The following is a 103,485-nucleotide window of genomic DNA, read 5'->3' on the forward strand; positions in this document are numbered from 1 at the left end:
CGTGCGGGGGGTGTGGGGGGGGTCGGTTATGTGGCCCCGGCCGGGGCCCCCGATGCACATTCCATGGGAGCACCGGGGGTAAACCGGGGGGGGGCGGGGGCTTCCCACCCCCCGCGCCGCCCCGTCGTGTCACGCCGACGCCGGCGGATACAGCGATCTCGGCAACTGCGCGGCCGCCGCCGTGTCCAGGAGCCACAGGGTGCGGGCCCGGCCGCGGGCACCCGCCGCCGGGGCCTGGATCTCCCCCGTGCCGGACAGCGCCATCGCCACCGCGTTCGCCTTGTCCTCGCCCGCCGCCAGCAGCCACACCTCGCGGGCCGCGCGGATCGCGGGCAGGGTGAGGGAGACCCGGGTGGGCGGGGGCTTGGGGGAGCCGTGGACGCCCACGACCGTGCGTTCCGTCTCCCGCACCGCGGGGTGCTCCGGGAACAGCGACGCCACATGCGCGTCGGGGCCGACGCCCAGCATCAGCACGTCGAAGGTGGGCACATCGCCGTGGTTGCCGGGCCCCGCGGCGCGGGCCAGCTCCTCGGCGTACGCCTCAGCCGCCGCCTCGGCGTCCGCTCCGTACGGGCCGTCCGAGGCGGGCATGGCGTGCACGCGTTTCGGATCCAGCGGCACGGAGTCCAGCAGGGCCTCGCGGGCCTGCGTGACATTGCGCTCCGGATCGCCCTCCGGCAGGAACCGCTCGTCGCCCCACCACAGGTCCAGCCGGCCCCAGTCGACGGCGTCGCGGGCGGGCGCGGCCGCCAGGGCGGTCAGCACGCCGTTGCCGTTGCGGCCGCCGGTGAGGACCACGGACGCCGACCCCGTCGAGGTCTGCGCGTCGACGATCCTCGTGATCAGCCGGGCCGCGGCGGCCTGCGCCATCAGTTCCTTGTCCCGGTGGACGACCAGCTGGGGAGCGCTCACCTCGCGGCCGCCTTCCTCGCCGGGGCCTTCTTGGCGGCCGCGCGCGGAGCCGAGGCCTTCGCCGCGTCCTCCTCGGACGCCGCGGCCGGCTCGCCCGCGGAACCGTCGGCACCGGCGCCGTTCAGCCGGTCCACGCCGAAGCGCAGCGCCGAGGCGTAGGTGTCGTCCGGGTCCAGCCGCCGCAGTTCCTCCCCGATCAGCTCGGCGGTGTCCCGCCGCTTCAGGGCCACCGCACGGTCCGGCTGCCCCTGGACGGACAGGGAGGCCAGCCTGCCGTCCGCCCGGTCCAGGGTGACCGGGCCGCAACTGGTCTCCATCCGGACCGCGGTCAGCCCCGGGCCGGAGGACAGCGAGCGCTTCACCGGCACGTCCAGCCGGTCCGCGAGCCACATCGCCAGCAGCTCGCAGCTCGGGTTGAACTCCTCGCCCTCCACCTCGACGCCCCTGACCTCGCAGGTGACCTGGTCCAGGGCGGCGGCCAGCATCGAGCGCCACGGCGTGATCCGGGTCCACGCCAGGTCAGTGTCGCCGGGCGTGTACGCCTCGGCCCGCGCCGCCAGGTCCCGTACCGGCTGCTCGGCGGTGTACGTGTCGGTGACCCGGCGCTGGGCCAGGGCGCCGAGCGGGTCCTTCGCCGGGTCGAGCGGTGCGTTCACCGGCCACCAGACGACGACCGGGGCGTCCGGCAGGAGCAGCGGGAGGACCACCGACTGGGCGTGGTCCACCACCTCGCCGTACAGGCGCAGCACCACCGTCTCGCCGGTGCCCGCGTCCGCGCCGACCCGTACCTCGGCGTCCAGACGCGAGGAGGTGCGGTCCCGGGGCGTGCGCGAGACGCGCCTGATGACGACCAGGGTGCGCGAGGGGTGCTCGTGCGAGGCGTCGTTGGCCGACTTCAGCGCGTCGTAGGCGTTCTCCTCGTCGGTCACGATGACGAGGGTGAGTACCATGCCGACGGCCGGGGTGCCGATCGCCCGGCGGCCCTGCACAAGCGCCTTGTTGATCTTGCTGGCCGTGGTGTCGGTCAGGTCTATCTTCATGGCCGGCGCCAGCTCCGTCCGTCTCGTGCGAGCATCTCGTCCGCCTCCACGGGGCCCCACGTCCCGGACGGGTACTGGGCGGGCCTGCCGTTCTCGTCCCAGTAGTCCTCGATCGGGTCGAGGATCTTCCAGGACAGTTCGACCTCCTCCGTGCGCGGGAAGAGGTTGGAGTCGCCGAGCAGGACGTCCAGGATCAGGCGCTCGTACGCCTCCGGGCTGGACTCGGTGAACGACTCGCCGTAGGCGAAGTCCATCGACACGTCCCGGATCTCCATCGAGGTGCCCGGCACCTTGGAGCCGAAGCGGACGGTGACGCCCTCGTCCGGCTGGACGCGGACGACGATCGCGTTCTGGCCGAGCTCCTCGGTGGCGGTCGTGTCGAAGGGGGAGTGCGGGGCCCGCTGGAAGACGACCGCGATCTCCGTCACGCGGCGGCCGAGACGCTTACCGGTGCGCAGGTAGAAGGGGACACCCGCCCAGCGGCGGTTGTCGATCTCCAGCTTCACCGCGGCGTACGTGTCGGTCTTCGACTTCTTGTCGATGCCCTCTTCCTCGAGGTAGCCGATGACCTTCTCGCCGCCCTGCCAGCCGGCCGCGTACTGCCCGCGCACCGTGGACCTGCCCAGGTCCTTCGGCAGTCGCACCGCGCCGAGCACCTTCGTCTTCTCCGCGGCGAGCGCGTCCGCGTCGAAGGAGGCGGGCTCCTCCATCGCGGTCAGTGCGAGCAGCTGGAGGAGGTGGTTCTGGATGACGTCGCGGGCGGCGCCGATGCCGTCGTAGTAGCCGGCCCGGCCGCCGATGCCGATGTCCTCGGCCATGGTGATCTGCACATGGTCCACGAAGGACCGGTTCCAGATCGGCTCGAACATCGTGTTGGCGAACCGCAGCGCCAGGATGTTCTGGACGGTCTCCTTGCCCAGGTAGTGGTCGATGCGGAAGACCTGGTCCGGGGCGAAGACCTCGTGCACGATCGCGTTGAGCTCCTCGGCCGACGCGAGGTCGTGGCCGAAGGGCTTCTCGATGACCGCGCGCCGCCAGGAGCCGCTCGTCTGGTCGGCCAGCTGGTGCTTCTTGAGCTGCTGGATGACGACGGGGAAGGACTTCGGCGGAACGGAGAGGTAGAAGGCGAAGTTGCCGCCCGTGCCCTGCGCCTTGTCCAGTTCCTCGATCGTGCCGCGCAGCCGCTCGAAGGCGTCGTCGTCGTCGAAGGTGCCCTGGACGAAGCGCATCCCCTGGATGAGCTGCTGCCAGACCTCCTCGCGGAACGGCGTGCGCGCGTGCTCCTTGACCGCGTCGTGCACGACCTGCGCGAAGTCCTCGTGCTCCCAGTCGCGGCGGGCGAAGCCGACGAGTGAGAAGCCCGGCGGGAGCAGACCCCGGTTGGCGAGGTCGTACACCGCGGGCATGAGCTTCTTGCGGGACAGGTCGCCCGTCACGCCGAAGATGACCAGGCCCGACGGCCCCGCGATGCGCGGGAGCCGTCGGTCGGCGGGGTCACGGAGCGGGTTCGCTCCGGTGGCCGGAAGGGGCGCCAAGGTCTCAGCCCTCCGCGGGGGCGAGGCGCTCCAGCTCCGCCTCGGTCGACTTCAGCAGGTCGTTCCAGGACGCCTCGAACTTCTCGACACCCTCCTCCTCCAGGACCCGGACCACGTCGTCGTACGCGATGCCGAGCCGCTCGAGCGCGTCGATGTCGGCGCGGGCCTGCTCGTAGGTGCCGGTGACGGTGTCGCCACGGATCTCCCCGTGGTCCTCGGTCGCCTCCAGCGTCGCCTCCGGCATGGTGTTGACCGTGTTCGGCGCGACCAGTTCCTCGACGTACATGGTGTCCTTGTACGCCGGGTCCTTCACGCCGGTGGAGGCCCACAGCGGGCGCTGCCTGTTCGCGCCCGCGTTCTCCAGCGCGCTCCAGCGGTCCGAGGCGAAGACCTCCTCGTAGGCCTGGTAGGCGAGGCGCGCGTTGGCGACGCCCGCCCTGCCGCGCAGGGCCTTGGCCTCGGGGGTGCCCAGCTCGTCGATCCGCCGGTCGATCTCGGTGTCCACGCGGGACACGAAGAAGGACGCCACCGAGTGGATCTTCGACAGGTCCAGCCCCTTCTCGCGTGCCTTCTCCAGGCCCGTGAGGTAGGCGTCCATGACCTTGCGGTAGCGCTCCAGCGAGAAGATCAGCGTGACGTTGACGCTGATGCCGTTGCTGATCGTCTCGGTGATCGCCGGCAGGCCCGCCTGGGTCGCCGGGATCTTGATCAGGGTGTTCGGGCGGTCGACCAGCCAGGCGAGCTGGCGGGCCTCGGCCGCGGTCGCCTTGGCGTTGTGCGCCAGCCGCGGGTCGACCTCGATGGAGACCCGGCCGTCCGTGCCGCCGGTGGCGTCGAAGACGGGCCGCAGGATGTCGGCGGCGTCCCGGACGTCCGCCGTGGTGATCATGCGGATCGCCTCTTCGACGGTCACCCGGCGGGCGGCGAGGTCGGACAGCTGCTGCTCGTAGCCGTCGCCCTGCGAGATCGCCTTCTGGAAGATCGTCGGGTTGGTGGTGACGCCCACGACGTGCTGCTGGTCGATCAGTTCCGCGAGGTTGCCGGACGTGATCCGCTTGCGCGACAGGTCGTCCAGCCAGATCGCGACGCGCTCCTCGGAGAGGCGCTTCAGTGCGTCTGTCATGGAATGTGTCATCTCCTACGTGTCGTGTATGAACGTCAGCGCTGGGCGGCGGCGAGGGATTCCCGGGCCTTGGCGGCCACGTTCTCGGCGGTGAAGCCGAACTCGCGGAAGAGGACCTTGGCGTCGGCGGAGGCACCGAAGTGCTCCAGGGAGACAATGCGCCCGGCGTCCCCCACGTACTTGTGCCAGGTGAGCCCGACCCCCGCCTCGACCGCGACGCGGGCCCGGACGTTCGCCGGCAGGACGCTCTCCCGGTACCCCGGGTCCTGCTCCTCGAACCACTCCACGGACGGCATGGACACCACACGCGTGGGGACGCCGTCGGCCTGGAGCCGCTCACGCGCCTCGACGGCCACATGCACCTCGGAACCGGTGGCGATGAGAATGACCTGCGGCTCCCCGCCGTCCGCCTCGAACAGCACGTACCCGCCGCGCGCGGCCTCGTCGTTGGGCTCGTAGGTCGGCACGCCCTGGCGGGTCAGCGCGAGACCGTGCGGGGCGCCCTTGCCGAACTCCTTCGTCCAGCGCCGCATGATCTCGCGCCAGGCGATCGCGGTCTCGTTCGCGTCCGCCGGGCGGACGATGTTGAGGCCCGGGATCGCGCGCAGCGAGGCCAGGTGCTCGACCGGCTGGTGGGTGGGGCCGTCCTCGCCGAGGCCGATGGAGTCGTGCGTCCACACGTACGTCACCGGCAGGTGCATCAGGGACGACAGGCGCACCGCGTTGCGCATGTAGTCGGAGAAGACGAGGAACGTACCGCCGTAGACGCGGGTGTTGCCGTGCAGAGTGATGCCGTTCATCACCGCGGCCATCGCGTGCTCGCGGATGCCGAAGTGGATGGTGCGGCCGTAGGGGTCCGCCTCCGGCAGCGGGTTGCCCGCCGGGAGGAAGGACGACGTCTTGTCGATGGTGGTGTTGTTCGAGCCGGCCAGGTCGGCGGAGCCGCCCCACAGCTCGGGCACGACCTCGCCCAGCGCCTGGAGCACCTTGCCGGACGCGGCGCGCGTGGCGACGCTCTTGCCCGCCTCGAAGACCGGGATCTTCTCGTCCCAGCCGGCGGGCAGCTCGGCACCGGCGATCCGGTCGAACTCCGCGGCGCGCTCGGCGTTGCCGTCGCGCCACTCCTGCAGGGACTTCTCCCAGGCGTCCCGGGCCTGGCGGCCGCGGTCGAGGGCCTCGCGGGTGTGCGCGAGCACCTCGTCGGCGACCTCGAAGTGCTTCTCCGGGTCGAAGCCGAGGACCCGCTTGGTGGCCGCGACCTCGTCCTCGCCGAGCGCCGAGCCGTGCGCGGCCTCGGTGTTCTGCGCGTGCGGGGCGGGCCAGGCGATGATCGAGCGCATCGCGATGAAGGACGGCCGGTCGGTGACCGCCTTGGCCTCCTGGATCGCGGCGAAGAGCGCCTGCGGGTCGAGGTCGCCGTTCTCCTTCGGCGCCACGCGCTGCACGTGCCAGCCGTAGGCCTCGTACCGCAGGGCGGTGTCCTCCGACACGGCCGTCTCGGTGTCGCCCTCGATCGAGATGTGGTTGTCGTCCCAGAACAGGACCAGATTGCCGAGCTTCTGGTGGCCGGCCAGCGAGGACGCCTCGGCGGAGATGCCCTCCTGGAGGCAGCCGTCACCGGCGATGCAGTAGACGAAGTGGTCGAACGGGGACTCGCCTTGCGGAGCCTCCGGGTCGAACAGGCCGCGCTCGTAGCGGGCGGCCATCGCCATGCCCACCGCGTTGGCCACGCCCTGGCCCAGCGGGCCCGTGGTGGTCTCGACGCCCTTGGTGTGCCCGTACTCCGGGTGACCCGGGGTCTTGGAGCCCCAGGTGCGGAAGGACTTGAGGTCGTCCAGCTCGAGGCCGAAACCGGCCAGGTACAGCTGAGTGTAGAGGGTCAGCGATGAGTGGCCGGCGGACAGCACGAAGCGGTCGCGCCCCACCCACTGCGGGTCGGCCGGGTCGTGCCGCATCACCTTCTGGAAGAGGGTGTAGGCGGCGGGAGCCAGGCTCATCGCCGTACCGGGATGGCCGTTGCCGACCTTCTGTACGGCGTCGGCGGCCAGGACGCGCGCCGTGTCGACCGCGCGGTCGTCCAGCTCGGTCCACTGGAGGTCTGTGGTGGTCGGCTTGGTGCTCACCCTGGGTCAGGGCTCCTCTCCACATGTCGGTTGCCGGTGCACTGGACGTACACCGGCTGCCGGCGTTCTCGGCGTCGGCCGGCCATTGTCGAGCCTACCCCCGGAGGGACGTGCGTTTTTTCGAGTCATTACAGACTGCCGGGCCTGTCGGGCATCCGCCCGTCGACCGGCCCGGACCGCGTTCGGCAACTGAATACGCAGCCGCTCATCCGATCGCTCAATCGAGCTCGCGCACGCCCGTCGGACGACCGCCCGACCGGCAGGGACACCGGCCTCCGGGCAGCGTGGACAACACGACCCCACCCCCGCGAATGTCCGGGTCTGGGCAACGTCTACAGTGGCGTGGTACGCGCGAGCCTTCACCGTCGGTTCACAGGGTGGGGGCTCGCTGGGATGTCTCTGTCAGGGGTGTGCGTGACGGCCGTCGAATCCCGTCCAGCGGGGGTACTCGGTGCGAGCCAGAGCCCGAGTCACCGGCCGTTCGGGGCCCGTGTCAAGGCGTTCGTGGCGCTGACCAAGCCGCGGATCATCGAGCTGCTGCTGATCACCACCGTTCCGGTGATGTTCCTGGCCCAGCGGGGCGTGCCCGACCTGACGCTGGTGCTGCTCACCTGTGTCGGCGGCTATCTGTCCGCGGGCGGCGCCAACGCGCTGAACATGTACATCGACCGTGACATCGACGCCCTGATGGACCGTACCTCGCAGCGGCCGCTGGTGACCGGCATGGTCAGCCCCCGCGAGTGCCTCGCCTTCGGCATCGCGCTGGCCGTCGTCTCCACGCTGCTGTTCGGCCTCACCGTCAACTGGCTGTCGGCGTGGCTGTCACTCGGAGCGCTCCTCTTCTACGTCGTCGTCTACACGATGATCCTCAAACGGCGTACCTCGCAGAACATCGTCTGGGGCGGCATCGCCGGCTGCATGCCGGTGCTGATCGGCTGGTCCTCGGTCACGAACTCCATGTCCTGGGCGCCCGTCATCCTCTTCCTCGTCATGTTCTTCTGGACCCCGCCGCACTACTGGCCGCTGTCCATGAAGGTCAAGGACGACTACGCGCGCGTGGGCGTGCCGATGCTGCCGGTCATCGCCTCCAACAAGGTCGTCGCGCGGCAGATCGTGATCTACAGCTGGGTGATGGTCGGCGTCTCCCTGCTGCTGACGCCGCTCGGCTACACCGGCTGGTTCTACACCGCGGTCGCCCTGGCGGCGGGCGGCTGGTGGCTGTGGGAGGCGCACGCCCTGCAGAACCGGGCCAAGGCCGAGGCGACGGGCGGCAAGCTCAAGGAGATGCGCCTGTTCCACTGGTCCATCACCTATGTGTCGCTGCTGTTCGTGGCGGTGGCGGTGGATCCCTTCCTGCGCTGAGCGTCCCGCCCCTGCGCTGAGCGTCCCGCCCCTGCGCTGAGCGTCCCGCCGGGCGCGGCGCGGGCGGTCGCGGGCGACCCGCGACCGGCCGGTCGTGCGACGGCGCCTCCCGGGTGGTCAAGGCCACTCGCCCCGCCTGTCGCAGCGTCGTCTACCCGTCGGTAGCATCCTGACCATGGCAGACACCAAGCAGGTTGACGAGGGCACCGACCCCAAGCAGCTCGCCAGGGGCGAGCGCCGGGCGACCAGGCTCGCCCGGCAGATCAGCGCCTTCTCCACGGCGCACGGCGGCGCCGAGGGCCAGGTGGCCTACATCGGCGAGCGCGGCGCCCGGATCGTGCTCGTCGGCGCGGACGGCGGCTGGGGCGACCTGGTGGCGCCCAGCCGCGCGATCGCCGAGCAGGCGGTGGAGAAGGCCGGGATCACCGTCCACGAGGCGTTCGACGGCGAGTTCGCCGCCAAGGTGAGGACGGGCCCGTACGAGTGGACGCGCATGGCGGGCATCCAGGTCGGCGGTCCGAGCAACGGCTGACAGTCGTCGGATCTTCCTACGGATCGCGGCGGAGCAACACCTGACACCCGGTTCACCCGTTAGGACCTGAGAGAGGACCAGGCCCAGTCGCGGGAGAGCCCGGATGATCGAAACGCCGTCCCTGGTGGACCAGTACTGCCACGGCGTACTGAGGACGGAGCTGGGCCTCGGCACCTTCGAGGCCCGGCTCGCCCGGACCGAGGGCCCGCCCGCGCCGGGCACCACCCTCTTCGACACCCAGACCGGCTTCGCCGTGCGCCGCTGGTGCCCCCCGCTGCTCGGCCTCGAACCGCACTGCCCGCCCGCCCGCTACCTGGCCCGGCGCCGCGAGCTGGGCGTCCTGGAGACCGGCCGCAGACTCCTGCGCGGCAGCGGCATCACCACCTACCTGGTCGACACCGGCCTCCCCGGCGACCTCACCGGCCCCGCCGAGATGGCCTCCGCGGGTGCCGCCGAGGCCCGCGAGATCGTGCGCCTGGAACTCCTCGCCGAGCAGGTCGCCGACACCTCCGGCACCGTCGAGTCCTTTCTCGCCAACCTCGCCGAGTCCGTGCACGGCGCCGCCGCGCACGCCGTCGCCTTCACCTCCGTCGCGGGCGCGCGGCACGGCCTGGCCCTCGCCCCCGAGCCGCCGGGGCCGGGGGAGGTGCGGGGGGCTGCGAGCCGCTGGCTGGCCGGGCGCCGGGTCGGCGAAGAGCTCGGCGACCCGGTGCTGCTGAGGCACCTGCTGTGGATCGCCGTCGCCGCGGGCATCCCGCTGCAACTGCACGCGGGGCTCGGCGAACCCGGCCCGCGCACCGGCCCCACGGGGCCGGCGCTGCTCACCGACTTCGTACGGGCGACCGCGGGCCTGGGCACGGACATCGTGCTGCTGCACGGCTGTCCGCACCACCGGCACGCCGCCCACCTCGCGGGCGTCTTCCCCCACGTGTATGCCGACTCGGGCGCCGCCCTGGTGCGCACCGGGGCCCGGGCGGCGGCGGTCCTCGCCGAGATCCTGGAGCTGGCCCCCTTCGGCAAGATCCTCTTCTCCAGCGGGGCGCACGGCCTGCCCGAGCTGCACGTCGTGGGGGCGCAGGTGTTCCGCGAGGCGCTCGGCGGGGTGCTCGGCGCCTGGGTCGCCGAGGGCGCCTGGTCGCGGGCCGACGCCCAGCGGGTGGCGGGCCTGATCGCCGCGGGGAACGCGCGGCGGCTGTACGGCCTGGAATGACCTGCCCGCCGGTGCTACCTGCCCGCGGTGCTACGACGCCTTCGTCAGCGTGGCCCCGGCCGACGGGCCCGGCAGGTCCGCCGTCGCCCCGGGCCGCTCGCGCAGCGCCAGCAGCACGCGGAGCACCCCGATCCACACCAGGCAGGAACCCAGCATGTGCAGGCCGACCAGCACCTCGGGCAGATGCGTGAAGTACTGCACGTAGCCGATGACGCCCTGCCCGAGCAGGACCAGGAACAGGTCACGGGTGCGGTGCAGCGGGCCGGTGGGCGCCTCGACCGCCTTCAGCACGAACCACAGGGCGAACGTCAGTGTCACCACGATCCAGGCCAGCACGGCGTGCAGCTTGGTGACCGTCTCCCAGTCCAGCGGGATGCGCGCGACCTCCTTGGAGTCGCCCGCGTGCGGCCCCGCGCCGGTCACCACCGTGCCGACCGCGATCAGCAGCGCGCTCGCGGCCACCAGGAACCACACCAGCTGCCGCACCGCCGTGCCGGCCAGCGGGCGCGGCGCCGTGTCACCCTCGCGGGTGCGCTGCCACATCACCGTGGCGACCGTGATGAGCGCCGTGGAGAGCAGGAAGTGCGCCGCGACCGTGTACGGGTTCAGGCCGACGAGCACCACGATGCCGCCGAGCACCGCGTTGCCCATGACGACCCAGAACTGCGCCCACCCCAGCCGGGTGAGGCCCCGCCGCCAGGGCTTCTGCGCGCGCGCCGCGACGATCGCCCAGCCGACGGCCGCGCACAGCACGTACGTCAGCATGCGGTTGCCGAACTCGATCACGCCGTGCAGGCCCATCGCCCGGGTCGTGGTCAGCGAGTCCTCGGTACAGGTGGGCCAGGTCGGGCAGCCCAGACCGGAGCCGGTCAGGCGCACCGCACCGCCGGTGACGACGATGACGACCGCCATGACGAGCGCGGCGAGGGCCGCGCGCTGGACGGTCCTGGGACGCGGGGTCCAGCGGGCGGCGACGAAGGCGAGCGGGTTGCGCACGGCCGCTACGGCGTCGGCGCGGGTCAGCTTTGGCACGCGTCCCATCGTAGGCGGCCGCTTGTGCACGCTTTCACGAGGGTCCGGCGGAGGACGTGCGTCCCTACTCCCAGCGGAAGAACTTCCCGGCCGCCGCCAGCCCCACGACCGCCCACCCCGCGAGGACACCGAGATCGCCCCAGGGTGTCGCGGCGCCGTGCTGCAGCACCGCCCGCAGCCCGTCCGACAGCGCGGAGATGGGCAGCAGCCCCAGTACCTCCTGGACACCGGAAGGGAACTTGTCCAGCGGGACGATCACCCCGCCGCCGACGAGCAGCAGCAGGAAGACCAGGTTGGCGGCGGCCAGTGTGGCCTCGGCCTTGAGGGTGCCGGCCATCAGCAGGCCGAGGCCCGAGAAGGCCGCCGTGCCGAGGACCAGCAGCAGGAGAACGGCGAGCGGGTCGCCGTGCGGGGACCAGCCCAGTGCGAGGGCGACGACCGTCAGCAGGACGATCTGCAGGATCTCGGTGACCAGCACCGACGCCGTCTTGGCCGTCATCAGGCCCCAGCGGGGCAGCGGCGAGGAGGCCAGCCGCTTCAGCACCCCGTACCGGCGCTCGAAGCCGGTGGCGATGGCCTGGCCCGTGAAAGCCGTCGACATCACCGCCAGCGCGAGGACGCCCGGGGTGAGGAAGTCGACGGCCCTGCCCGCCCCGGTGTCCACGATGTCCACCGAGCTGAAGAGCGCCAGGAGGAGCGTCGGGATCACCACGGTCAGCAGCAGCTGCTCGCCGTTGCGCAGCATCATGCGGGTCTCCAGCACCGCCTGCGCCGCGATCATGCGGGGGAGCGGGGCCGGCCCGGGCTTGGGGGTGTAGGTGCCGGTGGCGGTGGTCACGAGCGCAGCTCCTTGCCCGTCAGTTCGAGGAAGACGTCTTCGAGTGTGTGCCGCTCGACCGAGATGCGGTCCGGCATCACCCCGTGCTGCGCGCACCACGACGTGACCGTGGCGAGCAGCTGCGGGTCCACCTTGCCCGCGACGATCCGGTAGCCCCCCGGCGTCAGCTCGGCCGCGCTGCAGTCGGCGGGCAGCGCCTTGAGCAGCGAGCCCACGTCGAGGCCCGGCCGGCCGCTGAAGCGCAGGGTGTTCTCGGCGCCGCCGCGGCACAGCTCCTCGGGGGTGCCCTGGGCCATGACCCGGCCCGCGTCGATGATCGCGACGTCGTCGGCGAGCTGCTCGGCCTCGTCCATGTGGTGCGTGGTGAGGATGACCGACACCCCGTCGGCGCGCAGGTCGCGCACGAGGTCCCAGGTTGCCCGGCGGGCCTGCGGGTCCAGGCCGGCGGTCGGCTCGTCCAGGAACGCCAGCTCCGGGCGGCCCACCACGGCCATCGCCAGCGCGAGCCGCTGCTGCTGGCCGCCGGAGAGGCGGCGGTACGCAGTCCGCCCGCAGCCGCCGAGCCCGAGCCGGTCGATCAGGGCGTCCACGTCCAGGGGGTGCGCGTGCAGCCGGGCGACGTGGCGCAGCATCTCGTCCGCGCGGGCGCCGGAGTAGACACCCCCGGACTGGAGCATCACACCGATGCGGGGGCGCAGCCGCGCCGACTGCGTCACCGGGTCGAGGCCCAGGACGCGCACCGTGCCGGAGTCCGGCTTCCGGTACCCCTCGCAGGTCTCGACCGTCGTGGTCTTGCCCGCACCGTTGGGGCCGAGCACGGCGGTCACGCCCGGCCGGGCCACCAGGTCGAGGCCGTCCACGGCGGTCTTGGTGCCGTACCGCTTCACCAGGCCCTGTACCTGGACCACGGGCTCACTTCGCATGGGTCCAGAGTCTAGGTAGGTGCCCGGCGCTCCGGGCGGGCGGGTGCGGAAACCCTTCCTACGGGGCCTTCGCCGGGTGATCAAAGATCGTTTCCGCAGGTGGGATTAGGTTCACCTAAGTGACGCAGGGCACCGCCGGGCCGTTCGGGCGCCGCTTGTCAGTCTCCGAGGAATTACGCAACAATGGCGTTGTGAAAAACGTCGGCGAGGCTCGGGAGACCCCCACGGGGGCCCCTCAGGAGGAGCTCGCGACCGGTGAGCGCTCGACGCGCAACCGCGTCGCGCGGTCGATCCTGGACCACGGCCCGTCGACCGTCACCGAGCTCGCCGGACGGCTGGGGCTCACCCCCGCGGCCGTACGGCGGCACCTGGACGCGCTGGTCGCCGACGACGTCGTGGAGGCGCGCGAGCAGCGCGTGTACGGCGCGCGCACGCGCGGCCGGCCCGCCAAGGTGTTCGCGCTCACCGACTGCGGCCGGGACGCCTTCGACCAGTCGTACGACAAGCTGGCCGCGGACGCGCTGCGCTGGATCGCCGAGCGCGAGGGCGGGCAGGAGGCGGTCGCCGCCTTCGCCCGGGCCCGGATCGCCGCCCAGGCCGGCGCCTACCGCAGGGCGATCGAGAGCGTCGCCCCCGACCAGCGCGCCGAGGCGCTGGCGAAGGCGCTGAGCGCGGACGGCTACGCTGCTACGGCGCGCAGCGCACCGGTCGGCGAGCAGCTCTGCCAGCACCACTGCCCGGTGGCCCACGTCGCGGAACAGTTCCCCCAGCTGTGCGAGGCGGAGACGGAGATCTTCGCCGAGCTGCTCGGAACGCACGTCCAGCGACTGGCCACCATCGCCCACGGCGACGGCGTCTGCACGACGTTCATCCCCAAGATTTCCGACGACGCATCACACGACGCATCCGCAAGCACGGCCGGGAGGAACCCCGCATGACTCTCCCCACGGAGACTGCTCACCCCGAACTCGAGGGCCTGGGCAAGTACGAATACGGCTGGGCCGACTCCGACACGGCCGGCGCCTCCGCCAGGCGCGGCCTGAACGAGGAGGTCGTCCGCGACATCTCGGGCAAGAAGTCCGAGCCGGAGTGGATGACCAAGCTGCGTCTGAAGGGCCTGAAGCTCTTCGAGAAGAAGCCCATGCCGAACTGGGGCTCGGACCTGTCGGGGATCGACTTCGACAACATCAAGTACTTCGTGCGCTCCACGGAGAAGCAGGCGGAGTCCTGGGAGGACCTGCCCGAGGACATCAAGAACACGTACGACAAGCTCGGCATCCCCGAGGCGGAGAAGCAGCGCCTCGTCGCCGGTGTCGCGGCCCAGTACGAGTCGGAGGTCGTCTACCACCAGATCCGCGAGGACCTGGAGGAGCAGGGCGTCATCTTCCTGGACACCGACACCGCGCTGAAGGAGCACCCGGAGCTCTTCAAGGAGTACTTCGGCACCGTCATCCCGGCCGGCGACAACAAGTTCGCCGCGCTGAACACCGCCGTGTGGTCCGGCGGCTCCTTCATCTACGTGCCGAAGGGCGTGCACGTCGAGATCCCGCTCCAGGCCTACTTCCGCATCAACACGGAGAACATGGGCCAGTTCGAGCGGACCCTGATCATCGTCGACGAGGGTGCCTACGTGCACTACGTCGAGGGCTGCACCGCCCCGATCTACAAGTCGGACTCGCTGCACTCCGCGGTCGTCGAGATCATCGTCAAGAAGAACGCCCGCTGCCGCTACACGACCATCCAGAACTGGTCGAACAACGTGTACAACCTGGTCACCAAGCGCGCCGTGGCCTACGAGGGCGCGACCATGGAGTGGGTCGACGGCAACATCGGCTCCAAGGTGACGATGAAGTACCCCGCCGTCTACCTGATGGGCGAGCACGCCAAGGGCGAGACCCTGTCCATCGCCTTCGCGGGCGAGGGCCAGCACCAGGACGCGGGCGCCAAGATGGTCCACATGGCCCCGAACACCTCGTCCAACATCGTCTCCAAGTCGGTGGCGCGCGGTGGCGGCCGTACCTCCTACCGTGGTCTGATCGAGATCGGCGAGGGCGCCCCGGGCGCCAAGTCGAACGTGCTGTGCGACGCGCTGCTGGTCGACACCATCTCCCGCTCGGACACGTACCCGTACGTGGACGTCCGCGAGGACGACGTGTCCATGGGCCACGAGGCCACCGTCTCCAAGGTCTCCGAGGACCAGCTCTTCTACCTGATGAGCCGCGGTCTGTCCGAGGACGAGGCGATGGCGATGATCGTGCGCGGCTTCGTCGAGCCGATCGCCAAGGAGCTGCCCATGGAGTACGCGCTGGAGCTCAACCGGCTGATCGAGCTGCAGATGGAGGGCGCGGTCGGTTAGTCACCGGCCCGGGCCGGCACCCGCCGGCCCGCCGTCCCCGTCAAGCCACTTACCGCAAGAAAGCGAGCATTACGACAGCCATGGCTGAGGCTCAGAACATCCCGGTGGGTTCGACCACCGCCGGCTCGATCGCGGTCGCCGCCGAGTCGACCGTCGCCACGCGCATGAGTGCCCCGCCCTCCTTCGACGTGGCGGACTTCCCGGTCCCGCACGGCCGTGAGGAGGAGTGGCGCTTCACCCCGCTGGAGCGGCTGCGCGGCCTGCACGACGGCACCGCGGCCGCCACCGACGAGGGCGTGAAGGTCGAGGTGCAGGCCCCCGAGGGTGTCACCGTCGAGACCGTCGGCCGCGACGACGCCCGGCTCGGCAGGGCGGGCACCCCGGTGGACCGTGTCGCCGCGCAGGCGTACTCCGCCTTCGAGAGGGCCTCGGTCGTGACCGTGCCGAAGGAGACCGTCCTCACCGAGCCGATCCGCATCGCGGTGCACGGGCAGGGCGGCACGGCCTTCGGCCACCAGATCGTCGAGCTCGGCGCCTTCGCCGAGGCCGTCGTCGTCATCGACCACACCGGTGACGCGGTGCTCGCCGCCAACGTCGACTACCTCCTCGGAGACGGCGCCAAGCTGACCGTCGTCTCGGTGCAGGACTGGGACGACAAGGCCGTGCACGTGGCCCAGCACAACGCCCTCGTCGGCCGGGACGCCTCCTTCAAGTCCGTGGTCGTCACCTTCGGCGGCGACGTGGTCCGGCTGCACCCGCGCGTGACGTACGCCGGCAGCGGCGGCGAGGCCGAGCTGTTCGGCCTGTACTTCACCGACCGGGGTCAGCACCAGGAGCACCGCCTCCTGGTCGACCACAACACCCCGCACTGCAAGTCCAACGTCGTCTACAAGGGCGCGCTCCAGGGCGAAAGCGCCCACGCGGTGTGGATCGGCGACGTGCTCATCGAGGCGAAGGCCGAGGGCACCGACACCTACGAGATGAACCGCAACCTCGTCCTCACGGACGGCGCGCGGGTCGACTCGGTGCCGAACCTGGAGATCGAGACCGGCGAGATCGTCGGCGCCGGTCACGCCTCGGCCACCGGCCGCTTCGACGACGAGCAGCTCTTCTACCTGATGGCCCGCGGCATCCCGGAGTACGAGGCCCGCCGCCTGGTGGTCCGCGGCTTCTTCGCCGAGCTGGTCCAGCAGATCGGCCTCGAGGACATCGAGGAGCGCCTGCTCGCCAAGATCGAGGAAGAGCTGGAGGCATCGGTCGCATGAGCGCCGCCTTCGTCCGCGCCTGTGCGCTGAGCGAGCTTGAGGACGGCACCCCGAAGCGGGTGGAACTCGACGGCACCCCCATCTCGGTCGTCAAGACCGAGGGCGAGGTGTTCGCGATCCACGACATCTGCTCGCACGCGAACGTCTCGCTCTCCGAGGGCGAGGTGGAGGACTGCCAGATCGAGTGCTGGCTGCACGGCTCCAGCTTCGACCTTCGCACCGGCAAGCCGTCCGGCCTTCCCGCGACGCGCCCCGTCCCCGTATACCCCGTAAAGATCGAAGGGGACGACGTGCTCGTCTCCCTCACCCAGGAGTCCTGAGGCACCCATGGCAACGCTTGAAATCCGAGACCTGCACGTCACCGTCGAGGCAGACAACGCCACGAAGGAGATCCTCAAGGGCGTCGACCTCACCGTGAAGCAGGGCGAGACGCACGCCATCATGGGCCCCAACGGCTCGGGCAAGTCGACCCTCGCCTACTCCCTCGCGGGCCACCCGAAGTACACGATCACCAGCGGCACCGTCACCCTCGACGGCGAGGACGTCCTGGAGATGTCCGTCGACGAGCGCGCCCGCGCCGGCCTGTTCCTGGCCATGCAGTACCCGGTCGAGGTCCCCGGCGTCTCGGTCTCCAACTTCCTGCGCACCTCCGCCACGGCCGTCCGCGGCGAGGCCCCCAAGCTGCGCACCTGGGTCAAGGAGGTCAAGGAGGCCATGGAGCGTCTCCACATGGACCCCTCCTTCGCCGAGCGCAACGTCAACGAGGGCTTCTCCGGCGGTGAGAAGAAGCGCCACGAGATCCTCCAGCTGGAACTGCTCAAGCCGAAGGTCGCGATCCTCGACGAGACCGACTCCGGTCTGGACGTCGACGCGCTGCGCGTGGTGTCCGAGGGCGTCAACCGCGTCCGCGAGTCCGGCGAGGTCGGCACCCTGCTGATCACGCATTACACGCGCATCCTGCGCTACATCAAGCCGGACTACGTCCACGTCTTCTCCGGCGGCCGCATCGTCGAGTCCGGCGGTGCCGAGCTCGCCGACAAGCTGGAGAACGAGGGCTACGAGGCCTACGTGAAGGGTGGGGCATCCGAGTGACACAGCTGCCGGGCCTTCTCGACACCGAGGCGATCCGCAAGGACTTCCCCATCCTGGACCGCGTGGTCCACGACGGGCGGAAGCTCGTGTACCTGGACAACGCGGCGACCTCGCAGAAGCCGCGCCAGGTGCTGGACGCCGTGAGCGAGTACTACGAGCGCTACAACGCCAACGTCCACCGCGGTGTGCATGTGCTCGCCGAGGAGGCCACGGCGCTGTACGAGGGAGCGCGCGACAAGGTCGCCGCGTTCGTCAACGCGCCGAGCCGCGACGAGGTGATCTTCACCAAGAACGCCTCCGAGTCGCTCAACCTCGTGGCGAACATGCTCGGCTGGGCCGACGAGCCCTACCGGGTGGACCACGAGACCGAGATCGTCATCACGGAGATGGAGCACCACTCCAACATCGTCCCGTGGCAGCTGCTCGCGCAGCGCACGGGCGCGAAGCTGAAGTGGTTCGGGCTGACCGACGACGGCCGCCTCGACCTCTCCAACATCGACGAGGTCATCACGGAGAAGACGAAGATCGTCTCCTTCGTGCTGGTGTCCAACATCCTCGGCACCCTGAACCCGGTCGAGGCGATAGTCCGCCGGGCGCAGGAGGTCGGCGCCCTGGTCTGCGTCGACGCCTCGCAGGCCGCCCCGCACATGCCGCTGGACGTGCAGGCCCTGCAGGCCGACTTCGTGGCCTTCACCGGCCACAAGATGTGCGGCCCGACCGGCATCGGCGTGCTCTGGGGCCGCCAGGAGCTCCTCGAGGACCTGCCTCCGTTCCTCGGCGGCGGCGAGATGATCGAGACGGTGTCGATGCACTCGTCGACGTACGCTCCCGCCCCGCACAAGTTCGAGGCGGGCACGCCCCCGATCGCCCAGGCGGTCGGCCTCGGCGCGGCGATCGACTACCTGAACTCGATCGGGATGGACAAGATCCTCGCCCACGAGCACGCCCTCACCGGGTACGCGGTACAGCGGCTGGCCGAGGTGCCCGACCTGAGGATCATCGGCCCGACCACGGCCGAGGACCGGGGCGCCGCGATCTCCTTCACCCTCGGTGACATCCACCCGCACGACGTGGGCCAGGTCCTCGACGAGCAGGGCATCGCGGTGCGCGTGGGCCACCACTGCGCGCGGCCCGTCTGCCTGCGGTACGGAATTCCTGCGACCACGCGAGCGTCGTTCTATCTGTACTCCACGCCGGCCGAGATCGACGCACTGGTCGACGGCCTGGAGCACGTACGGAACTTCTTCGGCTGAGGGGCGTGAGCTGAGACCGTGAAGCTGGACTCGATGTACCAGGAAGTCATCCTGGACCACTACAAGAACCCGCACGGGCGGGGCTTGCGGGATGGCGACGCCGAGGTGCACCACGTCAACCCGACCTGCGGCGACGAGATCACGCTCCGCGTGAAGTACGACGGCACCACCATCGTGGACGTCTCGTACGAGGGCCAGGGCTGCTCCATCAGCCAGGCCTCGGCCTCCGTGCTGAACGAGCTGCTCGTCGGCAAGGAGCTGGGCCAGGCGCAGAAGATCCAGGAGACCTTCCTGGAGCTGATGCAGTCCAAGGGCCGGATCGAGCCGGACGACGCGATGGAGGAGGTCCTGGAGGACGCCGTCGCGTTCGCCGGTGTCTCCAAGTACCCCGCACGAGTGAAGTGCGCCCTCCTGAGCTGGATGGCGTGGAAGGACGCGACGGCCCAGGCGCTGGACGGAGCCGACGCCGAAAGGAAGACGGCATGAGCGAGACCGCGGAGATGAAGCCGGCCTCGGAGGAGGAGCTCCGTGAGGCCCTGATGGACGTCGTCGACCCCGAACTGGGCATCGACGTCGTCAACCTCGGCCTGATCTACGGCATCCACGTCGACGAGGCCAACATCGCCACCGTCGACATGACCCTGACGTCGGCGGCGTGCCCGCTGACGGACGTCATCGAGGACCAGGCCAAGTCCGCCACGGACGGCCTCGTGAACGAGCTGCGCATCAACTGGGTCTGGATGCCGCCGTGGGGTCCCGACAAGATCACGGACGACGGGCGCGAGCAGCTGCGCGCGCTCGGCTTCAACGTCTGAGTTCCCCTGGCCCGTTCGCGGCCGGCCAGAGCGGCGACGCCCAAGGGCGTCGCCGCTCTCGTTCTCCCTGCACGGCACCTCTTCCTGCCCGGTACCGCTGTGCGCCCTCGATGTGTACGGACGTACACATCGAGCGTTACGCTTCCCGTATGGGATACGTGATGCTCGCCGGAGCCATCGCCGCCGAAGTCGCCGCCACCACCGCGATGAAGTACAGCGACGGCTTCAGCAGGCTCGGACCCTCGCTGGTGACCGTCCTCGGGTACGTGGTGTCCTTCCTGCTGCTCGCCCGGACCCTCGAATCCCTGTCCATCGGCACGGCCTACGCCATCTGGTCGGGGGTCGGCACCGCGACCGTCGCGGCGCTCGGGCTGGTGCTGTTCGGCGAGGGGCTGAGCACCGCCAAGGTCGCCGGGATCGTGCTGATCATCGGCGGAGTGGTGGTGCTGAACCTGGGCGGGGCCCACTGATGGCCCGGCGACACGACCCCGAGCGGCGGCAGCGGATCATCGACGCGGCGATCCGGGTGGTCGGCGCCAAGGGCATCGCCGGCCTGAGTCACCGCTCCGCAGCCGCGGAGGCCGATGTGCCGCTCGGCTCCACGACGTACCACTTCCGCACCCTCGACGAGCTGCTGGTCGCCGCGCTGCGGCAGGCCAACGAGGGCTTCGCCCAGGCGATCGCCGCACGCGGCGGCCTGGAGGACCCGCGGAAGGACCTGGCCGGGGAACTGGCGGCCCTGATGGGCGAGTGGCTCGCGGGCGACCGGACCGGTGTCGAGCTGGAGTACGAGCTCTACCTCGCCGCCCTGCGCCGCCCCGCGCTGCGTCCCGTGGCCGCCGAGTGGGCCGACGGCCTGGCGTCCCTCCTCGCCCGCCGCACCGACCCGGTGACGGCCAGGGCGCTGGTGGCGCTGATGGACGGCATCTGTCTGCAGGTGCTGCTGACCGGCGCGGCGTACGACGAACGGTACGCGCGCGAGGTGCTCGCCCGGATCGTCCCGCCCGGCTCCCGTGACCGGCCGGGGGGCGGCCCGCCCGTCACCTGAGACGGTGCCGGACGGGTTCGCCTCCACGGGCCCGGGCCGGTTAGGTTGCCCTCATGACCGACACGACTGCTCCTCGCACCACCGGCGCCGTGGCCGCCGGCCTTGCCACGATCGCCTCCGACGGCACCGTTCTCGACACCTGGTTCCCCGCTCCCGAGCTGGTCGAGCAGCCGGGCCCCGCCGGCACCGAGCGGCTGACCGCCGAGCGGGCGGCGGAGTTGCTGGGCGGCGGCGCGACCGCGGCGATCGGCCCGGACGCCCGCCGGGGCGTCGAGGTGGTCGCGGTCCGCACGGTCATCGCCTCACTGGACGAGAAGCCGACCGACGCCCACGACGTCTACCTGCGCCTGCACCTGCTCTCCCACCGCCTGGTCAAGCCGCACGGCCAGAGCCTGGACGGCGTCTTCGGCCACCTCGCCAACGTCGCCTGGACCTCGCTCGGCCCGGTTGCCGTCGACGACCTGGAGAAGGTGCGGCTCAACGCCCGCGCCGAGGGCCTGCACCTCCAGGTGACGTCCGTCGACAAGTTCCCGCGCATGACGGACTACGTCGCCCCCAAGGGCGTCCGCATCGCCGACGCCGACCGCGTCCGCCTCGGCGCGCACCTCGCCGAAGGCACCACGGTCATGCACGAGGGCTTCGTGAACTTCAACGCGGGCACGCTCGGCACGTCGATGGTCGAGGGCCGCATCTCCGCCGGTGTCGTCATCGGTGACGGCTCGGACATCGGCGGCGGCGCCTCCACCATGGGCACCCTCTCCGGCGGCGGCAACGTCATCATCTCCATCGGCGAGCGCTGCCTGATCGGCGCCGAGGCGGGCGTCGGCATCGCGCTCGGCGACGAGTGCGTCGTCGAGGCCGGCCTCTACATCACCGCGGGCACCCGCGTCACCATGCCCGACGGCCAGATCGTCAAGGCCCGCGAGCTCTCCGGCGCCTCCAACATCCTCTTCCGCCGCAACTCGGTCACCGGCACGGTCGAGGCCCGCCCGAACAACGCGGTCTGGGGCGGCCTGAACGAGATCCTGCACAGCCACAACTGACCGTCGGCGGCCGTGACCAGCGGCCGCCTGATCGATCAACGCTCCGACCTGCTCCTGAGCCGTCGGCAGCTGTGGACGCTGGTCACCACTGAGCGCCCTTTCGCGGACCGAGGACGGCCCGGGAGGGCGCTCATGTGTGTGACGGCTCGCGGCCGGTTGCCGCGGCCACCGTCATTCGTCGAGCTGACCTGCCTTGGGTCGCGCCGCGGGCATACCCGAGGCGGGCTCCTGTGCGCCGTCGAGCGGCAGGGCCTCGTCCTGCCCGAAGTCAGGGGTCTGGAAGGGGTTTGCCGCCGGTCGCGGCGATGCTGCGGTGGAGCAGCGGGGTCGCCCGTCCGGGGCGGAGAACAGCGGCGTCAGATCGATGAGAGGTCTCTCTTTCGGTGCGGGTCCCTGAAGGGACCCGGTGTGCCGGTGACCGGGCACAGCGGTCCTACAGCTTGATCATCTTGGCGTACGGGCTCAAGATCCGCATTTGCGCCGAGCCGAAATCCACGAGCGTCGCGATTCCGTCCTCGACGCCGATCACCCGGCCGAGGCCGTACACGTCATGTGTGACCTGGTCGCCCAGGGCGAAGTGCTTGGGAGTCGGCGCGACCGGGGCCTTGAAGGGGCTGGTGGGCAAATGACGCTTCGGTGCAGCAGGCTTTGTCATGGCTCAGTATGCGCCCAAACGGATCCCGTTCGCTGTGGCCGTCGGCACAGATCCAGAGGGGAGCTTCCGCCGGCGTGCCCTCGTGGCGTCTGCCGGGCGGGCCGCCTCAGTGGGTCGTGAGGCGTTCGTACTCCGCCAGGAGGCCCTCGGTCGTTTCCCGGTCGGCGGGCCGCAGGGGGGCGCGGACCGGGCCCGCGGGCAGGGCGAGGGCGCCGAGGAGGGCCTTGGCGGTGACCGCGCCGGGCAGGCCGGCGGACATCATCCGCGCGATGAGGCCGGTGGCCTGCCGCTGGAGCCCGGCCGCCCCTGCCGTGTCGCCCGCGTCGAACGCGTCCAGTACGGCGCGGAGCCGGTGCGGGACGACGTTCGCGACCGTGCTGACGTATCCCGCGCCGCCGACCGCGTAGAGGGCGAGGTTGTGCTCGTCGCAGCCGGCGTAGTACGCCAGATCGGTCCGGGCCAGGACCCGCTGGGCGCCGAGGAAGTCGTAGGAGCAGTCCTTCACCGCCACGATCCTGGGGTGCCCGGCCAGGCGGAGCAGGGTGTCGGGCTCCACGCGGGTGCCGGTGCGGCCCGGGATGTCGTAGAGCATCACCGGCAGCCCGCTCGCGTCGGCGACCTCGCGGAAGTGCGCCTCCACCGCGTCCTGCGGGGGCCTGCTGTAGTACGGCGTGACCACCAGCACCCCGTCGGCGCCCGCCTTCTCCGCCCGGTGCGCCAGTTCCACGGTGTGCCGGGTGTCGGAGGTGCCGACGCCCGCGACGATCGAGGCCCGGTTCCCCACCGCCTCGCGCACGGCCCGGACCAGTGCGGCCTTCTCGGCGTCCGTGGTGGTCGGCGACTCGCCCGTCGTGCCGCTGAGGACGAGGCCGTCACAGCCCTCGGACACCAGACGGTCGGCGAGCCGGCCGGCGCCGGCGGTGTCGAGCGCGCCGGACGGGGTGAACGGCGTGATCATCGCGCAGAGGGCGCGGCCGAAGGGCGGGCCCCCGGACGCCGGGGCCGGCTTCGTCCTCGTCGTCGCGCTCGTCATGGCAGTCGTCGTCATGGGAGTAGTGTCGGCGGGATCATTGTGAAGCTCCACTTAAATCTCCTGACGGGTAACGGTAAGTCCTACTGCATGGACGGCCGGCATCGGAGCCCCACGGTCCCGGGAAGGCTGCCGGGGCGGGCGGTCCCGGAGGCGTCGGGCGGGGGAGTAGCTCGGTGTGCCCGAACTCGTCGCGGAGGCAGCCCTGTTGCCGGCCCGGCCGGACTGGGTCCAGGGCCAGCTCGCCCGACTCGGAGACCGCGGCTCCGGCGGTGCGGGCCAGGGGTAGCGGGGGCTGCCCGGGGTACCCGGGTGTTCCGGACCGAGAGGAGGCGGAACACCGTGACCGGGACCACCAACGCCAGGCCCGCGCTCTCCGAGCGCCGCCCGGCGGACGACCGCGCCACGGCCGAGCAAGCCGTGGGTGCCCACCCCGGCGGTGAACGCGCGGCGCGCGGAGAACCGGTGGGCGAGCACTCGGTGGGCGAACTCGTCCACCAGGCCACCGAACAGGTCTCCCGCCTCGTGCGGCAGGAACTGGCCCTCGCCAAGGAGGAGCTGACCCAGAAGGGACGGCGCGCCGGGCGCGGCGGCGGGCTGATCGGCGCCGCGGGCGCGGTCGGCTACGTCGGTCTGATCGCGCTCGCCGGGACGGGCACCGCCGCGCTCTCACTGGTGCTGCCCGTGTGGGCCGCGGCGCTCATCGTGACCGCCGTGCTGTTCACGGTGGCCGGCGTACTGGCCGCGACGGGCCGCGCCCAGTTGCGCCGGGCCACGCCGCCCACGCCCGAGGAGGCGCTCGGCAGTGTCAAGGCGGACGTCGAGGAGATAAAGGAAAGGGCGCACCACCGATGACGGACAGGACGCAGGGGGCGGGCGGCGGATCCACTCCGGCCGCCGGCGCGAAGGGCCCCGACGAACTGCGGCAGCAGATCGAGGAGACGAGAAGTCAGCTCGGCGACACCGTTGAGGAGTTGGCCGCCAAGGCCGACGTGAAGGGCCGTGCCAAGGCCCGTGCCGCCGATCTGCGGGACAAGGCCGGCGCGATGACGGTGCATCTGCGCAGCACCGCCTCGCGGGCCGGGCACCGGGTGCAGGAGAAGGCGAGTCATGCCGGGCACCGGATGCAGGAGAGGGCGAGCCACGCGGGACACCGGGTCCACGAGAGGGCGAGCCACGCCGGGCACGCGGCACAGGAGAGGGCGGCGGAGACCGGGCACGCGGCCGGGCAGACCGTGCCGCGCCGGATGCGCGCCGCCGTCGAGGCGTGCCGTCGCAATCCGCGCCCGATGATGATCGCCGGTGCGGTCGGCGCGGCCGTCGTCACGGCCGGAGTGCTGGCCCGGCGGCACGGCGGACGCCACTGACGCCGACGAGGCGTCAGAGGCAGCGGTGACCGTAGTTCCAGACGCCGAGCCGCCGTAGTGGCAACAAGTGGCAACGGTGGCAGCAGTGGCCGGAGGGGTCCCGCGTTCGGGCGCGGGGCCCCTCCGGCCGTTCCGCGAGATCGCGGGACCCCCGGAGGGGCCGCGGGGCCGCGGGACCGCGACTACGGGTGGAACCGCAGCACCTGCGGGTCGTGGTCGCTGATCTGGTCGTGGAACTCCGAGTTGATGTGCACGCTGTCGTACTCGAAGTCGCAGCCGCGCCGGATCGACGGGCTGACCAGGATCTGGTCCAGGACCTGCTCGTTGCCCTGGTAGTCGTAGGTGTACCGCTCGCCCCTCGGCAGCGACTTGATCGCCGACCACAGCTCGCCGTCACCCTCGAGGATGCCGGCGGTGTCGGAGAACTCGAAGTCATTCATGTCGCCGAGCGCGATGACGTCCGCGTTCCGCTGCACCTTCAGGATGTCCTTGACGAAGGCGTTCACCTCGGCGGCCTGCAGGTGACGCTGGACCTCCGACTTGCGCGCCGGCGGCTGGTACTGCGCGGTCAGCCCCTGGTCGCCGCCCTTGGAGGCGAAGTGGTTGGCGATCACGAAGACGGTGCGGCCACGGAAGACGAACTCGCCGGCCAGCGGCTTGCGGCTGTCCTCCCAGGCGCCGCTCGCCGGATCGATCCGGCCCGGGGAGGCCGTCAGGGCCGCCCGTCCGTGCTCACCGGTGACGCCGACGGCGGTGGTGGAGTCGCCGCCCGGACGGTCGGTGAAGGACACCCGCCCGGGGTTGAACAGGAAGACCTGGCGGATGTTGCCGCCCGGCTGGCCGCCGTCCTGGTCGTTGACCGGGTTGATCGAGCGCCAGTCGTACTTCGGGCCGCCCGCCGCGACGATCGCGTCGATCAGCTTGGTGACCGTCTGCGCGGCGTCGACCGTGCCGTCGTCGGTGGCGCCGTTGTCGTCCTGTATCTCCTCCAGGGACACGATGTCCGGCGACCGGAGGTTGTTCACGATCGCGGAGGCGTGGGCGGCGAAGGTGTCGTCGGACGGGTCGAGGTTCTCCACGTTGTACGTGGCCACCGCCAGCTCGCCGCGCGACTGCCTGCGGGTCGTCTCCCGCTCCAGGCCGCCCTGCTCGAGCGTGCCGAGGCTGCTCGCGACCAGGGTGTAGCCGCCGTACTGGTTGAAGTCCAGCGGGCCGGTGGTGGTGCCGGCGAGGGTGTCGCCGACGTTCGCGACGGGGAAGCCGGCGGTCGGGCCCAGCGACTGGATCTGGAGCCGGCCGGTGTTCTGGGAGTCGTAGGAGCCGTACACCGTGCCGCCGCGGCGGTTGCGGTGCTCGTGCGGCTTCACCGTGACCCACAGCTCGCTGTACGGGTCGGTCGCGGTGACCACGCGGGCGTCGGCGACCTGGACGTTCATGCCCTCCAGGGACTCGAAGTAGTCCAGGGCGTACGTCGAGGGCCGCAGCGGCAGGCCGTTGATCGAGCCGTTCGCGGCGGGGTCCCCGGCCGGGGTGTACGCGTCCGGCACGGCGTCGGCACCGACGACGACCGGGGCCGGAACCGCGTTGCCGCCGGAGACGACGGTGACGGCGGGCTTGGTGATCTCGGTGACCGACTGGTTGCCGGAGGAGGTGCCCCCGGGCACGTACTCCGAGACCGTGCCGGTGACCGTCACGGAGTCGCCGACGGCGACCTTGGGGGCGGAACCGGTGAAGACGAAGACGCCCTCGCTGGTGGCCGGGTCGTCGTCCGCGGCCGGGTCCTGCATCCAGAAGCCCTTGGACGAGCCGTAGGTGCGCACGCCGGTGACGATTCCGGCCACGTCGGTGACCTTCTGGCCGGCGTACGGGGAGGTCCGGGTGGTGCCCTGGATGTCGTGGATGCGCACGGAGTCGGCGTGCGCCGCCACGGGCAGGACGATCATTTGAACTGCGGCCGCCGCGGAACAGACGGCGGCGACGGTCAGCGCGCCGAGGCGCGCGGAAGACTTGCTCGGCAACGGAATCCCTCCGGGGAGTTTCGTGAGCGCCGGGACGTGGGTGGAGCGTGGGACCGCGGGCCGCGACCGGTGGGGCGGAGGCGGAGCGCGCAGAGATCAGTGAACAGATGTCCCCCGAATTTCTACGCGCGTCAATCTCCAGTGTGGTCACGGTAGTTGTCAAGGTTTCGGCCATGTATGAAGGCTGTCGGGGAGATGAACCGGGCGGCATGGGTGGAAATCCGTCTAGGCTGAGCGGTTGAGCCGTGGGCCGCCCCTGCAGGCGGTCGTACGGTGTTCCGAAGGTCGTACGGCCCTCAAGGCGCCCTAGGAGAACCAGCCGATGTCAGACAGGTCCCCGTTGCCGCCGGTGCGGCTGAGTTCCGAACCGGAGCTGGCCCGGGACGCGCTCGCCACCCCACTGCTGTCGCGGGCCGCGAAGCTCGCCCGCTGGGCCGGGCCCGGCACCCGCGTCGACGCCGGCGGCGGACTGGTGGACGAGCAGTTGCCCGCCGCGGCCGAGGCGCTCGGGCTGAGCGGGAACGACGCGGCGGCCTCGGCGAGCGAGGCGTGGCGGGTCGCCCTCGACACCGGCCTCGTCGAGATCACCGACGAGGAGGCGGGCACCGTGGCGTCCGGGGACGGTCTGGGCCTGCTCGCCGGTTCGCCGCACGACGTGCTCACCGTCTGGCGCGGGGCGCTGGAGACGGTGCTGGCCGACGCGAGCGTGCCGGACCTGGAGGACCTCGTCGACGCGATGGAGGAGGGCGGCACGGTCGACCTCTCGTCGCTGGACTGGGACCCCGAGCGCGAGGCGGAGTTCCTCGACGGGGTGCTCGGCAACCTGTATCTGCTGACGGTCGGCGAGGACGGGCCCGGCGAGGGCCCGGTGCCGCTCCCGGCGCTGGCCGCCTCCATGATCGTGCCCAGTGACATGGGTGAGCCCACGAACGACGTGCTGGAGCAGGTGTCCGACGCCATGATGCGGCTGGACGACCAGTTCCGGCTGCTGGAGCCGGTCGGCCTGGTGGAGTACCGGCCGGTGGACGAGGAGCTCATGGCGGACGCCGAGGAGGAGCCGTCGGCGCCGGACGACGAGATGGACGTCGCCCGCTACGGCATGGTGCGGCTGACGCCCCTCGGGCGGTACGGGCTGCGGTCCCGGCTCCTGGAGGCCGGGTTCGAGGCCCCGGCGGTCGGGGACCTCGCGGACAAGGGAGCCGACGCGCTGCTCGACGGCACGGCCCACTTCCCGCCCGCGGCCGCGCAGGCGGAGACCGAGCAGTGGCTCGCGCGCCGCGAAGCCCTGGACGCGGCACGGGAGTTGCTCGCGGCGGCGCGCGGTGGTGACGCCAGGGCGCCACTGCGGCGGCTTCGCTGCCAGCAGGCCCTGTCGCTGGTGGGGGCGCAGGCCGAGCCGGCGCTGCGGGAGGTGCTCGGCGACGCGGAGCTGGGCGGGCTGGCGCGGGTCTGGCTGACCGAACAGGGCGCCGCCGACGTGCCGGCGCCGTCCGAGGAGATGGTGTTCTGGCTGACCGTCGACACGCTCGCCGCGCAGCTCGCGGCCGAGGGGAACTCGACCGAGCTCCAGGCGCTGGTGGAGGGGCTGGCCCGGCAGCACAGCGGCTTCTTCGCGGCGGCGTGGCGGGTGAACCATCCCGCCACGGCGGACGTGCTGGAGGCGATGGGCCGGCTGCACCCGGACAAGAAGGTGGCCAAGGAGGCCCGCAAGGCCGCCTTCAAGGCACGTTCCGCGCACGGGGGCTGAGGCCTCTCCGGCGAGAGGGAGGGGCTACGGCCCGGCGCAGGCGCAGCGTCGGCCCGGCGAGGACGCGACGCAGGCGCAGCGTGGGCCCGGCGCATACGAGGCGTCGGCCTGGCGCGGGCGAGGCGCGGGCTCTACCCAGGCGCAGCGTCGGCCGCCGAGGTCGTGATGCGGGTCCGGCGCGGGTGCGGTGTGGGCCCGGCGAGGACGTGTCCCCGGCGAAGGCGCGGGCGCGGGGCTGGCGAGGCGTAGGCGCGCCAAGGATGTGAGGTCGGCCCCGGCTGTGCGCCGGCGCGGGCTCGGTGCAGGTGCGGCGTCGGCCTGGCGAGGTCGTGATGCGGGTCCGGCGCGGGCGCGGTGTGGGCCCGGCGAGGACGTGTCCCCGGCGAGGCGCGGCGCGGGGCTGGCGAAGACGCGGCGCGGGCGGCGGCGCAGGTCCGGCGTAGGCGCGTGTATCCCCGGCTGCCGGCGGTCCGGCTCCCGCTCCCGGGGGCGGCTCCTGCCCCGGCGGGTCCGGCCGCTGTCCCGGCGCCGGTGATCGTGCCGGCGCGGGGCCCAGGTCCGGGCTTTTGCCTCTCGTGGGTTCTTGTATACGGATTCATGGAAGGGAGCCCGGTGAAGTCGGATGGCGTTCAACTCCTGTTCAGCGGCAGGCGGGACGGTTGCGCCGGAACGAGGCCGTCGCCCCTCCACGGCTCTGACACCGTCACAGGAGACACCATGTCGCTCACCCGCAGGGACTTCGCGAGGAACTCCGCGCTCACCGGCGCCGGAGTCGCCCTGGCCGGCAGCGTCGGCGCCCTCGCCACCGCGCCGAACGCCCTCGCCTCCGCCGAGACCGGCAGCGCCGGTGAGGAGACGGCGGCGGCGCACGGCGGCGTCGGCTACGGGCCGCTGCTCCCCGACCCCAAGGGCATCCTGGCCCTGCCCGCCGGCTTCTCGTACCGGATCATCACCCGGAGCGGGGAGACGAAGCTGGAGTCCGGCGAGTTCACTCCCTCCAACCACGACGGCACCGCCACCTTCGAGGGCCCGCGAGGCGCGACCCTCCTGGTCAACAACCACGAGCTCAAGGGCCCGCGCGCGAACTGGAAGTACCCGGTGCCGCTGACCGAGGGCCTGGTCTACGACCCGGCCGCCTCCGGCGGCTGCACCGTCGTCGAGGTGCGCCGCGACCATGTCGCGGAGTGGGTCGGCATCGCCGGCACCTCCACCAACTGCGCGGGCGGCAGCACGCCTTGGGGCACCTGGCTGACCTGCGAGGAGACCGAGGACAAGGCCGGCCAGAACGGCATGACCAAGGACCACGGGTACGTCTTCGAGGTCGACCCCGAGGACCGGCGCGCCAACCGCGACCCCCGACCCGTCAAGGCCCTGGGACGGTACGCGCACGAGGCCGTGGTGGTGGACCCCAAGCGGGGCCACCTCTACCTCACCGAGGACGCCTCCGGCCCCAACGGCCTGCTCTACCGCTGGACCCCGCCGGAGGGCTTCCGGCACGGCCGCGGCAAGCTGCGCACCCTCGCCGACGACGCGGGCCGCCTGCAGGCCTTCAAGTGCTTCGACTCCGGCGGCAAGTTCGTCGACGACCTCTCGCGCGCCACGAAGACCGGCACCGTGTACGGCGTCGACTGGGTCGACGTCCCCGACCGCGACGCGAAGACGGTCCCCACGCGCAAGCAGTTCACCGACGACCGGATCACCCGCGCCCGCAAGCTGGAGGGCATGTGGTGGGGCGACGGCGGCGCCTACATCGTCTCCTCCTTCGCCCGTGCGGAGAGCCCGGTCCAGCACGACGGCCAGGTCTGGTTCTACGACCCCAAGCGCCGCACGCTCACCCTGAAGGTCCTCTTCGGCGTCAACCCGGCCCCGGCCGAGGACGGCGCCTTCGACGGCCCGGACAACATCACCGTCTCCCCCTACGGCGGTCTCGTCATCGCCGAGGACGGCGAGGGCGTGCAGCACCTGTTCGGCGCCACCGACAGCGGGCGTACCTACCCGATCGCCCGCAACGACCTGAACATCGGCACCGAACAGGAGCCGGAGTACAGCGAGTTCACCGGCGTCACCTTCTCGCCCGACGGGCGCACCCTGTTCGCCAACATCCAGGAGCCGGGCATCATGGTCGCCGTCACGGGCCCCTGGAAGCGCCAGCAGCGCGGCTGACTGCCCCCGGGAGCCGATTCGCTCGCCAGGCCCGCGGCGTCCGGAGCGCGACCGTCCGCGAAGGGGGGCGGGCGCCCTCCGGTCGAGGGCGCCCGTCCTGGGGTGTCCCCCTACAGCGCCTGAGCCGCCGGCTTCACCATGTTGCGTACGGTGCGGGCCTTGACGAAATCGCCCAGAGCGGTCATCTCCCACTCGCCGGAGAACTGCCGGATGAGCTTGGCCATCATCACCCCGGTCTGCGCCTCGGCGTGGGTGAGGTCGAAGCGGACGAGTTCCTCGCCGGAGGCCGCGTCCATCAGACGGCAGTACGCCTTGGCGACCTCGGTGAACTTCTGCCCGGAGAAGGAGTTCACCGTGAAGACCAGGCCGGTCACCTCCTGCGGGAGGCGCCCGAGGTCGACCACGATCACCTCGTCGTCGCCCGCGCCCTCACCGGTGAGGTTGTCGCCGGAGTGCTTGACCGCGCCGTTCAGGATGGTCAGCTTGCCGAAGTAGCAGCTGTCGAGGTGGTTGCGCTGCGGACCGTAGGCGATGACGGAGGCGTCCAGGTCGATGTCCGCGCCGCGGAACGCGGGCTCCCAGCCGAGGCCCATCTTGACCTGGGACAGCAGCGGGCGGCCGCCCTTGACCAGGGACACCGTCTGGTTCTTCTGCAGGCTGACCCGGCCCTTGTCGAGGTTGATCTTCCCGGCGCCGGGAGCGGGGGCGGCGGCGGGCGGGGCAGGCGGTGCGGCCGGTGCCGGGGGAGCGGTGACCGGCGCGGCGGGCTGCGGCGCGCCGGGCGGCGGCGGGGGCACCGGCGCCTGGCCCACGGGGGCGGGCGGCGCCGCCGGTTCCTCCACCGTGACGCCGAAATCGGTCGCGATGCCCGCGAGCCCGTCGGCGTACCCCTGGCCGACGGCGCGGGCCTTCCACTGGCCGCCCCGCAGGTAGATCTCCACGACCACCAGGGCGGTCTCGGTGCCGAGCCGCGGGGGCGTGAAGGTGGCCAGGACGGCGCCGCCGTCCGCGTCGCGCAGGGTGGCCGTCGGCTCGATGCCCTGGAAGGTCTGGCCCGCCGCGTCCGGGCTGGCGGTGACGACGATCTTCTCGATGCCCGGGGGGACGGCGGTGGTGTCCACGGTGATCGCGTCGGGCGCCGTGCCGCCGCCCGAGCGGTAGGTCACACCGGGCCCGGTGGGCTGGTTGTAGAAGATGAAGTCGTCGTCGGAGCGCACCTTGCCGTCGGCGGTGAGCAGCAGGCCCGATACGTCGAGCCGCACCGGGGCGGCGACGTCCACCGTCACGCGGGCGGCGGAGAGAGGGATGTTCGAGCCGGGGGTCATAGCTGTCATACCGGGAGAACGAACGAACCCCCTTTACCGTTCCCTTACCCTGCGCGCGTCCGGCGAGACTCGCCGCGCCCCCGGCCCGCCTCCCCTACGGCACGACCACGATCTTCCGGCCCACCCCCGCCGCGAACTGCTCCAGCGCCTGCGGGTACCGCTCCAGCGGAACGCGGTCGCTGATGAAGACCTCCGGGTCCAGCACCCCGTTCGCGAACAGCTCGGCCGCCCGCTCGAAGCTGTGCAGCACCGCCATCGACCCGGTGATCGTGATCTCCTGGTTGTAGATCCGGTACGGGTCGATCGTCACCCGTGTCGCGTAGTCGGCCACACCGAACTGGAGGAACGTGCCCGCCTTCGCGACCCGGTCCAGTCCGTCCTGGATCGCCGCCGCGTTGCCGGTCGCGTCCACCACCACGTCCCAGCCCCGCGGCCGGTCCAGCTCGTCCGCGCTCGCCGCGGCCGCCGAGACGCCGAGCCGGCGCGCCGTCTCCAGCCGCGCCGGGTTCACGTCGACGACGTCCACGCTCGCCGCGCCCGTCCGCTTGGCCAGCTCCAGCATCATCAGGCCCATGGTCCCGGACCCGTAGATCAGGACGTGCGCGCCGAGGCGCGCACGGAGCACGTCGTAGCCGCGCACCGCGCACGACAGCGGTTCCACCAGCGCCGCGTCCTGGGTACGGACGTGCTCGGGCAGCCGCACGCAGTTCGCCACGGGGGCCACCGCGTACTGGGCGGCGCCGCCCGCGGTGGTCACGCCGATCGCGGCCCAGCGCTCGCACAGGTTGTTGTGGCCGGTGCGGCAGTACCGGCACTCGTAGCAGTACAGCGAGGGGTCCACCGCCACCCGGTCGCCGACCGACACCTCCGTGACCCGCGTGCCGACGCCGACCACCTCGCCGGCGAACTCGTGGCCGGGCACGATCGGCAGCTCGGGCGCGAACTCGCCCTGCAGGATGTGCAGGTCCGTGCCGCACAGTCCGCAGGCCGCCACCTCCACGACCACCTCGCGGGGCCCTGGCGCCGGGTCCGGGACCTCGGTGACGACGGCGCGGCCCACGGACTCGATGACGGCGGCCTTCATTTCACGGCTCCCAACGACAGGCCCTGGACCAGTTTGTCCTGGGCGGCGAACCCCGCGGCGAGCACCGGCAGGGAGATGACCAGCGACGCGGCGCACACCTTGGCCAGGAACAGGCCCTGGCTGGTGATGAAGCCGGTCAGGAAGACGGGTGCGGTCTCGGCCACCACGCCGGTGAGCACCCGGGCGAAGAGCAGTTCGTTCCAGCTGAAGATGAAGCAGATCAGGGCGGTCGCGGCGATGCCCGGCAGGGCGATGGGCGCGACCACCCGGGCCAGGACGGTCGGCAAGCGCGCTCCGTCCACCCGCGCGGCCTCGATCACCGCCACCGGCACCTCGGCGAGGAAGGACTGCATCATCCACACCGCGATCGGCAGGTTCATCGCGGTGTAGAGCACGACCAGCAGCCAGATGTTGTCCAGCATTCCGGCGTTCCGGGCGAACAGGTAGATCGGCAGAAGGCCCGCCACGGCCGGCAGCATCTTGGTGGACAGGAAGAAGAACAGCACGTCGGTCCACTTGCGCACCGGCCGGATCGACAGCGCGTACGCCGCCGGGAGGGCGAGCAGCAGGACGCAGCCGGTGGACACCACGGACGCCACGGTGGAGTTGACGAGCGCGGGCCACGGGCTCGCCCCGCCGCCGGTGCCGAAGAACTCGCGGTAGCCGTCCAGGGTCAGCGCTGCCGCGAAGGACGGCGGGTTGGCCGCCGCGTCGGTCTCCGAGTGGAAGGACGTCAGGGCCATCCAGGCGATGGGCAGGAAGAAGACGACGCCGGCCAGCCAGGCCACCAGGCCGAGGCCCGGTCGGCGGCTCCGGGAGCGCGGGGCGAGGGTACTCATGCGCGGGACACCTCCTCGCGGAAGAGGGACGACACCACGCGCAGGGCGAAGGTCGCGATGACGATCGAGCCGATGACCACCAGGACGCCCGCGGCGGACGCGAGGCCGTTCTCGTGGGCCTGGTAGAAGCTCTGGTAGACGGTGTAGGGCAGGTTGGCGGTGCCCAGGCCGCCGGAGGTGAGCGTGAAGACGGCGTCGAAGTTCTGCACGATGTAGATCGAGCCGAGCAGGGCACCGAGTTCGAGGTAGCGGCGCAGGTGCGGCAGCGTCAGGTGGCGGAAGATCTGCCAGTCGCCGGCGCCGTCCACCCGCGCGGCCTCGATCTGCTGCTGGTCCCGGCTCTGCAGCCCGGCCAGCAGGATCAGCATCATGAACGGAGTCCACTGCCACACCAGCGAGGCCTCGACGGCGAGCAGCGGGGTGGTCGAGATCCAGTCGGGCTGCGGGCCGCCGACGTAGTGCAACAGGCCGTTGAACAGGCCGTATTCGGGGTTGTAGAGCACGTGCTTCCACAGCAGCGCCGCGGCCACCGGCACCACCAGGAACGGCGCGATGAGCAGGGTGCGGACCGCCCCGCGGCCGGGGAACCTCCGGTCCAGGAGCAGGGCGAGCAGCAGCCCCAGCACCAGGCTCGCCAGCACCACCGCCACCGTCAGCAGCACGGTCGTCCACACCGAGTGGCGCAGAGCGGGGTCGGTGAGCACCTGACGGTAGTTGCCGAGGCCGGTGAAGTGGCGGGCTTTGGGATAGAGGGCGTTCCAGTCGAAGAAGGAGATCACCAGCGTGGCCACGAAGGGGAGTTGGGTCACGGCGATCATGAAGACGAGCGCGGGCAGCAGGGGGGCACGGGTGGCCCAGGCGCGCAGCCGCGGCGAGGTCGGGCGCAGCGCGCGGGAGGCAGCGGCGGCTACCGGCGCGGTGGTCGTGGCGGTCATCGTCCCTCGTACTCCTCGGAGATCTTCGCGGCGAGCTTCTGGGACTTCCTCAGGGCCGCCTCGACGGACTGGCGTCCGGCGACGGCCGCGCTGATCTCCTGGGAGACCTTCGTGCCGAGATCGGTGAACTCGGGGATGCCGACGAACTGGATGCCGGGCGCGGGCCGCGGCTGCACGCCCGGGTCGCCGGGCCGGGCGCTCTCGATGGCGTCCTTCGTCCGCTCCTGGAAGGCGGCGGCCTCCTTGCGGTAGGCGGGGTTCGCGTACGTCGACGCGCGCTTGCCGGCCGGGACGTCGGACCAGCCGGCACGGTCGCCGACGAGCTGCTCGTAGCCCTTGCCGGAGGCCCAGGAGACGAACTTCCAGGCCTTGCCGGGGTTGCGGGACGCCTTCTGGACGCCCCAGGCCCAGGTGTAGAGCCAGCCCGAGGACGACGTCCGCTCGACCGGCGCGGGGGCGTAGCCGATCCTGCCCTTGACGGGGGAGCCCGCCGCCTCCAGGGAGCCGGCCGCCGAGGTGGCGTCGTACCACATGGCGACCTTGCCCTGGGTCATGTTGTTGAGGCACTCGGCGAACCCGGACTGGGCGGCGCCGGACTCGCCGTGCGCCCGCACCAGGCCGACGTAGAACTTCGTCGCCTTCTGGAACTCGGGGGAGTCCAGGCGCGCCTTCCAGTCCTTGTCGAACCAGGTGCCGCCGAAGGTGTTCACCACGGTCGTCAGCGGGGCCGCCAGCTCGCCCCAGCCGGGCAGTCCGCGCAGGCAGATGCCCCGCATCCCGGGCCGGGCGCCGTCCGCCTTCGCGGCCAGGTCGGCCACCTGCCGCCAGGTGGGGCGGGCGGGCATCCGCAGGCCCTTCGCCGCGAACACGTCCTTGCGGTACATGAGGAACGACGACTCGCCGTAGAAGGGCTCGCCGTAGAGTCCGCCGTCGTCGGCGGTGAGCGATTCGCGCATCGGCCCGAGAATGTCCTGCTGGTCGAAGGCCGGGTCCCGGGCCACGTACGGGTCCAGCTCGCGCAGCCAGCCGTTGCGGGCGTAGATCGGTATCTCGTAGTTGGACAGGGTGGCGACGTCGTACTGGCCCGCCTGGTTGGCGAAGTCCTGGCTGATCTTGTCGCGGACGTCGTTCTCCGGCAGCACGGTGAAGTTCACCCTGATGCCGGTCTCCTTGGTGAAGTGCGCGGCGGTGAGCTTCTGCAGCTCCAGCATCTGCGGGTTGTTGACCATCAGGACGTTGATCGAGTCGCCGCCGGACCCGGCCCCGCCCGCTCCGACCCAGCAGCCGGAGAGCAGCGGGGCGAGCAGCGTCCCTGCGGCGGCCAGGGCGAGCGTCGCTCGCGGCCGCCGTCGGCTCTGGGTTCGCATGGATCGCTCCTGGACGAATAGGTGGATAAGGGGTGCCCCTCGGCGCGGACAACCCCTGCGTGGCAGGTGAGTTCGAGAAATCAGACCCGGATGACCTGCGGGCCCAGCAGGGCGTGACGATGGGCCTCGGCCGCCGGGAGCAGGGTGCTCGTCACGATCGCCTCCAGCGCCCCGACCTCCGCGAACCGGCAGAAGCTGACCGCGCCGAACTTGGAGTGCACCCCCGCGAAGACGGTCCGCCGCGCCGCGCGGATGGCCTGCGCCTTGACCTCGCTGACGGCGGGGTCGGGCGTGGTCAGGCCGTGCTCCCGGGAGATGCCGTTGGCGCCGATGTAGGCGAGGTCGAGGACGAAGCCGGCGAGCATCTTCGTCGTCCAGTGGTCGACGGTCGCCAGCGTGCCCGCGCGGACCCGGCCGCCGAGCAGCAGCACCGAGACGTTCTCGGTCTCGGCGAGGGCGCCCGCGACGGGCAGGGACGCGGTGACCACGGTCAGCGGCCGGTCCGTCGGCAGCGCCTCGGCGATGAGCCGCGGGGTGAAGCCCTCGTCGACGAAGACGGTCTCCGCGTCGCCGAGCAGCTCGGCCGCCGCGGCGGCGATCCGGCGCTTCTCGGGGACGTGGCTGGTGGCGCGGAAGGCGAGCGTCGTCTCGAAACCGGCGCTCTCCACCGGATAGGCGCCGCCGTGAGTGCGGCGGACCAGTCCGTGGTCCTCCAGGGCGCGCAGGTCGCGCCGTACCGTCTCCTTGGCCACGCCCAGCGCGGCGGCGAGCGCGGTGACGTCGACCGCGCCGGTGGCGCGGGCCACCCGCACGATCTCCCGCTGACGCTCCTCCGCCGTCCTCGCGCTCACGGCCGACACCCGCTCTCCCTGCTGCGCTGCCCGTTCGGGCCCTGTGGGGCCCTCGGTGGAAAGTTCTACAGCGGGTGTGCGGCACGGACCAGGCCTGTTGCGGAACCGATGCTGCCCGTATGTGCCCGATCGCCGGGCGGCGTGCCCGTCCCGGACCTGCGTGACTGTGCGCCCGCCAGTGGGATCGGGCAGGTGCGGTGCCCGAACGCGGCGGCGGGCGGGCCCGTTCGATGCCCGCCCGCCGTGGCGAACGATCGTTTCGCGCCGCGCCTGGCCGCCTCGCGAGCCGCCCCGGGCCTCGTGCGCGCCCCCCCGCGCCGCCCCGCGCTGCCCCGGGCCTCGTGCGCCGCCGCTTCCGCGCTGCTCCGGGCTTCCCGTGCGTCGCCCCGCGCCGTCAGTACGGCCAGATCGGCGGGTCGGTCACGAATTCGCCGCCGAGGCGGGCGTGTGCCGGGTTCCCGGAGTCCAGCTCGCCCTGCTCGGCGATCAGCTTCCCGGCGTACGGTTCGGAGTCGTCCCGGGGCTCGTAGCCCAGTGCCCGCGCGGTCGACAGGTCCCACCACAGGCGGGTGTTGGCGGAGGAGCCGTAGACGACGGTGTGGCCGACGTGCTCGGCGGTCAGGGCCGCGTGGAAGAGGCGGGCGCAGTCGCCGGGGCTCAGCCAGATCGAGAGCATCCGGACGTCGGTCGGTTCCGGGAGGCAGGAGCCGATCCGCACCGAGACGGTCTCCAGGCCGTGCTTGTCCCAGTAGAGCTGGGCGAGATCCTCGCCGAAGCACTTCGACAGACCGTAGAAGGTGTCCGGGCGGTGGGGGGTGTCCACCGGGATCAGCGGGTCGTCGTCCCCCGGGCGCGGGGTGCAGCCCACCGCGTGGTTGGAGGAGGCGAACACGATCCGCCGGACCCCCTCCTCGCGGGCCGCTTCGTACAGGTTGTAGGTGCCCTCGATGTTGACCCCGAGGATCTTCCCGAACGGGGCTTCCAGGGGGATGCCCGCCAGATGGATGATCGCGTCCACGCCCCGGACCGCCCCGCGCAGGGCGTCCCGGTCGGCGAGGTCCGCGGTGATCGCGTCCGGCTCCTCCTCGATCGGCCGGACGTCCAGCAAGCGCAGCGCGTGGCCGTGGTCCGGCAGCAGGTCCCGCATCAGGGTGCCGATCCCGCCGGCGGCGCCGGTGAGCAGAACGGTGCGGGGAGCGGGCATCCTCGGTCTCCTTGCGTCGTCGGCGGCCATGAACCGTGTGCATGGACGAGGTTCATCTGCGTGGACACGCTGTGAACGGGGCCCCGCACCGCGTCAAGTGTCCCGCGCGGTCGTGAGATCCGCTGCCCTTTCGCGCAGCGCCGCCGCCGTCACCAGCAGCGCCAGTCCCGTCGGAAGCAACAGCGTCCCGGGGCCGACGTGTTCGACCAGCGCGGCCCCCACCGCCATCCCGGCCACGGTCGGCGCCAGGACGATCGTGTGGGCCGTGGCGGCCACCCGGCCCAGCAGCTCGCCGGGCGTCTGCCGCTGCACGGCGGTGAACGCGGCGATCAGCGCGCAGGGCAGACCCGCCCCGATCGCCGCGCTGCCCGCCAGCGCCACCGTGTCGTACGGGACCGCCCGCACGGCCACCCCGGCACCGGTGAGGGCGATGCCGTACACCGCGAACCCCACCTCGCCCAGGCGGCGCAGCGCGGCCCCGGAGACGAGCCCGACCGCGACCGACCCGGCACCCTGCACGGCGTACAGCACACCGGCGTATCCCGCGGGGCGGCCGAGGCCGTCCACGACGGCCTGGAGCAGCGCGCCGTTCAGGCCGGCGCAGAACATGGTGGCGCCCCCGGCCAGGACGAGCCGCCGCAGCCGCGGGTCGGTCCACAGCCGGCGGGCGCCCTCGGCGGTCCGCTCCCGCCAGGGGTGCGCGGGTCCGCCGGGGGGCTCCTCGTGGACGCGCAGCAGCGCGTACAGGCCCGCTGCGAGCACGAACGTGGCCGCGTCCACCACGGCGACGGCCGGGCCGCCGTACGCCGCGTACAGGCCCGTGCCGGCCAGTGGCGCCAGCAGTTTCACGCCCTCGGTGGCGGTCGTCCGCAGCCCGTTGAAGTCGCCGAGCAGCGCGGGACCCACCGCGGCGCCGACCAGCGCCGACTCCGCCGCGTCGTGCACGGTGCCGGCGGCGCCGTGGCCGAGCAGGACGGCGAGGAGCAGCCAGGGGCGGCCCGGGGAGCCGCCGGCGCACAGCAGGAGCAGGAGCGCCGCCGGCAGCAGGTTCACGGCGATCAGCAGAGGTCTGCGGCGGGTGCGGTCGGCGAGCGTGCCGAGCGGCGGGCCGGCCAGGGTGGGGGCCCACAGGGCGAGCGGGCACAGCGCGGCGAGCGCGTTGGAGCCGGTGAGGTCCTTGACCCAGACGGCCGACGCCAGGGACAGCGCCGACGAGCCGAAGCCGGAGACCACCGCCGCCGCCAGACACAGCCCCGCCTCACGGTCGCGCAGCACCCGCACCAGGGACCGGGAATACGTCGTCATACCCGACGACCGTGGTGCTGAGTCCCGCCCCGGGGGATCGGTCGGACGCCCTATTTCCGAGCACCGCCGCCGCACCGGTCGGCCACCCCCGATCGGCAATGCGCCGGAGGTGTGCCCCCGTGGCCCCGTCACCGATGAGTTCCGCCGTGGCCGCGGGTCTACTTCAGGAAGGCAGTCACCCGAGAGGCAAGGAGCAGCCCATGACCGACACCGTCCTGGACCTCGGACCGCAGGCACGGGTTGTGGCCCGTCTGGCGGAAGGGGTGCGTGAGGAGCAGCTCGCCGCCGTGACGCCGTGCCCGGACTACGCGGTGCGCCATCTGCTGGGGCATCTGCTCGGTCTGGCGGTGGCGTTCCGGGACGCGGCGCGCAAGGACCTGGGCGGGACGACGGACACCAGGCCGGACGCCGCCGTCCCGGACATCGGGCCCGGCTGGCGCGAGGAACTGCCCGAGGTGCTCGACGCGCTCGCCGAGGCGTGGCGCGACCCGGCCGCCTGGACCGGCGCGACCCGCGCGGGCGGCGTCGACCTCCCCGGCGCGGTCGCCGGTGCCGTCGCCGCCGACGAACTGGTGGTCCACGGCTGGGACCTGGCCCGCGCCACCGGCCAGGAGTACGTGCCCGACCCGGCCGCGGTGGAGGCGTCGTACGGCTTCCTGCGTGCCGCGGCCGACGGCCTGGACCGCCTGGACGGCCCGTTCGGTCCCGTCGTGGCCGTCCCCGAGGACGCCCCGCTGCTGGAGCGGACCGTAGGGCTCAGCGGGCGGGACCCGGGCTGGAAGCCCTGAACCGGGTACCGGACCCCTGCGCGGGCTGACCCCCCCCGGCGAGCCCGGCCCGCCCGGGGGCGGTCAGCCCGGGGCGTGAACGGCCGGTCGGGGGCAGGGGCACGGGAGTTGAACGCCGGACGGATTTGCGTATCGATCGGATAACGCTCCTCGCATTGGGTTTGTGATGCGCGTAGACAGTGCGTGAGCTGGTGCATCACTCACCATCCAGATCCGGAGATTCCATGCGGAAGTCCCTCAGAGCGGCGGCGATCGCCGCCAGTTGTGCCGTCGCCGGTGCCGCCCTCTACGGCGCCGGTGCGGCCACGGCCGGTCAGTCGACGGCCAACTCCACCCACGAGCCCTACAACATAGGCCTCCTGGTCAAGGACATCGACACCTACTACGGCACGGCGGCCGACAGCAACGGCGTGTACCAGGCGTCCCCGGACAGCCCGTACGCCCAGGACCTCGCGCGCATCGACGCCGACGCCAGGAGCTACATCGACAAGGCCGCCCGCAAGGCCCACCACCGGGGCGAGAAGCCGGCCGTCGTGTTCGACATCGACGACACGCTGCTCCTCAGCCTCGACTACGAGAAGCGGTACAACTACACGTACAACCCCACCACGTGGGCCGACTACGTGAACAGGGCCGACCGCCCCGCGGTGTTCGGCAGCCCCGAGCTCGTGCAGTACGCCGAGAAGAAGGGCGTCGAGGTCTTCTACAACTCGGGCCTGAGCGAGGCGCAGCGCTCCGCCGCGGTGGAGAACCTGAAGAAGATCGGCGCCGACGTGAACCTCGACGCCGACCACATGTTCCTCAAGGACAAGGCCAACCCGCCCGCCTACCTGAGCGGTTGCGCCACCCCGGGCACCTGGACCTGCACCACCGTCCAGTACAAGTCCGGCACCCGCAAGCACATCGAGGACCTCGGTTACGAGATCGTCGCCAACTTCGGCGACCAGTACTCGGACCTCGACGGCGGGTACGCCGACCGGACGTACAAGCTGCCCAACCCGACGTACTTCGTCAGCTAGCCGGCCGGTTCCCACCGGGCACCGCCGACTCCGCCATCGCCCCCGCCGGTCGTCACCGGCGGGGGCGATCGTGCGCGCGGCACCGGGGCCCCGGGAGCCGGGCGGGGTGTGCCGGATTCGTTAACTCACGGAAGACCCGAAACAGGTTTGGCGAGGGCACAATCCAGCCAGCATCCGCACACCTACCGTTCAGGCACCGAGGAGCACCCGCCATGTCCGAAACACAGAAGGTGACCGACCGGCCAAGTGCCTCGCCCCCCGCGGCAGGCGGCCTCGACCGGTATTTCAGAATCTCCGAACGGGGGTCGAGTTTCGGCCGGGAGATACGCGGCGGCTTCGCCACGTTCTTCACCATGGCCTACATCCTCGTCCTGAACCCGATCATCCTGGGCAGCGCCAAGGACAAGTTCGGCCACCAGCTGGACACCGGTCAACTCGTCACCGCCACCGCGCTGGTGGCGTGCGTGATGACGGTCATCATGGGCGTCGGCGGCAATCTGCCGCTCGCCATCGCCGCCGGCCTCGGCCTGAACGCGGTCGTCGCCTTCCAGCTCGCCCCGCTGATGAGCTGGGACGACGCGATGGGCCTCGTCGTCATCGAGGGCGTCGTCATCTGCGTCCTGGTGCTCACCGGACTGCGCGAGGCGATCATGAACGCCATCCCGCAACAGCTCAAGCAGGCCATCGGCGTCGGCATCGGCCTGTTCATCGCCTTCATCGGCTTCGTCGACGCCGGGTTCGTCAGCCGCATGCCCGACGCCGCGAACACCACCGTCCCGGTGCAGCTCGGCGCCGTCGGCCGGCTCACCGGCTGGCCCGTGCTGGTCTTCTGTCTCGGCGTGCTGCTGACCATCGCGCTGGTCGCCCGCAGGGTCAAGGGCGCCATCCTGATCAGCATCGTGACCATGACGGTGGTGGCGATCGTCATCAACGCCCTCGCGGACGTCAAGAGCTGGGGTCTTACCACCCCGAAGGTGCCCGACACGATCGTCGCCGGTCCCGACTTCGGGCTCGTCGGTCACTTCAGCCTGTTCGGCGCCTTCGGCGAGACCGGCGCGCTCACCGTCGTCCTGCTGGTCTTCACCCTGATCCTCTCGGACTTCTTCGACGCGATGGGCACCATCGTCGGCATCAGCGCGGAGGCGGGCCTGCTCGACGAGCAGGGGCAGGTGCCGGGCATCGGACGTGTGCTGTTCATCGACGGCGCGGCCGCGATCGCCGGCGGTGTCGGCTCCGCCTCCTCGAACACCGCCTACATCGAGTCCGCGGCCGGCGTCGGCGAGGGTGCCCGCACCGGTCTCGCCAACCTGGTCACCGGCGGTCTGTTCGGCCTCGCGCTCTTCCTCACCCCGCTGCTGACCATCGTCCCGCTCCAGGCCGCCGCACCCGCCCTGATCGCGGTCGGCTTCCTGATGATGACCCACGTCAAGCACATCGAATGGGACCGCTACGAGATCGCCATCCCGGCGTTCCTCACCATCGCCGCCATGCCGTTCACGTACTCCATCACCGACGGCATCGGCGCCGGCTTCCTGTCCTACGTCGTCATCAAGACCGTCCTCGGCAAGGCCAAGGAGGTCAACTGGCTGCTGTGGGGCGTCTCGGCGCTGTTCCTGCTGTACTTCGCGATCGACCCGGTGGAGCAGTTGCTGGGCGTGAAGTGAGCCGTGGGGGCGGCCCCTTCGAGCTGTGGGGGCGGCCCCTTCCGGCCGCCCTCCGCACGCACCTACTTCAGGATCAGCACGACCTCGTCGATCTCCTCGCCGCGGGCCTGGGCGAACCCCCTGGCCCGCGCGGACCGGCGGAACCCGCACTTCTCCAGGACCCGCAGCGAGCCGGCGTTGTCCGCGGCCGCCCGTGCGTACAGCGGGCGTTCGGGGACCTGGGCCAGCAGGGCGCGCAGCGCGGCCGTGGCGATGCCCCTGCCCCAGTACGCGCGGTCCACCCAGTAGGTGACCTCGCGCTCGCCCGGTTCGCCGTACACCGCCGTACTGCCGACCACGTCCCCGTCGGCCAGGATCGTGCGCAGGACGTCGGCGGAGGCGCGGATCCTCCTCCAGTGGGCGTCGAAGGCGTCCCGGTCGGCCGGGTCCTTCGGCCCGAAGGCGGCCATCCGGGCGGCCTCCGGGTCGTTCATCTGCCGGAAGAACACCGGCAGGTCGCTGTCGTGGACCTCGCGGAGCACGATCTGCATCTCTCAGAGCCTCCGGGTGGCGAGCGTCAGGCGGTCACGGGCGTCGAAGAGGGCATCCTTCACCATCTGCTCGTGCGCGGGGGTCAGGCGCGCCACCGGGACCGAGCAGCTGATCGCGTCCCGGGCCGGGGTGCGGTAGGGGACCGCCACGCCGAAGCAGCGCAGCCCGAGCGTGTTCTCCTCGCGGTCGACGGCGAAGCCCTGCTCGCGGATCCGGTGCAGCTCCTCGATGAGCTTCTCGCGGTCGGTGATCGTGTTCTCGGTCAGCGCGGGCAGCGTCTCCGGCAGCATCGCGCGGACCTGCTCGTCGGTGTACGTGCTCAGCAGCGCCTTGCCCAGGGAGGTGGAGTGCGCGGGCAGCCGGCGGCCGACCCGGGTGAAGGGGCGCAGGTAGTGCTGCGACTGGCGGGTGGCGAGGTAGACGACGTTGGTGCCGTCCAGGCGGGCCAGGTGGATCGTCTCGGTGGTGTCGTCCGACAGCCGGTCCAGCGTCGGACGGGCCGCCGCGACCACCTCGTCCCCGTCGACGTAGGAGGTCCCGACCAGCAGCGCCCGTACGCCGATGCCGTAGCGCGTGCCCGTCGCGTCGGTCTCCACCCAGCCCAGTTCGACCAGGGTGCGAAGGAGCATGTAGAGGCTGGACTTGGGATAGCCGACGGCCTCCTGGACCGCCGCCAGGGAGTGCATTCCGGGCCGGCCGGCGAAGTACTCGAGCAGTTCCACGGTCCGCACCGCGGACTTGACCTGCGCCCCGCCGCCTGTCTCCGCTGCCGACATCGCCCTTGACCCCTTCGTTCGACGGGAAATAGTCTCCTTGTTCATCATCAGAGACGGTGTTCAGTATATCGAACGCCCCTGGTGGGTGACCCGAATACCGCCGAACGCGGCCGGAGGCAACGGCCGAGTGCTGCGGCACGACTTGTGGAGGGACTCGCGGTGGCAGCAGCCCCAGTCTGGAGTGTCGACCCCCGTACCGGGAAGCAGCGTGAACAGGTTGCGGTGGAGGCCACGGCCCAGGAGGTGGACGCCGTCGTCCGCGCCGCGCACGAGGCGCGCGCCGCACTCGCCGACCGGGCGGTCCGCTCGGCCTTCCTGCGCACCGCCGCGGACCGCCTCGAGGCCGCGAAGGACCGCATCGTCGAGGCCGCCGACGCCGAGACCGCGCTCGGACCGGTCCGGCTCACCGGTGAACTCGCCCGGACCTGCTACCAGTTGCGCTCCTTCGCGGACATCGTCGAGGAGGGTGCCTTCCTGGACGTGATCATCGACCACCCCGACGACACCGCGACCCCACCCGTCCCGGACCTGCGCCGCTACAAGGTGCCGCTGGGCGTCGTCGCCGTCTACTCGGCCTCCAACTTCCCCTTCGCCTTCTCCGTCGCCGGCGGCGACACCGCGAGCGCGCTGGCCGCCGGCTGCCCGGTCGTCGTCAAGGCCCACCCCGACCACCCGGCGCTGTCCGAACTGGTCGCCCGGGTGCTGCGGGACGCGGCGGCGCGGCACGGCGTCCCGGCGGGCGTCCTCGGTCTCGTGCACGGCTTCGAGGCGGGCCTCGAGCTGATCCGGCACCCGCTGGTCGCCGCCGCGGGCTTCACCGGGTCGGTCCGGGGCGGGCGGGCGCTCTTCGACGCGGCCGCCGCACGCCCGGTGCCGATCCCGTTCCACGGTGAACTGGGGTCGCTGAACCCGGTCCTGGTCACCGAGGCCGCCGCCGCCGAGCGGGCGGAGGCCATCGGTGCCGGGCTGGCCGGGTCGATGACCCTGGGCGTCGGGCAGTTCTGCGTGAAGCCGGGGCTCGTGCTGGCCCCGGCGGGCGCGGCGGGCGACCGGCTGCTGAAGTCCCTGACGGACGCCGTCAGCGACACCGAGGCCGGGGTCCTGCTCGACCACCGGATGCGCGACAACTTCCTCGCCGGGATCGCCGAGCGGGCCGGTCTGCCCGAGGTGGAGTCGCCGGTGACTCCGGGCGCGGGCGGGGAGCACTCGGTCAGCGCGGGCTTCCTGACGGTCCCGGCGAGCAGGCTGGCCGCCGAGGGCGCCCACGACCTGCTCCTGGAGGAGTGCTTCGGACCGGTGACCGTCCTCGCCCGGTACGAGGACGAGAGCGAGGCGGCTGCCGTGCTGTCCCGGCTGCCCGGCAACCTCACCGCGACGGTGCAGCTGTCGGCCGAGGAGGCGGCGGGCGAGGGGCGAGGTCCCGCACTGCTCGCCGAGCTGACGACGCTCGCCGGACGCGTGGTGGTGAACGGCTGGCCGACGGGCGTCGCCGTCGCCCCGGCCCAGCACCACGGCGGCCCGTACCCGGCGACGACGTCCACCTCTACCTCCGTGGGCGGCACGGCCGTCGAGCGCTGGCTGCGCCCCGTCGCCTACCAGAACGCCCCCGAGGCGCTGCTGCCGGCGGAGCTGCGGGACGACAACCCGCTGGGTCTGCCGCGCCGGTTCAACGGCCGCCGCGAGCACTGAACACCCCGGGGCCACGGGGCGCGGGGGAGGCTGGGAAACTCTGCGCATGGACGTAGAGCTGCCCGTACTTCCCTTCCCCCTGCGCACCTACGGCCCCGACGGCCACTGGTCCTTCGAGGACGGGATCCTCAGCGGGTGGGCCGGGCCCCGGCAGGACCGGTTCGTGCCGCCCACCGGCGAGGCGCTGGACCCCGCCGCCGACGCGCCCCGGCTGCTCGGGGCGCCGGAGGGCGACTTCCAGCTGATCGCCCGGGTCACCGTCGGCTTCAACACGTCCTTCGACGCCGGTGTCCTCTACGTCCACGTGGGCGAGCGGGCCTGGGCCAAGCTGTGCCTGGAGTACTCCCCGGACGTGCCCGCCGTCTGCACGGTGGTCACCCGGGGGCACTCCGACGACGCCAACGCCTTCACGGTCGAGGGCAGTTCGGTCTGGCTGCGGGTGAGCCGCACCGGCCGCGCCTTCGCCTTCCACGCCTCCCGCGACGGCGTGCGCTGGACCTTCGTCCGCCTGTTCACCCTGGCCGGGGAGGAGGAGTCGGGCGCGGCCCTGGTCGGCTTCATGGCCCAGTCGCCGCTGGGGGAGGGCTGCGTGGTCACCTACGACCACATCGAGTTCCGCCCGGCCTGGCCCTCCGACCTGCGGGACGGCAGCTGAGCCGGGCGCCGGAACCGCCGTAACCCCCGGGCACGTCTTCCGCGGCATGATCAATGCTCCTCGTGGCAGCGAGCCCCTGGTGATCAGGGCCGCCCTGCCGGCCGAAGCGGAAGCCGTGGCCGCGCTGATGGTGCGCGCCCGGTCCACGTACTACCCGGACGGCATGCCGGACGCCGACGCCGACTGGCCGGCCAGATGGCGCGAGGCCATCGAGCGGCCCGTCGGCCGGGTGCTGTGCGCGGTGCGCGACGACCGGCTGATCGGCGTGGCCTCCTTCCGCACGCCCGAGGGCGCCCCGGCGGAAACGGTCAAGCTGTTCCAGTTCCACGTCGACCCCGGCCACTGGCGCGGGGGCGTCGGCACCGCGCTCCACGCCGCCTGCCTGGAGCAGTGGAGGGCCGACGGCAGAAGGACAGCGGTGCTGGAGGTGCACGCCGGCAACCGGCGCGCCCAGGCGTTCTACGCCGCCCGGGGATGGACCCCCGCCCCGGACGTCCCGCCCGACCCGGACGGCCACCATCTGGTCCTGCACCGCACCGTGGCCGCGGAATGACATCCGCGCGACGAGCCGGGGGCCGCGCGACCCGGCGCCGCCCACGCACGGCCGGACGGCGTGGGCGCGGCGCGGAAACCGCAGGCAGGGGCGCTGGGCGGAAACCCCCGCCAGGGGCCGACGTATAAGCAGCCATTGGATGGACCCGTACATTTCGGCAATGGACTTTGGCTTCCCGGGAGCTCACAGTGGTCCCATGGAGACCTTCGAGAGCCTCGTCCGTGCCGAGTTCGCCCCGAAGAACACCTACCTGAACACCGCGAGCACCGGGCTGCCGCCGCGGCGGACCGTCGCCGCCCTGCGCACCGCCGTGGAGGCGGCGGCCGCCGGGCGGCCGACCGACATGTTCGCCGACGTCGAGGCGACCCGCGCCGCCTTCGGCCGGCTGGCCGGGGTCCCCGCCCGCCGGGTGGCGGCCGGCGCCTCGGTCGCCGTCTACAGCGGGCTGATCGCCGCCTCGCTGCCCGAGGGCGCCGAAGTCGTCACCGCCGAGGGCGACTTCAGCTCGGTGGTGAACCCCTTCCACGTCCGCGGCGATCTCAAGGTGCGCGCTGTGCCCCTTGAGCGGGTCGCCGAAGCGGTGCGGCCCGGCACGGTGCTGGTCGCCGTGAGCGCCGCGCAGTCCGCGGACGGCCGCGTCGCCGACCTGCCCGCGATCACCGCCGCCGCGCGCGAGCACGGGGCGCGCACGTACGTCGACGCCTCCCAGGCCGCGGGCTGGCTGGACCTCGACGCGGACGCGTACGACTACGTCTCCGCGGTCGGCTTCAAGTGGCTCCTCTGCCCGCGGGGCGCGGCCTTCCTCACCGTCCCGGACGACCTCGGCGATCTCCGCCCGCTGTTCGCCGGCTGGGTCGCGGGCGAGCGCCCCTGGGACAGCTGCTACGGCCCGGTCGAGGAACTCGCCCACTCGGCACGGCGGTTCGACGAGAGCCCCGCCCTCTTCTCCTACGCCGGCGCCCGCCGATCGCTGCAACTCGTGGAGGAACTGGGCCTGGACGCCGTACGGGCCCACGACCTGGCCCTGGCCGACCGCTTCCGCGCCGGTCTCACGGCGCTCGGCCACCAGCCGGTGCCCGCGCCGGGCTCGCCGATCGTCTCCGTGCCCGGACTCGGCCACCGGCAGGGCGGGCTGAGCGAGGCGGGCATCGAGGTGTCCGACCGCGCGGGCTGTCTGCGGGCCGCCTTCCACCTGTACAACACGCCCGCCGACGTGGACCGGCTGCTGGACGTGCTGGCCGGGTGAACACAGACCGGCCGGGGCCTCCCGTCCCACACGAGGAGGCCCCGGCCGGTCTGTCGGGCCGCGGTCGCCTCACCTGAGTGAAGTCCCGGGCCGTCTCGTCTCACCGGATCGGCGTGAAGTCCCGCGCCCCGATGAACTCCGGCCGCCGGATCGGCGCCGCGAACGGCTCCACCGCCGTGTTCTCCACACTGTTGAACACGATGAAGACGTTGCTGCGCGGGAACGGCGTGATGTTGTCGCCGGAGCCGTGCATGGCGTTGCAGTCGAACCAGGTCGCGGAACCGGCCTTGCCGGTGAACAGCCGGATGCCGTGCTCGCCGGCCAGCGCGGTCAGCGCCTCGTCGGACGGCGTGCCCGCGTCCTGCATCTGCAGCGACTTCTTGTAGTTGTCCTTCGGCGTCTCACCCGCGCAGCCGAGGAACGTCTTGTGCGACCCCGGCATGATCATCAGGCCGCCGTTGGTGTCGAGGTTCTCGGTCAGCGCGATCGAGACGGACACCGTCCGCATGTTCGGCAGACCGTCCTCCGCGTGCCAGGTCTCGAAGTCCGAGTGCCAGTAGAAGCCACTGGCCCCGAAGCCCGGCTTGACGTTGATCCGGGACTGGTGGACGTAGACGTCCGAGCCGAGGATCTGCCGGGCCCGGCCGACGACCCGCTCGTCGCGCACCAGGGCCTCGAACAGCTCGCTGATCCGGTGCACCTCGAAGACCGAGCGGATCTCCTGGGACTTCGGCTCGACGATCGAGCGCTCGTCGGCGCGGACCGCAGGGTCGGCGACCAGCCGGTCCAGCTCGCGCCGGTAGACGTCGACCTCGTCGGGGGTGATCAGCTGGTCGATGGCGAGGAAGCCGTCGCGCTCGAACCCCTGGAGATCGGCGGCCGAGATCGGGCCGGGCGTGTCGGGCGTGCCCCACAGGACCGGGTCCTGGCGGGGGACGGCCACCTCCTTGGCGCCCCGGGTGGGGTAGAGGTCGGTGACGGCGGTCGGGTTCGTCTGTGTGGTCGCGGTGGTCACGGTGAACTCACACCTCCTCGGTCAGCAGCGGGTAGACGCCGTTCTCGTCGTGGTCCTCCCGTCCGGTGACGGGCGGGTTGAACACGCAGATGCAGCGGAAGTCCTCCTTGACACGCAGCGTGTGCCGCTCGTGCCCGTTCAGGAGGTACATGGTTCCGGGAGTGATCGTGTACGTCTTCCCGGTCTCGCGGTCGGTCAGTTCGGCCTCGCCCTCGACGCAGACCACGGCCTCGATGTGGTTGGCGTACCACATCGACGTCTCCGTACCCGCGTACAGGATCGTCTCGTGGACGGAGAAGCCGACCTTCTCCTTGGCCAGGACGATGCGCTTGCTCTCCCAGGTGCCGGACGCCGCCTTCACGTGCCGGTCGGTGCCTTCGATGTCCTTGAACGAACGGACGATCACGGTGTTGCGTGCCTCCTTGATCGGGGTGTGTGTGCGTGGACCCGCGTGGGCCCGTTCAGCGGCTCACGCGGTCTCGCGGACGGCGCGGGCGAGGATCTTCAGACCCTCGTCCAGCTCCTCGGGGGTGATGGTGAGGGCGGGGAGCATCTTGAGGACCTCGCTCTCCGGGCCGGAGGTCTCGACCAGCAGCCCGAGGTCGAAGGCGCGTCGCGCCACCCGCTCCGCGCGGCCCTTGTCGTGGAACTCCACACCCCACACCAGGCCGCGGCCGCGGTACTCCTTGACGTCGGCGAGGTTCTCCTCGGTGATCGCGATGAGCCACTGCTCGACCTGCTCGCCCCGGGCGCGGGTCTGCTTCTCCATCGCGGCCCCGTCGGTCCAGTACGCCTCCAGGGTGGCCGCGGCGGTGACGAACGCGGGGTTGTTGCCGCGGAAGGTGCCGTTGTGCTCGCCCGGCTCCCAGACGTCCAGCTCGGGCTTGAACAGGCACAGCGACATCGGCAGGCCGTAGCCGCTGATCGACTTCGAGACCGTGACGATGTCGGGGACGATCCCGGACTCCTCGAAGGAGAAGAAGGCCCCGGTCCGGCCGCACCCCATCTGGATGTCGTCGACGATCAGCAGCATGTCCTGCCGCTCGCACAGCTCCTTGAGGGCGCGCAGCCACTCGGGCCGGGCGACGTTGATGCCGCCCTCACCCTGCACGGTCTCCACGATCACCGCGGCGGGCTTGTTGAGACCGGAGCCCTGGTCCTCCAGCAGCCGCTCGAACCACAGGAAGTCCGGCACCTGGCCGTCGAAGTAGTTGTCGAACGGCATCGGCGTGCCGTGCACCAGCGGTATGCCGGCGCCGGCCCGCTTGAAGGCGTTGCCGGTGACGGCGAGCGAACCCAGGGACATGCCGTGGAACGCGTTGGTGAACGACACGATCGCCTCGCGCCCCTTCACCTTCCGCGCCAGTTTCAGCGCGGACTCCACCGCGTTGGTGCCGGTCGGGCCGGGGAACATCACCTTGTACGGCAGGTCGCGCGGCCGCAGCACCAGGTCCTGGAAGGTCTGCAGGAACGTGCGCTTGGCGGTGGTCGACATGTCGAGCCCGTGGGTGACGCCGTCGCGCTCCAGGTAGTCGATCAGCGCCCGTTTCAGGACGGGGTTGTTGTGGCCGTAGTTCAGGGAGCCGGCGCCCGCGAAGAAGTCCAGGTACGCGTGACCGTCCTCGTCGTACATGCGGCTGCCGCGCGCGCGGTCGAAGACGGTGGGCCAGCCGCGGCAGTAGCTGCGCACCTCGGACTCCAGGGTCTCGAAGACGCTCAGGTCGGGCTGGGTGATGGTCACGACGAATCGCTCCTCGGTGCGTGAGGGGGGTGGGGTGGGGAGATGCCGGGGGCCGGCCAGGTCAGAAGGAGAGCGGGCCGATGCGGTAGAGGACCTCGGGGTCGTGCGGCCCGTCCGGGAACCGCTCGGTCGCGAACAGGACCTCGCGCTCGACAGCGGCGCCGTGGCGGGCGGCGTACGAGGTGAACAGCCGCTCGGAGGCGGTGTTGCCCGGGGTGATCGTGGTCTCGACGGACGTCAGCCCGCGCTCGGCGGCGACCCGGGCGGTGAGCGTGTCCAGCAGCTTGGCGGCCAGGCCCTGGCCGCGGCGTGCGGAGTCGACGGCCACCTGCCACACGAGCAGGGTGTCCGGGCGGTCCGGCCGCACGTACCCGGTGACGAAGCCGACGGGCTCGCCGTCGGCCCCGCGCGCCACCGCCGATGTGGCGGCGAAGTCGCGGCACCACAGCAGATAGCTGTACGAGGAGTTCAGGTCCAGCGTCCCGGAGTCCTTCGCGAGCCGCCAGAGCGCGGTGCCGTCGGCGACGGCGGGGCGCTCGATGCGGGGGGTCTCCGGCAATTCGGCGTGGGGGGCGTGCAGGTCTGCTTGTGCGGCAGTCATGCAAATTGAACTTACCGAGGGCAATTGAAAAATGCATCGCCTTTCGGGGTTACATAACTCCGGCGCCTGTGTTATCACGCGGGCCCCCGTCCGCGCGGTGGGGTGCCTTATGTGGCGGTTTGCCTGGGGATTCCCGGACAAAGGGGCGCGCCTGTGGAGTGTGTCACAGTGACGTAATCCGCACGAGATCTCGCCGAATTACCTGTGTCGACGTTCGCAGAATCTTTGCGTTTGAGGAGCGCAGAACGGGGCAGGAGAGGAATGGCTCCTCAGCTGAATTCCAATTCCGGGAATATAGGGGTTCCGCGGGATCTAGCGCCAGGCCTCGGCCGCCGCGCGGCGCGCCGCCCCTGCGTCGACCGACGCGCCCTTCCGGGCCAGCGCCCCGCCCAGCGCCGCGAGGCAGGCCTCGACCGAGGCGCGGGTGGCGTCGGCGCCGTAGTGGTTGACGCGGATCATCTCCTTGGCCAGGGCGCCGCCGCCCGCCGCCAGAGGGAGCGCGGGGTCCGCCGCCAGGGCGTCCGCGACCAGCTCGGACGCCGTCACACCGGAGGGCGCCCGCAGAGTCGTGGCGACCGGGGCCGCCTCCGCCGCCTCGTACACGTACGGCTCCAGCCCCCCGCCCAGCGCGAGCGCGCCCGCCCGGGTCGCCGCGGCGGCGCACCGGTGGCGGGCCATCACGGTGTCCAGGCCGGCCGTCTCGATGCGCTCCACGCACGCCTCCAGGGCGAGCATCTCCAGTTGCGCGGGCGCGTGCAGCAGCGCGGTGCGGCCGCCGTCGACCCAACGCTCCTTCCAGTCGAGCAGCGACAGGTACGAGCGGCGCGGCGCCCGCGGGTTCGCCGCCATCCGCGCCCACGCCCGCTCGCTCACCGACACCGCCGACACCCCGGCGGGCCCGCCCATCGCCTTCTGCGCCCCGATCACGCACAGGTCCACGCCCCAGGCGTCCGGCAGCACCGGCTCCGCGCCGACCGAGGCGACGGCGTCCAGATAGAACAGCGCGCCCTGCTCCCGCACCGCCGCGCCGATCTCCGCGACCGGGTTGGTGTTGCCGGTCGCCGCCTCCGCGTGCACCAGCGACACGAAGTCGATCTCCGGGTGCTCGGCGAAGGACTGCCGGACCTGTGCCGCCGTGACCGCCGTGTGGAACGGCACGGCCAGGTCGATCACCGTCGCCCCGCAGTCCCGCAGCCAGTCGCCGAAGGTCTGCCCGTACGGGCCGGTCACGACGTTCAGCGCCGTCGTCCCGCGGCCGGCCGCGGCGCGGATCGCGCCCTCCAGCGGCAGCAGCGCCTCGCCCTGCATGATCACGACGTCCTGCTCGGTGGAGAGCAGCCGGGCCACCCGGTCCTCGATCGAGGCGAAGCGGGCGGCGCTCAGCGGGGCGAGGTCCAGGAAGGGGTGGGTCACGGCGGTGCTCTCTTCTCGGTCGCGAGGTCGACGGGATCGAGCGTAACCGGCGGCCGTCACCCGGCTCCCCCTGGTGACTTCTTAGGTCACGGGGCCCCGTGACCAAGGGATTGGTTTGAGGAACCCCAATATCTCCTTATCATTGGAACGCGCAGGCTCCCTGCGGTACACCTTCCCCCCTCCATCCCCCCACAGAGAGGTCGCTCCCGTGATCACGCTCTCCGGGCGCCGGGCCCGCATCCTGGCCGCCACCACCGCTACGGCCGGGCTGGTGCTCGTGGCCGGCTGCACGTCGAGCGGCAGCGGCGGCAAGACGGCCGCCGGCGGGGTCGACGTCGTCAAGGCGGGGCAGCTGACCACCTGCACCCACCTGCCCTACCCGCCCTTCCAGTCGGAGATCGACGGCAGGGTCCAGGGCTTCGACGTCGCGCTCGTCGACCTGGTCGCCAAGGACCTCGGGGTGAAGCAGCAGATCCTCGACACCCCCTTCGAGAACTTCAAGACCGGCGCCTTCCTCAACTCCGGCCGGTGCGACCTCGCCGCGGCCGGCATGACGATCACCCCCGAGCGCAAGAAGAACGTCGACTTCTCCGACCCGTACTTCAACGCCACCCAGGCCGTCCTCGTCGACCGCAAGAGCGGCGTCACCTCCTTCGCCGACCTCAAGGCCAAGGGCAGGAAGCTCGGCGCGCAGGCGCAGACCACCGGCGAGGACTACGCCAAGAAGCGGGGCTTCGACCCGATCTCCTTCGAGTCCTCCGACGCCCTCCTCAACGGCCTGCGCACCGGCCAGGTCCAGGGCGTCGTCATCGACTACCCGGTCGTCCAGGGCTGGCTCAAGGACAAGGCCAACGCCGGCGCCTTCAAGGTCGTCGACAACCTCGAAACCGGCGAGCAGTACGGCTTCACGGTGAAGAAGGGCAACACCAAGCTCCGCGCCGCGATCAACAAGGCGATCGCGGACGCGAAGGCCGACGGCACCTACAAGAAGCTGTACGAGCGGTGGATCGGCCCGTACGACGCCGCCGCGGCCTCGCCCTCCGCCTCATGACGGACCCCACCGGCACCCCCACGGCCCCGGTCCGGCCGCGCGGGAAGGGCCTCACCCGGCGCCAGAGGCGCAGGCTGTCCCGCGGTGTCCAGTACGCCGTCTTCGTCGCCGCCGTGCTCGCCCTCGCGGTCACGGCGGACTGGGGACGGCTGCAGAACCAGTTCGCGCAGCCCGGCATCGCCGGGCAGATGTTCCCGGACGTCATCACCCTGGCGCTGAAGAACACCGTGCTCTACACCGTGTCCGGCTTCGCCGTCGGCCTGGTGCTCGGCATGGTGATCGCGCTGATGCGGCTGTCGTCCGTCGGTCCCTACCGGTGGCTCGCGGGCCTCTACATCGAGGTCTTCCGCGGCCTGCCCGCCCTGCTGATCTTCATCTTCGTCGGCGTGGCCGTGCCGCTGGCCTTCCCCGGCACGGAGATCGTCGGCGGGACGTACGGCAAGGTCGCCCTCGCGCTCGGCCTGGTCTCCGCCGCGTACATGGCGGAGACGATCCGGGCCGGACTCCAGGCCGTCCCCAGGGGGCAGACGGAAGCGGCGCGCTCCCTGGGCTTCTCGCCCGCGCGGGCCATGGTCTCGATCGTCGTCCCGCAGGCCTTCCGGATCATCCTCCCGCCGCTCACCAACGAACTCGTCCAGCTCTTCAAGGACTCCTCGCTGGTGCTGTTCCTCGGTGTCACCCTGGAGGAGCGCGAGCTGTCGAAGTTCGGGCGCGACCTGGCCAGCACGACCGCCAACTCCACGCCGATCCTGGTCGCCGGCCTGTGCTACCTGCTGGTCACGATCCCGCTCGGCTTCGTCGCCCGCCGTATGGAGGCCAAGGCCCAGGAGGCCGTCAAGTGAGCACCCCCGAGATCCTGATCCGCGACCTGCACAAGTCCTTCGGCGACAACGAGGTGCTGCGCGGCATCGACCTGGAGATCGGCCGGGGCGAGGTCGTCTGCGTCATCGGCCCGTCCGGTTCCGGCAAGTCGACCCTGCTGCGCTGCGTGAACCTGCTGGAGGAGCCCACCCGGGGCCAGGTCGTCGTCGGCGGCACCGAACTGACCGACCCCGACGTGGACATCGACGCGGCCCGCCGGCGGATCGGCATGGTCTTCCAGCAGTTCAACCTCTTCCCGCACCTGTCGGTGACCGGCAACCTCACGCTCCCGCAGCGCCGGGTGCTGCGGCGGGACCGGGCGACGGCGGCCCGGGTGGCCGCCGAGAACCTGGAGCGCGTCGGGCTGTCGGAGAAGGCCGCCGCCTACCCGTCCTCCCTCTCCGGCGGCCAGCAGCAGCGCGTCGCCATCGCCCGGGCGCTCGCCATGGGCCCGGAGGTGATGCTCTTCGACGAGCCGACCTCGGCGCTCGATCCCGAACTGGTCGGGGACGTCCTCGCCGTGATGCGGATGCTCGCCGACGAGGGCATGACGATGATGGTGGTCACCCACGAGATGACCTTCGCCCGCGAGGTCGCGGACCGGGTCGTCTTCATGGACGGCGGGGTGGTCGTCGAGGACGGCGCCCCGGACCAGGTGATCCAGAACCCCGCCCACGAGCGCACCCGCCACTTCCTCTCCCGCCTGCTCGACCCCGCGATGGCCGAGGTGGAGGAGGAGACCTCCGACCGGGTGGGCGGGAAGCGACCGTGACTGACTAGGGTGCGGGCATGAGCGATGACGCCGTGCTGCAGGTGAGGGGACGGGTCCTGGTCGGCCCGGACGAGGTCCGCGACGAGGTGTGGGTCGTCGGCGGCCGGATCTCGTACGAGCGGCCCGCCGGCGCCCGTGACGTCCGTACCGTCGACGGCTGGGCGCTGCCCGGTCTCGTCGACGCGCACTGCCACGTCGGCCTCGACGCGCACGGCCCGGTCGCCGACGACGTCTCCGAGAAGCAGGCGCTCACCGACCGGGAGGCCGGCACTCTGCTGATCCGGGACGCCGGTTCGCCCTCGGACACCCGCTGGATCGACGACCGCGAGGACCTGCCGAAGATCATCCGGGCGGGCCGCCACATCGCCCGCACCCGCCGCTACATCCGCAACTACGCCCACGAGGTGGAGCCGGAGGACCTCGTCGCGTACGTCGCCCGGGAGGCCCGGCGCGGTGACGGCTGGGTCAAGCTGGTCGGCGACTGGATCGACCGGGACCTCGGCGACCTCTCGGCCTGCTGGCCGCGCGAGGCGGCCGAGGCGGCGATCGCCGAGGCCCACCGCCTGGGCGCGCGCGTCACCGCGCACTGCTTCGCCGAGGACTCGCTGCGGGACCTGGTGGAGGCCGGGATCGACTGCGTCGAGCACGCCACGGGCCTGACCGAGGACCTGATCCCGCTGTTCGCCGAGCGCGGCGTCGCCATCGTCCCGACCCTGGTGAACATCGCCCTCTTCCCCAAGCTCGCCGAAGGCGGCGAGTCCAGGTTCCCGCGCTGGTCGGCGCACATGCGCCGGCTGTACGACCGCCGCTACGACACCGTCCGCGCCGCCCACGACGCCGGCATCCCGGTGTACGTCGGCACGGACGCCGGGGGCACGCTGCCGCACGGCCTGGTGGCCGGCGAGGTCGCGGAGCTGGTGACGGCCGGCATCCCGCCCGTCGAGGCCCTGTCGGCGACGACGTGGGGCGCCCGCCGCTGGCTCGGCCGGCCCGGCCTGGACGAGGGCGCGCCCGCGGACCTGGTGGTGTACCCCGAGGACCCGCGCACGGACGTACGGGTCCTGGCGGCACCCCGCCGCGTGGTGCTCAACGGCCGGATCGTCGGCTAGGACGCCGGTCCGGTCCCGGGGCCGCCCGGCCGCGCCGGGTTGACGGGGCGTGACCGGAGCCCTGCCGGGGGCGTTGTGCACTCCCTCGTGCGTGCCGGTCGTCGCCCCGCTCGTCCACGGCGAGAGGGGGCGAGGGTGACGCCGGCGAACACGGGTGCCCAGAGATTCGAAAAGACTCCCGAAACCGCCACGATAGGGTGAAGTCACGCAAGATCTCCGCCTGTTCACTCTCAGTGCGTAATTCTTGCCGGGTCCCAAGCATGTCTCACTGGGGGTCCCACACCTTGAACGGCACCACCTTCCGCCTGCCCGCACGCCGTTGCGCCACCGCCGCCGCGGTCACCGCCCTGGCCGCGGGCCCGCTGACGCTGACCGGCGCGGGCACCGCGCACGCGACCACCGACCACGGCCGCGCGACCGCCGTCGTCCTGCGCACCGGACTCGACGTCTCCCTGCTCGACAGGACGGCGGACGTTCCGCTCTCCGTCTCGGTCAACGACGTCCAGGCGCCGCGGAGCGCCGAGAGGACCGCGCTGACCGCCCGGCTGGACGGCGTCGACGGCGGAAGGCCGTTCAACGTGCTCCGCGCGGACGTTGCCTCGGCCAGGGCGACCGCGGACGGGAGCGGGGCCGAGGGCGCGGTCCGCCTCACCCACGCCCGCCTCCACCTCCCCGGACTGCCCCTGCTGTCCCTCATCGAGGTCGAGGACGTCACCGCCAGGGCGACCTGCGCGCCCGGGAAGGCGCCGGTCGCCACGGCGAACGCGCTCGGCTCGGTCACGGTGCTCGGCAAGAAGGTGACGCTCACGGCGGGCGGCACGACGGACGTACGGGTGCCGGGCGTCGGCGAGGTGCGCCTGGACCTGTCGAAGCGGCAGACCACCTCGCGCACGGCCGCGGCCACGGCCCTGCGACTCCGCGTCTCGGTCGACCCGTTGAAGCTGAACGTCGCCGAGGTCGAGGGGACCGTGACCCTTGCCGAGGCCACCTGCCGCACCCCGTCGGCACCGGCCGGATCCACGCCGACCGAGCCGGCCGCGCGGTCCGCGTCCCCCGCCCCCGGGACCGGGGCCCAGGCCGCGCCCGTGTCCCCCGCGCCCGACATCAGGCCCCAGGGGGCACCCGCGAAGTCGGACCTGGCGGAGACCGGCGGCAGCACCCTGACGCCCTACCTCGCCGCCGGCTCCGTCGCCCTGCTCGCGGCGGGCGGAGGAGCGTTCGCCCTGGCCCGCCGCCGACGGGGCTGACGCGCGGGGGTCGGGGCCAGGGGCCGGGGTGACCGGTGGGCCTGTGCGGCGGGGTGGCGGGGCCGACGGGCGGGGGTCCCGGGCGATGGCACCGCCCGGGACCCCCGCCCTACGTCCCCGTCGTGGCCCCGAACGCCCGCTCCAGCGCGCCCAGGAAGCCGTCCACCGTGGCCCGGTCCCGTACCGCCAGACGCAGCCAGTCCTCACCCAGACCCGGGAAGGTGTCCCCACGGCGCACCGCGTACCCGAGGGCTCGCAGCCGCCGGCGTACGGTCGCCGCGTCCGGGACGCGGACCAGGACGAAGGGGCCCTCGGCCGGTTCGGCCACCCGCACCCCGCGGGACGCGAACGCGCCCAGGCCCGCCACCAGGTGGGCCCGGTCGGCGGCGACGCGGTGGGCCGCCCGGGCCGCCTCCGCGAGGGCGCGCGGCTCCACGCACGCCTGTGCCGCCGTGAGCGCCGGCGTGGACACCGGCCACAGCGGCTGCGCCCGCTCCAGCTCCGCGATGGTCTCCGGGGCCGCCAGCACGTACCCGATCCGCAGGCCGGCCAGGCCCCACGTCTTGGTCAGGCTGCGCAGCACCACCAGGCCGGGCACGTCCGTCCGCCCCGCCAGCGCCTCCCGCTCATCCGGCACCGCGTCCATGAAGGCCTCGTCCACCACGAGCGTCCGCCCCGGGCGGGCCAGCGCGGCGACGGCCGCCGCCGGGTGCAGCACCGACGTGGGGTTGGTCGGGTTGCCGACCACCACCAGATCCGCGCCCTCGGGCACCGCCGCCGGGTCGAGCCGGAAGCCGTCCTCGGCCCGCAGCAGCACCCGCCCGACGCTGTGCCCCGCGTCCCGCAGCGCCGCCTCCGGCTCAGTGAACTGCGGGTGCACCACCACCGGCTGACGCACCTTCAGGGCCCGGGCCAGCAGCACGAAGGCCTCCGCGGCCCCCGCCGTCAGCAGCACCCGCTCGGCGGGCAGCCCGTGCCGCGCCGCCACCGCGGCCCGCGCGGCCCGCCCGTCCGGATAGGCGGCCAGGCCGTCCAGACAGGCGGCGATCCGTTCCCGCAGCCACCCCGGCGGGGTGTCCGCGCGGACGTTCACGGCGAGATCGACCAGCGCCGAGCCGTCGTCGCGCACCTCGGCGTCCCCGTGGTGCCGCAGGTCGGGTCCGTCCCCGGCGGCCGCCCCGGCGACGTCCTCAGTGCGCATGCGAGGGGGAATGCCCGCCGCGGTGGTGCCCGTGCCCATGCTCGTGCCCATGCCCGTGGCCGTGTCCGTGGTGGTGGCCGTCGTCGTCCGGGTGGAAGTGCGGCTGCTGCGGCATGCCCACCTTGTCCTCGAAGCCCGGCAGCGCGATCCGGTACACGCACGAGTCGCAGTTCATCCGCAGATCGCCCCCGACGGCCTCCCGGTAGCGCTCCATCACCAGGTCCAGCAGCTCCGGCTCCGGGCCGATGACGTCCGCCGACCGCACCTCCACCTCCGGGTGCGCCGCCGCCCACTCCTCGGTCTGCCTGCGCACCCGGTCGGGAAGGATGCCGGTGAACAGGAAGTACGGCAGCACGACGATCCGCCGGGCACCGAGCCGGGCGCACCGGTCCAGCCCGCTCGGCACGTCCGGCGCCGCCAGCGACACGAACGCCGTCTCCACGCCCGCGTATCCGCGGCCCTCCCACAGCAGCCGCGCCGCCTTGCACACCTCGGCGTTGGCGTCCGGGTCCGTCGAGCCGCGGCCGACCAGCAGCACCGTCACCTCCGCCCGCTCCTCGGGCGCGGCGCCGCCGAGCGCCTCGTCCAGCCGCCGCTCCAGCACGCTCAGCAGCGCCGGGTGCGGGCCCAGCGGACGGCCGTAGGTGTACGAGATCCCGGCGTGCCGCTCCTTCTCCCGGGCCAGCGCCGCGGGGATGTCGCCCTTGGCGTGCCCGGCGGCCACCAGCATCAGCGGCACGGCGGCGAACCGGCGTACGCCCCGCTCCACCAGTTCGGTGACCGCCTCGCCCAGCGGCGGCGGGGACAGCTCGATGAAGCCGCCCGCTACGGGCAGTTCGGGGTGGCGGCGGCCCAGCTCCCGCACGAAGGCGCGGAACGCCTCGGCTCCGGCTTCGTCCCGGGTGCCGTGACCGGCGATGAGCAGGGCGGGCGGCGGGGTGGTCACGGGGTCTCCTTCGCGGTGGGGTGGTACAGCAGGGCGTTGAGCGCGGCGGCGGCGACCGCCGAACCGCCCTTCTCGGACACGTTGCTCACGGCGGGCAGTCCGCTCTCCCGCAGCGCCGCCTTGGACTCGGCCGCCCCGACGAAACCGACGGGCAGCCCGACGACGAGCGCCGGCGCGGCGTCCAGCGTGAGCAGCTCCTCCAGGGCGGTCGGCGCGCAGCCGATCACCCACAGCGCTCCGGGGCCGACGTCCTCGTAGGCGAGCCGGATCGCGTGCGCCGAGCGGGTCAGCCCGGGGCCGGAGCGCGCGTCCCTCAGCCGGCAGACGGTGTCGCGCCGGGTGATCCCGGCGGCCACCATCTCCACGTCCACGACCACGGGCGCCCCGGCGTGCAGCGCCGCGTGCGCCGTGACCAGCTCCTCCTCGGCCAGGACGAGGTCGTCGGCGTAGGCGAGGTCGGCGCTGGAGTGGATCACCCGCTCCACCACCGCCCGCGTCAGGGGCGCCAGGTGCGAGGTGTCCAGGCGGGTGCGCAGCCGCCGGAACGACTCCTGCTCGATCGGATGGACCACACGGTTCACCGGGCCTCCTCCTGCCGGTCGCCGGGCCGGGTGTCCTGCCAGCGGTAGCCGCGCGGGGTGACCATGCGGCCGGCGATCTCACGGGTCGCGGTGTTGCCCACCGTCACGACCGTCATCATGTCGACCCACGCCGGGTCCAGTTCGGCCAGGCTGGTCAGCCGGCTGGACTCGTCCGGCCGTGAGGCGTTGCGGACGACCCCGACGGGGGTCGCCGGCTCCCGGTGGGCGGCGAGGATGGCGAGGGCCTTCGGCAGCTGCCAGTCGCGGCCCCGGGAGCGCGGGTTGTAGAAGGTCACGACGAGATCCGCCTCGGCCGCCGCCCGCACCCGCCGCTCGATGACCTCCCACGGGGTGTGCAGGTCGGACAGGCTGATCGAGACGTGGTCGTGGCCGAGCGGCGCGCCGAGCAGCGCCCCGGCCGCGAGGGCCGCCGTCACGCCCGGCACACCGATCACGTCGATGTCGTCGGACGCCTCCGCGAGGGCGGGGGATGCCATCGCGTAGACGCCGGCGTCCCCGCTGCCGATGAGGGCGACCGCGTGCCCGGCACGGGCCTCGGCGACCGCGGTGCGCGCCCGCTCCTCCTCCGCGCCGAGCCCCGACTCCAGGATCCGGGTGCCGGGAAGCAGCAGGTCGCGGATCTGGTCGACGTACTGGTCCAGGCCGACCAGCACACGGGCGCGCCGGAGTTCGGCCCTGGCCCGCGGGGTCAGCAGGTCCCGTGCGCCGGGCCCCAGGCCGACGACGGCGAGCCGGCCGCGTCCGGGCCGCCGCACGACGGCGCAGGTCGCCCGCGCCGGCTGCCCGTCGGCGCGCTCCGACTTCCGCTTGGGAACCAGGAGTTCACCGCCGCGGGCGAGGGCGGCGGCCTCCGCGACCGACGGGGTGCCGACCGCGGCGAGCGGCGCGTCGGACGGGTTGGGCACCTCGACCGCCGCCAGCTCCTCGGCGGTGTACGTCACCAGGGGCACCCCGAGCCGTTCGGCCGCCGCGACGACGCCGGGCTCGCCGGCCTTGGCGTCGACGGTGGCGAGTTCGGCGAGGGAGCGGACGCAGAGCCCGGCGTCCCGCAGGGCGTCCTCGACCAGCCCGAGCACCTCCTCGACGGGGGCGCCCCGGGAGGCGCCGACGCCGACGACGAGGGACGGCGGGCGCAGCAGCACCTCCCGCTCGCGGGGCGCGACGGCCCGGTCGGTCAGCCGGACCGTGTACGCCCCCTCCCGGGCCAGCGGCAGCGGGGGCAGCGGCCAGGCCACCTCGGCCCCCAGCGACACCGGCTCGCCGTCCAGCAGCGCCCGCGACACCACCGCGACGTCGCCCTCCACCGGCAGCCCCAGGGTGTCGAGGCCGGGCAGTCCGACGGAGTCCGTCGCCGTCGTCACCACCGGCGCAGCCCCCAGCAACTCGCCCACCTCATAGGCCAGTTCGTTGGCCCCGCCGGCGTGCCCGCCGATCAGCGACACGGCGAAACGCCCGCCCTCGTCGACGCACACCACACCCGGGTCGGACGTCTTGCCGTCCAGCAGCGGCGCGACCAGCCGGACCACCGCGCCCGTCGCCAGGAAGCACACGAGCCGCTCGCACTCGGCGAAGGCGGCCCGTACGGCGTCCCCGACGGGCCCGTCGTACACCCGGGTACGGTCCGGCCAGGCGGCCGCCAGCCGGTCACGGGCGGCCGTGCCCGCCGCGGTGGCGGAAATGAGGCCGATCACTGGGCAACTCCTTCGATGTCGATGCCGGCGCCGGTACCGAGGTCGGTACCGGCGCCGGTGCGCGCCGGGGGCCGCACGCCCCACAGCAGGAACACGGGATTGGTCGCCGCCAGCCGGGTCACGTCGCCCGGCAGCGGCGCGAGCCGGGACGACTGCAGCAGCACCCCGTCGCAGGTGAACCCGGCGGCGGTGAGCGCCTCGCGGGCCGCGGGCACCCGGTCGAGCGCGGCCATCGCGACCACGACGGTGCGCCGGGCCCGGCGGGCGCACGCGGTGACGACGGCGGGCAGTTCGCGCCCGCCACCGCCGACGAACACGGCGTCGGGATCGCCGACCAGCCCGGACAGCGCGTCCGGCGCCGCGCCGTGCACCACGGCCACACCGACGCCGTGCGCGGCGGCGTTGGCGCGGATCCGCTCCACCCCGTCCGCCGTCCTCTCCACGGCGACCACGGCGGCGCCGAGCCGCGCGCACTCCACGGCGACGGAGCCCGACCCGGCGCCGACGTCCCACACCAGGTCGCCCAGCCGCGGCCCCAGCCGGGCCAGGGCCAGCGCCCGCACCTCGAACTTGGTGATCATCGAGTCGCGGTGCACGAACGCGTCCTCCGCCAGCGCCCAGCCGGCCGGTGCCGCGGGCGGCCCGGCGACCGTCCGCGCGGCCCCGAGCACGCGCGCCTCGTCCAGGCACAGCACCACGCTCACCGCCGGGCCCCAGTCGCGGGCCGCGGCCTCGGCGGGCGTGACCCGCCGCACCCGCTCGCCGTCCGGGTCGCCGAGCGCGGCGGCGACGACGAGCACACGGTCGCCGTGGTCCGGGGCCAGCGCGGCGCCCAGCTCGGCCGGCCCGGCGCCGGGCCCGGTCAGCACGGCCACCTTCGGGTGCGCCCGGCAGGCGTTGACGGCCGTCCGCAGGTCCCGACCGTGCGCGCTCACCACCACCGCGTCGTCCCAGGGCAGCCCGAGCCGGGCGAAGGCGGTGGCGACGGAGGAGACGCCGGGCCGCACGTCCAGCCGCCCGGCCCCGAACCGCTCCGCCAGCGCCCGCACGATCCCGAAGAACCCGGGATCGCCGGAGGCCAGCACCACCACGGACCGGTCCTTCGCGACGTACTCCCCGATCGTGTCCAGGGCGGGGGCCAGCGGCCCCAGCACGATCCGCTCGGCCGTCTCCGGCAGCGGTACGGCGTCCAGGTGCCGCCGGCCGCCCACCACGAGCTCCGCCCGGGCCAGCGCCCCGCCGTCCGGGGGCGCGCCGGTGCCCGCGCCGACGACCGTGATCACGTGCTCGCACCCCGCGCCCGCAGGGCCCTGCGGGCCTCCGGGTCGGCCTTGCGGAAGCCGTGGAAGTGGCCGGGGTGGTACAGGTGCGAGCGCGTGCCGTGGGCGTCGAGCGCCGGGCCGACCAGGAACAGGGTGTGCTTCCAGAGCCGGTGCTCCTTGACGGTCTCCTCCAGCGTGCCGACCGTGCACCGCACGACCAGCTCCTCCGGCCAGGTCGCCTGGTAGGCGACGACGACCGGGGTGGAGGTGGGATACCCGCCCTCCAGCAGCTCCCGCACGAGCTGGCCGCTGCGGGCAGCCGACAGGAAGATCGCCATGGTGGTGCCGTGCCGGGCGAACTCGCGCACCTCCTCGCCGGGCGGCATCGGCGTCTTGCCGCCGCCCAGCCGGGTGAGGACCACCGACTGCGCGACCTCGGGAATGGTCAGTTCCCGCTGTGCGAGGGCGGCGACGGCCGAGAAGGCGGAGACCCCGGGCACCACCTCGGTGGCCAGGCCGATCGCCGCGCACCGGTCGAGCTGCTCCTGGGTGCCGCCCCACAGCGCCGGGTCGCCGGAGTGGATACGGGCGACCCGCAGCCCCTCCGTGTGCGCCCGCTCGTACACCGCGACCACGTCCTCCAACGACAGGGCCGCCGAGTCCAGCACCTCCGCGTCCGCGCGCGCGTGGTCGAGCACCTCCGCCTGCACCAGGCTGGCCGCCCAGATCACGATGTCGGCCTCGGCGATCGCGCGGGCGGCGCGGAACGTCAGCAGGTCGGCGGCGCCGGGGCCGGCACCGACGAAGGTCACCTTGCCGGTGGGGGCATCGGCCATGGGATCGGGTCCTCTCGTGCGGAATGTCATGGTGTGTACGGGGTCTGGCGGGGCCGGATGTGCGCAACCGGGGCCTGATCCGATAGCAAGGGCACATGGCGGTCTTCGTCGCGCTCGGCGCGTTCCTGATGACGCTGGCCGGGGGCTGGACGGCACAGCGGGTGACCGACCGCCGCCATCTGGTCCTGGGGCTGGCCGGCGGGCTGATGCTGGGCGTGGTCGGCCTGGACCTGCTGCCGGAGGCCCTGCGCGCCGCGGACACCGAGGTGTTCGGCGTGCCGGCGGCGCTGCTGCTGTTCGTGGCGGGCTTCCTCGTCGCCCACCTGGTGGAGCGCCTGCTGGCCGGCCGCCGGGCGGCGCACGGCGCCGAGGAGCACGTCCACCGCGCGCCCGAGGTGGGCCTGACGGCGGCGGCCGCGATGGTCGGGCACAGCGCCATGGACGGCCTGGCGATCGGCGCGGCCTTCCACGTGGGCAGCGGCATGGGACTCGCCGTCGCGGTGGCCGTCATCGCCCACGACTTCGCGGACGGCTTCAACACCTTCACCCTCACCACCGTCTACGGCAACGAGCGCCGCAAGGCGATCGGGATGCTCGTCGCGGACGCGGTGGCACCCGTGGTGGGCGCGGCCCTGGCCGTCTTCCTCACCATCCCCGAGAAGGTGCTCGGCGGGTATCTCGGCCTGTTCGGCGGGGCCCTGCTCTACCTCGCCGCGGCCGAGATCCTGCCCGAGGCGCACCACGAACACCCGGCCCGCTCGACCCTGCTGTGCACGATCGCGGGCGCGGCCTTCATCTGGCTGGTGGTGGGCCTGGCGGGCTGAGCCAGCCCGGACACGGCTCACAGCTTGCCGCCCCGCCCGCCGTCGCGACGCGCGGGCGCGATCAGCGTCGACAGGTACGGCAGCGTCTCCCCGTCGAGGTCCGAGGCCGGCCGGATCGACTCCTCCGGCAGCCCGAGCGCCGACCCCCACACCGCGTCGCCGATCCGCCCGGTCTCCCGCAGCGCCTCGGCGACCTCGGCCGCCTGCCGCCCGAACTTGTAGGCGACCACCGTGCCCGGACCCGCGAGGGCGTCCTTCAGCACGGCGGACCCGGCGGTGACGGGCACGAGCGTGAGCGGCTCCGTGCCCTCGGTCAGCACGGCCCCCGAACGGGCCGCCAGATCCTGCATCGCGGTGATACCGGGCACGGTCTCCACCACGGTCCCCGGCACCAGCGCGGCGACGGTGTGCGCGAGATAGGTGAAGGTGGAGTACACGTTCGGGTCGCCGATGGTGGCGAAGGCGACGCTGCCACGCTCCCTCAGCAGCCCGGCGACCCGCTCGCCCGCGGCGTCCCAGGCGGCCTCCCGCCGCGCCCGGTCGGTCCGCTCGTTGAGCGCGAACACCACCCGCAGCACCTTCTCCGCGGGCACGTAGTGCAGCACGGTCGCCTCGGCCCGCCCCCGCTCCAGGGTGTCCATCACGGGGACCACGACGACCTCGGCCGCGCGCAGCGCGTTCACACCCTTGACGGTCACCAGCTCCGGGTCGCCGGGCCCGACCCCCACCCCGATCAGCCTGCTGCTCATGACGTCCGGCACCTCTCGACGAACCGACGGGCGACACCGGGCGCGGACGCCCAGTGCGTGTGCAGATAACTCGCGTGCACACCGCGCTGTACGAAACCTTCGACCCGCCGTCGAGGAGCGCGCACGCCCCAGGCTGGGGCCGCCCCCGAGCCGGGCTCGACGACGGTCCGGTGGAACTCGTGGCCCCGCATCCGCTCCCCGGCGGCGGCCAGCACGCTGTCGCCGAGGGCCACGGCGTCCCGGTAGCCGAGCGTGAGCCGCTCGCTCATCCGGGCGGACGCGTCGAGCACCCCGCACATCGCAAGCCCGTCCAGCTCCCGGCACAGGTAGAGCAGCCCGGCGCACTCGGCGGCCACGGGAGCCCCGGACTCCGCGAGGGCCGCGACCGCCTTGCGCAGCGGCTCGTTGGCGGACAGCTCACCGGCGTACACCTCGGGGAAGCCACCGCCGATGACCAAGCCGTTCGTCCCCTCCGGCAGTTGCTCGTCACGCAGGGGATCGAAGGGCACGACCTCGGCGCCCGCGGCGGTCAGGAGTTCCGTGTGCTCGGCGTAGGAGAAGGTGAAGGCCGCACCACCGGCGACGGCAACCCTCGGCCCGTCCTGGGGGTACCCCCTGCTCGGAGAGCTCGGGGGAGTCCGAGGACGAGGCTCTTCAGGCCGAAGCGGGGGTCCGGGGGCGCCAGCCACCGCGGACGGGACGGGAAGGGGCGGAGGGGGCGAAGCGGCCAGGGCCTCGGCCGCGTCCCACGCCGCACACGACAACGCCCCCGCCCCCCGTGCCAACGCCATCAGCGCGTCCAGGTCGCACCCGCCGGACACCTGCGCCGCCATCGCCGCGACCGCGGCCACCGCGTCCGCCCGCCGCTCGGCGACCGGCACCAGCCCCAGATGCCGTGACGGAGTGTCCACCTGCGGCGCCCGCCGCAGCACCCCGAACACCGGCACCCCGACGGAGTCCAGCGCCTCCCGCAGCAGCTCCTCGTGCCGGTCCGAGGCGACCTTGTTCAGGATCACGCCCGCGACCCGCACCTCCGGATCCCAGGACGCGAACCCGTGCACCAGCGCCGCCACGGACCGCGACTGCGACGACGCGTCGACGACCAGCACCACCGGCGCCCGCAGCAGCTTCGCCACCTGGGCGGTGGACGCCAGTTCACCCTCCCCGGCGGCCCCGTCGTACAGCCCCATCACACCCTCGACGACGGCCACGTCGCACCCGCGCGCGCCGTGCGCGAACAGCGGGCCGACGAGCTCCGGCCCGCACAGGTACGCGTCGAGGTTGCGCCCCACCCGCCCGGTGGCGAGCGCGTGGTACCCGGGGTCGATGTAGTCCGGCCCCACCTTGTGCGGGGACACGGCGAGTCCCCGCGCGGTCAGCGCGGCCATCAGCCCCGTGGCGACGGTGGTCTTGCCGCTGCCGGAGGCGGGCGCGGCGACGACCAGCCGGGGCACGGACGAGGAGGACGAGGTCAGCACGGCCTCACCACTCGATGCCTCTCTGGCCCTTCTGGCCCGCGTCCATCGGGTGCTTGACCTTGGACATGTCGGTGACGAGGTCCGCGAAGCCGACCAGCTTCTCCGGCGCGTTCCGCCCGGTGATCACCACGTGCTGGGTGCCCGGCCGGTCGCGCAGCACCTCGACCACCTCGTCGGTGTCGACCCAGCCCCAGTGCATCGGGTACGCGAACTCGTCGAGGACGTACAGCCGGTACGTCTCGGCGGCCAGGTCACGCTTGACCTGCTCCCAGCCCTCGCGGGCCTTCTGCTCGTTGTCCATCTGGGCGTCCCGCTGGACCCACGACCAGCCCTCGCCCATCTTGTGCCAGTCGACCGTGCCGCCCTCGCCGGAGGCGCCCAGCACCCGGAGCGCGTTCTCCTCGCCGACCTTCCACTTGGCCGACTTGACGAACTGGAACACCCCGATCGGCCAGCCCTGGTTCCAGGCGCGCAGCGCCAGCCCGAAGGCGGCCGTCGACTTGCCCTTGCCGACCCCGGTGTGCACGACGACCAGTGGCCGGTTGCGGCGCTGGCGGGTCGTCAGGCCGTCGTCCGGCACGGTACTCGGCTGTCCCTGTGGCATTACGCGGCCCTCCTGGTCCCCTGCACGTCCCTCACCAAGCCGGCGATGCTGTCCGCCCGCAGCTCGTCCAGCGTCACCGCCGTACCGCCCAGCTCGCCCGCGAGCTGTCCGGCCAGGCCCAGCCGCACCGGTCCCGACTCGCAGTCGACGACCACCGACGCGACCTGCTCGGCCGCGAACAGCCGGGCCGCGCGTCCCGCGAGGGCGACCGGCTCCGGGCCGCCGGTGGCCCGCCCGTCGGTCACCACCACCACGAGCCCCCGCCGCGCCGGGTCCCGCAACCGCTCCACCCGCAGCACCTCGTGCGCCTTGAGCAGCCCGGCGGCCAGCGGCGTACGGCCTCCGGTCGGCAGCTTCTCCAGCCGCGCCGCCGCCGCGTCCACGGACGACGTGGGCGGCAGGGCGACCTGCGCGTCCGTGCCGCGGAAGGTCACCAGGCCCACCTTGTCCCGCCGCTGGTAGGCGTCCAGCAGCAGCGACAGCACGGCTCCCTTGACGGCGCCCATCCGCTGCCGGGCCGCCATCGACCCGGAGGCGTCCACCACGAACAGCACGAGGTTGCCCTCGCGGCCCTCCCGGGTCGCCTGCCGCAGATCGTCCCGGCGCACGACCAGCCCCGGCCCGCAGCGGCCCCGCGCCCGCTGGTGCGGGGCCGCGGCCAGGACGGTGGCCGCCAGGTGCAGCTTGGAGAGCGTCCCCCGGGGCCGCCGGGCACCGGTCGTCCTCCCGTGCTCGGTCCGCGCCCGCGAGCGCCGCCCGGCGGCGCCCTCGCCGATCCCGGGCACGCTCAGCACCTTCGCGCGGAAGGGCTCGGCGGCGCGTGCCGGGGCCTGCTCGCCGGAACCCGCGCCGGAGGCCTGCGGTTCCGCGTCCTCCGCGGCCCCCGGCCGCGCGGAGGTGTCGCCGCCGTCCGGGCCGCTGTCCGGCGCCGGCCGGCCGCCGCCTCCGCCCGGCCCGTCCGGACCGGGATCGTCGTCGCCCTCGCCCGCGCCGCCTTCGCCCTCGCCGGAGAACTCCTCCAGCGTCTCGTCCAGCTTGTCCTCGTCCAGCCCCGGCGCGTCGAACGGGTTCCTGCGCCTGCGGTGCGGCAGCGCGAGCAGCGCGGCCTGCCGTACGTCCTCGGCGAGCACGTCGGTGCGGCCCGCCCAGGCCGCCAGCGCGGTCGCCGTACGCGCCATCACGATGTCGGCGCGCATCCCGTCCACCTCGAAGGCGGCACAGGTCGCCGCGATCTGCCGCAGCGCTCCGTCGCCGAGGCGTACCGACGGCAGCAACTCCCTTGCCGCCACGATCCGTTGCCGTACGGTGGCTTCCTCGTCCGCCCATCGCGCGGCGAAGGCGATCGGGTCGTCGTCGTACGCGAGGCGTCGGCGCACCACCTCCACCCGCTGGTCGGGCTCGCGCGAGGCCGCGACCTCCACGGTCAGTCCGAACCGGTCGAGCAGCTGCGGCCGCAGCTCGCCCTCCTCGGGATTCATGGTGCCGACCAGCAGGAAGCGCGCGGCGTGCCGCACGGAGACGCCCTCGCGCTCGACGTACGAGGCGCCCATCGCGGCCGCGTCCAGCAGCAGGTCCACGAGATGGTCGTGGAGCAGGTTGACCTCGTCGACGTAGAGGATGCCGCGGTGCGCGTCGGCGAGCAGGCCCGGCTCGAAGGCCTTCACACCCTCGGCGAGCGCCCGCTCGATGTCGAGGGCGCCCACCAGCCGGTCCTCGGAGGCGCCGACCGGCAGCTCCACCATGCGCGCCGGGCGGGACGCGTACGCCCCCGGCGCGTGCGGTCCGTCCGGGCACGCCGGATCGGGCGCCGCCGGGTCGCAGGAGAACCGGCAGCCGGAGACGACGTCCACCTCCGGCAGCAGCGCCGAAAGCGCCCGCACGGCCGTGGACTTGGCGGTGCCCTTCTCGCCGCGCACCAGTACACCGCCGACCGCCGGGGACACGGCGTTCAGCAGCAGCGCGAGCCGCAGGTCGTCCTGGCCGACGACGGCCGTGAACGGGAACGGGGTACTCACTTCTCGTCGCCCTCCAAGTCGCCTTCGAGCTCCAGATAGGTGGCGCGCAGCCGCTCCAGCGTGTCCGCGTCCGGCTCGGCCCACAGGCCGCGGTCGGCGGCCTCCAGCAGCCGTTCCGTGATGCCGCGCAGCGCCCACGGGTTGGACTTCTTCATGAAGTCCCGGTTCTCCGCGTCGAAGACGTACTCCGCGCTGAGTTTCTCGTACATCCAGTCGTCGACCACCCCGGCCGTGGCGTCGTACCCGAAGAGGTAGTCGACGGTCGCCGCCATCTCGAAGGCGCCCTTGTAGCCGTGCCGCCGCATCGCCGCCATCCATCGCGGGTTGACCACGCGGGCGCGGAAGACGCGGTGGGTCTCCTCGCCGAGGGTCCGCGTCTTCACCTGGTCGGGCACGGCGGAGTCGCCGACGTACGCCTCGGGGCTCGCGCCGGTCAGATGGCGCACCATGGCGACCATGCCGCCGTGGTACTGGAAGTAGTCGTCGGCGTCGACGAGGTCGTGCTCGCGGGTGTCGACGTTCTTCGCCGCCACGGCGATCCGCCGGAACGCCGTCTCCATGTCCCCGCGTGCCGCCTGCCCGTCGAGCCCCCGCCCGTACGCGTAGCCGCCCCACACCGCGTACACCTCGGCGAGGTCGGCGTCCGAGCGCCAGTTGCGGGCGTCGATCAGCGGCAGCAGCCCGGCGCCGTACGCCCCGGGCTTGGAGCCGAAGATCCGGGCCGTGGCCCGCCGCCGGTCGCCGTGCCGCGCCGCGTCCTCGTCCACGTGGGCCCGTACGAAGTTGGACTCGGCGGGCTCGTCCAGCTCCGCCACGGCCCGCACCGCGTCGTCGATCAGCCCGACCACGTGCGGGAAGGCGTCCCGGAAGAAGCCGGAGATGCGGACCGTCACGTCGATGCGCGGCCGGCCGAGCTCCGCGAGCGGGACCACCTCGAAGCCGGTCACCCGGCGCGACGCGTCGTCCCACACCGGGCGGCAGCCCAGCAGGGCGAGGATCTCGGCGATGTCGTCGCCCTGGGTGCGCATGGCGGACGTGCCCCAGACCGTGAGGCCGACCGACTTCGGGTACGCGCCGGTGTCCGTCAGGTACCGCTGCACCAGAGAGTCGGCGAGAGACTGCCCGACCTCCCAACTCAACCTGGACGGAATGGCCTTGGGGTCGACCGAGTAGAAGTTGCGGCCGGTCGGCAGGACGTTGACCAGACCGCGGGTGGGGGAGCCCGACGGGCCCGCCGGGACGTAACCGCCGTTCAGCGCCCGGAGGATGTGGCCGATCTCGTCGGTGGTCCGGGCCAGCCGTGGCACGACCTCGGTGCAGGCGAACTCCAGCACGGCCACGGCGTCCGGGAGTTCGGTGCCGAGGGCTTCACGGACCAGGGCGGGTGCCGCCGAGACGTCCCACGCCCGGGCCTCCATCCCCTCGGCCAGCCGCCGGCACAGCTGCTCCAGCAGGTCGATCGCGTCGGCGGCCGTGCGCGCGGGGCCGTCGACCAGGTCCGTCAGGTCCACCGGCACCTTCACCCGGGCGCCGGGCTCGGCCAGCAACTCCTTCTCCACCAGCCCGAAGTGGGCCGCGATCGAGGCCCGCAGTCCCGGCAGCGCGTTCGACCGGCCGCCCCACACCTGGGAGGCGCGCAGCACGGCGAGCACGAGGTTCACCCGCGGCTCGCCCACCGGGCCGCCGCCCAGGACGTGGAGGCCGTCGCGGATCTGCACGTCCTTGATCTCGCACAGATAGCCGTCGATGTGCATCACGAACTCGTCGAACGTGTCGTCGTCCGGCTGCTCGTCGACGTGCAGGTCGTGGTGCAGCTCGGCGGCCTTCACCAGGGTCCAGATCTGGGCCCGCACGGCCGGGGCCTTCGCCGGGTCCAGATCGGACACGAGCGCGTACTCGTCGAGCAGTTGCTCCAGCTTGGCGAGATCGCCGTAGGTGTCGGCGCGGGCCATCGGCGGCACCAGGTGGTCGACGACGGTGGCGTGGCCACGCCGCTTGGCCTGGGTGCCCTCGCCGGGGTCGTTGACGATGAAGGGGTAGACCAGGGGCAGGTCACCGAGGACGGCGTCCGGCGCGCAGCTCCCGCTCAGCCCGAGCCCCTTGCCGGGCAGCCACTCCATCGTGCCGTGCTTGCCCATGTGGACGATCGCGTCGGCGCCGAAGGAGCTCTCCAGCCAGCGGTAGGCCGCCATGTAGTGGTGCGACGGCGGCATGTCGGGGTCGTGGTAGATCGCGATCGGGTTCTCCCCGAAGCCGCGGGGCGGCTGGATCATCACGACGACGTTCCCGAACCGCAGGGAGGCGAGCACGATGTCGTCGCCGTCGACGTACAGTGAGCCCGGCGGCTCGCCCCACGCGTCGAGCATCGCGGCCCGCAGTTCCGGGTCGAGCTCGTCGAACCAGGAGCGGTAGTCGGCCAGCGGCACGCGCGCGGGCGCGGCGGCCAGCTGCTCCTCCGTCAGCCACTCGACGTCGTGGCCGCCCGCCTCGATGAGCCGGTGGATCAGCTCGTCGCCGTTGTCGGGGTAGTCGGTGAGCGCGTACCCGGCATCCCGCAGGGCGTCGAGGACCCGTACCGCCGAGGCGGGGGTGTCGAGGCCGACCGCGTTGCCGACGCGCGAGTGCTTGGTCGGGTAGGCGGTGAAGACCAGCGCGAGCCTCTTCTCCGCGTTCGGCTTGTGCCGCAGCCGCGCGTGCCGTACGGCGATCCCCGCCACGCGCGCGGCCCGCTCCGGGTCGGCGACGTACACGGGCACGTCGTCGGGGCCCTGCTCCTTGAAGGAGAACGGCACGGTGATCAGGCGCCCGTCGAACTCGGGGATCGCGACCTGCATCGCCGCGTCCATGGGGGACAGGGCGGCGTCGGACTCCTCCCAGGCGGCATGCGAGGAGGTGAGGCAGAGCCCCTGCAGCACGGGGATGTCCAGCTCGGCCAGGGCCCCGACGTCCCAGGACTCCTCGTCGCCGCCCGCGGAGGCCTGCGAGGCGTGGGTGCCGCCGGCGGCGAGCACGGTGGCGACCAGGGCGTCGGCGCGGCCCAGGAGTTCGCACAGCCCCGCGTCCGCGCCGCGCAGCGAACCGCAGTACACCGGCAGGGCGTTGGCGCCGTGCGCCTCGATCGCGTCGCACAGGGTGTCCACGAAGGCGGTGTTGCCGCTCAGTTCGTGGGCCCGGTAGAACAGCACGCCCACGGTCGGGCGGTCCGCGGCGGTCGGGCGGTCGCCGTGGACGCCGTACTCGGGCATCCGCTGCGGCTCGTCGAAGCCCTCCCCGGTGAGCAGCACCGTGTCGGACAGGAAGCGGGCGAGTTCGGCGAGGTTGCCGGGCCCGCCCTCGACGAGGTAGCGCAGCGCTTCGGCGACCACTCCGGCCGGCACCGACGACTCGGCCATCAGCTCCGCGTCCGGCACACTCTCCCCGCCGAGCAGCACGGTCGGGACACCGGACGCCCGCAGCGCGTCGAGTCCGTCCTCCCAGGCCCTTCTGCCGCCGAGCAGGCGTACGACGGCGAGGTCCGCGCCGTCGAGCAGGGCGGGCAGTTCGGTGTCGACGTCGACCCTGGTCGGGTTGCCGATGCGGTACGCGGCGCCGGAGGCCCGCGCCGCCAGCAGATCGGTGTCGGCGGTCGACAACAACAACACTGTGCTCATGCGGGCGCTCCCGGTGGGATGAAGGGCAGTCCTTGCGGCGCGCCGGACTCGATGAGCCGCCACAGCGCGTCCGTGTCCGCGTGCTGTTCGATCAGATCGCCGAGCTTGTCGAGCTGCTCCTCGCGCAGCGCGGCGAAGGAGGTGCCGGGGGCGGGGACGAAACGGCGGCCCGCGGCGGCCGCCACCTCGCGCAGGAAGGCCCGCCGGAAGGCGTCCGACTCCAGCGAGCCGTGCCAGTGGGTGCCCCAGACGCCGCCCACCCGGCAGCCGTCCAGGAAGGGTTCGCCGCCGGTGACCTCGGCGACCCCGTGGTGGATCTCGTATCCCTCGACCCGCTCGCCGAGCGCCTCGCCGACGGGCCGGGCGAGGGTCTTCTCGCGGGCGAACCGCACCCGCACGGGCAGCAGTCCGAGCCCGTCGACGTGCCCGCGGCGGCTCTCGACCTCGTCCTCGATGTGCTCGCCGAGGAGCTGGAAGCCGCCGCAGACGCCGAGCACCGGCCGGCCCTCGGCCGCGCGCCGGGCGAGCGCGTCCGCCAGGCCCCGCTCGCGCAGCCACTCCAGGGCGCGGACCGTGCCGCGGGTGCCCGGGACCACGACGAGGTCCGCGTCGGCCAGTTCCTCGGCCCGGTCCACGAACCGCACCACGACGCCCGGTTCGGCGGCCAGCGCGTCCACGTCGGTGAAGTTGGACATCAGCGGCACGGCGCAGACGGCGACCCGCAGGACGTCCTCACCGAGCGGAGGGGCCACCACGGACTCCCGGACCGCGCCCCGCAGGGACACCCGCAGTCCGTCCTCCTCGTCGATGCCGAGCCCGTGCCGGAACGGCAGCACCCCGTAGGCGCGCCGTCCGGTCAGCCCGTGCAGCATGTCCAGGCCCGGCTCCAGCAGCGAGACGTCCCCGCGGAACTTGTTGACCAGGAACCCGGCGACGAGCTCCTGGTCCTCGGGCGACAGCAGGGCGACGGTGCCGAAGAAGGAGGCGAAGACGCCGCCGCGGTCGATGTCGCCCACCACGAGCACGGGCAGCCGCGCGTTGCGGGCGATGCCCATGTTCACGATGTCGGTGCGGCGCAGGTTGATCTCGGCCGGGCTGCCGGCGCCCTCGCAGATCACCGCGTCGTACGTGCCGCGCAGTTCGGCGAGGCAGTCCAGCACCGTGCCCAGCAGGCGCTGTTGCCGGCCGCCGTGGTACCCGCGCGCGCTCAGCTCGCCGACCGGCCTGCCGAGCAGCACGACCTGGCTGCTCTGCTCGCCGCCCGGCTTGAGCAGCACGGGGTTCATCAGCGCGGTGGGCTCCACCCGGCACGCCTGGGCCTGCATGGCCTGCGCCCGGCCGATCTCGGCGCCCTCGCGCGTCACGAACGAATTGAGGGACATGTTCTGCGCCTTGAACGGCGCGACCTTGACCCCCTGCCGCACCAGCCACCGGCAGATCCCGGCGGTGACGACGCTCTTCCCGGCGTCGGAGGTGGTACCGGCGACGAGCAGCCCGCCGTTCATCCCCTGCGTCCCTTCGCGAGGACGGCGCGCATCGCGAACCGTCCGGCCAACCCGGCGCCCAGGGCGAGCAGGCCCACCCGGCGGGAGAGCCGTACCGCCCGTTCGATGTCACCCACCCGGACGGGGCGTCCCGGTCCGTTGAGCACCGGCCGGTGCTCAACGCGCCCCCCGTACGCGAGGGTGCCGCCGAGCCGCACCCCGAGCGCCCCGGCGAACGAGGCCTCGACCGGACCGGCGTTGGGGCTGGGGTGCCGCCCGGCGTCGGCCCGCCAGGCACGGACGGCCCCGCGCGGATCGGGCCCGGCCGCGGCCGCCAGTACGGCGGTGAGCCGCGCGCCCGGCCACCCGGCGAGGTCGTCCAGGCGCGCGGAGGCCCAGCCGTAGCGCCGGTGGCGCGGCGACTTGTGCCCGACCATGGCGTCCAGGGTGTTGACGGCCCGGAACCCGAGGAGCCCCGGCACCCCGGCGACGGCCCCCCAGGTGAGGGCGCCCACCACGGCGTCGGAGGTGTTCTCGGCGACGGACTCCACGACGGCGCGGGCGATCCCGTCGGCGTCCAGGGCCTCGGGGTCCCGCCCGCACAGATGGGGCAGCCGCGCCCGGGCGGCCTCGACGTCCCCGGCCGCCAGCGCCCGGCCGACGGTCCGCGCCTCCCGCGCGAGCGAGGTCCCGCCGAGCACGGACCAGGTGGCGGCGGCGGTCAGGGCGACGGAGGCGGCGGGGGAGCGGCGTACGGCGGACGCGGCGAGCGCGGCGCAGGCCACGGTGCCGCCCACGCACACCGCGGTGTGCAGCGCCCCCCACCCCCGGTGGTCACGCCACAGCACGGTTTCCACGGCGGCGGCGGCGCGGCCGAACGCGGCCACCGGGTGCCCACGGCGCGGATCGCCGAGGAGCAGGTCGCCGAGAAGGCCGGCGGCGGCGCCGTAGGCGAAGACGCGATCGGCCCCCATCGCCTCAGCCGACCGCGGGGGCGGGCGGGACGTCGCTGGTGAACCTCGGATGGCAGCCGCGCATGGCGATATGTCCTCACTCAGGGTGTCCACGCCCTGGTTCGACGAGACCGGCGGCGAGAGTTCCTGGCTCCCGGGATGTTCGTTCCCCGGTGACAGTGGCGGGACCGCGCCGGATTCGCACCGGCTTCCTCTCCTGCTGCCGTACTTGGCGTGGGCAGTCCACCACGCCCCGCGAACACCCGTCAACTCGCCTTTGACCTGCACCGGGGGACTGAGATGAGGCCCACATCGGCCCGCCGGGGCACGAAAAACGCCCGCCCGGTCCGCGCCGCCGAGGAGGGCGGTGCGGACCGGGCGGGCGACGGGCTGCCCCCGGGCCGGGCGGTGGCCGCGCCGAGGGTCAGGACTTGGCCATGATCAGGTAGATGCCGTAGGCCACGGCGGCGGCGCACGCCGCGAAGCAGACGTACGCGCCGGTGGCGGCGATCGCCCCGCCGCCGTTGCCCTCGGCGGCGGCCCGCTCGCGGCGGGACAGGCCCGCGATGCCGAGGGTGAACAGGGCCACCAGGCCCACCGTGACCGAGAGGCTGACGCCGATGACGGAGCCGATGGCTGCCCAGTCGATCTTCATGGTGATGTTCCTTCTGTAACCGGGTGCTCGGGGCTCAGACGGTGGCGGGCGGATTCGCCCGGTCGGCGGAGGCGGAGGCGGAGGCCTGCGCCGGGACGGAGGCCGCGAGGTCCCCGGTCTCGGGCGCCACGTGTCCCACCGGGGGCGGGGTCACGGCGGCCATGGCCTGGGTCACCACCCCGGCCGGCTCGCCGGTGTGGTTGACGTTCGTGTGGTCGATGACCTCACGGCGCGACAGCTTCCAGATCACGGCGCTGGAGACCACCAGGAAGACGGCCACCACGGCGGTGCCCCAGTCGCCGAGGCCGGTGACGGCCTCCGCACCGGCGCCCACGAGGGCCGCGGCCGGCAGGGTCAGCACCCAGGCCACGAGCATCCGGGTCGCGGTCGACCAGCGGACGACACCGCCCTTGCGGCCGAGGCCCGCGCCCATCACCGAGCCGGAGACGACGTGGGTGGTGGAGAGCGAGAAGCCGAGGTGGGAGGAGGCCAGGATGGCGGTGGCCGCGCTGGTCTGGGCGGCGAAGCCCTGCTGCGGCTCCAGCTCGGTCAGGCCCTTGCCCATGGTCCGGATGATGCGCCAGCCGCCGATGTAGGTGCCGAGCGCGATGGCGAGGCCCGCGGACAGGATGACCCAGGTGGGAGGGTTGGAGCCCGGGGCGATGGCGCCGCCGGCGATCAGGGCGAGGGTGATGACACCCATCGTCTTCTGCGCGTCGTTGGTGCCGTGGGCCAGCGAGACCAGGCCCGCGGAGGCGATCTGGCCCGCGCGGTGGCCCTTGCCGGCGGCCTTGCCGTTCGACTTCCTGCCCAGCGCGTAGCTCAGCCGGGTCGAGAGCATCGCCGCGAGGCCGGCGACGACCGGGGCGGCGACGGCGGGCAGCAGCACCTTGGTGACGAGCACGTCGCCGTGGACCGCGCCGAAGCCGGCCGAGGCGATGGCGGCGCCGATCAGGCCGCCCATCAGGGCGTGCGAGGAGCTGGACGGGAGACCGATGAGCCAGGTCACCAGGTTCCAGAGGATCGCGCCGACCAGGGCGGCGAAGATGACCTCGGGACGGATGCCGGTCTCGTCGACGAGACCCTTGGAGATCGTGTTCGCGACCTCCACGGAGAGGAAGGCGCCCACCAGGTTGAGCACGGCGGACAGAGCCACCGCGACCTTGGGCTTGAGTGCACCGGTGGAGATGGTCGTGGCCATCGCGTTGGCGGTGTCGTGGAAACCGTTCGTGAAATCGAACGCGAGTGCGGTTACTACCACAATCGCGAGGATCAGCGAGAAGCTTTCCATTTACCCAGGCAATCGTTCGAGGTCATTGGCTGGTCGAACGTACGTAACCAGGGTGAACGGAAGATGAACTGGGACGGTCTTCGGGGTGTCCGTAAAAGAGGGTCCGCGCTCCGCCGTAGGCCGCGAGCCGGGGAGGAGATTTCGGTCACCCCGGCCGGGCGGGCCGCCGCCTGGCAGGATCGCGTCATGGCTGAGCAGAAGAGGGACCAGGGGAAGGGGAGGAGCGTGCGCGCCGAGGAGGCCCGGGCCTGGGAGGCGCTGGTCGCCACCGCCCGCCGCACGGCGGCCGAGGGCCTGGTCGTCGGCACCTCCGGCAACGTGTCGGTGCGCGTCGGGGACACCGTGCTGGTCACCCCGTCGGGCGTGCCCTACGACCGGCTCACGCCGGACGACGTGACCGGCGTCGCCCTCGACGGCCGGCAGGTGCTCGGCACCCTGGTGCCGACCAGCGAACTGCCCCTGCACCTCGCGATCCACCGCACCGCCGACGCGGGCGCGGTCGTCCACACCCACGCCGTACACGCGACCGCCGTCTCGACGCTCGTGACCGAGCTGCCGCTGATCCACTACATGGCCGGTGCGCTCGGCGGCCCCGTCCGGGTCGCCCCCTACGCGACCTATGGCACCGAGGAACTGGCCGGGAACATGCTCCGCGCCCTCGAGGGCCGCTCCGGCTGCCTGCTGCAGAACCACGGCACGGTCACCCACGGCGCCACCCTCGACCAGGCCTACGACCGCACGGCCCAGCTGGAATGGATGTGCCGTCTGTGGCTGACGGCGTCCTCCGTGCCGGGACTGACCCCCTCCCTGCTGTCACCGGAGCAACTGGCACAGGCGCAGGAGCGGCTGCGGGGTTACGGGCAGCGGAGGTAGGTCCTCCGCAGGGATGAAAGCCCCTGTTTCCTGGAACCCGCAGGGCATGTCACCCCGACCCTTCCTCCCGCTGGCCGGTGGCCCGGCGCGCCAGGACACTGGACCCGTGCGCTCAGTCAAAGCGACGGCCGCGGCCGTCACCGCGGCCCTGGCGGCCGGCGCCGCCGGCATCGCCGCCGGCCGGCTCGCCAGCGACGCCGCGCTCAAGGCATCCCCGGGCCGGCCCCTGCCCACCGAGCCGCGGCTCACCGTGCACGGCACGGCGCCGGGCCGGATCACGCTCACCCGCGACCTGGCCTCCCTGCGCCCCGGCATCTACGGCCTGTCCGGCGACGGCTCGCACGCCGTCGTCGGTCCCGTGCTGCCGACCGCCCCGCACCGCGCCGACGCCGTCGTGCGCCGCCTGGAACGCGTCACCCACGGCGCCCTGCGCACCCACGACAAGGTCTGGCTCACCCCGAACGTGCACGTCGGCAACCCGGGCTCCGCCCTCGGCCTCGACCACGCCGACATCGACGTCCCCGGCGAACTCGGCCCCCTCCCCGCGTGGTTCGTGCCCGGCGTCCGCGACACCTGGGTCATCACGGTGCACGGCCTGGGCGCCACGCGCGAACTGCCCATGAACCTCATGGGCTTCCTGCACCGCCGCCGCTTCCCGGTGCTGGACCTCGCCTATCGCGGCGACCTCGGCGCGCCCCGCTCCCCGGACGGCCTCAACCACCTCGGCGAGACCGAGTGGCGCGACCTGGACGCGGCGATCCGCTACGCCGTCCGGTACGGCGCCGAGCGCGTCATCCTGTACGGCTGGTCCACCGGCGCCACCATGGCCCTGCGCGCCGCCGCCCACTCGGGCCTGCGCGACCGCGTCTCCGGGCTGGTGCTGGACTCGCCGGTGCTCGACTGGCAGGCGACGCTGCGGGCCCTGGCCACCGCACGGCACACCCCCGCCGCGCTGCTGCCGCTCGCGGTGCGCGCCGCCCAGGGGCGCACCGGGCTCTCCGGCGACCGCCTCGCCGACGTGGCCGACCCGGCCCGGCTCAAGGTGCCGACGATGATCTTCCACGGCCCGGACGACACCGTGGCCCCCTGGCAGCCCTCCCGCCGCCTCGCCGCCCGCCGCCCCGACCTCGTCACCCTGCAGACGGTCACCCGGGCCCCGCACGGAGCCATGTGGAACGCCGACCCGGAGGGCTACGAGGAGGCGCTGCGACGCTTCTTGACCCCCCTCATGTGACAGGTCCCGACCTCTTCTCATGTGACATGGGCCACCAATTCCCGCACGGGAGTTCCCGGTCCGCCGGAGCGGCGGACACGTCCGGCGCGGGGGAGGCGGCCGGCGAGCGGGAGAGGCCGTCGGCGGGCGGGCCCGCCCACAGGGCCGCCCAACCCGTGCGCGGCGGGCCCGCGGGCGGGTGAACGAGGGATGAGTGCGGTGTGCGGGAGGTGTGGACGCGGGGCGGTGGGGGCCGCCCCGTCGGCTCTCCGTGCGGCGGTCCCGGCCGTTCCGTTCCCGGGCGTACCGCTGGCTCGATCATGTCGCGTCGGGCCCGGTGGAACCAGGTGCGTTGGCCATCCCTGTCGCCCCCGGTGACATTCCGTTTGGGTTTTCGGACCGTCAACCGGAAGACTGCACCCGTGACGTCCCGTATCCCGCGCGACTCAAGGCTTCGACTCGTCCGCCCGCGGCCCCTGGCCGCCGCCCCCCGAGCCGTGAACCAGCGGCGCACGCGCCGCCCCGCACCGCGCCCCCCGGAGGGCACCCCGGCACCCGCCGAGCTGGCCAGAATGGCACGCTCCCGCCTGGCGGGAGCGGCCCGCGTCGCCCGCTGGGCCGACGCCGCCCTCGGCCCCGGCCGGGACGGCGCCACCACGGACGGCAGGGCCACCCTCTCGGACGCGACCGCGGAACGGGCGGCCGACGAGCTGGGGCTGACCGCGGTTCAGGTCCGCGCCGAGTGGGACACCGCCCGCCTGGCCGGCCTGGTCGAGGTGCACGGCGACAGCGCCCGCCCCGGCTGGCGGCTGCGCGCCTGGGACCGGGACGACAGCGCCGTCCTGCGCGGCTGGGTGGCCTTCTTCGACGCCTGGTCGCTGGCCTGCCCGGAGCCCGGGGACCACCAGGCCGCCGCGGTCGCCGAGGTCGTCTCGGCCATGCCGCAGGTGCTCTCCCTCCTCCAGCTCTCCGCCGGGCCCGTGCCCGTCGAGCAGCTGCTGGACCTGCTCCGGCAGCGGGTCACCGAACTGCGCACCGAGCGCTGCGAGATCCCCTTCGGACCGCAGCCGGTGCCCGCCGGGGCCGTGGGCACCGCGGCCGCGGCGCCGGACGCCGCGGAGCCGGCCGAGGACGCCCTCCTCGCCCCGCTCCTGGACTGGGCCCTGCGCGCCCTCGCCGCCGTGGGCGCACTCACCTACGGTGACGGACAGGCCACGCTCACCCCGCTCGGCAGCTGGGCCGTCTGGGTCAAGCTGGAACAGATCTGCGTCGCCGCCCAGAGCCCCGCCGGGAACATCGAGCAGTCCGCCGAGAACATGCTGCGCGGCTGCGCCCAGCTGCGGCCGAACGCGGCGCGTGCCGAGTACCGCGCCTGGCTGGCCGCGCGCCCCGTCGGCAGCGCCGTCACCGAACTGCTCGACGCCGCCCGCGGCGAGGACGCCCTGCTGCGCGGCCTGGCCTTCGAGGCCCTGCGGGTCGTCGGCGCCCCGGCCGAGCCCGACGTCCGGGCCGTGCTCGACGAGCCGGCGCTGCGGCCGTACGCCCTGCTGTGGCTGGCGGAGCACGACGGCGTCGACCCGGAGGACGCCCAGGAGGTGCTCACCCGGGAGGAGGCCACCTGGCTGTGGGTGGACACCGCCGCCGCCGTCGCCGACCACGGCGAGGCCCCGATGCTGGTCCGCCACCTGGAGTCCGCGCTCCAGCCCACCGTGCCCGCGCTGCTCGACGAGGTGCGCGCCGTCGGCCATCCGCGCACCGTGCAGGTGCTGGTCGCCCTCGCCGCCGCCCACCCCGACCCGGCCCTGGCCAAGGCCGTCCGCCGGGCCGCCTTCCAGGTGCACACCTGGGGCAGCTAGCTCTCGCCGCCCGGACGGGGCCCCGACGGGGCTCGGTCCCCCTCCCCAGGTGCGGGGGCGCGCCGAAGCGCCGGATGCTCCCGCCGTCGTCCCGCGCCCCGGCGCGGACGCCGGGGCTCGCGCACCCGAAGACCCCGAAAAAGCCCTTGCGCCGCCCCGTTAGACTGGTCCCCATGGCCATTCTCCTCGCGCATTAGACGGCGGGAACGTCCTCAGCCGTCCGCCCGCCAATCCCAGTCCGCCCTGGAGTATGTCCGTGATCACCGCCTCCGGTATCGAGCTGCGCGCCGGTGCCCGCATCCTCATCGAGAACGCCAGCTTCCGCGTCGCCAAGGGCGACCGCATCGGCCTGGTCGGCCGCAACGGCGCCGGCAAGACCACCCTCACCAAATGCCTGGCCGGCGAGGGCCTCCCGGCCGGCGGCACGATCACCCGCTCCGGTGAGGTCGGCTACCTCCCGCAGGACCCGCGCACCGGCGACCTCGACATCCTCGCCCGCGACCGCATCCTCTCCGCGCGCGGCCTCGACGTGCTGATCCGCAAGATGCGCGACAACGAGCAGCGGATCGCCAACGGCAAGGGCGCCACGCGCGACAAGGCGATGAAGCAGTACGAGCGCCAGGAGACCGAGTTCCTCACCAAGGGCGGATACGCCGCCGAGGCCGAGGCCGCCACCATCGCCGCCGCGCTCAACCTGCCCGACCGGGTGCTCGGCCAGCCCCTGCACACCCTCTCCGGCGGTCAGCGCCGCCGTATCGAGCTGGCCCGGATCCTGTTCTCCGACGCGGACACCCTGCTGCTCGACGAGCCGACCAACCACCTCGACGCGGACTCGATCGTCTGGCTGCGCGACTACCTGAAGACCTACCGCGGCGGCTTCATCGTCATCTCCCACGACGTCGACCTGGTCGAGACGGTCGTCAACAAGGTGTTCTACCTGGACGCCAACCGCTCCCAGATCGACGTCTACAACATGGGCTGGAAGCTCTACCAGCAGCAGCGCGAGGCGGACGAGAAGCGCCGCAAGCGGGAGCGGGCCAACGCCGAGAAGAAGGCCTCCGCACTCAACGCGCAGGCCGACAAGATGCGCGCCAAGGCCACCAAGACGGTCGCCGCGCAGAACATGGCCCGCCGCGCGGACAAGCTGCTCGCCGGTCTGGAGGCCGTGCGCCAGAGCGACAAGGTCGCCAAGCTCCGCTTCCCCGAGCCCGCGCCCTGCGGCCGGACCCCGCTGATGGCCGAGGGCCTGTCGAAGTCGTACGGCTCTCTGGAGATCTTCACCGACGTCGACCTGGCCGTCGACAAGGGGTCCCGGGTCGTCATCCTCGGTCTGAACGGCGCCGGCAAGACCACCCTGCTGCGCCTGCTCGGCGGCGTGGAGCAGCCCGACACCGGCGCGGTCGTCCCCGGTCACGGTCTCAAGCTCGGCTACTACGCGCAGGAGCACGAGACCCTCGACCCGGACCGCACGGTCCTGGAGAACATGCGCTCGGCCGCCCCCGACATGGACCTCGTCGAGGTCCGCAAGGTGCTGGGCTCCTTCCTCTTCTCCGGCGACGACGTCGACAAGCCGGCCGGCGTCCTCTCCGGCGGCGAGAAGACCCGCCTCGCCCTCGCCACCCTCGTCGTCTCCTCGGCGAACGTGCTGCTGCTCGACGAGCCCACCAACAACCTCGACCCCGCCAGCCGCGAGGAGATCCTCGGCGCGCTGCGCACCTACAAGGGCGCGGTCGTCCTCGTCACACACGACGAGGGCGCGGTGGAGGCGCTTCAGCCGGAGCGGATCATCCTGCTCCCCGACGGCGTCGAGGACCTGTGGGGCGCCGGCTACGCGGACCTCGTGGCCCTCGCCTGAGCCCCGCCCGCGGAGTGATCCACTGCCGGTGGATCATTCGGCCCATCGGTGATCCATCATCTGTGTGAGATCTCCTGGTACCGCGGTGTGTCCTGCATCGATTTCCCGGCCGAGCCCTTATCTCCCAAGGGTTCGGCCGCCGCGCGCCGCTGACCTGGAACTTCGCGGAACAACCCGTTCGGCGGTACGCGCGGCCGCGTGCGGAATGGGCAATTCCGTATGTGGGGACGCACTCCCGTCGTCACAAGCCTGTCTCACGGACCTTGCCGAATGGGTGGCCATCCCGCCCCGGAGGGGTGATCATGAGGAGACCAGAGCGCACTTCCCATGAGGAGGCACGGGTGGCCGAGACTCTGAAGAAGGGCAGCCGGGTGACCGGCGCCGCGCGCGACAAGCTCGCGGCAGACCTGAAGAAGAAGTACGACGCCGGTGCGAGCATTCGGGCGTTGGCCGAGGAGACCGGCCGCTCGTATGGCTTCGTCCACCGGATGCTCAGCGAATCGGGCGTCACGCTCCGTGGGCGTGGCGGGGCGACGCGGGGCAAGAAGACCACGTCGGCCTGACCTCGGGCGGCCCATCGGCTTCGACGGTGGCCACCCGGTCGGTCACGCGATCGGCCGGGTGGTTACTGTGCAGTCACTTAGGATGCCTCGCACGGCATCCCGGCTGACCGCACCCATCGGAGGCGCCCCATGGCTTCGACCGAGCACGACCTCGATCCGGTACTCGACAAGGACGGCGTACGGCTCACCGTCGACGGCGCGATCGCCACGGTGACGCTGACCAACCCGGCCAAACGCAACGCGCAGAGCCCCGCTCTGTGGCGGGCGCTCACCGAGGCCGGGCGGCTGCTGCCGGGTTCCGTCCGCGTCGTGCTGCTGCGCGCCGAGGGCAAGTCGTTCTCGGCGGGGCTGGACCGGCAGGCGTTCACGCCGGAGGGCTTCGACGGCGAGCCGTCGTTCATCGACCTCGCCCGCGGCGGCGACGCGGAGCTCGACGCGACCATCGCCGAGTACCAGGCGGCGTTCACCTGGTGGCGGCGCAACGACATCGTGTCCGTCGCCGCGGTCCAGGGGCACGCCATCGGCGCGGGCTTCCAGCTGGCCCTGGCCTGCGACCTGCGCGTGGTCGCCGACGACGTGCAGTTCGCCATGCGCGAGACCAGCCTCGGGCTGGTGCCGGACCTCACCGGCACGCATCCGCTGGTGGGTCTCGTCGGGTACGCCCGTGCCCTGGAGATCTGCGTGACCGGCCGGTTCGTGACCGCCGAGGAGGCGGTGCACACCGGGCTGGCGAATCTCGCCGTGCCCGTCGACCAGCTCGACGGCACGGTACGGGACCTGGCCGCGGCGCTCCTCGCCGCGCCCCGCGACGCGGTGATCGAGACCAAGACGCTGCTGCGCGGCGCCCAGGAGCGCACGTACGAGGAACAGCGCACCGCCGAGCGCGCCTCCCAGGCCCGCAGGCTGCGGGACCTGGCCGGCGTCGGCGAATGACCGCGCGCTGACCACCGCCGCGCGAGGGGACGGTCCCCGCGGGCGTGCTGCCGGCCCGCCGCGGAGACGGGCATGTCTCCTGTGTCCCTCGCGCGGGTGGTTCCTCAGTCGATCGCGGTGACCACCACGGCCACGCTCGGGTGATCCGGCAGCGCCTCCGCGACCGCCGCGCGGATCTGCCGGGCCACCTCCACGGCCCGCTGATCCGCGCGGAGCGCCACCTCCACCCGCACATGCCGGTGCGGCAGCGCGGCCGCCCCCCGCCGCTCCTCGATGTGCACCGGCCGGCCCAGTCCGCCGAGCGCGCCGGCCAGCCGCAGGACACCCGGGACGGCCAGCACGGCCTCGGACACCAGGGTCGCGTCGGTGCCCGCGTGACCCTCGCCCCGGCCGCCCTCGCCGCCCTCCGGACTCCCGGCGCCTGCAGCGCCTCCGGCTCCCTCGGCACCTCCTCCGTTCGGGGCGGTGCGGCCGGTGCCGGCCGGGCCGCCGACCGCGGCAGCCCCCGCACCCTCGGCTTCCTGGGCCCGCTCGGTCCTCCCCTCGTAGCCCGCAGCCTCCTCGGCTTCACCGGTGTCCCCGGTCAGCAGAGCCGTCACCCGCAGGTCGATGTCGGTCACCGTCAGGCCGAGGGCCTGTGCCGCGGCCGTCGCCAGGGTCTCCCGCAGACGTGCCGCCGTGGTGGGCAGCGGCTCGTCCGCCGTCGCGGCGAAGTCCGCCAACACGCGCAGGTCACTGGGCGGCAGCGCGCTCGGCGGAGCGGGGACGACCGGGTCACGGGCACTCTCAGGGTCGGCCACGGTGATGCGCAGGGGCCCCAGGCGTACCCCCGGTGTGCGCCCGGCCGCCCGCCGCAGTACGGCCTCGGCCGCCCGCTCCGTGATCCACGCGCCGTCACTCGGTCCGCCCAGCGGCAGGAGCCTGCCGAGCGCCAGCTGGTGCCGTACCGTCCGCGTCCATCCGTCCGCCGTCATTGCTCCAGCCTGCCGCATCGCGGGCGCGCGACACGGCAAGGCCACTTACGGTGGTTGTGGGACGACCGAAAGGGGCGTACGGCGATGACCGATATGACGGAGCCGAACCGGGCGCGCACGGCCGAGGGCGGGACGGACGTGCCGGAGACGAGTGCCGCCCGCAAGGGCCAGGCGACGCGCCGTGGCTTGGGCGACCCCGGTGGTCGGGGGCGCACCACCATCGCCGACGGCGTCGTGGAGAAGATCGCCGGACTCGCCGCGCGCGACGTGCTGGGCGTGCACGCCATGGGCAGCGGTATTTCGCGGACCTTCGGGGCCGTGCGGGACCGCGTGCCGGGCGGCGCGAAGTCGGTGACCCGGGGTGTGAAGGCCGAGGTCGGCGAGGTGCAGACCGCGCTCGACCTGGAGATCGTCGTCGACTACGGGGTGTCGATCACCGATGTGGCGCGCGACGTCCGGGAGAACGTGATCGCGGCCGTGGAGCGGATGACCGGCCTGGAAGTGGTCGAGGTCAACATCGCCGTGAGCGATGTGAAGCTTCCGGAGGAAGAGGAGGAGGAACCGGAGCCGCGGATCCAGTGAGGGCCCCGGTGACCGATCCTGTGTCACCCCGGTGGGGGCACGCCTCCCCGGGACAACCGCACGGGCCTCGACGGCAGTGAAGCTACGGCAGTGGAGCTGAGGAGCGCACCATGAGCATGGCCGTGGTCGGCATGATCGCCGGCCTGGCATTGGGCTTCGCCGGGTACTTCGGCGGGTTCGGTGCCTTTCTGCTGGTGGCGGCCCTGGGCGCCGTCGGGTTCGTCGTCGGCCGGTTCCTGGAAGGGGACCTGGAGCTGGGCGACTTCTTCCGCTCCCGTGACAACCGCCGGCGGTGACCTCCGTGAGCGGCGGGGCGGGTGAGCTCCGCAAACCTCCGGCCGCCGGAGCCGCCGCCCCCCGGCTCGCCGCCGTGGGGCCGCCGAGTTCCGTCGCGCCGGGTGAGCGGGGCGCGCTCCGCATCGCCGACCGGGTCGTCGCGAAGATCGCCGCGCAGGCCGCCCGCGAGGCGCTCGGCCCGCTGCCGCCGGACGTCGCGCCCCCGCACGCCATGGTGGCCGTGCACCACGACGCCGCGCACATCCACATCCACCTCGACCTCGCCTACCCGTGCGACGTCGGCGGCCGGTGCCGCGCGGTGCGTCGTCAAGTGGAGGAGCGGGTAGGCGCGTTGGTGGGAATGCGGGTGCCGGAGGTCGCCGTCCGCGTGGAGCGGCTGCATCTGGTGCCCGCGCACGGCGCGGTACAGGGGAGGACGCGATGAGCGAGCCCTTGGGCTCCGAGAACTCCACCAGGCCCCTGCCTGTCCTGGAGAAGGCGGCGGACGCCGGACCGGGCGGGTCGGCGGCACCGGCCGCGCACGAGCCCGTCCTCGACGGGCAGGACGGAGGCGGTCGCCGCTTCTGGTCCGCCCGCCGTATCCCCGCGGCCGTCGTCGCAGCGCTGCTGCTGATCGTCGCCGCCGCGTTCCTGTACGACATCGCCGCCGTGCGCGCCCACCGTCCCGCCATGCGCTGGCGCCGCGAGCTGGCCCGGCAGCTGGCCGCGCGGCCCCTGGACGACACCTGGGTGCTGGTCGGCGCCGGCGTCGCCGCGGGCCTCGGCCTGTGGCTGATCGTGCTGGCGCTCACCCCGGGGCTGCGCCGGCTCCTGCCGATGCGGCGCACGCACCCCGACGTCCGCGCGGGGCTGCACCGGGAGGCGGCCGCGCTGGTGCTGCGCGACCGGGCCATGGAGATCTCCGGTGTGCAGTCCGTCCGCGTCCGACTGCACCGGCGCAGGGCCGACGTGCGCGCGGTCGCGCACTTCCGCGAACTCGACGACGTACGCGCCGACCTGGACACCGTGCTCACCGAGGCGGTCACGGGGCTGGGGCTGGCCCGGCCGCCGGCCCTGAAGGTGCACGTCGTCCGGCCCGGACGGAAGGGGTGAGGGCCGTGATCGGGGTCGTCAACCGGGTACTGATCGGACTGGTCGGGCTGGTGCTGCTCGTGGTCGGCGGCTCGGTGCTCGCCGTCGGGCTGGGAGTGCGGCCGCCCGCGTGGTGGATCCACGGCGGGCGGCACGACGTGCTGCTGAGCACCGCCGAACGGACCAGGTGGCGGGAGACCGGCTGGTGGTGGCCGGCCGTCATCGCGGCGCTGGCCGTGCTCCTGCTGCTCTCCCTGTGGTGGCTGGCGGCAGTGCTGCGCCGGCGCCGGCTCACCGAGGTCCTCGTCGACACCGGCGACGGCGAGGGCGCGCTGCTGCGGGGGCGGGCCCTGGAGGGCGTCCTGGCCGCGGACGCGGAGGGGATGGACGGCGTCGAACGGGCCCACGTCCGCCTCACCGGCCGCCGGGACGCCCCTGCGACCCATGTACGGCTCCTGCTGGAGCCCCACGTGGATCCGGGGACGGCCCTGTACGAGCTGACGGACGGGGCCCTGGCCCGTGCGCGGGACTCGGCGGCCCTCGCATCCCTCCCGGCCGAGGTCCGGCTGCTGGGCGTCAAGCACCGCGCGGAGCGGGTGAGCTGACGGCGGGCGGGGAGGCACGCGGTTCCGCCCACTGTCCGCCGTGCCCGGCCCGCCGGCTCGTCGTCCCCCGCACGCCCCCCCGTGGAGCGCGGCCCCCTTGGGCACGCGGGCCGCCCCTGGGACGCGGGCAGTCCCGGAGCCGCGCGGCCCCCGCGGGCGGGGCCCCGTCGCGCTCAGAACCCGTGCCGCATCCCGCCGTCCACCGGCAGCATCACGCCCGTCAGATACGAGGCGGCAGGGGACAGCAGGAACGCCGCCGTGCGCCCGAACTCCTCCGGCGTCCCGTACCGGCGCAGCGGAATCCGCGCCTCGTTCGCCGCCCGCGTCGCCTCGGGGTCCGCCGACAGCCCGTCCAGCTCGCGCACCCGGTCCGTGTCGATGCGGGACGGAAGCAGGCCGACGACCCGGATGCCGCGCGGGCCCAGCTCGTCCGCGAGCGACTTGGCGAACCCGGCGAGACCGGGACGCAGCCCGTTGGAGATGGTCAGCCCCGGGATCGGCTCGTGCACCGAGCCGGACAGCACGAACCCGATGACACCGCCCGCCTCCAGCTCCGCGGCGGCCGCGCGGGCCAGTCGCACCGCCCCCAGGAACACGGACTCGAACGCCGCCTGCCACTGCTCGTCGGTGTTGTCGGCGACGAAGCCGGGCGGCGGACCGCCCACGCTGACGAGGACGCCGTCGAAGCCGCCGAAGTGCTCGCGGGCCGCCGCGATCAGGCGCGCGGCGGCCTCCGGTTCCGCGTTGTCCACGGCCACCCCGACGGCGCCCGCGCCCAGCTCGGCCGCCGCGTCGGCTACCCGCCGCTCGTCCCGCCCCGTGATGACCACCTTCGCCCCGTCGGCGACGAGCTCGCGCGCGGCCGCGTTGCCCAGTCCGCGCGTGGCCCCGGTGACGACGTACACCCGGTCCTTCAGTCCAAGATCCATGGCCCCTATCCTGCCTCCTCGCCCCCGTACAGGGCGAGGGCGGTGTTCACCAGGCCGATGTGGCTGAACGCCTGCGGGAAGTTGCCGAGCTGACGGCCGGACACCGGGTCGTACTCCTCCGACAGCAGGCCCACGTCGTTGGCGACGCCCGCCAGCCGTTCGAACAGCTCCCGTGCCTCCTTCGTGCGCCCGGTCAGGTGCAGCGCGTCCGCCAGCCAGAACGAGCAGACCAGGAACGTGCCCTCACCGCCCGGCAGCCCGTCGACGGCCGTCGCGTCGGCGCTGTAGCGGCGCACCAGACCCCTCTCGCCGAGCTCGGCGCGGACCGCGTCGACGGTGCCGATCACCCGAGGGTCGTCCGGCGGCAGGAAGCCCACCCGCGGGATCAGCAGCAGGGCGGCGTCCAGCTCGGCGGAGCCGTAGGACTGGGTGAACGTGTTGCGGTCGGGGTCGTAGCCCTTCGCGCACACCTCGCGGTGCACCTCGTCCCGCAGGGCGCGCCAGCCGTCCAGGTCCCCCGGCAGCCCCGGCTCCTCCTCCAGGGCGCGCACCGCGCGGTCGGCGGCCACCCACACCATGACCTTCGAGTGCACGAAGTGCCGCCGCCCGCCGCGCACCTCCCACAGCCCCTCGTCGGGCTGCCGCCACGCCTCGCGCAGGAACTCGAGCAGCGCGCACTGCAGGGACCACACGTCCGGCTTGGCGGACAGGCCCGAGCGCCGGGCCAGCGCGAGCGAGTCCATGACCTCGCCGTACACGTCGAGCTGGCGCTGGGTCACGGCCTCGTTGCCGATCCGCACGGGCGTCGAGCCGGCGAAGCCGGACAGCCACGGCAGCTCGAACTCCGGCAGCCGGCGCTCGCCCGCGACCCCGTACATGATCTGGAGGTCGGCCGGGTCGCCCGCGACCGCGCGCAGCAGCCAGTCGCGCCACGACTCGGCCTCCTGCCGGTATCCGGCCGACAGCAGCGCGCCGAGCGTGAGGGTGGAGTCGCGCAGCCAGCAGTAGCGGTAGTCCCAGTTGCGCACCCCGCCCAGCTCCTCGGGCAGGGAGGTGGTGGCGGCGGCGACCACGCCGCCGGTCGGCTTGTAGGTGAGGGCCTTGAGGGTGATCAGGGAGCGGACGACCAGGTCCCGGTGCGGGCCGTCGTAGCGGCACTGGGCCGCCCACGCCCGCCAGTCCTCGACGCTGTGCGCGAGCGACTCGTACGGGTCGACCAGCGGCGGGCGCGGCTCGTGCGAGGGGTGCCAGGTCAGCACGAACGCCACCTTCTCCCCGGCGGCCACGGTGAACTCCGCGTGCGTGCCGAAGTCCTCGCCCCAGGTGGGCACCTCCGGCTCGCTGCGCAGCCACGCCGAGTCCGGTCCCGCGACGGCGACCCGGTGGCCGTCGGTCCGGCGCACCCACGGCACGATCGAGCCGTAGTCGAAGCGCAGCCGGAGCGTGCTGCGCACGGTCACCCGGCCGCTGAGGCCCTCCACGATGCGGACGAGGTCGGGGGCGCGGTCGCGCTGCGGCATCAGGTCGGTGACCCGTACCGAGCCCTCCGGGGTGTCCCACTCGGTGTCGAGGACGAGCGTGTCCTCGCGGTAGGCGCGGCGGGTGCAGGGGCCGGTGACGCCCCGTGGGGCGATGCGCCAGTGGCCGTTGTCCTCGTCGCCGAGCAGCCTGGCGAAGCAGGCACCGGAGTCGAAGCGGGGCAGGCAGAGCCAGTCGACGGAACCGTCCCGGCCCACCAGGGCGGCGGTCTGCTCGTCACCGACGATCGCGTAGTCCTCTATCCGTGGCTGCACGGATGCCGGATGCCCGGCCGGAGGAGAGGCCAATCAGCGCGGGCGGCGAACAGGGGACGCCGCGGTCAGACCGCGGCCGGCTCCGTGTCCGTGGCGGACTGCCGTGCCGCCGCTGCCGCCTCCGCGCGTTCCCTGGCCTCGCGCCGGGCCAGGATCACCCAGCCGACCGGGACGCACGCCGCGAACAGCCACCACTGGATGGCGTAGGCCAGGTGCGGGCCGATGTCGTTGTGCTCGGGGTCGGGGAGCAGTTCGGGGCCGCCGCCCCGGGGCGCGGGGGAGGTCAGCTCCACGTAGCCGCCGAGGACCTGCTTGCCGAGCCGCTGCGCCTGCTGCCCGCTGCTGATCAGCATCACCTGGCGGTCGGGCAGGCCCCTGACGTTCTTGATGCCGCTCTGCGCGGTCGTCTCGTCCGGCATCAGCCGCCCGGTGACGGTGGTCTCGCCCCGCTCGGGCGCCGGGATGCTCGGGAACGCGGTCTGTGCGCCGTTCGCCGGGATCCAGCCCCGGTTGACCATGAGGACCCGGCCGTCGTCGAGGACGAAGGGGGTCAGGACGTGGTAGCCGACCTCGCCGTCGGCGTTGGTGCGACGGCGTACGACCTCTTCGTCCGCGGTGTCGAAGTGTCCCTTCGCGGTCACCCGGCGGTACAGGTCGGAGTGCTTCACCTCGGCGCCGGGCGAGGTCAGCGACTCTGCCGGCACGGGCCGGGCCGCCAGTGAGCCGGCGATCACCTGGTTCAGTGCGACCTTGTGCTCGTGGCGGTGCAGCTGCCAGAAGCCCAGCCGGATCATCGTCGGGATCAGCGCGATCGCGACGATCGTGAGGATCACCCACTGGCGGGTCAGGACGAAGCGGTACACCCCACGACCGTACCTCTCGGGCCATGGGGTGTTTCGCCAGGGGTGTCCCTCGGACGGGTCTCAGGCGTGGTCGACGATCCCGACCCTCCCTTCCGCGCGGGCGCAGTGGGCGCCGCAGTAGAAGTGGCCGTCGACCTCGACGCCCTGGCCGATGATCTGGACACGACAGTGCTCGCAGATCGGTGCCATGCGGTGGATCGCGCAGGAGAAGCAGTCGAAGACGTGCACCGCGCCTTGGGCGTGCACCTCGAAGGTCATTCCGTAGTCATTGCCGCATACTTCGCATCTCGCCATGGGGCACAGCGTGAGCGCCGGCCGCCGCGCGGGCGAGCGGGCGGCGGGCGAGTCGCCCGGCAATCACCCATCCGTACGGTCGGCGCCGCACAGGTCCCCGCCGCCCTCCGCGGGCTCGACGTCCCGCAGCAGCTGGCCGAAGGCCGCCTCGTCCACCACCGGGGTGCCGTACTGCCGCGCCTTGGCCACCTTGGACGTGCCGGAGTCCGGATCGTTGGTGACGAGCAGGCTGGTCAGCCGGGACAGGCTGGTGGCCACGTGCAGCCCGGCCTCGGTCGCGCGGTCCTCCAGCAGCTCGCGGTCGACCGAGGTGTCGCCGGAGAACGCCACCCGCATCCCCTGCCTGAGCCGCCCGCCCTCCTCGTACCGCCCCGGGTTGGGGTAGGGGCAGGCGGGCCGCCTGCGGGAGGCGCGCCAACTGCCCGGCCGGTAGCCGCCGTAGCCGCCCGTCTGCTGGCGCGGCACGGGCCGGTCCGTCCACTCCGTCAGCGGCAGGCACTCCAGCAGCGGCAGCCGTACGCCGCCTGCCGCCGCCGCCCGGAGACTCGGCCGGAACGCCTCCGCCAGCACCCGCGCGTCGTCCAGCGCGTGGTGCGCCCGCTGCTGGACGACGCCGAAGTGCGCGGCCAGCGACTCCAGCTTGTGGTTGGGCAGGGGCAGGCCGAGCTCCTTGGACAGCGCGATCGTGCACAGCCGCTGCCGCACCGGGGCCTCGCGCCGCGCCCGCGCGTACTCACGGGCGATCATCTGCCAGTCGAAGACCGCGTTGTGCGCGACGAGCACCCGGCCGGCGAGCCGGGCGGCGAACTCCTCGGCGACGTCCGCGAAGAGCGGCGCGCCCTCGAGCACCTCGCTCGTCAGACCGTGGATCCACACCGGGCCCGGGTCGCGCTCCGGATTCACCAGCGTGTACCAGTGGTCCTCGACCTCGCCGCGCGCGTCCAGCCGGTACACCGCCGCGGAGATGATGCGGTCGTCGCGGGCCAGGCCGGTGGTCTCCACGTCAACGACCGCGTATCCCAGCGGATACGCGGCCGGCCACGATGTGGGGGAGGACGCTGCGGTCGTGAGGTCTTCGAGCATGGTCACTGAGGATAAGGGCCCCGACTGACAGCCCCGTCCCGCAGGTGCCTGCACATCACCTGAAAACGGGCACAGTTCGCGTCGCGGGCCGGTGGCGGTGCGGCCCCGGTGACGCCGGGAGTGGGATGCTCGTACGTGTGACGGAACCGCTGCACGAAGAGGAGCACGGCGCCCTCGGCCCACGCCTCAACTGGCTGCGGGCCGCGGTCCTCGGGGCCAACGACGGCATCGTGTCCACCGCGGGCCTCGTGGTCGGCGTCGCGGGCGCGACCGACTCCCGCTCCGCCCTGCTGACCGCCGGTCTGGCCGGACTGCTCGCCGGGTCGATGTCGATGGCCGCGGGGGAGTACGTCTCGGTGTCGACCCAACGCGACTCCGAGCGGGCCGCGCTGGCGATGGAGAGGCGCGAGCTGCGTGAGCGGCCCGGCGCGGAACTGGAGGAGCTGACCGGGCTGTTGGAGGAGCACGGACTGTCCCGCGAGGTCGCCGCGGAGGCGGCGGAGCAGCTCACCGCGCGGGACGCGCTGCGGGCCCACGCGCGCGTGGAACTCGGCATCGACCCCGACGAGCTGACGAACCCCTGGCACGCGGCCGGGGCGAGCTTCCTGGCGTTCACCGTCGGCGCCCTGCTCCCGCTGCTCGCGATCGTCCTGCCCCCGGCGCCGTGGCGGCTGGCCGTCACCGTCGGCTCCGTGCTCGCCGCCCTCGTCCTCACCGGCTGGAGCAGCGCCGGCCTGGGCGCGGCGCGACCGGGCCGCGCGGTCCTGCGCAACGTGGGAGGCGGCGCCCTGGCGATGGGCGTGACGTACGCGGCGGGGGCTCTGCTGGGCGCGGCGAGGGTCTAGTGCTGCGACCGGAAAGGTTCACCGGCTCGCGACGCCCGGCACGGCACCTCGCAGCACCGGACGCCGCGAGCATTGGCCCCGCCGGCATCGCAGGGTGCGCAGGGTGTGCAGCAGCGCGCCCGCCGACAGCGCCGCGCACGCCAGGTGCGCCGGCGTCAGAACGGAGCCGAGGAGCGGGCCGCTCTCCGGCGGTCAGTCGTCCGCCCGGTGCCAGCGGGGCGCGTCCGTGCCCCAGGAGCCCGGTGGGCGCGTCCAGTCCGCGGGGCCGCCGGCGAAGGCGACCGGGGAGCGGGCGTACCGGAGCCGTCCGATCAGGCTGTCCGTCTCGCCGAGCCAGGCGTCCGGCCGCCCGTACGCGGCACCCGGCCCGCCCCTTCCCTCCGTCAGGGCCGCCTCTTTCACCCCTCCCGCGCCGGTGGCCGTTCCGGGCTCCTCCTTCGCCCGGCCCGTGCCGGTGACCGTCCCGGCCCACCCGGTCCCGTCCGCGCCGACTCCCGTCAGCCACGCGGCCGTTCGGGCCAGCGCCAGCCGTACGATCCTGGAGCCGCCCTCGTGCGACTGCTCGGTCAGCGCCCGCAGCACCGCCGCCGCGAGCAGATAGCCCGTGCCGTGGTCCAGGGCCTGCGCTGGCAGCGCGCCGGGCCGCCCGTCCGACCCCTCGATCGCGGCGATGCCGGTGGCGACCTGCACCAGACTGTCGAAGCCCCGGCGCCCACCCCAGGGCCCGTCGCCGCCCCACGCGGACAACTGCGCCACGACCAGTCCGGGCCGGCGCTCGGCCAGCGCCTCGGGGGAGAGGCCGAACCGGTCCAGGGCGCCCGGCCGGTACCCGGTGACGACGACGTCCGCCCCGGCCAGCAGGTCCTCGAAGGTCTTCCGGTCGGCCGCGAGGTCCAGGGTCGCCGACCGCTTCCCGAAGCCCGTGTCCGCGTGCTGGTCCGCCAGTTCGGGCAGCCCCGGCGGGTCCACCCGCAGCACCTCCGCGCCGAACAGGGCGAGTGTACGGGTGGCGACCGGCCCCGCGATGACCCGCGTCAGATCGAGCACCCGCAGCCCGGCGGCGGGCAGCAGGGGCACTGCCCCGGCCCGCGCCGCCCGCGCCGGCGCCAGCACACGGGCCGGTGCCGCGTCCGGCTGCTCGCGCACCACGAGGGGCCGCGCGGCCACCGCCGCGCCCTGCGCGTGCGCCGCCCACTCCCGCGTCGTGCGCAGCGCGACGGCGAGACCGCCCGCGCCGTGCACCGCGTCCTCCACCTCGCGTGCGGACCGCTCGGCGAGGAGGCCCGCCACGTCCTCCACCGACGCGTCCCGGCCCAGGCCCAGCGCGCCCAGCAGCCGCGTCCGGTGGTGCGGGTAGTTGGCGTGGGTGCGCACCCAGCCGTCGCCGGTCCGCCAGAACCGCGACAGCGGCGCGAAATTGACGGGGGCCCGCCCGTCGACCAGCAGATGCCGCTCACTGACGAACGCCGTTGCCACGGCCCCGTCGTCCACCCGCACCGCCGGCACCTCGGCGAGCCCGGCCCGCAGCGCGCCCAGTTCGGCGGCGGCCAGTGCGCACGCCCCCACACAGGCACGCGCCAACTCCCGCACCGGAAGACGGGCTTCGAGCGCTCCCGGGCGCACGACGGCCGCCACCCGGGGGACGAGGGCGGGGTCGCCGCCCAGCGCGGACCACGCGTACTCGATGTCAGTCATGACTGCACTATGCAGTATGTACTCGATCAACATGTGGACCCGGGCCGTTGAGACCCGGGTCCACAGATACCGCGCTACGGCGTCAGGCCGTCGCCTACTTCGTCACCGCCGCCAGCGCGTCCGCCATCCCCCAGCCGTAGAAGCCGTTGCGGTTCTTCGGGCCCTCGCACACCGCGTCGACCTTGCCGTCGCCGTTGATGTCGTACGGGTCCGTGCAGGGCGTCGCGTCCGCCTCCGCGTACAGCAGCGCCTTCACCACGGCGGCCGGCGCGTGCGGGTGCGTCGACCTGATCAGTGCGGCGACACCCGCGACGTGCGGGGACGCCATCGAGGTACCGGCCATGTAGCCCCACTTGTTGCCGGGCAGCGGGCCCAGGATCAGGCCGCTGGTCGCCGGGGGCTCGGGCCGCTGGTACGCCGTCGAGTCGCCGTCGGGAGCCGCGATGTCGACGACGCCGAGACCGTAGTTGGAGAACGACGACTTCAGGCCCTTGGCCCCGGTCGCCGCGACCGTGACGACACCCGGCAACTGGGTCGGTATGTCGAAGCACTTGTGCGGGTCGATCACCCGGTCCCCGGGCGTGGAGTCGTTCGGGGAGGCCGGGTCGGTGATCGAGCGGGACGCGAGGTCGTAGTTCTCGTTGCCCGCCGCCGCGACGTTGACCGTGCCCTTCCTCTCCGCGTACCGCGAGGCCCGGGTGACGGCGTCCACCAGCGCCTTCTGGTCCGGGTCGTCGGTGCAGTTGAAGTACCAGGGGTCGGTGTAATAGCTGTTGTTGGTCACGTCGACGCCGTGCTCGGCCGCCCACACGAAGCCGCACACCACGGCCTCGGTGTAGAAGAACCCGTCCGGGTTGCCGACCTTGATGCCGGCCACCTTCACGCCCGGGGCCACGCCGGTGACACCGACGCCGTTCCTGGCGGCCGCGATCTCACCGGCCACGTGCGTGCCGTGCGGGCTCTCCGAGGCGCTGGGACGCCAGGCGCCGTCGGCCGTGTCCGGCTTGCCCGACACGCAGTTGACCGAGGCGTTCCGGTCGAAGTTCGGCGCGATGTCGGGGTGGGTGTCGTCGACACCGGTGTCGATCACGCCGACGGTGACGTCCGGGCTGCCCAGCGACTTCTCGTGCGCCTTGTCCGCCTTGATGGCGGGCAGGTCCCACTGGAGCGGCTCCAGCGGATCCTGCCCGGCGGCCGCACCGGCCCGGGCCGACGCCATCTGCGCGGCGCTGAGCACCTTGGGCGTGCCGCCGTCCGTGGTCGACTGCGCGGGCAGCGGCGCGGTGCGCGTGGCACCCGCCGATTCGACTCCGCGCGCGGTGCGGACGACCTTGGCGAAGTCCGGGTTCGAGGAGTGGACGACGATCACGCCGATCCGGTCGTACGAGGTCACCACGGTCCCGCCGGCCCGCGCGATCGCCTCCTGCACGGAGGCGGACACGCCGTGCCCGGGACGGACGTTGACGACATAGCTGAGCGAGGTCGCGTCGGCCGCCGGCGCGGCGGGCGCGGCCGGGGCCGCGGACGCCGTGACGTTCGGCAGGAACGCGAGCGCCGACGCCATGGCCATGCCGAGGGGCACGGCCAGGGCACGGCGGAAGCGCGGGTGAGGCGCTGTCATGTGATGGTGTCTCCAGTTCGTTCGCGATACGGGCGTGTCGTGCGGGAAGCCGCCTGAGCGCCGGCCTACTTGACCGCGCGCAGCGCGTTGACGACGCCGAACCCGTAGAAGCCGTTCACACGCTCGCCGCCGACGCAGGTGGCGTCCACCACGCCGTCGCCGTTGCCGTCGTACGGTTCCGCCGGGCAGCCCGGGTTGTCCGCCTCGGCCTTGAGCAGCGCCTGGAGCTGGGCCGGGGTCGCCTGCGGGTGCGTGGACTTCAGCAGCGCGGCCACGGCCGCGACGTGCGGAGTCGCCATCGAGGTGCCCTGCAGGAAGGCGTACTGGTTGTTGGGCATCGTGGAGAGGATGCGGCCGTTCTTCGACGGCGTGTCCGGGATCTGGTACTTGTCGCCGCCCGGAGCGGCGACGTCGATGACACCGTCGCCGTAGCTGGAGTAGTACGACTTGGCGCCCTTGACGCCGACCGCGCTGACCGTGACGACGCCGGGCAACTGGGTCGGGATGTCGAAGCACTTGTGCGGGTCGATCGTCCGGCTCACCGTGGTGCCGTCGTCGGGGCTGGAGTCGTCGACGATCGCGTCGGAGTCCAGGTCGTGGTTGGAGTTGCCCGCCGCGGCCACGTTCAGGGTGCCCTTGCCCCGCGCGTAGAGCTGGGCCCGGTTGACCGCGTCGACGATGGCCCTCTGGTCGGGGTCGTCGAGGCAGTTGTAGAGCCACGGGTCCACGTAGTAGCTGTTGTTGGTGATCTCCACGCCGTGGTCGGCGGCGAACACGAAGGCGCAGACGACGCTCTCCGGGTAGAACAGCTGGCCCGCGTCCGGCTGGGCGACCGTGATGCCGGCGACCTTGACGCCGGGCGCGACACCCGCCACGCCGATGCCGTTGCGGGCCGCGGCTATCTCGCCCGCGACGTGCGTGCCGTGGTAGTGGTCGGCGTCCACCGGCCGCCAGGAGCCGAAAGTGGTGTCCGCCTTGCCGCTGACGCAGTTCGCGGACTGGGACGGGGAGAAGTTCGGGGCGATGTCGGGGTGGGTGTCGTCGACGCCGGTGTCGATCACGCCGACGGTCACGTTCCGGCTGCCCGGGTTGATCTTCGCGGCCCGGTCGGCGCCGATGGCCCGCAGGTCCCACTGGTCGGCCTCGAGCGGCTCGCTGTCACCGGCCGACGCCTGCTCGGCCTTCACGGCCTCCGCCTGGGAGAGGTACTGCGCCGCGCCCTCGTCCGTCGTACCGGAGGGGCTCAGCGGCGCGGTGCGCGTGGCACCCGCCGACTGCACCCCCGGCACCGCGCGCATCTGCCGGCCGAAGTCGGGGTTGGCGGAGTGGACGACGATGACGCCGATCCGGTCGTAGGTCACGACGACGGTGCCGCCGGCCTCGGCGATCGCCCTCTGCACCGAGGCGATGGTGCGGTGGTCGAGCCGGGTGTTGACCACGTACGCCAGGGTGGGCGCGTCCGCGGTCTGCGCGGCGGACTCCGCGGCGGGCGCCGCCGACGCCGCCGAGGGAAGGAAGCCGAGCGAGGCGGTCAGGGACAGCACGACCGGTACGGCGAGGGCGAGCCGGCGTCTGGAACGCAGATGAGCCATGGGGTCTCCACATCATCCGGGAGCAGAACCGCCCGAGACACAGGTGGTGCTCGGGCAGGTACATGACGGGTGGTGCCAGGCGAAACTATCCCCCGCTTCGCTGGCCAGCAATGACTTGGCAAAGACGACTTCGAAATTCGTTCGGGCGACTTGAACCGCTCCCCGTGCGGCGCCGTGCACCTTGGGCAGGGAGCGCGAACCCGATCGAGCCCCCTGCCGCAACCGCATCCGCAACGCGAGGAGACTCCGTGGCCACCGAGACACCGCCACCCTCGAAGACGCAGGTCCCGCTCCCATCCGCCGAGGAGTTCACCGCGGTGCAGGAGAGCCCGGAGTTCGACGAACTGCGCCGCTCCCACCGTTCGTTCGCCTTCCCGCTCACCGTGGGCTTCATCGCCTGGTACCTGCTGTACGTCCTGCTCTCCAACTACGCGGGCGACTTCATGGGCACCCGGCTCTTCGGCAACGTCAACGTCGCGCTCGTCCTGGGCCTCGCCCAGTTCCTCACCACTTTCCTCATCGCCTGGTGGTACGCGCGGCACGCCGCCGCCAAGCTCGACCCCAAGGCCGAGGCCATCAAGTCCCGGATGGAGGGCGGCGCATGAGCCCCGCGATCACTCCCTCGTTCACGCTCGCGGCCGGCGAGGCGACACAGCACCGGCCGCTGATCATCACCCTGTTCGCGGTGTTCGTCGCCGCGACCCTCGTCATCACCGTCTGGGCGGGCCGGCAGACCAAGGACGCCGCCGACTTCTACGCAGGCGGACGGCAGTTCACCGGCTTCCAGAACGGACTCGCGGTCTCCGGCGACTACATGTCCGCCGCGTCCTTCCTCGGCATCGCCGGAGCGATCGCCCTCTTCGGCTACGACGGCTTCCTGTACTCCATAGGCTTCCTGGTCGCCTGGCTGGTCGCCCTGCTCCTGGTCGCGGAGCCGCTGCGCAACTCCGGCCGCTACACCATGGGCGACGTGCTCGCGTACCGGATGCGCCAGCGTCCGGTCCGCACGGCGGCCGGCACCTCCACCATCGTCGTGTCGATCTTCTACCTGCTGGCGCAGATGGCGGGCGCCGGCGTCCTGGTCTCGCTGCTGCTCGGCATCACCAGCGACGGCGGCAAGATCGGCATCGTGGCGCTGGTGGGCGTCCTGATGATCGTGTACGTCACCATCGGCGGCATGAAGGGCACCACCTGGGTGCAGATGGTCAAGGCGGTGCTGCTGATCGCGGGCGCGGTGCTGCTGACCTTCCTGGTCCTGCTGAAGTTCCACTTCAACATCTCGGAACTGCTCGGCAGCGCGGCGGAGAACAGCGCCAAGGGCTCGGCCTTCCTGGAGCCCGGCCTGAAGTACGGCGCGACGGGCACCACCAAGCTGGACTTCATCTCGCTCGGCATCGCGCTGGTCCTCGGCACCGCGGGGCTGCCGCACATCCTCATCCGGTTCTACACCGTCCCGACGGCCAAGGCCGCCCGCAAGTCGGTGATCTGGGCGATCGGCCTGATCGGCGCCTTCTACCTGATGACCCTCGCCCTCGGCTTCGGCGCCGCCGCGCTGATCAAGCCGGACGAGATCATCGCCTCCAACAAGGCGGGCAACACGGCCGCCCCGCTGCTCGCGCTGCACCTGGGCGGCGTGGACTCCAGCTGGGGCGCCATCCTGCTCGCCACCATCTCCGCGGTCGCCTTCGCCACCATCCTCGCGGTCGTCGCGGGCCTGACCCTGGCCTCCTCCTCGTCGTTCGCCCACGACATCTACGCCAACGTCATCAAGAAGGGCACCGCCACCGAGAAGCAGGAACTGGGCGCGGCCCGCTGGGCCACCGTCGGCATCGGCGCGGTGTCGATCGTCCTGGGCGCGCTGGCCCGCGACCTGAACGTGGCCGGCCTGGTGGCCCTCGCCTTCGCGGTCGCCGCCTCCGCCAACCTGCCGACCATCCTCTACAGCCTCTTCTGGAAGCGGTTCACCACCTCCGGCGCCCTGTGGTCGATCTACGGCGGCCTCGTCACCGCGGTCGGCCTGGTGCTGTTCTCCCCGGTGGTGTCGGGCAAGCCGACCTCGATGTTCCCGGACGTCGACTTCCACTGGTTCCCGCTGGAGAACCCGGGCATCATCTCCATCCCGGTCGGCTTCCTGCTGGGTGTCGTCGGGACCTTGCTGTCCAAGGAGACACCGGACGCGGCCAAGTACGCGGAGCTGGAGGTGCGGTCCCTGACCGGCACGGGAGCGCACTGAGCACGACCACGGGAGCGCACCGAGCGCGACGGTGCCGCGGCCGCGTCGTAGGTCCCTACGACGCGGCCGCGTCCCGGCTCGTGGGATCGGGACTCCGTCGTTGTCGGTGCCGTCACGTAGGCTCGCAGTTGACGGAGGACGTTCCGCGACGAGGGAGGGGGCCCACGTGCTCATCGACACCTACGGCCGGGTGGCCACCGACCTGCGAGTCTCGCTCACCGACCGGTGCAACCTGCGGTGCACCTACTGCATGCCCGAGGAGGGCCTGCAGTGGCTGGCCAAGCCGGACCTCCTCACCGACGACGAGATCGTCCGCCTGATCGACATCGCGGTCACCTCGCTGGGCGTCAGGGAGGTCCGCTTCACCGGCGGCGAGCCCCTGCTGCGCCCGGGCCTGGTCGGCATCGTGGAGCGGGTCGCGGCCCTGGACCCCCGCCCCCAGACCTCGCTGACGACCAACGGCATCGGCCTCGGACGCACGGCGTCCGCCCTGAAGGCGGCGGGCCTGGACCGGGTCAACGTCTCCCTGGACACCCTGCGCCCGGACGTCTTCAAGGCGCTCACCCGCCGGGACCGGCACAAGGACGTCCTCGAAGGGCTGCGGGCCGCCCGCGAGGCCGGTCTGACACCGGTGAAGGTGAATACGGTCCTCATGCCGGGCCTCAACGACGACGAGGCCCCCGACCTGCTCGCCTGGGCGGTGGAGCACGACTACGAGCTCCGTTTCATCGAGCAGATGCCCCTGGACGCGCAGCACGGCTGGAAGCGCGAGGGCATGGTGACCGCGGGCGACATCCTGGCCTCCCTGCGCACCCGCTTCGAGCTGACCCCGGAGGGCGCCGAGGAGCGCGGCTCCGCCCCGGCCGAGCGCTGGACCGTCGACGGCGGCCCGCACCGGGTCGGCGTCATCGCCTCGGTCACCCGCCCGTTCTGCGCCGCCTGCGACCGCACCCGCCTGACGGCCGACGGCCAGGTGCGCACCTGTCTGTTCGCCACCGAGGAGACCGACCTGCGCGCGGCCCTGCGCTCCGGCGCACCCGACGAGGAGATCGCCCGCATCTGGCGGCTGGCGATGTGGGGCAAGAAGGCGGGCGCGGGCCTGGACGACCCGTCCTTCGTCCAGCCGGACCGCCCGATGTCGGCGATCGGGGGCTAGACCCCCGCCGGGACCGGGGGTCTACGCCGGACCGGGACACCTCCGGCGGGGCGAGGGACCTACGCCGGACGGGAGGGCCTCCGCCGGACCGGGGGCCTAAGCCCAATACTGGTGATTTAGGCTGTTTTCCGGCTGGTTGAAGTGGCTCTGGTTGGCTCGACCAGCCGGACCGTCGGGGTGTCTGGCCGTGGTGGG

The 103,485-nt window shown here is 73.0% G+C and carries 96 protein-coding genes and 1 riboswitch; of the genes, 46 read left to right on the forward strand and 50 right to left on the reverse strand.

The annotated features are described in order from the left end of the window. Positions 1 to 129: 129 nt before the first annotated feature. Genes pgl through tkt form a run of 5 tightly spaced genes read right to left on the reverse strand, consistent with a single transcriptional unit; the run spans position 130 to position 6,733 of the window. Complete coding sequence (gene pgl, locus ACF1A5_RS28795; RefSeq protein ID WP_392195799.1) at positions 130 to 912, reverse strand: 6-phosphogluconolactonase; 783 nt, start codon at positions 910 to 912, stop codon at positions 130 to 132. After that, positions 909 to 1,952 carry a glucose-6-phosphate dehydrogenase assembly protein OpcA gene (opcA, locus tag ACF1A5_RS28800; RefSeq protein WP_392195800.1) on the reverse strand — a complete coding sequence of 348 codons (1,044 nt, stop codon included), beginning with the start codon at positions 1,950 to 1,952 and terminating at the stop codon, positions 909 to 911. Before opcA ends, pgl begins: the two co-directional genes overlap by 4 nt. After that, the gene (gene zwf / locus ACF1A5_RS28805; protein WP_392195801.1) at positions 1,949 to 3,487 is read right to left on the reverse strand and encodes a glucose-6-phosphate dehydrogenase; all 1,539 of its coding nucleotides are present in this window, start codon (positions 3,485 to 3,487) and stop codon (positions 1,949 to 1,951) included. The genes opcA and zwf overlap by 4 nt, the downstream gene beginning before the upstream one ends. Positions 3,488 to 3,491: 4 nt before the next feature. Next, entirely contained in the window at positions 3,492 to 4,610 is a 1,119-nt protein-coding gene (gene tal / locus ACF1A5_RS28810; RefSeq protein WP_392195802.1) for a transaldolase, read from the reverse strand. A gap of 35 nt (positions 4,611 to 4,645) precedes the next feature. Further along, positions 4,646 to 6,733 (reverse strand): transketolase, encoded by a 2,088-nt coding sequence (tkt, locus tag ACF1A5_RS28815; RefSeq protein WP_392195803.1) that lies wholly within the window; start codon positions 6,731 to 6,733, stop codon positions 4,646 to 4,648. Between the two features lie 393 nt (positions 6,734 to 7,126). Here tkt and ACF1A5_RS28820 point away from each other — a divergent pair, with 393 nt between their 5' ends. The 3 genes from ACF1A5_RS28820 to ACF1A5_RS28830 all read left to right on the forward strand — a co-directional run bounded on the left by ACF1A5_RS28820 (position 7,127) and on the right by ACF1A5_RS28830 (position 9,837). Further along, complete coding sequence (locus tag ACF1A5_RS28820) at positions 7,127 to 8,095, forward strand: heme o synthase (protein ID WP_392195804.1); 969 nt, start codon at positions 7,127 to 7,129, stop codon at positions 8,093 to 8,095. A 175-nt stretch (positions 8,096 to 8,270) separates the two neighbouring features. Beyond that, a complete protein-coding gene (locus ACF1A5_RS28825) occupies positions 8,271 to 8,627 on the forward strand; it encodes a hypothetical protein (RefSeq protein ID WP_392195805.1) in 357 nt (118 codons plus the stop codon). A gap of 103 nt (positions 8,628 to 8,730) precedes the next feature. Then, complete coding sequence (locus ACF1A5_RS28830) at positions 8,731 to 9,837, forward strand: amidohydrolase family protein (protein WP_392195806.1); 1,107 nt, start codon at positions 8,731 to 8,733, stop codon at positions 9,835 to 9,837. A gap of 30 nt (positions 9,838 to 9,867) precedes the next feature. Here ACF1A5_RS28830 and ACF1A5_RS28835 read toward each other — a convergent pair whose 3' ends face one another. The 3 genes from ACF1A5_RS28835 to ACF1A5_RS28845 are packed head-to-tail and all read right to left on the reverse strand — an operon-like array spanning position 9,868 to position 12,630. After that, positions 9,868 to 10,878: a heme A synthase gene (locus ACF1A5_RS28835; RefSeq protein WP_392195807.1), complete on the reverse strand. Its 1,011-nt coding sequence runs from the start codon at positions 10,876 to 10,878 to the stop codon at positions 9,868 to 9,870. Positions 10,879 to 10,933: 55 nt separating this feature from the next. Beyond that, positions 10,934 to 11,650 carry an ABC transporter permease gene (locus ACF1A5_RS28840; protein ID WP_392195887.1) on the reverse strand — a complete coding sequence of 239 codons (717 nt, stop codon included), beginning with the start codon at positions 11,648 to 11,650 and terminating at the stop codon, positions 10,934 to 10,936. Between the two features lie 53 nt (positions 11,651 to 11,703). After that, positions 11,704 to 12,630, reverse strand: a complete 927-nt coding sequence (locus ACF1A5_RS28845) for an ABC transporter ATP-binding protein (protein WP_392195808.1) — start codon at positions 12,628 to 12,630, stop codon at positions 11,704 to 11,706. A 191-nt stretch (positions 12,631 to 12,821) separates the two neighbouring features. Here ACF1A5_RS28845 and ACF1A5_RS28850 point away from each other — a divergent pair, with 191 nt between their 5' ends. From ACF1A5_RS28850 to dapD, 11 genes are all read left to right on the forward strand, one after another. Further along, positions 12,822 to 13,568 (forward strand): helix-turn-helix transcriptional regulator, encoded by a 747-nt coding sequence (locus ACF1A5_RS28850; protein ID WP_392195809.1) that lies wholly within the window; start codon positions 12,822 to 12,824, stop codon positions 13,566 to 13,568. Continuing rightward, a complete protein-coding gene (gene sufB / locus ACF1A5_RS28855; RefSeq protein ID WP_392195810.1) occupies positions 13,565 to 14,986 on the forward strand; it encodes a Fe-S cluster assembly protein SufB in 1,422 nt (473 codons plus the stop codon). The genes ACF1A5_RS28850 and sufB overlap by 4 nt, the downstream gene beginning before the upstream one ends. Positions 14,987 to 15,066: 80 nt before the next feature. After that, positions 15,067 to 16,251 (forward strand): Fe-S cluster assembly protein SufD, encoded by a 1,185-nt coding sequence (gene sufD / locus ACF1A5_RS28860; protein WP_392195811.1) that lies wholly within the window; start codon positions 15,067 to 15,069, stop codon positions 16,249 to 16,251. After that, positions 16,248 to 16,571: a bifunctional 3-phenylpropionate/cinnamic acid dioxygenase ferredoxin subunit gene (locus ACF1A5_RS28865; RefSeq protein ID WP_392195812.1), complete on the forward strand. Its 324-nt coding sequence runs from the start codon at positions 16,248 to 16,250 to the stop codon at positions 16,569 to 16,571. Before sufD ends, ACF1A5_RS28865 begins: the two co-directional genes overlap by 4 nt. A gap of 7 nt (positions 16,572 to 16,578) precedes the next feature. Next, on the forward strand, positions 16,579 to 17,343 hold the full coding sequence (gene sufC / locus ACF1A5_RS28870; protein WP_356186842.1) for a Fe-S cluster assembly ATPase SufC: 765 nt from the start codon (positions 16,579 to 16,581) through the stop codon (positions 17,341 to 17,343). Further along, positions 17,340 to 18,596, forward strand: a complete 1,257-nt coding sequence (locus ACF1A5_RS28875) for a cysteine desulfurase (protein WP_392195813.1) — start codon at positions 17,340 to 17,342, stop codon at positions 18,594 to 18,596. Before sufC ends, ACF1A5_RS28875 begins: the two co-directional genes overlap by 4 nt. 18 nt (positions 18,597 to 18,614) lie before the next feature. Beyond that, positions 18,615 to 19,082, forward strand: coding sequence for a Fe-S cluster assembly sulfur transfer protein SufU (sufU, locus tag ACF1A5_RS28880; protein ID WP_392195814.1), 468 nt, complete (start codon positions 18,615 to 18,617; stop codon positions 19,080 to 19,082). Next, positions 19,079 to 19,411, forward strand: a complete 333-nt coding sequence (locus tag ACF1A5_RS28885; RefSeq protein WP_392195815.1) for a metal-sulfur cluster assembly factor — start codon at positions 19,079 to 19,081, stop codon at positions 19,409 to 19,411. Before sufU ends, ACF1A5_RS28885 begins: the two co-directional genes overlap by 4 nt. A 149-nt stretch (positions 19,412 to 19,560) precedes the next feature. Then, on the forward strand, positions 19,561 to 19,881 hold the full coding sequence (locus tag ACF1A5_RS28890; protein WP_356186830.1) for a multidrug efflux SMR transporter: 321 nt from the start codon (positions 19,561 to 19,563) through the stop codon (positions 19,879 to 19,881). Beyond that, positions 19,881 to 20,459: a TetR/AcrR family transcriptional regulator gene (locus ACF1A5_RS28895; protein WP_392195816.1), complete on the forward strand. Its 579-nt coding sequence runs from the start codon at positions 19,881 to 19,883 to the stop codon at positions 20,457 to 20,459. The genes ACF1A5_RS28890 and ACF1A5_RS28895 overlap by 1 nt, the downstream gene beginning before the upstream one ends. A 53-nt stretch (positions 20,460 to 20,512) precedes the next feature. Continuing rightward, positions 20,513 to 21,502: a 2,3,4,5-tetrahydropyridine-2,6-dicarboxylate N-succinyltransferase gene (gene dapD, locus ACF1A5_RS28900; RefSeq protein ID WP_392195817.1), complete on the forward strand. Its 990-nt coding sequence runs from the start codon at positions 20,513 to 20,515 to the stop codon at positions 21,500 to 21,502. A 433-nt stretch (positions 21,503 to 21,935) separates the two neighbouring features. On the opposite strand, the gene ACF1A5_RS28905 is transcribed toward dapD, so the two are convergent. Both ACF1A5_RS28905 and dapA read right to left on the reverse strand, forming a co-directional pair. Continuing rightward, positions 21,936 to 22,157, reverse strand: coding sequence for a hypothetical protein (locus tag ACF1A5_RS28905; RefSeq protein ID WP_392195818.1), 222 nt, complete (start codon positions 22,155 to 22,157; stop codon positions 21,936 to 21,938). A gap of 106 nt (positions 22,158 to 22,263) precedes the next feature. Beyond that, positions 22,264 to 23,190, reverse strand: a complete 927-nt coding sequence (gene dapA, locus ACF1A5_RS28910; RefSeq protein ID WP_392195888.1) for a 4-hydroxy-tetrahydrodipicolinate synthase — start codon at positions 23,188 to 23,190, stop codon at positions 22,264 to 22,266. 417 nt (positions 23,191 to 23,607) lie between these two features. Here dapA and ACF1A5_RS28915 point away from each other — a divergent pair, with 417 nt between their 5' ends. Then, complete coding sequence (locus ACF1A5_RS28915) at positions 23,608 to 24,042, forward strand: phage holin family protein (RefSeq protein WP_392195889.1); 435 nt, start codon at positions 23,608 to 23,610, stop codon at positions 24,040 to 24,042. Then, on the forward strand, positions 24,039 to 24,554 hold the full coding sequence (locus tag ACF1A5_RS28920) for a DUF3618 domain-containing protein (RefSeq protein ID WP_392195819.1): 516 nt from the start codon (positions 24,039 to 24,041) through the stop codon (positions 24,552 to 24,554). The genes ACF1A5_RS28915 and ACF1A5_RS28920 overlap by 4 nt, the downstream gene beginning before the upstream one ends. A gap of 182 nt (positions 24,555 to 24,736) precedes the next feature. Here the strand turns inward: ACF1A5_RS28920 and ACF1A5_RS28925 are convergent, their stop codons facing one another. Beyond that, on the reverse strand, positions 24,737 to 26,572 hold the full coding sequence (locus ACF1A5_RS28925; protein WP_392195820.1) for an endonuclease/exonuclease/phosphatase family protein: 1,836 nt from the start codon (positions 26,570 to 26,572) through the stop codon (positions 24,737 to 24,739). Positions 26,573 to 26,894: 322 nt separating this feature from the next. Here ACF1A5_RS28925 and ACF1A5_RS28930 point away from each other — a divergent pair, with 322 nt between their 5' ends. Together ACF1A5_RS28930 and ACF1A5_RS28935 are read left to right on the forward strand one after the other, a co-directional pair. Continuing rightward, a complete protein-coding gene (locus ACF1A5_RS28930) occupies positions 26,895 to 28,319 on the forward strand; it encodes a hypothetical protein (protein ID WP_392195821.1) in 1,425 nt (474 codons plus the stop codon). Positions 28,320 to 29,036: 717 nt separating this feature from the next. Continuing rightward, positions 29,037 to 30,482 (forward strand): alkaline phosphatase PhoX, encoded by a 1,446-nt coding sequence (locus ACF1A5_RS28935; protein ID WP_392195822.1) that lies wholly within the window; start codon positions 29,037 to 29,039, stop codon positions 30,480 to 30,482. A 110-nt stretch (positions 30,483 to 30,592) separates the two neighbouring features. Here the strand turns inward: ACF1A5_RS28935 and ACF1A5_RS28940 are convergent, their stop codons facing one another. From ACF1A5_RS28940 to ACF1A5_RS28975, 8 genes are all read right to left on the reverse strand, one after another. Continuing rightward, positions 30,593 to 31,807: a TerD family protein gene (locus ACF1A5_RS28940; protein WP_392195890.1), complete on the reverse strand. Its 1,215-nt coding sequence runs from the start codon at positions 31,805 to 31,807 to the stop codon at positions 30,593 to 30,595. Positions 31,808 to 31,901: 94 nt separating this feature from the next. Beyond that, entirely contained in the window at positions 31,902 to 32,891 is a 990-nt protein-coding gene (locus ACF1A5_RS28945) for a zinc-dependent alcohol dehydrogenase family protein (protein WP_392195823.1), read from the reverse strand. Next, entirely contained in the window at positions 32,888 to 33,730 is an 843-nt protein-coding gene (locus tag ACF1A5_RS28950) for a carbohydrate ABC transporter permease (RefSeq protein ID WP_392195824.1), read from the reverse strand. The genes ACF1A5_RS28945 and ACF1A5_RS28950 overlap by 4 nt, the downstream gene beginning before the upstream one ends. Next, complete coding sequence (locus tag ACF1A5_RS28955; RefSeq protein WP_392195825.1) at positions 33,727 to 34,665, reverse strand: carbohydrate ABC transporter permease; 939 nt, start codon at positions 34,663 to 34,665, stop codon at positions 33,727 to 33,729. The genes ACF1A5_RS28950 and ACF1A5_RS28955 overlap by 4 nt, the downstream gene beginning before the upstream one ends. Further along, positions 34,662 to 36,032 carry an ABC transporter substrate-binding protein gene (locus ACF1A5_RS28960; RefSeq protein WP_392195826.1) on the reverse strand — a complete coding sequence of 457 codons (1,371 nt, stop codon included), beginning with the start codon at positions 36,030 to 36,032 and terminating at the stop codon, positions 34,662 to 34,664. Before ACF1A5_RS28960 ends, ACF1A5_RS28955 begins: the two co-directional genes overlap by 4 nt. 80 nt (positions 36,033 to 36,112) lie before the next feature. Continuing rightward, complete coding sequence (locus ACF1A5_RS28965; protein ID WP_392195827.1) at positions 36,113 to 36,883, reverse strand: DeoR/GlpR family DNA-binding transcription regulator; 771 nt, start codon at positions 36,881 to 36,883, stop codon at positions 36,113 to 36,115. Positions 36,884 to 37,277: 394 nt separating this feature from the next. Then, complete coding sequence (locus ACF1A5_RS28970) at positions 37,278 to 38,087, reverse strand: NAD-dependent epimerase/dehydratase family protein (protein WP_392195828.1); 810 nt, start codon at positions 38,085 to 38,087, stop codon at positions 37,278 to 37,280. A gap of 93 nt (positions 38,088 to 38,180) precedes the next feature. Beyond that, a complete protein-coding gene (locus tag ACF1A5_RS28975; protein ID WP_392195829.1) occupies positions 38,181 to 39,392 on the reverse strand; it encodes an MFS transporter in 1,212 nt (403 codons plus the stop codon). Between the two features lie 200 nt (positions 39,393 to 39,592). Here ACF1A5_RS28975 and ACF1A5_RS28980 point away from each other — a divergent pair, with 200 nt between their 5' ends. The 3 genes from ACF1A5_RS28980 to ACF1A5_RS28990 all read left to right on the forward strand — a co-directional run bounded on the left by ACF1A5_RS28980 (position 39,593) and on the right by ACF1A5_RS28990 (position 42,863). Continuing rightward, positions 39,593 to 40,180, forward strand: a complete 588-nt coding sequence (locus tag ACF1A5_RS28980) for a TIGR03086 family metal-binding protein (protein ID WP_392195830.1) — start codon at positions 39,593 to 39,595, stop codon at positions 40,178 to 40,180. 224 nt (positions 40,181 to 40,404) lie between these two features. Further along, positions 40,405 to 41,199 (forward strand): HAD family acid phosphatase, encoded by a 795-nt coding sequence (locus tag ACF1A5_RS28985; RefSeq protein ID WP_392195831.1) that lies wholly within the window; start codon positions 40,405 to 40,407, stop codon positions 41,197 to 41,199. 212 nt (positions 41,200 to 41,411) lie between these two features. Then, entirely contained in the window at positions 41,412 to 42,863 is a 1,452-nt protein-coding gene (locus ACF1A5_RS28990) for an NCS2 family permease (protein ID WP_392195832.1), read from the forward strand. A gap of 62 nt (positions 42,864 to 42,925) precedes the next feature. Here ACF1A5_RS28990 and ACF1A5_RS28995 read toward each other — a convergent pair whose 3' ends face one another. Beyond that, complete coding sequence (locus ACF1A5_RS28995) at positions 42,926 to 43,393, reverse strand: GNAT family N-acetyltransferase (protein ID WP_392195833.1); 468 nt, start codon at positions 43,391 to 43,393, stop codon at positions 42,926 to 42,928. Positions 43,394 to 43,396: 3 nt separating this feature from the next. After that, positions 43,397 to 44,170: an IclR family transcriptional regulator gene (locus tag ACF1A5_RS29000; protein WP_392195834.1), complete on the reverse strand. Its 774-nt coding sequence runs from the start codon at positions 44,168 to 44,170 to the stop codon at positions 43,397 to 43,399. Between the two features lie 159 nt (positions 44,171 to 44,329). On the opposite strand from ACF1A5_RS29000, the gene ACF1A5_RS29005 reads away from it, so the two are divergent. The 4 genes from ACF1A5_RS29005 to ACF1A5_RS29020 all read left to right on the forward strand — a co-directional run bounded on the left by ACF1A5_RS29005 (position 44,330) and on the right by ACF1A5_RS29020 (position 48,313). Beyond that, positions 44,330 to 45,859, forward strand: a complete 1,530-nt coding sequence (locus tag ACF1A5_RS29005) for an aldehyde dehydrogenase (NADP(+)) (protein WP_392195835.1) — start codon at positions 44,330 to 44,332, stop codon at positions 45,857 to 45,859. 46 nt (positions 45,860 to 45,905) lie between these two features. Continuing rightward, on the forward strand, positions 45,906 to 46,514 hold the full coding sequence (locus ACF1A5_RS29010; RefSeq protein WP_392195836.1) for a DUF1349 domain-containing protein: 609 nt from the start codon (positions 45,906 to 45,908) through the stop codon (positions 46,512 to 46,514). Between the two features lie 46 nt (positions 46,515 to 46,560). After that, the gene (locus ACF1A5_RS29015) at positions 46,561 to 47,067 is read left to right on the forward strand and encodes a GNAT family N-acetyltransferase (protein ID WP_392195837.1); all 507 of its coding nucleotides are present in this window, start codon (positions 46,561 to 46,563) and stop codon (positions 47,065 to 47,067) included. A 196-nt stretch (positions 47,068 to 47,263) separates the two neighbouring features. Next, complete coding sequence (locus tag ACF1A5_RS29020; RefSeq protein WP_392195838.1) at positions 47,264 to 48,313, forward strand: aminotransferase class V-fold PLP-dependent enzyme; 1,050 nt, start codon at positions 47,264 to 47,266, stop codon at positions 48,311 to 48,313. Positions 48,314 to 48,413: 100 nt separating this feature from the next. Here the strand turns inward: ACF1A5_RS29020 and thpD are convergent, their stop codons facing one another. The 5 genes from thpD to ACF1A5_RS29045 all read right to left on the reverse strand — a co-directional run bounded on the left by thpD (position 48,414) and on the right by ACF1A5_RS29045 (position 53,083). Continuing rightward, positions 48,414 to 49,328, reverse strand: coding sequence for an ectoine hydroxylase (thpD, locus tag ACF1A5_RS29025; RefSeq protein WP_392195839.1), 915 nt, complete (start codon positions 49,326 to 49,328; stop codon positions 48,414 to 48,416). Between the two features lie 7 nt (positions 49,329 to 49,335). Next, positions 49,336 to 49,734, reverse strand: a complete 399-nt coding sequence (locus ACF1A5_RS29030; protein ID WP_356186756.1) for an ectoine synthase — start codon at positions 49,732 to 49,734, stop codon at positions 49,336 to 49,338. Positions 49,735 to 49,797: 63 nt separating this feature from the next. Continuing rightward, positions 49,798 to 51,069, reverse strand: coding sequence for a diaminobutyrate--2-oxoglutarate transaminase (gene ectB / locus ACF1A5_RS29035; RefSeq protein ID WP_392195840.1), 1,272 nt, complete (start codon positions 51,067 to 51,069; stop codon positions 49,798 to 49,800). Positions 51,070 to 51,130: 61 nt separating this feature from the next. Next, complete coding sequence (gene ectA / locus ACF1A5_RS29040) at positions 51,131 to 51,670, reverse strand: diaminobutyrate acetyltransferase (RefSeq protein ID WP_392195841.1); 540 nt, start codon at positions 51,668 to 51,670, stop codon at positions 51,131 to 51,133. Between the two features lie 312 nt (positions 51,671 to 51,982). Then, positions 51,983 to 53,083 carry a pyridoxal-phosphate-dependent aminotransferase family protein gene (locus tag ACF1A5_RS29045; RefSeq protein WP_392195842.1) on the reverse strand — a complete coding sequence of 367 codons (1,101 nt, stop codon included), beginning with the start codon at positions 53,081 to 53,083 and terminating at the stop codon, positions 51,983 to 51,985. A gap of 208 nt (positions 53,084 to 53,291) precedes the next feature. Here ACF1A5_RS29045 and ACF1A5_RS29050 point away from each other — a divergent pair, with 208 nt between their 5' ends. From ACF1A5_RS29050 to ACF1A5_RS29070, 5 genes are all read left to right on the forward strand, one after another. Next, entirely contained in the window at positions 53,292 to 54,134 is an 843-nt protein-coding gene (locus tag ACF1A5_RS29050; protein ID WP_392195843.1) for an ABC transporter substrate-binding protein, read from the forward strand. Continuing rightward, complete coding sequence (locus ACF1A5_RS29055) at positions 54,131 to 54,976, forward strand: amino acid ABC transporter permease (protein ID WP_392195844.1); 846 nt, start codon at positions 54,131 to 54,133, stop codon at positions 54,974 to 54,976. The genes ACF1A5_RS29050 and ACF1A5_RS29055 overlap by 4 nt, the downstream gene beginning before the upstream one ends. Further along, positions 54,973 to 55,767 carry an amino acid ABC transporter ATP-binding protein gene (locus ACF1A5_RS29060; RefSeq protein WP_392195845.1) on the forward strand — a complete coding sequence of 265 codons (795 nt, stop codon included), beginning with the start codon at positions 54,973 to 54,975 and terminating at the stop codon, positions 55,765 to 55,767. The genes ACF1A5_RS29055 and ACF1A5_RS29060 overlap by 4 nt, the downstream gene beginning before the upstream one ends. Before the next feature lie 17 nt (positions 55,768 to 55,784). Further along, a complete protein-coding gene (locus tag ACF1A5_RS29065; RefSeq protein ID WP_392195846.1) occupies positions 55,785 to 56,876 on the forward strand; it encodes an amidohydrolase family protein in 1,092 nt (363 codons plus the stop codon). Positions 56,877 to 57,160: 284 nt separating this feature from the next. Then, a complete protein-coding gene (locus ACF1A5_RS29070; RefSeq protein ID WP_392195847.1) occupies positions 57,161 to 58,123 on the forward strand; it encodes an SCO1860 family LAETG-anchored protein in 963 nt (320 codons plus the stop codon). A 109-nt stretch (positions 58,124 to 58,232) separates the two neighbouring features. Here ACF1A5_RS29070 and cobC read toward each other — a convergent pair whose 3' ends face one another. Genes cobC through cobM form a run of 6 tightly spaced genes read right to left on the reverse strand, consistent with a single transcriptional unit; the run spans position 58,233 to position 64,661 of the window. Continuing rightward, positions 58,233 to 59,324 carry an Rv2231c family pyridoxal phosphate-dependent protein CobC gene (gene cobC, locus ACF1A5_RS29075; RefSeq protein ID WP_392195848.1) on the reverse strand — a complete coding sequence of 364 codons (1,092 nt, stop codon included), beginning with the start codon at positions 59,322 to 59,324 and terminating at the stop codon, positions 58,233 to 58,235. Then, positions 59,314 to 60,270 carry a sirohydrochlorin chelatase gene (locus ACF1A5_RS29080; protein ID WP_392195849.1) on the reverse strand — a complete coding sequence of 319 codons (957 nt, stop codon included), beginning with the start codon at positions 60,268 to 60,270 and terminating at the stop codon, positions 59,314 to 59,316. The genes cobC and ACF1A5_RS29080 overlap by 11 nt, the downstream gene beginning before the upstream one ends. Then, positions 60,267 to 60,851, reverse strand: a complete 585-nt coding sequence (locus tag ACF1A5_RS29085) for a precorrin-8X methylmutase (RefSeq protein ID WP_392195850.1) — start codon at positions 60,849 to 60,851, stop codon at positions 60,267 to 60,269. The genes ACF1A5_RS29080 and ACF1A5_RS29085 overlap by 4 nt, the downstream gene beginning before the upstream one ends. After that, entirely contained in the window at positions 60,848 to 62,563 is a 1,716-nt protein-coding gene (gene cobJ, locus ACF1A5_RS29090) for a precorrin-3B C(17)-methyltransferase (protein ID WP_392195851.1), read from the reverse strand. The genes ACF1A5_RS29085 and cobJ overlap by 4 nt, the downstream gene beginning before the upstream one ends. Next, the gene (cbiE, locus tag ACF1A5_RS29095; RefSeq protein WP_392195852.1) at positions 62,560 to 63,846 is read right to left on the reverse strand and encodes a precorrin-6y C5,15-methyltransferase (decarboxylating) subunit CbiE; all 1,287 of its coding nucleotides are present in this window, start codon (positions 63,844 to 63,846) and stop codon (positions 62,560 to 62,562) included. Before cbiE ends, cobJ begins: the two co-directional genes overlap by 4 nt. Then, complete coding sequence (gene cobM, locus ACF1A5_RS29100; protein WP_392195853.1) at positions 63,843 to 64,661, reverse strand: precorrin-4 C(11)-methyltransferase; 819 nt, start codon at positions 64,659 to 64,661, stop codon at positions 63,843 to 63,845. Before cobM ends, cbiE begins: the two co-directional genes overlap by 4 nt. 95 nt (positions 64,662 to 64,756) lie before the next feature. On the opposite strand from cobM, the gene ACF1A5_RS29105 reads away from it, so the two are divergent. Further along, entirely contained in the window at positions 64,757 to 65,485 is a 729-nt protein-coding gene (locus tag ACF1A5_RS29105; RefSeq protein ID WP_392195854.1) for a ZIP family metal transporter, read from the forward strand. A 17-nt stretch (positions 65,486 to 65,502) separates the two neighbouring features. Here the strand turns inward: ACF1A5_RS29105 and cobI are convergent, their stop codons facing one another. From cobI to ACF1A5_RS29150, 9 genes are all read right to left on the reverse strand, one after another. After that, a complete protein-coding gene (gene cobI, locus ACF1A5_RS29110) occupies positions 65,503 to 66,234 on the reverse strand; it encodes a precorrin-2 C(20)-methyltransferase (RefSeq protein ID WP_392195855.1) in 732 nt (243 codons plus the stop codon). Next, complete coding sequence (locus tag ACF1A5_RS29115) at positions 66,231 to 67,712, reverse strand: cobyrinate a,c-diamide synthase (protein WP_392195856.1); 1,482 nt, start codon at positions 67,710 to 67,712, stop codon at positions 66,231 to 66,233. The genes cobI and ACF1A5_RS29115 overlap by 4 nt, the downstream gene beginning before the upstream one ends. 4 nt (positions 67,713 to 67,716) lie before the next feature. Further along, positions 67,717 to 68,316, reverse strand: coding sequence for a cob(I)yrinic acid a,c-diamide adenosyltransferase (gene cobO, locus ACF1A5_RS29120; protein WP_392195857.1), 600 nt, complete (start codon positions 68,314 to 68,316; stop codon positions 67,717 to 67,719). Beyond that, a complete protein-coding gene (locus tag ACF1A5_RS29125) occupies positions 68,316 to 70,331 on the reverse strand; it encodes a putative cobaltochelatase (protein ID WP_392195858.1) in 2,016 nt (671 codons plus the stop codon). The genes cobO and ACF1A5_RS29125 overlap by 1 nt, the downstream gene beginning before the upstream one ends. Then, positions 70,328 to 73,981: a cobaltochelatase subunit CobN gene (gene cobN, locus ACF1A5_RS29130; RefSeq protein ID WP_392195859.1), complete on the reverse strand. Its 3,654-nt coding sequence runs from the start codon at positions 73,979 to 73,981 to the stop codon at positions 70,328 to 70,330. The genes ACF1A5_RS29125 and cobN overlap by 4 nt, the downstream gene beginning before the upstream one ends. Next, entirely contained in the window at positions 73,978 to 75,486 is a 1,509-nt protein-coding gene (locus ACF1A5_RS29135) for a cobyric acid synthase (protein ID WP_392195860.1), read from the reverse strand. Before ACF1A5_RS29135 ends, cobN begins: the two co-directional genes overlap by 4 nt. Further along, positions 75,483 to 76,439: a cobalamin biosynthesis protein gene (locus tag ACF1A5_RS29140; protein ID WP_392195861.1), complete on the reverse strand. Its 957-nt coding sequence runs from the start codon at positions 76,437 to 76,439 to the stop codon at positions 75,483 to 75,485. Before ACF1A5_RS29140 ends, ACF1A5_RS29135 begins: the two co-directional genes overlap by 4 nt. Positions 76,440 to 76,538: 99 nt before the next feature. Further along, positions 76,539 to 76,682: riboswitch (cobalamin riboswitch) on the reverse strand. Positions 76,683 to 76,842: 160 nt separating this feature from the next. Then, positions 76,843 to 77,073 carry a hypothetical protein gene (locus ACF1A5_RS29145; RefSeq protein WP_392195862.1) on the reverse strand — a complete coding sequence of 77 codons (231 nt, stop codon included), beginning with the start codon at positions 77,071 to 77,073 and terminating at the stop codon, positions 76,843 to 76,845. 34 nt (positions 77,074 to 77,107) lie between these two features. After that, the gene (locus ACF1A5_RS29150; RefSeq protein WP_392195863.1) at positions 77,108 to 78,364 is read right to left on the reverse strand and encodes an anion permease; all 1,257 of its coding nucleotides are present in this window, start codon (positions 78,362 to 78,364) and stop codon (positions 77,108 to 77,110) included. Positions 78,365 to 78,550: 186 nt separating this feature from the next. Here ACF1A5_RS29150 and ACF1A5_RS29155 point away from each other — a divergent pair, with 186 nt between their 5' ends. The 6 genes from ACF1A5_RS29155 to ACF1A5_RS29180 all read left to right on the forward strand — a co-directional run bounded on the left by ACF1A5_RS29155 (position 78,551) and on the right by ACF1A5_RS29180 (position 85,657). Further along, the gene (locus ACF1A5_RS29155; protein WP_392195864.1) at positions 78,551 to 79,237 is read left to right on the forward strand and encodes a class II aldolase/adducin family protein; all 687 of its coding nucleotides are present in this window, start codon (positions 78,551 to 78,553) and stop codon (positions 79,235 to 79,237) included. 106 nt (positions 79,238 to 79,343) lie between these two features. Then, positions 79,344 to 80,471, forward strand: a complete 1,128-nt coding sequence (locus tag ACF1A5_RS29160) for an alpha/beta hydrolase family protein (RefSeq protein WP_392195865.1) — start codon at positions 79,344 to 79,346, stop codon at positions 80,469 to 80,471. Positions 80,472 to 80,872: 401 nt separating this feature from the next. Then, positions 80,873 to 82,306, forward strand: coding sequence for a hypothetical protein (locus tag ACF1A5_RS29165; RefSeq protein ID WP_392195866.1), 1,434 nt, complete (start codon positions 80,873 to 80,875; stop codon positions 82,304 to 82,306). Positions 82,307 to 82,562: 256 nt separating this feature from the next. Then, a complete protein-coding gene (locus ACF1A5_RS29170) occupies positions 82,563 to 84,161 on the forward strand; it encodes an ABC-F family ATP-binding cassette domain-containing protein (protein ID WP_392195891.1) in 1,599 nt (532 codons plus the stop codon). 341 nt (positions 84,162 to 84,502) lie between these two features. Beyond that, positions 84,503 to 84,724: a helix-turn-helix domain-containing protein gene (locus tag ACF1A5_RS29175; protein ID WP_392195867.1), complete on the forward strand. Its 222-nt coding sequence runs from the start codon at positions 84,503 to 84,505 to the stop codon at positions 84,722 to 84,724. Between the two features lie 129 nt (positions 84,725 to 84,853). After that, entirely contained in the window at positions 84,854 to 85,657 is an 804-nt protein-coding gene (locus tag ACF1A5_RS29180) for an enoyl-CoA hydratase/isomerase family protein (RefSeq protein WP_392195868.1), read from the forward strand. A gap of 104 nt (positions 85,658 to 85,761) precedes the next feature. On the opposite strand, the gene ACF1A5_RS29185 is transcribed toward ACF1A5_RS29180, so the two are convergent. After that, positions 85,762 to 86,631 carry a nucleopolyhedrovirus P10 family protein gene (locus ACF1A5_RS29185; protein WP_392195869.1) on the reverse strand — a complete coding sequence of 290 codons (870 nt, stop codon included), beginning with the start codon at positions 86,629 to 86,631 and terminating at the stop codon, positions 85,762 to 85,764. Positions 86,632 to 86,715: 84 nt separating this feature from the next. Between ACF1A5_RS29185 and ACF1A5_RS29190 the strand changes: the two genes are divergently transcribed. The 5 genes from ACF1A5_RS29190 (at position 86,716) to amaP (ending at position 89,186) form a co-directional block, all read left to right on the forward strand. Continuing rightward, positions 86,716 to 87,213 (forward strand): Asp23/Gls24 family envelope stress response protein, encoded by a 498-nt coding sequence (locus tag ACF1A5_RS29190; RefSeq protein ID WP_392195870.1) that lies wholly within the window; start codon positions 86,716 to 86,718, stop codon positions 87,211 to 87,213. Between the two features lie 110 nt (positions 87,214 to 87,323). Beyond that, positions 87,324 to 87,509 (forward strand): hypothetical protein, encoded by a 186-nt coding sequence (locus ACF1A5_RS29195; protein ID WP_356186672.1) that lies wholly within the window; start codon positions 87,324 to 87,326, stop codon positions 87,507 to 87,509. After that, positions 87,506 to 87,934, forward strand: coding sequence for a hypothetical protein (locus ACF1A5_RS29200; RefSeq protein ID WP_392195871.1), 429 nt, complete (start codon positions 87,506 to 87,508; stop codon positions 87,932 to 87,934). Before ACF1A5_RS29195 ends, ACF1A5_RS29200 begins: the two co-directional genes overlap by 4 nt. Continuing rightward, on the forward strand, positions 87,931 to 88,602 hold the full coding sequence (locus tag ACF1A5_RS29205) for a DUF6286 domain-containing protein (RefSeq protein WP_392195872.1): 672 nt from the start codon (positions 87,931 to 87,933) through the stop codon (positions 88,600 to 88,602). The genes ACF1A5_RS29200 and ACF1A5_RS29205 overlap by 4 nt, the downstream gene beginning before the upstream one ends. Before the next feature lie 5 nt (positions 88,603 to 88,607). Continuing rightward, the gene (gene amaP / locus ACF1A5_RS29210) at positions 88,608 to 89,186 is read left to right on the forward strand and encodes an alkaline shock response membrane anchor protein AmaP (RefSeq protein ID WP_392195873.1); all 579 of its coding nucleotides are present in this window, start codon (positions 88,608 to 88,610) and stop codon (positions 89,184 to 89,186) included. A 173-nt stretch (positions 89,187 to 89,359) separates the two neighbouring features. Here amaP and ACF1A5_RS29215 read toward each other — a convergent pair whose 3' ends face one another. The 5 genes from ACF1A5_RS29215 to ACF1A5_RS29235 form a co-directional block, all read right to left on the reverse strand. Further along, positions 89,360 to 90,115, reverse strand: a complete 756-nt coding sequence (locus tag ACF1A5_RS29215; RefSeq protein WP_392195874.1) for an SDR family oxidoreductase — start codon at positions 90,113 to 90,115, stop codon at positions 89,360 to 89,362. 5 nt (positions 90,116 to 90,120) lie between these two features. After that, on the reverse strand, positions 90,121 to 91,908 hold the full coding sequence (locus tag ACF1A5_RS29220) for a glycoside hydrolase family 15 protein (protein ID WP_392195875.1): 1,788 nt from the start codon (positions 91,906 to 91,908) through the stop codon (positions 90,121 to 90,123). A gap of 65 nt (positions 91,909 to 91,973) precedes the next feature. Next, entirely contained in the window at positions 91,974 to 92,771 is a 798-nt protein-coding gene (locus ACF1A5_RS29225; protein ID WP_392195876.1) for an SURF1 family protein, read from the reverse strand. 60 nt (positions 92,772 to 92,831) lie between these two features. Further along, positions 92,832 to 93,065, reverse strand: coding sequence for a hypothetical protein (locus tag ACF1A5_RS29230; protein WP_392195877.1), 234 nt, complete (start codon positions 93,063 to 93,065; stop codon positions 92,832 to 92,834). 63 nt (positions 93,066 to 93,128) lie between these two features. Next, positions 93,129 to 94,148, reverse strand: coding sequence for a DEDDh family exonuclease (locus tag ACF1A5_RS29235; protein ID WP_392195878.1), 1,020 nt, complete (start codon positions 94,146 to 94,148; stop codon positions 93,129 to 93,131). Between the two features lie 137 nt (positions 94,149 to 94,285). Here ACF1A5_RS29235 and ACF1A5_RS29240 point away from each other — a divergent pair, with 137 nt between their 5' ends. Next, positions 94,286 to 94,993 carry a VIT family protein gene (locus ACF1A5_RS29240; RefSeq protein WP_392195879.1) on the forward strand — a complete coding sequence of 236 codons (708 nt, stop codon included), beginning with the start codon at positions 94,286 to 94,288 and terminating at the stop codon, positions 94,991 to 94,993. Positions 94,994 to 95,185: 192 nt separating this feature from the next. Here the strand turns inward: ACF1A5_RS29240 and ACF1A5_RS29245 are convergent, their stop codons facing one another. The 3 genes from ACF1A5_RS29245 to ACF1A5_RS29255 all read right to left on the reverse strand — a co-directional run bounded on the left by ACF1A5_RS29245 (position 95,186) and on the right by ACF1A5_RS29255 (position 99,901). Then, positions 95,186 to 96,688 (reverse strand): CoA transferase, encoded by a 1,503-nt coding sequence (locus tag ACF1A5_RS29245; protein WP_392195880.1) that lies wholly within the window; start codon positions 96,686 to 96,688, stop codon positions 95,186 to 95,188. Between the two features lie 94 nt (positions 96,689 to 96,782). Beyond that, positions 96,783 to 98,309, reverse strand: a complete 1,527-nt coding sequence (locus ACF1A5_RS29250; RefSeq protein WP_392195881.1) for a S8 family serine peptidase — start codon at positions 98,307 to 98,309, stop codon at positions 96,783 to 96,785. A gap of 65 nt (positions 98,310 to 98,374) precedes the next feature. After that, the gene (locus tag ACF1A5_RS29255; protein ID WP_392195882.1) at positions 98,375 to 99,901 is read right to left on the reverse strand and encodes a S8 family serine peptidase; all 1,527 of its coding nucleotides are present in this window, start codon (positions 99,899 to 99,901) and stop codon (positions 98,375 to 98,377) included. Positions 99,902 to 100,149: 248 nt separating this feature from the next. On the opposite strand from ACF1A5_RS29255, the gene ACF1A5_RS29260 reads away from it, so the two are divergent. From ACF1A5_RS29260 to moaA, 3 genes are all read left to right on the forward strand, one after another. Beyond that, complete coding sequence (locus tag ACF1A5_RS29260) at positions 100,150 to 100,506, forward strand: DUF485 domain-containing protein (RefSeq protein ID WP_392195883.1); 357 nt, start codon at positions 100,150 to 100,152, stop codon at positions 100,504 to 100,506. Next, positions 100,503 to 102,134 carry a cation acetate symporter gene (locus ACF1A5_RS29265; RefSeq protein ID WP_392195884.1) on the forward strand — a complete coding sequence of 544 codons (1,632 nt, stop codon included), beginning with the start codon at positions 100,503 to 100,505 and terminating at the stop codon, positions 102,132 to 102,134. The genes ACF1A5_RS29260 and ACF1A5_RS29265 overlap by 4 nt, the downstream gene beginning before the upstream one ends. Before the next feature lie 166 nt (positions 102,135 to 102,300). Beyond that, positions 102,301 to 103,290 (forward strand): GTP 3',8-cyclase MoaA, encoded by a 990-nt coding sequence (gene moaA / locus ACF1A5_RS29270; RefSeq protein WP_392195885.1) that lies wholly within the window; start codon positions 102,301 to 102,303, stop codon positions 103,288 to 103,290. Positions 103,291 to 103,485 lie beyond the last annotated feature (195 nt).

The sequence above is a fragment of the Streptomyces sp. NPDC014864 genome (assembly GCF_043081525.1).
Classification (GTDB): domain Bacteria; phylum Actinomycetota; class Actinomycetes; order Streptomycetales; family Streptomycetaceae; genus Streptomyces.

What these genes read in the sequence shown, in the direction of transcription:
- ACF1A5_RS29235 (WP_392195878.1), bottom strand. Translation starts at nt 94,148, where the DNA reads ATGCTCGAAGACCTCACGACCGCAGCGTCCTCCCCCACATCGTGGCCG.
- ACF1A5_RS29020 (WP_392195838.1), top strand. Translation starts at nt 47,264, where the DNA reads ATGGAGACCTTCGAGAGCCTCGTCCGTGCCGAGTTCGCCCCGAAGAAC.
- dapA (WP_392195888.1), bottom strand. Translation starts at nt 23,190, where the DNA reads ATGACGAGCGCGACGACGAGGACGAAGCCGGCCCCGGCGTCCGGGGGC.
- dapD (WP_392195817.1), top strand. Translation starts at nt 20,513, where the DNA reads ATGACCGACACGACTGCTCCTCGCACCACCGGCGCCGTGGCCGCCGGC.
- ACF1A5_RS28825 (WP_392195805.1), top strand. Translation starts at nt 8,271, where the DNA reads ATGGCAGACACCAAGCAGGTTGACGAGGGCACCGACCCCAAGCAGCTC.
- ACF1A5_RS29265 (WP_392195884.1), top strand. Translation starts at nt 100,503, where the DNA reads ATGAGCCCCGCGATCACTCCCTCGTTCACGCTCGCGGCCGGCGAGGCG.
- ACF1A5_RS28865 (WP_392195812.1), top strand. Translation starts at nt 16,248, where the DNA reads ATGAGCGCCGCCTTCGTCCGCGCCTGTGCGCTGAGCGAGCTTGAGGAC.
- ACF1A5_RS29150 (WP_392195863.1), bottom strand. Translation starts at nt 78,364, where the DNA reads ATGGAAAGCTTCTCGCTGATCCTCGCGATTGTGGTAGTAACCGCACTC.
- ACF1A5_RS28985 (WP_392195831.1), top strand. Translation starts at nt 40,405, where the DNA reads ATGCGGAAGTCCCTCAGAGCGGCGGCGATCGCCGCCAGTTGTGCCGTC.
- ACF1A5_RS28885 (WP_392195815.1), top strand. Translation starts at nt 19,079, where the DNA reads ATGAGCGAGACCGCGGAGATGAAGCCGGCCTCGGAGGAGGAGCTCCGT.
- ACF1A5_RS29015 (WP_392195837.1), top strand. Translation starts at nt 46,561, where the DNA reads ATGATCAATGCTCCTCGTGGCAGCGAGCCCCTGGTGATCAGGGCCGCC.
- ACF1A5_RS28935 (WP_392195822.1), top strand. Translation starts at nt 29,037, where the DNA reads ATGTCGCTCACCCGCAGGGACTTCGCGAGGAACTCCGCGCTCACCGGC.
- ACF1A5_RS29205 (WP_392195872.1), top strand. Translation starts at nt 87,931, where the DNA reads ATGAGCGAGCCCTTGGGCTCCGAGAACTCCACCAGGCCCCTGCCTGTC.
- ACF1A5_RS28990 (WP_392195832.1), top strand. Translation starts at nt 41,412, where the DNA reads ATGTCCGAAACACAGAAGGTGACCGACCGGCCAAGTGCCTCGCCCCCC.
- sufC (WP_356186842.1), top strand. Translation starts at nt 16,579, where the DNA reads ATGGCAACGCTTGAAATCCGAGACCTGCACGTCACCGTCGAGGCAGAC.
- cobM (WP_392195853.1), bottom strand. Translation starts at nt 64,661, where the DNA reads ATGGCCGATGCCCCCACCGGCAAGGTGACCTTCGTCGGTGCCGGCCCC.
- ACF1A5_RS29010 (WP_392195836.1), top strand. Translation starts at nt 45,906, where the DNA reads ATGGACGTAGAGCTGCCCGTACTTCCCTTCCCCCTGCGCACCTACGGC.
- ACF1A5_RS29140 (WP_392195861.1), bottom strand. Translation starts at nt 76,439, where the DNA reads ATGGGGGCCGATCGCGTCTTCGCCTACGGCGCCGCCGCCGGCCTTCTC.
- sufB (WP_392195810.1), top strand. Translation starts at nt 13,565, where the DNA reads ATGACTCTCCCCACGGAGACTGCTCACCCCGAACTCGAGGGCCTGGGC.
- ACF1A5_RS28820 (WP_392195804.1), top strand. Translation starts at nt 7,127, where the DNA reads ATGTCTCTGTCAGGGGTGTGCGTGACGGCCGTCGAATCCCGTCCAGCG.
- ACF1A5_RS28940 (WP_392195890.1), bottom strand. Translation starts at nt 31,807, where the DNA reads ATGACCCCCGGCTCGAACATCCCTCTCTCCGCCGCCCGCGTGACGGTG.
- ACF1A5_RS28960 (WP_392195826.1), bottom strand. Translation starts at nt 36,032, where the DNA reads ATGCGAACCCAGAGCCGACGGCGGCCGCGAGCGACGCTCGCCCTGGCC.
- ACF1A5_RS28905 (WP_392195818.1), bottom strand. Translation starts at nt 22,157, where the DNA reads ATGACAAAGCCTGCTGCACCGAAGCGTCATTTGCCCACCAGCCCCTTC.
- ACF1A5_RS28975 (WP_392195829.1), bottom strand. Translation starts at nt 39,392, where the DNA reads ATGACGACGTATTCCCGGTCCCTGGTGCGGGTGCTGCGCGACCGTGAG.
- cobO (WP_392195857.1), bottom strand. Translation starts at nt 68,316, where the DNA reads ATGCCACAGGGACAGCCGAGTACCGTGCCGGACGACGGCCTGACGACC.
- opcA (WP_392195800.1), bottom strand. Translation starts at nt 1,952, where the DNA reads ATGAAGATAGACCTGACCGACACCACGGCCAGCAAGATCAACAAGGCG.
- ACF1A5_RS28980 (WP_392195830.1), top strand. Translation starts at nt 39,593, where the DNA reads ATGACCGACACCGTCCTGGACCTCGGACCGCAGGCACGGGTTGTGGCC.
- ACF1A5_RS28955 (WP_392195825.1), bottom strand. Translation starts at nt 34,665, where the DNA reads ATGACCGCCACGACCACCGCGCCGGTAGCCGCCGCTGCCTCCCGCGCG.
- ACF1A5_RS28890 (WP_356186830.1), top strand. Translation starts at nt 19,561, where the DNA reads ATGGGATACGTGATGCTCGCCGGAGCCATCGCCGCCGAAGTCGCCGCC.
- cobN (WP_392195859.1), bottom strand. Translation starts at nt 73,981, where the DNA reads ATGAGCACAGTGTTGTTGTTGTCGACCGCCGACACCGATCTGCTGGCG.
- ACF1A5_RS28950 (WP_392195824.1), bottom strand. Translation starts at nt 33,730, where the DNA reads ATGAGTACCCTCGCCCCGCGCTCCCGGAGCCGCCGACCGGGCCTCGGC.
- ACF1A5_RS28845 (WP_392195808.1), bottom strand. Translation starts at nt 12,630, where the DNA reads ATGCGAAGTGAGCCCGTGGTCCAGGTACAGGGCCTGGTGAAGCGGTAC.
- ACF1A5_RS29190 (WP_392195870.1), top strand. Translation starts at nt 86,716, where the DNA reads ATGACCGATATGACGGAGCCGAACCGGGCGCGCACGGCCGAGGGCGGG.
- ACF1A5_RS28920 (WP_392195819.1), top strand. Translation starts at nt 24,039, where the DNA reads ATGACGGACAGGACGCAGGGGGCGGGCGGCGGATCCACTCCGGCCGCC.
- cobC (WP_392195848.1), bottom strand. Translation starts at nt 59,324, where the DNA reads ATGCGCACTGAGGACGTCGCCGGGGCGGCCGCCGGGGACGGACCCGAC.
- ACF1A5_RS29185 (WP_392195869.1), bottom strand. Translation starts at nt 86,631, where the DNA reads ATGACGGCGGACGGATGGACGCGGACGGTACGGCACCAGCTGGCGCTC.
- ACF1A5_RS29105 (WP_392195854.1), top strand. Translation starts at nt 64,757, where the DNA reads ATGGCGGTCTTCGTCGCGCTCGGCGCGTTCCTGATGACGCTGGCCGGG.
- tal (WP_392195802.1), bottom strand. Translation starts at nt 4,610, where the DNA reads ATGACAGACGCACTGAAGCGCCTCTCCGAGGAGCGCGTCGCGATCTGG.
- ACF1A5_RS29230 (WP_392195877.1), bottom strand. Translation starts at nt 93,065, where the DNA reads ATGGCGAGATGCGAAGTATGCGGCAATGACTACGGAATGACCTTCGAG.
- ACF1A5_RS29255 (WP_392195882.1), bottom strand. Translation starts at nt 99,901, where the DNA reads ATGGCTCATCTGCGTTCCAGACGCCGGCTCGCCCTCGCCGTACCGGTC.
- ACF1A5_RS28840 (WP_392195887.1), bottom strand. Translation starts at nt 11,650, where the DNA reads ATGATCGCGGCGCAGGCGGTGCTGGAGACCCGCATGATGCTGCGCAAC.
- ACF1A5_RS28995 (WP_392195833.1), bottom strand. Translation starts at nt 43,393, where the DNA reads ATGCAGATCGTGCTCCGCGAGGTCCACGACAGCGACCTGCCGGTGTTC.
- ACF1A5_RS28970 (WP_392195828.1), bottom strand. Translation starts at nt 38,087, where the DNA reads ATGCCCGCTCCCCGCACCGTTCTGCTCACCGGCGCCGCCGGCGGGATC.
- ACF1A5_RS29065 (WP_392195846.1), top strand. Translation starts at nt 55,785, where the DNA reads ATGAGCGATGACGCCGTGCTGCAGGTGAGGGGACGGGTCCTGGTCGGC.
- ACF1A5_RS29135 (WP_392195860.1), bottom strand. Translation starts at nt 75,486, where the DNA reads ATGAACGGCGGGCTGCTCGTCGCCGGTACCACCTCCGACGCCGGGAAG.
- ectA (WP_392195841.1), bottom strand. Translation starts at nt 51,670, where the DNA reads ATGACTGCCGCACAAGCAGACCTGCACGCCCCCCACGCCGAATTGCCG.
- ACF1A5_RS29145 (WP_392195862.1), bottom strand. Translation starts at nt 77,073, where the DNA reads ATGAAGATCGACTGGGCAGCCATCGGCTCCGTCATCGGCGTCAGCCTC.
- ACF1A5_RS29245 (WP_392195880.1), bottom strand. Translation starts at nt 96,688, where the DNA reads ATGACTGACATCGAGTACGCGTGGTCCGCGCTGGGCGGCGACCCCGCC.
- ACF1A5_RS29250 (WP_392195881.1), bottom strand. Translation starts at nt 98,309, where the DNA reads ATGACAGCGCCTCACCCGCGCTTCCGCCGTGCCCTGGCCGTGCCCCTC.
- ACF1A5_RS29155 (WP_392195864.1), top strand. Translation starts at nt 78,551, where the DNA reads ATGGCTGAGCAGAAGAGGGACCAGGGGAAGGGGAGGAGCGTGCGCGCC.
- ACF1A5_RS29055 (WP_392195844.1), top strand. Translation starts at nt 54,131, where the DNA reads ATGACGGACCCCACCGGCACCCCCACGGCCCCGGTCCGGCCGCGCGGG.
- ACF1A5_RS29195 (WP_356186672.1), top strand. Translation starts at nt 87,324, where the DNA reads ATGAGCATGGCCGTGGTCGGCATGATCGCCGGCCTGGCATTGGGCTTC.
- ACF1A5_RS29000 (WP_392195834.1), bottom strand. Translation starts at nt 44,170, where the DNA reads ATGTCGGCAGCGGAGACAGGCGGCGGGGCGCAGGTCAAGTCCGCGGTG.
- ACF1A5_RS29180 (WP_392195868.1), top strand. Translation starts at nt 84,854, where the DNA reads ATGGCTTCGACCGAGCACGACCTCGATCCGGTACTCGACAAGGACGGC.
- ACF1A5_RS28945 (WP_392195823.1), bottom strand. Translation starts at nt 32,891, where the DNA reads ATGAAGGCCGCCGTCATCGAGTCCGTGGGCCGCGCCGTCGTCACCGAG.
- ACF1A5_RS29215 (WP_392195874.1), bottom strand. Translation starts at nt 90,115, where the DNA reads ATGGATCTTGGACTGAAGGACCGGGTGTACGTCGTCACCGGGGCCACG.
- cobI (WP_392195855.1), bottom strand. Translation starts at nt 66,234, where the DNA reads ATGAGCAGCAGGCTGATCGGGGTGGGGGTCGGGCCCGGCGACCCGGAG.
- ACF1A5_RS28835 (WP_392195807.1), bottom strand. Translation starts at nt 10,878, where the DNA reads ATGGGACGCGTGCCAAAGCTGACCCGCGCCGACGCCGTAGCGGCCGTG.
- sufD (WP_392195811.1), top strand. Translation starts at nt 15,067, where the DNA reads ATGGCTGAGGCTCAGAACATCCCGGTGGGTTCGACCACCGCCGGCTCG.
- ACF1A5_RS28895 (WP_392195816.1), top strand. Translation starts at nt 19,881, where the DNA reads ATGGCCCGGCGACACGACCCCGAGCGGCGGCAGCGGATCATCGACGCG.
- ACF1A5_RS28930 (WP_392195821.1), top strand. Translation starts at nt 26,895, where the DNA reads ATGTCAGACAGGTCCCCGTTGCCGCCGGTGCGGCTGAGTTCCGAACCG.
- ACF1A5_RS28830 (WP_392195806.1), top strand. Translation starts at nt 8,731, where the DNA reads ATGATCGAAACGCCGTCCCTGGTGGACCAGTACTGCCACGGCGTACTG.